The 94,802-nt window shown below is 63.2% G+C and carries 69 protein-coding genes; 47 read left to right on the plus strand and 22 right to left on the minus strand.

Features of this window, described 5'->3' with window-relative positions; genetic code table 11:
- Positions 1–72: 72 nt before the first annotated feature.
- Positions 73–1,077 (minus strand): zinc-binding dehydrogenase, encoded by a 1,005-nt coding sequence (locus tag DK261_RS01590; RefSeq protein WP_110175183.1) that lies wholly within the window; start codon positions 1,075–1,077, stop codon positions 73–75.
- Positions 1,067–1,999, minus strand: coding sequence for a TIGR03571 family LLM class oxidoreductase (locus DK261_RS01595; protein WP_110175184.1), 933 nt, complete (start codon positions 1,997–1,999; stop codon positions 1,067–1,069). The genes DK261_RS01590 and DK261_RS01595 overlap by 11 nt, the downstream gene beginning before the upstream one ends.
- 243 nt (positions 2,000–2,242) lie before the next feature.
- On the opposite strand from DK261_RS01595, the gene mrdA reads away from it, so the two are divergent.
- Positions 2,243–4,135 (plus strand): penicillin-binding protein 2, encoded by a 1,893-nt coding sequence (mrdA, locus tag DK261_RS01600; protein WP_103331665.1) that lies wholly within the window; start codon positions 2,243–2,245, stop codon positions 4,133–4,135.
- 1 nt (position 4,136) lies between these two features.
- On the opposite strand, the gene DK261_RS01605 is transcribed toward mrdA, so the two are convergent.
- Complete coding sequence (locus DK261_RS01605; protein WP_009050036.1) at positions 4,137–5,123, minus strand: LysR family transcriptional regulator; 987 nt, start codon at positions 5,121–5,123, stop codon at positions 4,137–4,139.
- 155 nt (positions 5,124–5,278) lie between these two features.
- Here DK261_RS01605 and DK261_RS01610 point away from each other — a divergent pair, with 155 nt between their 5' ends.
- From DK261_RS01610 to DK261_RS01620, 3 genes are read left to right on the plus strand one after another with little or no spacing between them, the layout of a single operon-like run.
- Positions 5,279–6,580 (plus strand): MFS transporter, encoded by a 1,302-nt coding sequence (locus DK261_RS01610; protein WP_009050035.1) that lies wholly within the window; start codon positions 5,279–5,281, stop codon positions 6,578–6,580.
- Complete coding sequence (locus tag DK261_RS01615) at positions 6,577–7,332, plus strand: class II aldolase/adducin family protein (protein WP_009050034.1); 756 nt, start codon at positions 6,577–6,579, stop codon at positions 7,330–7,332. The genes DK261_RS01610 and DK261_RS01615 overlap by 4 nt, the downstream gene beginning before the upstream one ends.
- Complete coding sequence (locus DK261_RS01620; protein ID WP_110175185.1) at positions 7,329–8,258, plus strand: glyoxylate/hydroxypyruvate reductase A; 930 nt, start codon at positions 7,329–7,331, stop codon at positions 8,256–8,258. The genes DK261_RS01615 and DK261_RS01620 overlap by 4 nt, the downstream gene beginning before the upstream one ends.
- Here the strand turns inward: DK261_RS01620 and DK261_RS01625 are convergent.
- The gene (locus DK261_RS01625; protein ID WP_110175186.1) at positions 8,252–9,187 is read right to left on the minus strand and encodes a LysR family transcriptional regulator; all 936 of its coding nucleotides are present in this window, start codon (positions 9,185–9,187) and stop codon (positions 8,252–8,254) included. The two genes, DK261_RS01620 and DK261_RS01625, sit on opposite strands and share 7 nt — an antisense overlap.
- Before the next feature lie 182 nt (positions 9,188–9,369).
- Here DK261_RS01625 and DK261_RS01630 point away from each other — a divergent pair, with 182 nt between their 5' ends.
- From DK261_RS01630 to DK261_RS01690, 13 genes are all read left to right on the plus strand, one after another.
- Complete coding sequence (locus DK261_RS01630) at positions 9,370–10,674, plus strand: MFS transporter (protein WP_009050031.1); 1,305 nt, start codon at positions 9,370–9,372, stop codon at positions 10,672–10,674.
- A gap of 28 nt (positions 10,675–10,702) precedes the next feature.
- The gene (locus DK261_RS01635; protein WP_110175187.1) at positions 10,703–11,932 is read left to right on the plus strand and encodes a Zn-dependent hydrolase; all 1,230 of its coding nucleotides are present in this window, start codon (positions 10,703–10,705) and stop codon (positions 11,930–11,932) included.
- 10 nt (positions 11,933–11,942) lie between these two features.
- Positions 11,943–12,968 carry a histone deacetylase family protein gene (locus tag DK261_RS01640; protein ID WP_009050029.1) on the plus strand — a complete coding sequence of 342 codons (1,026 nt, stop codon included), beginning with the start codon at positions 11,943–11,945 and terminating at the stop codon, positions 12,966–12,968.
- A 528-nt stretch (positions 12,969–13,496) separates the two neighbouring features.
- Positions 13,497–15,884, plus strand: coding sequence for a type VI secretion system tip protein VgrG (gene tssI / locus DK261_RS01645; RefSeq protein ID WP_110175188.1), 2,388 nt, complete (start codon positions 13,497–13,499; stop codon positions 15,882–15,884).
- Between the two features lie 17 nt (positions 15,885–15,901).
- On the plus strand, positions 15,902–18,100 hold the full coding sequence (locus DK261_RS01650) for a phospholipase D-like domain-containing protein (protein WP_110175189.1): 2,199 nt from the start codon (positions 15,902–15,904) through the stop codon (positions 18,098–18,100).
- Positions 18,081–18,992 carry a tetratricopeptide repeat protein gene (locus tag DK261_RS01655; protein WP_110175190.1) on the plus strand — a complete coding sequence of 304 codons (912 nt, stop codon included), beginning with the start codon at positions 18,081–18,083 and terminating at the stop codon, positions 18,990–18,992. The genes DK261_RS01650 and DK261_RS01655 overlap by 20 nt, the downstream gene beginning before the upstream one ends.
- Positions 18,989–19,936, plus strand: coding sequence for a tetratricopeptide repeat protein (locus DK261_RS01660; RefSeq protein ID WP_371923052.1), 948 nt, complete (start codon positions 18,989–18,991; stop codon positions 19,934–19,936). The genes DK261_RS01655 and DK261_RS01660 overlap by 4 nt, the downstream gene beginning before the upstream one ends.
- Positions 19,937–20,059: 123 nt before the next feature.
- Positions 20,060–20,236: a carbon storage regulator gene (locus DK261_RS01665; protein WP_110175192.1), complete on the plus strand. Its 177-nt coding sequence runs from the start codon at positions 20,060–20,062 to the stop codon at positions 20,234–20,236.
- A gap of 364 nt (positions 20,237–20,600) precedes the next feature.
- On the plus strand, positions 20,601–21,287 hold the full coding sequence (locus DK261_RS01670) for a cysteine hydrolase family protein (RefSeq protein ID WP_110175193.1): 687 nt from the start codon (positions 20,601–20,603) through the stop codon (positions 21,285–21,287).
- Between the two features lie 6 nt (positions 21,288–21,293).
- The gene (locus tag DK261_RS01675; protein ID WP_110175194.1) at positions 21,294–22,181 is read left to right on the plus strand and encodes a LysR family transcriptional regulator; all 888 of its coding nucleotides are present in this window, start codon (positions 21,294–21,296) and stop codon (positions 22,179–22,181) included.
- Between the two features lie 169 nt (positions 22,182–22,350).
- Positions 22,351–23,553, plus strand: a complete 1,203-nt coding sequence (locus tag DK261_RS01680) for an EAL domain-containing protein (RefSeq protein ID WP_110175195.1) — start codon at positions 22,351–22,353, stop codon at positions 23,551–23,553.
- 150 nt (positions 23,554–23,703) lie between these two features.
- A complete protein-coding gene (locus DK261_RS01685; RefSeq protein ID WP_110175196.1) occupies positions 23,704–24,330 on the plus strand; it encodes a response regulator transcription factor in 627 nt (208 codons plus the stop codon).
- Complete coding sequence (locus DK261_RS01690) at positions 24,330–27,977, plus strand: transporter substrate-binding domain-containing protein (protein ID WP_110175197.1); 3,648 nt, start codon at positions 24,330–24,332, stop codon at positions 27,975–27,977. The genes DK261_RS01685 and DK261_RS01690 overlap by 1 nt, the downstream gene beginning before the upstream one ends.
- 676 nt (positions 27,978–28,653) lie before the next feature.
- Here DK261_RS01690 and DK261_RS01695 read toward each other — a convergent pair.
- The 4 genes from DK261_RS01695 to DK261_RS01710 all read right to left on the minus strand — a co-directional run bounded on the left by DK261_RS01695 (position 28,654) and on the right by DK261_RS01710 (position 33,696).
- Positions 28,654–29,655, minus strand: a complete 1,002-nt coding sequence (locus tag DK261_RS01695) for a fimbrial protein (protein ID WP_110175198.1) — start codon at positions 29,653–29,655, stop codon at positions 28,654–28,656.
- A 30-nt stretch (positions 29,656–29,685) separates the two neighbouring features.
- Entirely contained in the window at positions 29,686–32,256 is a 2,571-nt protein-coding gene (locus DK261_RS01700) for a fimbria/pilus outer membrane usher protein (RefSeq protein ID WP_110175199.1), read from the minus strand.
- Positions 32,257–32,375: 119 nt separating this feature from the next.
- A complete protein-coding gene (locus DK261_RS01705; protein WP_110175200.1) occupies positions 32,376–33,056 on the minus strand; it encodes a molecular chaperone in 681 nt (226 codons plus the stop codon).
- Between the two features lie 115 nt (positions 33,057–33,171).
- Complete coding sequence (locus DK261_RS01710; protein ID WP_110175201.1) at positions 33,172–33,696, minus strand: fimbrial protein; 525 nt, start codon at positions 33,694–33,696, stop codon at positions 33,172–33,174.
- A gap of 502 nt (positions 33,697–34,198) precedes the next feature.
- Here DK261_RS01710 and DK261_RS01715 point away from each other — a divergent pair.
- The 6 genes from DK261_RS01715 (at position 34,199) to DK261_RS01740 (ending at position 38,943) form a co-directional block, all read left to right on the plus strand.
- Positions 34,199–35,404: an EAL domain-containing protein gene (locus DK261_RS01715; RefSeq protein WP_110175202.1), complete on the plus strand. Its 1,206-nt coding sequence runs from the start codon at positions 34,199–34,201 to the stop codon at positions 35,402–35,404.
- The gene (locus tag DK261_RS01720) at positions 35,401–35,838 is read left to right on the plus strand and encodes a chemotaxis protein CheY (protein ID WP_110175203.1); all 438 of its coding nucleotides are present in this window, start codon (positions 35,401–35,403) and stop codon (positions 35,836–35,838) included. The genes DK261_RS01715 and DK261_RS01720 overlap by 4 nt, the downstream gene beginning before the upstream one ends.
- 115 nt (positions 35,839–35,953) lie before the next feature.
- Complete coding sequence (locus DK261_RS01725) at positions 35,954–36,709, plus strand: carbonic anhydrase (RefSeq protein WP_110175204.1); 756 nt, start codon at positions 35,954–35,956, stop codon at positions 36,707–36,709.
- Between the two features lie 276 nt (positions 36,710–36,985).
- Positions 36,986–37,399 (plus strand): DUF4398 domain-containing protein, encoded by a 414-nt coding sequence (locus tag DK261_RS01730; protein WP_096374996.1) that lies wholly within the window; start codon positions 36,986–36,988, stop codon positions 37,397–37,399.
- Positions 37,400–37,413: 14 nt separating this feature from the next.
- The gene (locus DK261_RS01735) at positions 37,414–38,187 is read left to right on the plus strand and encodes an OmpA family protein (RefSeq protein WP_096374995.1); all 774 of its coding nucleotides are present in this window, start codon (positions 37,414–37,416) and stop codon (positions 38,185–38,187) included.
- 60 nt (positions 38,188–38,247) lie between these two features.
- Positions 38,248–38,943, plus strand: a complete 696-nt coding sequence (locus DK261_RS01740) for an outer membrane protein (protein ID WP_110175205.1) — start codon at positions 38,248–38,250, stop codon at positions 38,941–38,943.
- A gap of 183 nt (positions 38,944–39,126) precedes the next feature.
- Here DK261_RS01740 and DK261_RS01745 read toward each other — a convergent pair whose 3' ends face one another.
- A complete protein-coding gene (locus DK261_RS01745; RefSeq protein ID WP_038633999.1) occupies positions 39,127–39,405 on the minus strand; it encodes a hypothetical protein in 279 nt (92 codons plus the stop codon).
- A gap of 422 nt (positions 39,406–39,827) precedes the next feature.
- Between DK261_RS01745 and DK261_RS01750 the strand changes: the two genes are divergently transcribed.
- The 7 genes from DK261_RS01750 to DK261_RS01780 all read left to right on the plus strand — a co-directional run bounded on the left by DK261_RS01750 (position 39,828) and on the right by DK261_RS01780 (position 48,148).
- On the plus strand, positions 39,828–41,303 hold the full coding sequence (locus tag DK261_RS01750) for a hypothetical protein (RefSeq protein ID WP_110175206.1): 1,476 nt from the start codon (positions 39,828–39,830) through the stop codon (positions 41,301–41,303).
- Positions 41,300–41,686, plus strand: a complete 387-nt coding sequence (locus DK261_RS01755; RefSeq protein ID WP_016702427.1) for a hypothetical protein — start codon at positions 41,300–41,302, stop codon at positions 41,684–41,686. Before DK261_RS01750 ends, DK261_RS01755 begins: the two co-directional genes overlap by 4 nt.
- A gap of 21 nt (positions 41,687–41,707) precedes the next feature.
- The gene (locus tag DK261_RS01760) at positions 41,708–42,094 is read left to right on the plus strand and encodes a hypothetical protein (RefSeq protein ID WP_110175207.1); all 387 of its coding nucleotides are present in this window, start codon (positions 41,708–41,710) and stop codon (positions 42,092–42,094) included.
- Between the two features lie 448 nt (positions 42,095–42,542).
- The gene (locus DK261_RS01765; RefSeq protein ID WP_110175208.1) at positions 42,543–44,459 is read left to right on the plus strand and encodes a sigma-54-dependent Fis family transcriptional regulator; all 1,917 of its coding nucleotides are present in this window, start codon (positions 42,543–42,545) and stop codon (positions 44,457–44,459) included.
- Positions 44,459–46,177 carry an ABC transporter ATP-binding protein gene (locus DK261_RS01770; RefSeq protein ID WP_016702424.1) on the plus strand — a complete coding sequence of 573 codons (1,719 nt, stop codon included), beginning with the start codon at positions 44,459–44,461 and terminating at the stop codon, positions 46,175–46,177. Before DK261_RS01765 ends, DK261_RS01770 begins: the two co-directional genes overlap by 1 nt.
- Positions 46,167–46,844, plus strand: coding sequence for a S8 family serine peptidase (locus DK261_RS01775; RefSeq protein ID WP_009050026.1), 678 nt, complete (start codon positions 46,167–46,169; stop codon positions 46,842–46,844). The genes DK261_RS01770 and DK261_RS01775 overlap by 11 nt, the downstream gene beginning before the upstream one ends.
- Positions 46,841–48,148 carry an NAD(P)/FAD-dependent oxidoreductase gene (locus DK261_RS01780; RefSeq protein ID WP_009050025.1) on the plus strand — a complete coding sequence of 436 codons (1,308 nt, stop codon included), beginning with the start codon at positions 46,841–46,843 and terminating at the stop codon, positions 48,146–48,148. The genes DK261_RS01775 and DK261_RS01780 overlap by 4 nt, the downstream gene beginning before the upstream one ends.
- Before the next feature lie 225 nt (positions 48,149–48,373).
- Here DK261_RS01780 and DK261_RS01785 read toward each other — a convergent pair whose 3' ends face one another.
- Both DK261_RS01785 and DK261_RS01790 read right to left on the minus strand, forming a co-directional pair.
- Positions 48,374–50,275, minus strand: coding sequence for an amidohydrolase (locus DK261_RS01785; RefSeq protein WP_110175209.1), 1,902 nt, complete (start codon positions 50,273–50,275; stop codon positions 48,374–48,376).
- A 229-nt stretch (positions 50,276–50,504) separates the two neighbouring features.
- The gene (locus tag DK261_RS01790; protein WP_110175210.1) at positions 50,505–51,995 is read right to left on the minus strand and encodes an aldehyde dehydrogenase; all 1,491 of its coding nucleotides are present in this window, start codon (positions 51,993–51,995) and stop codon (positions 50,505–50,507) included.
- Between the two features lie 233 nt (positions 51,996–52,228).
- Between DK261_RS01790 and DK261_RS01795 the strand changes: the two genes are divergently transcribed.
- Complete coding sequence (locus tag DK261_RS01795) at positions 52,229–52,618, plus strand: MliC family protein (RefSeq protein WP_009050022.1); 390 nt, start codon at positions 52,229–52,231, stop codon at positions 52,616–52,618.
- Between the two features lie 157 nt (positions 52,619–52,775).
- On the opposite strand, the gene DK261_RS01800 is transcribed toward DK261_RS01795, so the two are convergent.
- The 3 genes from DK261_RS01800 to DK261_RS01810 form a co-directional block, all read right to left on the minus strand.
- Positions 52,776–54,341, minus strand: a complete 1,566-nt coding sequence (locus DK261_RS01800) for a PAS domain-containing methyl-accepting chemotaxis protein (RefSeq protein WP_009050021.1) — start codon at positions 54,339–54,341, stop codon at positions 52,776–52,778.
- 236 nt (positions 54,342–54,577) lie between these two features.
- A complete protein-coding gene (locus DK261_RS01805) occupies positions 54,578–54,982 on the minus strand; it encodes a DUF1090 family protein (RefSeq protein WP_009050020.1) in 405 nt (134 codons plus the stop codon).
- A 128-nt stretch (positions 54,983–55,110) separates the two neighbouring features.
- Positions 55,111–55,776 (minus strand): HAD family phosphatase, encoded by a 666-nt coding sequence (locus DK261_RS01810; protein WP_023970460.1) that lies wholly within the window; start codon positions 55,774–55,776, stop codon positions 55,111–55,113.
- A gap of 188 nt (positions 55,777–55,964) precedes the next feature.
- Between DK261_RS01810 and DK261_RS01815 the strand changes: the two genes are divergently transcribed.
- The 5 genes from DK261_RS01815 (at position 55,965) to peaD (ending at position 62,432) form a co-directional block, all read left to right on the plus strand.
- Positions 55,965–57,122 (plus strand): polymorphic toxin type 44 domain-containing protein, encoded by a 1,158-nt coding sequence (locus DK261_RS01815; RefSeq protein ID WP_110175211.1) that lies wholly within the window; start codon positions 55,965–55,967, stop codon positions 57,120–57,122.
- Positions 57,123–57,862: 740 nt separating this feature from the next.
- The gene (gene peaA / locus DK261_RS01825) at positions 57,863–59,443 is read left to right on the plus strand and encodes a quinohemoprotein amine dehydrogenase subunit alpha (protein ID WP_110175248.1); all 1,581 of its coding nucleotides are present in this window, start codon (positions 57,863–57,865) and stop codon (positions 59,441–59,443) included.
- 79 nt (positions 59,444–59,522) lie between these two features.
- Positions 59,523–60,956, plus strand: coding sequence for a quinohemoprotein amine dehydrogenase maturation protein (peaB, locus tag DK261_RS01830; protein WP_028683005.1), 1,434 nt, complete (start codon positions 59,523–59,525; stop codon positions 60,954–60,956).
- Between the two features lies 1 nt (position 60,957).
- Positions 60,958–61,281: a quinohemoprotein amine dehydrogenase subunit gamma gene (qhpC, locus tag DK261_RS01835; RefSeq protein ID WP_007921889.1), complete on the plus strand. Its 324-nt coding sequence runs from the start codon at positions 60,958–60,960 to the stop codon at positions 61,279–61,281.
- A gap of 23 nt (positions 61,282–61,304) precedes the next feature.
- Entirely contained in the window at positions 61,305–62,432 is a 1,128-nt protein-coding gene (gene peaD, locus DK261_RS01840) for a quinohemoprotein amine dehydrogenase subunit beta (RefSeq protein ID WP_041989649.1), read from the plus strand.
- Between the two features lie 134 nt (positions 62,433–62,566).
- On the opposite strand, the gene DK261_RS01845 is transcribed toward peaD, so the two are convergent.
- Positions 62,567–62,968, minus strand: a complete 402-nt coding sequence (locus tag DK261_RS01845) for a lysozyme inhibitor LprI family protein (protein ID WP_110175212.1) — start codon at positions 62,966–62,968, stop codon at positions 62,567–62,569.
- Between the two features lie 78 nt (positions 62,969–63,046).
- Positions 63,047–63,703, minus strand: coding sequence for a hypothetical protein (locus DK261_RS01850; protein WP_103331681.1), 657 nt, complete (start codon positions 63,701–63,703; stop codon positions 63,047–63,049).
- A gap of 209 nt (positions 63,704–63,912) precedes the next feature.
- Here DK261_RS01850 and DK261_RS01855 point away from each other — a divergent pair, with 209 nt between their 5' ends.
- From DK261_RS01855 to DK261_RS01865, 3 genes are read left to right on the plus strand one after another with little or no spacing between them, the layout of a single operon-like run.
- Complete coding sequence (locus DK261_RS01855) at positions 63,913–64,368, plus strand: SRPBCC family protein (RefSeq protein WP_009050013.1); 456 nt, start codon at positions 63,913–63,915, stop codon at positions 64,366–64,368.
- Positions 64,358–64,717: a helix-turn-helix transcriptional regulator gene (locus DK261_RS01860; RefSeq protein ID WP_050899122.1), complete on the plus strand. Its 360-nt coding sequence runs from the start codon at positions 64,358–64,360 to the stop codon at positions 64,715–64,717. Before DK261_RS01855 ends, DK261_RS01860 begins: the two co-directional genes overlap by 11 nt.
- A 15-nt stretch (positions 64,718–64,732) precedes the next feature.
- On the plus strand, positions 64,733–65,539 hold the full coding sequence (locus tag DK261_RS01865; RefSeq protein WP_053269581.1) for an aminoglycoside phosphotransferase family protein: 807 nt from the start codon (positions 64,733–64,735) through the stop codon (positions 65,537–65,539).
- A gap of 221 nt (positions 65,540–65,760) precedes the next feature.
- On the opposite strand, the gene DK261_RS01870 is transcribed toward DK261_RS01865, so the two are convergent.
- A complete protein-coding gene (locus DK261_RS01870) occupies positions 65,761–66,165 on the minus strand; it encodes a GFA family protein (protein WP_009050010.1) in 405 nt (134 codons plus the stop codon).
- Positions 66,166–66,668: 503 nt separating this feature from the next.
- On the opposite strand from DK261_RS01870, the gene darA reads away from it, so the two are divergent.
- From darA to darC, 3 genes are all read left to right on the plus strand, one after another.
- The gene (gene darA, locus DK261_RS01875; protein WP_009050009.1) at positions 66,669–67,610 is read left to right on the plus strand and encodes a 2-hexyl, 5-propylresorcinol biosynthesis aromatase DarA; all 942 of its coding nucleotides are present in this window, start codon (positions 66,669–66,671) and stop codon (positions 67,608–67,610) included.
- A gap of 7 nt (positions 67,611–67,617) precedes the next feature.
- Positions 67,618–68,769 (plus strand): beta-ketoacyl synthase DarB, encoded by a 1,152-nt coding sequence (gene darB, locus DK261_RS01880; protein ID WP_038577434.1) that lies wholly within the window; start codon positions 67,618–67,620, stop codon positions 68,767–68,769.
- 86 nt (positions 68,770–68,855) lie between these two features.
- Positions 68,856–69,107 carry a 2-hexyl-5-propylresorcinol biosynthesis acyl carrier protein DarC gene (gene darC / locus DK261_RS01885; RefSeq protein WP_371923053.1) on the plus strand — a complete coding sequence of 84 codons (252 nt, stop codon included), beginning with the start codon at positions 68,856–68,858 and terminating at the stop codon, positions 69,105–69,107.
- An 89-nt stretch (positions 69,108–69,196) separates the two neighbouring features.
- Here the strand turns inward: darC and inhA are convergent, their stop codons facing one another.
- The gene (inhA, locus tag DK261_RS01890) at positions 69,197–69,883 is read right to left on the minus strand and encodes an isonitrile hydratase (protein ID WP_110175214.1); all 687 of its coding nucleotides are present in this window, start codon (positions 69,881–69,883) and stop codon (positions 69,197–69,199) included.
- 114 nt (positions 69,884–69,997) lie between these two features.
- On the opposite strand from inhA, the gene DK261_RS01895 reads away from it, so the two are divergent.
- Complete coding sequence (locus tag DK261_RS01895; protein WP_110175215.1) at positions 69,998–70,990, plus strand: GlxA family transcriptional regulator; 993 nt, start codon at positions 69,998–70,000, stop codon at positions 70,988–70,990.
- On the opposite strand, the gene DK261_RS01900 is transcribed toward DK261_RS01895, so the two are convergent.
- The 3 genes from DK261_RS01900 to DK261_RS01910 all read right to left on the minus strand — a co-directional run bounded on the left by DK261_RS01900 (position 70,976) and on the right by DK261_RS01910 (position 73,482).
- Entirely contained in the window at positions 70,976–71,878 is a 903-nt protein-coding gene (locus DK261_RS01900) for an alpha/beta fold hydrolase (protein ID WP_016702409.1), read from the minus strand. The genes DK261_RS01895 and DK261_RS01900 overlap by 15 nt on opposite strands.
- A gap of 136 nt (positions 71,879–72,014) precedes the next feature.
- Positions 72,015–72,485 carry an isochorismatase family protein gene (locus DK261_RS01905; RefSeq protein ID WP_101282961.1) on the minus strand — a complete coding sequence of 157 codons (471 nt, stop codon included), beginning with the start codon at positions 72,483–72,485 and terminating at the stop codon, positions 72,015–72,017.
- Positions 72,486–72,894: 409 nt separating this feature from the next.
- Positions 72,895–73,482 (minus strand): TetR/AcrR family transcriptional regulator, encoded by a 588-nt coding sequence (locus tag DK261_RS01910; protein ID WP_101282959.1) that lies wholly within the window; start codon positions 73,480–73,482, stop codon positions 72,895–72,897.
- 132 nt (positions 73,483–73,614) lie between these two features.
- On the opposite strand from DK261_RS01910, the gene DK261_RS01915 reads away from it, so the two are divergent.
- Positions 73,615–74,808 carry an MFS transporter gene (locus DK261_RS01915; RefSeq protein ID WP_009050001.1) on the plus strand — a complete coding sequence of 398 codons (1,194 nt, stop codon included), beginning with the start codon at positions 73,615–73,617 and terminating at the stop codon, positions 74,806–74,808.
- A 388-nt stretch (positions 74,809–75,196) separates the two neighbouring features.
- Positions 75,197–75,940: a thioesterase II family protein gene (locus DK261_RS01920; RefSeq protein ID WP_110175249.1), complete on the plus strand. Its 744-nt coding sequence runs from the start codon at positions 75,197–75,199 to the stop codon at positions 75,938–75,940.
- A 328-nt stretch (positions 75,941–76,268) separates the two neighbouring features.
- Here the strand turns inward: DK261_RS01920 and DK261_RS01925 are convergent, their stop codons facing one another.
- Positions 76,269–77,237: a siderophore-interacting protein gene (locus DK261_RS01925; RefSeq protein WP_009049999.1), complete on the minus strand. Its 969-nt coding sequence runs from the start codon at positions 77,235–77,237 to the stop codon at positions 76,269–76,271.
- Between the two features lie 213 nt (positions 77,238–77,450).
- Between DK261_RS01925 and DK261_RS01930 the strand changes: the two genes are divergently transcribed.
- Both DK261_RS01930 and DK261_RS01935 read left to right on the plus strand, forming a co-directional pair.
- Positions 77,451–88,613 (plus strand): non-ribosomal peptide synthetase, encoded by an 11,163-nt coding sequence (locus DK261_RS01930; protein WP_110175216.1) that lies wholly within the window; start codon positions 77,451–77,453, stop codon positions 88,611–88,613.
- On the plus strand, positions 88,613–94,802 hold a 6,190-nt coding region (locus DK261_RS01935; protein WP_110175250.1), incomplete at its 3' end, for a non-ribosomal peptide synthetase. The genes DK261_RS01930 and DK261_RS01935, both read left to right, overlap by 1 nt.

Here is a 94,802-nt window from a genome sequence, read left to right on the forward strand (position 1 = left end):
CCTTTCCAGTCACCAGAGAGCAGCGTGCTTCGACTCAAGACTGTCTCAAGCCGAAGGCACCCTTGACCGGCGTTAACGTCCCAGGCTGTTGTGTGTTAGCCGGGTTACCCACTTGCCATGCTGCTCGCCACTCTTCAATGCCCGCAGTTTCTCCGGCAGTTGGTTGAAGTCGAACTCAATCAGCGGTGCAGGTTGCAGAAGACCCGAGACGGTTTGGCTCATCAGTTGTTCGGCGTACTGACGTAGCTGTTGCCAGTCGGCCCGGCTGCCGTAAGCGTGAACGCTGTTGAGGGCCACCTCATGGAGTGAGATCGCGGTGCTGAACGCTGGCAACGGTGTCGTCTCCTGACGATCCTGAATGCACACCAGGTGCCCGTTGTAGCCCAGCAGCGCTGCCAGGCCGCGCGCGTGAGCGCCGCTGACGGTATCGAACAGCGCATGCAGGCGACGTTCCCCCAACTGTGATTGCAGCTCGGTTTGCCAAGTGGCTGCCTGATAGTCGAAGACCCCGGCCGCGCCCTGCGCCAGCAACCGCGCATGGTGCTTGGCGGACGCTGTCGCCCACACCCGCAGACCGCGTTGCGCCGCCAACTGAACCAGCAGCGAACCCACTGCCCCGCCAGCCCCCACCACCAGCACATCACGTGCACCTACAACGGGGACTTTATCCAGCGCCTGCAAGGCGGTCAGGCCGGGGCAGGGCAGGCTGGCGGCAACCGTGTCATCCAGTGACTCAGGAACCGGCAGCGCCGCATCGGCATCGAGCAGGCAATACTCGGCGAAGCTGCCATCACGGCTCAGCGACTGGTGATAAGCCACCCGCGTACCGACCTTCAGCGTCACTGCGGCTCCCGCGGCCACCACCACCCCGACGCCATCGACACCAGGCACCCGGCCGCTATGCCAATCGGCATGCCCCCACTCGATGATCTTCCAGTCCACCGGGTTGAGGGCGATCGCGGTATTGGCGATCAACACTTCCTTGGGCCCCGGTTGCGGCAATACCTTGCGGATCAGTTGAAGGCCTTCCAGGCCGGCCCCTGCGGTCCAGCCCCAGGCGTTGTATTCAGTTGGCATGGTGAAACCTCGGCAGTACGAATTCGGCAATTTCCTCGATGGCCTCGGCCACCGGACGTTCGCTGCGCCGCAGATGCAGGCCGACATGCTGCACGCCCGCTTCTCGCAGGGCCTGCAACTCGTCGATCAATGCCAGGCGCCCACAGCGGCCGCCAAAGCGCAGGCGCTGCATGGGGGCATGCGGGTCAGCGGCGAGGTCCAGGTGGACGAAGCTGATATAGGGTTTGTCGCCACCGACCTCACGCCAGAGCGCGACGCGTCGGCGGTGCTCCTCCGAGGTGCCCGGATAGGCCAGCCAGCCGTCCATGTGCTCACCGATCCAGGCCGGCGATTGCTGGCCCAGTCCGGCCACCAGCAGCGGTGCGGCTTCAGGGCGCTGTGGCAGCAGATGCGCGCCCTCGGGCAAGCGATCCTGCCCCTGGCTGTGCAGCAGCTCGACCGCATCGCGAAAGAGCTCCCCACGCTGGGCGTAATCGACGCCGAACAGCGGATACTCCATCGGCCGGTCACCACTGGCGACCCCCAGCAGCAAGCGACCATCGCTCAACTCGTCGATGCTGTTGGCCGCCTTGAGGGTCAGCCACGGCTGACGCAGCGGCAGGACCACCGCGGCGGTCCCGAGCATGATGTTCTGCGTGATGCCGGCCAGGTAGCCGAGATAGGAAAAGGTTTCGAAGACCTGAGCGGCATCGCCGAAATTCGGGTCGTACACCGGCACATCACGTACCCACAGCGCACGAAAGCCGGCCTGGTCCGCCAAACGGGCGAGGGTTGCATGTTGCTTGAGGTCCGGCACGCCGAAGGGGCGACCTGCGATCTGGCGCAGGCGTTGGCCAGCGCTGGACCAGTCGTTGTCCAGCGGCAGTTCCAGGCCGATGGAAAAGTTGTTCCTGCCAAGCAGGCGTTGAAACCGAGGGTGCATGAAGGGCTCCAGCGTCTCGCCCGTGGCAAGACGGTCATAGGGATTACAGGGCAGCAGTATCCCCAGGCCCGGCCCATGGAAAAATGCATGAATCGGAACAACAATCTTGAGCGGGCATCACGAATCGGCCGAATTCTTCATGAAAGCGCCAGGGCGGTTTTTGGTATGGTGCAGCTCGTTTTTCAAGGGACTGACATTCACCCGCACGGACCAGCGTTCACTATTCCACGAGAAGCTGTAGCAATGCCTGAACCGATACCGATCAAGGACCACGAAAAAGAGACGCGGCTGGTCAACAAAAGACTGTTGGCCTGTGCTCTGTTGGTGGTCGCCATCACCTGCACCCTGATCGGGCGCCTGTACTTCCTGCAGGTGGTCGAGTTCGACTATCACTCGACCATCTCCGAAAACAATCGTGTGCACGTGCTGCCCATCACCCCGACTCGCGGCCTGATCTACGACCGCAACGGCGTGCTGCTGGCCGACAACCGTCCCAGTTTCAACCTGACCATTACCCGTGAGCGCACCACCGACCTCAAAGGCGAGCTGGACCAGGTGGTCAGCCTGCTGCACTTGCCCGCCGAAGACCGGGTCCTGTTCGACAAGGCGCTGAAGCAGTCGCGGCATCCATTCGTACCGGTCACCCTGTTCTATGAACTGACCGAAGAGCAGATCGCCGTACTGGCGGTCAACGAGTACCGCCTGCCGGGGCTGGAGGTCGAGGCGCAGTTCGTGCGGCACTATCCGATGGGCGCGCACTTCGCCCATTCCATCGGCTATGTCGGGCGCATCAACGAGAAGGAAGCCAAGGTCCTGGACTCGGTGGAATATCGCGGTACCCAATCGATCGGCAAGACCGGGATCGAGCGGTTCTACGAGTCCGAGCTGCATGGCCATGTCGGCTATGAAGAGGTGGAAACCAACGCCCAGGGCCGGGTCATGCGGGTGCTCAAGCACACCGATCCGATCCCTGGAAAAAACATCGTGCTCAGCCTCGATGTGAAGTTGCAGGAGGCGGCCGAGGCGGCCCTGGGCGACCGTCGCGGATCGGTGGTGGCCCTCGATCCGCAGACCGGCGAAGTGCTGGCCATGGTCAGCAAGCCGAGCTTCGACCCGAACCTGTTCGTCACCGGCATCAGCTTCAAGGAGTACAGCGCGTTACGCGACTCCATCGACCGGCCGCTGTTCAACCGCGTGCTGCGCGGCCTGTATGCGCCGGGGTCGACCATCAAGCCGGAAGTGGCGATCGCCGGGCTGGATTCCGGGGTGGTCAACGCCTCGACCCGGGTGTTCGATCCGGGTTACTACCAACTGCCGGACGTCGACCACAAATACCGCAACTGGAACCACAGCGGCGACGGCTGGGTGGACCTGGACGCGGCGATCATGCGTTCCAACGACACCTACTTCTACGACCTGGCGCACAAGCTCGGTATCGACCGCCTGCACGATTACCTGGCGATGTTCGGCCTGGGCGAGAAAGTCTCCCTGGACATGTTCGAGGAAGCATCGGGGCTGATGCCGTCCCAGGCCTGGAAGCGCGCCACCCGGCGCCAGCCGTGGTTCCCCGGCGAGACGGTGATTCTCGGCATCGGCCAAGGCTACATGCAGGTCACTCCATTGCAGCTGGCCCAGGCGACGGCGCTGATCGCCAACAAGGGTGTGTGGAATCGCCCTCATCTGGCCAAGACCGTCGATGGCGTGGCGCCGGTGGACGAACACCCGATGCCGAATATCCAGCTCAAGGACCCGGTCGACTGGGACCTGGTCAGCCATGGCATGCAGATGGTGATGCACGCGCCCCGCGGCACCGCGCGCGACGCAGCGGCCGGCGCGCAATACCGCATCGCCGGCAAGAGCGGTACGGCGCAGGTGGTGGCGATCAAGCAGGGCGAGCGTTACAACCGGCTCAAGACCCACGAGCGTCATCGCGACAATGCCCTGTTCGTCGGTTTCGCCCCGGCCGAGCACCCGCAGATCGTGGTGGCGGTGATGATCGAGAACGGCGAGGCCGGTGGCCGGGTCGCGGGGCCGGTGGTGCGTCAGGTCATGGATGCCTGGCTGCTCGACCAGCAAGGCCACCTGAAGCCGCAATACGCCAGCCCCGGCAAGGGGCCGGACGTTCCCCACGCCTGAGTCATTTGAACATCAGGCTGTCCGGCACCTGCTCACGAATACTGAGCATGTGCTGGATGCTGTCCAGGAACAGGGTTTCGGCCTGGCTCATCTTCTGTTCTCGGTGCCACAGCAGCTGGATATCGAAATCCACCACGCCCTCGTCCGGCGGCAAACGCCAGAGCAGCCCTTGCTCGACATTCCGTTTGACCAGGTGGATTGGCAGGCAGCCGATACCGAACCCTGCGCAGACCAGGCGATAAATCTCTTCGAAACTGGTGGAGGAGGCGACGATCTTGCCGGTAAAGCCCTGCTGGTCGCGAAACAGTGTCAACGGTGACAGGTTGCCCCCCAACTGGTCGCTGGTGAAGCTGACGAAGTTCTCGTTGGCCAGTTGTTGCAGGCTCAGATTCTGCTGGCCGAACAGCCGGTGACGCTGGCCGCAGAAGTAGGCATAGCGCTCGCGAAACAGCACCCGCTGCTCCAGCCTGGGCTGCGGCAGACGGCACAACCCGACCCCCAGGGTCGCGGTCTTTTGCAGCAGCGAACTGATGATGTCCGAGCTGCCCATCACCTCGACTTCCAGCTCGATTTTCGGGTGGGCCTCATGGAAATCGGCGAGGAACTCATCGTAGTGCGGCGCCTGCACGCCGCTGACGGTGAGGATGCGGATCTTGCCCACCACGTCGTCGTTGCGGCTCTCCACCACGGTGCCCAGGCGCGAAATATCGCCGTAGATATCGGTGGCGATGCGCAGCACTTCCTCCCCGGTTTCCGTCAGCTCGAAGCGTCGCCCGCTGCGGGCGATCAACACGCAATCAAGCTGTTCCTCCAGGCGCTTGAGGGCCTGGCTGACCGCCGACTGGGTGATGTGCAGGCGCGCGGCGGCGCGGCTCATGCTGCCTTCCTGGCCGATCACCAGGTAGGTGCGCAGCAGGTTCCAGTCCAGGCGATCGTTGAGGAAACGCCGGCCGACCCAGGGGTTGGACGTGGAGAGTGGTGTAGGCATGGCGGCTCCATCTAGTAGCTGTGCTAATAGCAAGGATAAGGATTTGAAAATTGACTAATCCTGGCACGCCGGCGATAAAGCCCACAAGCGCCGCAGAGCGCCGTGATCCAAGCCTTCCGCACCTGCCCAAAACTACAATTACACAGGGTCCTTGCATGCACACCACCCCTCAACCGCGCAGAGCCGCGGCGGCGGCCTTTATCGGCACGACCATCGAGTTCTACGACTTCTACATCTACGCCACGGCTGCGGCCCTGGTCCTCGGTCAGGTGTTCTTTCCCAGCAGCGACCCGGTGATGAGTACCCTGGCGGCGTTCGGCAGCTTCGCCGTGGGCTTCATTGCCCGGCCCATGGCGGGCATGGTGTTCGGCCACCTGGGCGATCGCCTCGGGCGCAAGAAAATGCTGCTGGTGACCATGGCACTGATGGGCCTGGCCACCACCGGCATCGGCCTGTTGCCCAGCTATGCCAGCGTCGGTATCTGGGCGCCCATCGGCCTGATCGTGCTGCGCATCATCCAGGGCATTTCCGTGGGCGGCGAGTGGGGCGGGGCGGTGCTGATGGCCAGCGAACATGCTCCGGCCAGGCGCAAGACTTTCTACGCTTCCTTTGCCCAGCTCGGCAGCCCGGCCGGCCTGCTGCTGGCGTTGATCGCCTTCCGCCTGGTGACCAGCCTCGACCAGCAGGACTTCCTCGACTGGGGGTGGCGCCTGCCGTTCCTCGCCAGCGGCGTGCTGATGATGTTCGGCCTGATGATCCGCTCCGGCGTGCACGAGTCGCCGGAGTTCGCCAAGGCCCGGGCCAACAATGAGACCGCCCAGTACCCGGTGATGGAAGTGCTGCGCAGCTGCTGGAAGCAGATCCTGTTCGCCGCCGCCGCGGTGACCATCGGCTCGGCCGGCTTCTTCTTCACCAACACCTTCATGATCACCTACGTCACCCAGTACCAGGGCATTTCCCGGGCGACCATTCTCGATTGCCTGTTCCTGGTGACGATCATCCAGCTGCTGTCGCAGCCGCTCTCCGCGTTGCTGGCCGAGCGTATCGGCGAGGGGCGCTTCCTCAAGTGGGTGGCGCTGCTGTGCATGGCCACGCCGTACCCGATGTTCCTGTTGGTCGGCACCCAGAACATTGTGCTGATGACCCTCGGCATCGCCCTGGCGGTGGTGATTCTCTCGGCGCTGTACGCGGTGATCGCCGGCTACATGACCCAGGCCTTCCCGGTGCACCTGCGCTACTCGGGGATCTCCATCGCCTACCAACTGGCCTGCGCGGTCGCCGGTGGCAGCACGCCGCTGATCGGCACCTTGCTGGCCAGCAAATTCTCGGGGCAGTGGCTGCCGTTGGCGGTGTTCTTCAGCCTGCTGTCGGCCCTGTCATTGATCGGCGTCTGCGGCCTGGCCCGGCTGCGCGCCAACCCTACCGTCCACCACGCTGCCAAAGAGGTGTATTCGTGAGCAAACCTGAACACATGAGCCCGATTGAATGGCAGGCCCGCTGCGAGCTGGCGGCCCTGTATCGACTGGTCGCGCACTTTCGCATGACCGACCTGATCGACACCCACATCACCCTGCGTATTCCAGGGCCCGAGCATCACTTTTTGATCAACCGCTACGGGGTGATTTTCGACCGCATGCGTGCCAGCGACCTGGTGCGCATCGACCAGCAAGGGCGCATCGTCGATCCACATTACGCCGGGCACCGGGTCAACGCCGCCGGCTTCGTCATTCACTCGGCGATCCACATGGCGCGCCCGGACCTCAACTGCGTGATCCACACCCACACCGCCGCCGGCATGGCGGTGGCCGCGCAGAAGCAGGGGCTGTTGCCCATCAGCCAGCATGCGCTGAAGTTCTACGGCAAGCTGGCGTACCACACCTATGAAGGCATCGCCCTGTCCCTCGACGAGCGCGAGCGCCTGATCGCCGACCTCGGCCCGCACAAGGCGATGATCCTGCGCAACCACGGCCTGTTGGTGGGTGGCGCCAGCGTCGCCCATGCCTTCCAGGAGATCCATTTCCTCGAGCGCGCCTGCCAGGCCCAGGTCCAGGCGCTGGCCGGCGGTTGCGAGCTGAACTACCCGTCGCCGGAAGTCTGTGCCCACACCGCCGAACAGTTCGAACGCGACGACGCCGACAACATCATCGAACTGGCCTGGGAAGCCGCCCTGACCCTGATCGAGTCCCAGCGCGAGTCCTATCTGTCATGAGCATCGTGGTGCTGCTGTCCCGCGACAGCCTGTTGCTCAAGCAACTGCAGGCCGCCTTCGCCCGCTGTGCGCCACAACTGCAGACGGTGCTGGCCGACGATCCGCGTGCCGCCCAGGCACCCATGGCCGCTTGCTGGTTTCCACCCGCCGGCAGCCTGGGGCGTTTGCCCAACCTGCAAGTGATTCATTCGGTGGCCGCGGGTATCGACCATCTGGAACACGACCCTTCGTGCCCGGACCTGCCGATCTGCCGGGTGGTGGACCCGGGGCACCGCCAGGGCATGACCGAGTACCTGCGCTGGGCGGTGATCCACTATCACCGCGGCTTCGACCGGGTGCTCGAGCAGCAGCGCGAACGGCACTGGGAGCGGCCGCTGCAACGGCCGGCGCGGCAGTTCAAGGTCGGGGTCATGGGCCTGGGCTCCCTGGGCAGCGCCATTGCCCTCGACCTGGCCGCCGCCGGCTACGACGTGCGTGGCTGGGCGCGCAGTGCCAAGAGCCTGGCGGGGGTGCGGACCTTCGTCGGGCCGGGGCAACTGGAGCCCTTTCTCGATGAAGTGGAACTGCTGATCAACCTGTTGCCGCTGACTGCCGAAACCCGCGGCATTCTCGGGCGAGACAGCTTTGCCCGGCTGGCCCGCGGCGCAGCGCTGGTCAATGTCGGGCGGGGTGGCCACCTCAACCTCGACGACTTGCGCCAGGCCCTGGCCAGCGGCCAACTGCGCGGCGCCTTGCTCGACGTGTTCGAGCAGGAACCGCTGCCGGCCGATGATCCGCTGTGGACCATGCCCGGGGTCACCATTACCCCGCACATGGCGTCGGCGGCCTCCCACGATTGCATCGCCGAGCAGGTGGCGGACAACCTGCGGCGCCTGCAAGCTGGCGAGCCGCTGTTGAACGAGGTAGACAGGGCCCAGGGTTACTGAGCGCCCAGGCAGGCCTGCAAGGCTTCGATAAAGACCGTCTCGGCGCGGCTCATGCGCTGTTCGCGGTTCCACAGCAGATGGATGTCGACGTCGGCGATGCCGTCGTGGGGCGGCAGGCGCCACAGCAGCCCGGCTTCGACGTCGGCCGCCACCACATGCTCGGGCAGGCAGCCGATGCCGTAGCCGGCGATTACCAGACGCCGCACTTCCTCCAGGCTTGGCGACGAGGCGACGATGCGCCCGCTGAAACCCTGCTGGTCGCGAAAGATGGTCAGCGGCGAGAGCATGCCGCCGATCTGGTCACTGGTGAAACTGACGAAATTCTCCCGCTGCAAATCACCCTCGGCCACCTTCTGCTGGCCGAACAGGGCATGGTGCTTGCCGCAGAAAAACGCATAGCGCTGGCGCAGGAACAGCCGCTGTTCCAGGCGCGGCTGGGGCCGGCGGTTGAGGCTCAGGCCGAGGGTCGCGGTTTTTTCCTGCAGGGCGCTGACGATGTCCGAGCTGCGCATCACCTCGATCTCCAGGTCGACCCGCGGATGCTGGCGATGGAAGTCGGCGAGGAAGTCATCGAAACGCTCGGAAAAGATCCGGCTGATCATCAGCAAGCGCACCTTGCCGATTACCTCGTCGGCCGGCTGCTCCAGCACGCCGCTGACCTGGGACATCTGCCCGTAGATCTCGCCGGCCAGGTGGAAGATCTGCTCGCCGATTTCGGTCAGGGCAAAACGTGGCCCGCGCCGGGCAATCAACTGGCGGCCCAATTGTTCCTCCAGGCGCTTGAGGGCCTGGCTCACCGCTGGCTGGGTCAGGTGCAGGCGGGCGGCCGCGCGGCTGATGCTCAGCTCCTGGCCGATCACCCGAAAGGTGCGCAGCAGGTTCCAGTCCAGGCGGTCGTTGAGCAGGCGGTCGGGCAGGCGATTGGACATGGTGCAGGGCTCTGGGTCGAAGGATAGGGCTGATAATAAGCAGAGGTAATAATCAGCATAATAAATAGAAAATTGACTAATTATAGGCCCGCGACGATAAATCCCTCCCAGACAGGCGCCGCCAGAGTGCCTCTGCGTTCCCGTTCTCTCCTGCCAGAAAAATAATCAAAGGAGCACGATCCATGAAGCCTTCCGCTTCGCCCCAGCCGCGCCGTGCGGCGGCGGCCGCCTTTATCGGCACCATGATCGAGTGGTACGACTTCTACATCTACGCCACCGCCGCGGCGCTGGTGTTCGGCGCCTTGTTCTTCCCCTCCGACGACAAACTGTTCAGCACCATGGCGGCCTTCGGCACCTTCGCCGTGGGCTTCTTCGCCCGGCCCTTGGGCGGCATCGTGTTCGGCCATATCGGCGATCGCATCGGGCGCAAGAAATCCCTGGTGATCACCCTGCTGATGATGGGCGTGGTCACGGTGTGCATCGGCTTGCTGCCGACTTATGCACAGATCGGCGCGACGGCGCCGGTGCTGCTGATCCTGCTGCGCATCGTCCAGGGCATCGCTGTCGGTGGCGAGTGGGGCGGGGCGGTGTTGATGGCCGGCGAGCATGCGCCCAAGGGCCGGCGTAACTTCTTCGCCTCCTTCGCCCAGCTGGGCAGTCCTGCCGGGTTGATCCTGTCGCTGCTGGCTTTCAGCGCGGTCACCCGCCTGCCCGAAGAAGACCTGATGAGCTGGGGCTGGCGCCTGCCGTTCCTTGCCAGTGCGCTGTTGCTGGTGGTGGGCCTGGCGATTCGCCTGGGGGTCAATGAGTCGCCGGAATTCCTCGCCAGCCGCGAGCAGGCACACAAGGCCCAGCGCAAGGAGCAGGCGCCGGTGATGGAAGTGCTGCAAAGCGCCTGGCGCCCGCTGCTGCTGTGCATCGGCGCCAATACCCTGGGCATCGCCGGGGTGTATTTCACCAACACCTTCATGATTGCCTACAGCACCCAGCAACTGGGGTTGCCGCGTTCGCTGATCCTGGAATGCCTGTTCGTGGTGGCAATCATCCAGTTCTGCATCCAGCCGCTGGCGGCCTGGACCGCCGAGAAGCTCGGCGCCACGCGTTTCCTGTGCCTGGCGTCGTTGCTGGCCATGGCGTCGCCGTACCCGATGTTCGTGCTGGTGAGCAGCGGCCAGGCGCCGCTGATCATCCTCGGCATCGCCCTGGCGGTGGTGTGCATGGCGTCCTTCTATGCGGTGATCGCCGGCTACGTCAGCGGCATGTTCGAGACCCGCGTGCGCTACACCGCGATCTCCCTGGCCTATCAGGTCTGCGGCGCCGTGGCCGGTGGCCTGACGCCGCTGATCGGCACCTGGCTGGCCCACCAGTTCGCCGGCCAGTGGTGGCCGATGGCGCTGTTCTACAGCCTGATCGCGACCATCTCGCTGCTCTGCGTGCTGGCCTTGTCTCGCCGGCATGCTGCCGCCCACCGCCTGGAAATGGCTTGAGTTTTTATCGCATCCGGAGAACCGAAGCATGTTGAAGATCAACGGCGAACGCCTGTGGGCGAGCCTGATGGCCATGGCCGAAATCGGCGCGACCGCCCGTGGCGGCAGCTGCCGCCTGGCCCTGAGCGAAGACGACAAGGCCGGGCGCGAACTGTTCGCCCGCTGGTGCCTGGAGGCCGGCATGAGCCTGAGCGTCGACCCCATTGGCAACCTGTTTGCCCGCCGTCCGGGCAGCGATCCCGATGCCGCCCCGGTGATGATGGGCAGCCACCTCGACACCCAGCCCGAAGGCGGGCGCTTCGATGGCGTGTACGGCGTGCTCGCCGGCCTGGAGGTGGTGCGCCGCCTCAACGATCTGCAAATCCAGACCCGCAAGCCGCTGGACGTGGCGGTGTGGACCAACGAGGAGGGCGCGCGTTTCACCCCGGCCATGTTCGGCTCGGCGGTGTTCACCGGGATCATGGACCTGGAGACCGCCCTGGCGGTGCGCGACGCCGGCGGCATCAGCGTCGCCGAGGCGCTACACGCCACCGGCTACGCCGGCACACGGCCGCTGGGCGGGGCGGTGGATGCCTATTTCGAGGCGCATATCGAGCAGGGGCCGATCCTCGAAGACAACGCCAAGAGCATCGGCGTGGTCAGCGGCGGCCAGGCGATCCGCTGGCTCGACGTGCAGGTCGAAGGCATGGCCGCCCACGCCGGCACCACGCCCATGCCGCTGCGCAAGGACGCGCTCTACGGCGCCGCGCAGATGATCCTGGCGATCGAAACCCTGGCCACGGATTTCGCCCCCGAGGGCCTGACCACCGTCGGCGAGCTGAGCATCGCCAAGTCCTCGCGCAACACCATTCCCGGCCTGTTGCAATTCACCGTCGATTTGCGGCACCACCGCGACAGCGCCATCGCCGCCATGGAGCAGGAGGTCCGCGCGCGGCTTGGCGCCATCGCCGAGCAACGCCAACTGAAGGTGAGCATCAGCCCGCACTGGATCAGCCCGGCCACGCCCTTCGATGCCGACTGCGTGGCGGCGGTGCAGCAGGCGGTGGACGGCCTGGGCTACGCTCAACAATCGATCGTCAGCGGCGCCGGCCATGACGCGATTCACCTGGCGCGGTTCTATCCGACGGCCATGGTCTTCATCCCTTGCGTCGGCGGCCTGAGCCACAACGAAGCCGAAGACGTCTTGCCCGAGGACGTGCGCCAGGGCACCGACGTATTGCTCAACGCCGTGCTGGCCCGCGCCGGCCAGGTTGCATAAGGAGAAGGTCATGCGCAGTTTTTTCCACCCCGAACAGCTGCTGCACCATCCGCGCAGCTATTACTCCCGCGGCCAGATGCGCACGCCCCAGGAAGTGCCCGAGCGCGCCCAGCGCCTGGTGCAGGCCGCGCACTCCCTGGGCTTTGACGTGCAGCAACCGGAGGATGCCGGCCTGGAGCCGCTGCTGGCGGTGCACGGCGCGGCGTACCTGCAGTTCCTCAAGGGAGCCCACCAGCGCTGGAAGGAAATTCCCGAAGACTGGGGCGAGGAGGTGATGTCGAACATCTTCGTCCGCGAACCCAACGCCCTGCGCGGCATCCTCGCCCAGGCCGCACGTTACCTGGCCGATGGCAGCTGCCCGGTGGGCGAACTGACCTGGCGTTCGGCCTACTGGTCGGCGCAAAGCGCGATTGCCGGCGCCCGGGCCCTGCTCGACGGCGAACCGGCGGCCTACGCCCTGTGCCGCCCGCCGGGCCACCACGCCCGGGCCGAAGCCGCCGGCGGCTTCTGCTACCTGAACAACGCGGCGATCGCCGCCCAGGTGCTGCGCGAGAAGTTCGCCCGGGTCGCGGTGCTGGACACCGACATGCACCACGGCCAGGGCATCCAGGAAATCTTCTACGAGCGCGACGACGTGCTGTACGTCTCGGTGCACGGCGACCCGACCAACTTCTACCCGGGCGTCGCCGGCTTCGCCGACGAGCGCGGCAGCGGCGCGGGGCTGGGCTACAACCTCAACCTGCCCATGGCCCACGGCGCCAGCGAAGCCGATTTCCTCGCCCAACTGGAAACCGCCCTGGCGGCGGTAAAGACCTTCGACGCGCAAGTGCTGGTGCTGTCCCTGGGCTTTGACATCTACGAACTCGACCCACAAAGCAAAGTCGCGGTAACCCGCGCCGGCTTCGCCCGCCTCGGCGAACGCATCCGCAGCCTCGGCCTGCCGTGTTTGATCGTGCAGGAAGGCGGCTACCACCTGGAAAGCCTGGAAGACAACGCACGGGCATTCTTTGCCGAGGCTGGGGCCTGGAAACTCTGATTGCGGTGGTTGTCAGATCGCTTCGCGGGCAAGCCTCGCTCCTACAGACAGTGGTGCTTCTGTAGGAGCGAGGCTTGCCCGCGATGAACGTTAACGATAACGCGCCACCCCTGAACGCCCCTCATAGCAAAGCCCCGAATCAAAAGATCCAGGGGCTTTTTTAGCGCCTGCAACAGGCTGCCGCAGAGGACGGCGGGAGGGGAGGCTCAAGCGCTTAGGGACGGCCCTTGCATCGCCTTGCCCCGGGCAACATCCAGCAACGCCACACCATCGCTCAGCAGCAGCGAGGCGAGCATTCAGACACTGGATGGTGGGCCAGTCATTCGCTGAAAAAACTGACGTCTTCTTCCAATTCTTTCCAGAAGGTTTAGGACGTTTCCTAGATCAATGCCGTGGGTGACTTGCTAGCCTGGCTCGGCTGTTCAGCTTGGCCGAATCTGGATGTAACCAGGCCAAAAACGAGTTGCGCTGACATCAAGTCCGCGCACCAGAGCTCGCTCGCTATGTCGCAGTCCAAAGGAACAAAGGATGTTCAACAGAGCCAATGAAACTCACTTCAGCCTGAGCATTGAAGGCGTCCAAAGCGACTTGCAAGTAGTCTCTTTCAAGGGGACCGAAGGCATCAGCCAGCCGTTCCGTTTCGATCTGGAACTGGTCAGCGAGAACCCCGACCTGGACCTGGAAACGCTGCTGCACAAGCAGGCGTTCCTGGCCTTCGACCCGGCTGCTTTGAACGGCGAGGGCAGCGGCATCCACGGCCAGATCTACCGCGTGGCCCAGGGCGATGCCGGCAAGCGGCTGACCCGCTACAAGGTGTCGCTGGTGCCGCAGCTGGCCTACCTCGAACACCGCACCAACCAGCGCATCTACCAGCAGCTGTCGGCGCCGAAGATCATCGCCCTGATCCTCGAAGAGCACGGCATCCAGGGCAACGCCTACCAGTTCCAGCTCGGCACGCCGTGCCCGGACCGCGACTACTGCGTGCAGTACGACGAAACCGACCTGCACTTCATCCAGCGCCTGTGCGAAGAGGAAGGCCTGCATTACCACTTCCAGCACAGCCCGCAAGGCCACCTGCTGGTGTTTGGTGATGACCAGACCGTGTTCCCCAAACTTGGCCAGCCCACCGCCTATATCCAGGGCAGCGGCATGGTCGCCGACGAGCCGGTGATCAAGGGCTTCAACCTGCGCCTGGAAACCCGCACCCGCCGCACCACCCGCCGCGACTACGACTTCGAGAAGCCGCGCCTGCAGCTGGAAGCGGCCTATAAACCCGAGGCTGAAAGCGCAGAGCCGGACCTGGAAGACTACGACTACCCGGGCCGCTTCACCGACCGTGCGCGCGGCAAATTCCTCAGCCAGCGTGCCCTCGAACGCCACCGCGCCGACTACCAGCAGGCCGAAGGCTGGGGCGACCAGACACGACTGGTCAGCGGGCATTTCCTGGAACTGTCCGAGCACCCGCGCAGCGAGTGGAACGACCTCTGGCTGTTGACCCATATCGTCCACCAAGGCAAGCAGCCACAGGTGCTGGAAGAGTCGGTGACCAGCGACACCACCGACGCCTCCAGTGACAACAAGGACGGCTTCCACCAGGGCTACCGCAATCGCTTCCTCGCCACACCGTGGGATGTTTTCTACCGTCCACCCCTGAAGCATCCGAAGCCTCGCGTGCTGGGTAGCCAAACGGCCAAAGTCACCGGTCCCCAAGGCGAAGAAATCCACTGCGACCAGTACGGTCGGGTCAAGGTGCAATTCCATTGGGACCGCGAGGGGCAGAGCGATGATAAGACCAGCTGTTGGTTACGCGTCTCTTCCGGCTGGGCCGGTGCTCACTACGGCGGCATTGCCATTCCTCGCGTTGGCATGGAAGTGCTGGTGACCTTCCTCGAGGGCGACCCCGATCAACCGCTGATCACCGGCTGCCTGTATCACAAGGAAAACCAGGTCCCCTATGACTTGCCCGCCAACAAGACTCGCAGCACCTTCAAGACCCTCAGTTCTCCAGGCGGCGGTGGCTGCAACGAACTGCGCATCGAAGACAAAAAAGGCGCCGAGCAGATCTTTATCCACGCCCAGCGCGACTGGGACGAGAACATCGAACACGACCAGAAAATCCGCATCGGCCACGAACGCCACGACACGGTGGAGAAGAACACCTACACCGAACTCAAGGCCGAAGAACACCGCACCACCCACGCCGACCGCAAAGTCGAAGTCAAAGCCGACGATCATTTAATTGTTGGCCAGGACCAGCACATCAAACTCGGCACGGCTCAACTGATTCAGGCCGGTCAGGAAATCCATCTCAAGGCTGGACAAAAAATGGTGCTCGAAGCCGGAGCAGAGCTCACGCTGAAAGCGGGAGGCAGCTTTATCAAGCTGGATGCTGGTGGCGTTACCGTGGTGGGGCCGCAGGTGAGGATCAATTCGGGAGGGGCGCCGGGCCAAGGTACCGAGAATGCAGCGTTATTACCCATCATTCCGCTACCCGCTGACAGGGACAACGCGGGCGAGCTTCTGGAACCTGCGGTCTCGCAACCCGCCCCGGATGTCATACACAAACTGAGCGCGATCGTGAGCCCGTTACCGGGACTTCCAGGATACGAGGATGAGCCGTATACCCTGTTTGCCGATGGCGCGGCTATTCAGGAGGGCCTGACCGGGGCCGATGGCGTGATCACATTCGAGCACGTCCCTGGCACTCAAGCCTATGCGGTAGAACTGGTGAATGGTCATCGCTTCGAGATTGAGCCAAAAGAAGACAGCAGCCAATCCGGTTCACCCAATCAGCAACTGGCACGCCAAGGTTATCGCGACTATCACGCCCAGGCCGATCAGCTCGAACCCTTGGGTTCAACAGATGATTACCGCGCCGCTACCTTGAGTCCGGCAAGCAAGCCGAAGATCCATTGAGTGCAGGAAGCCATCGAATGACAACGGATTACAGCAAGGAAGTTATCCAGCTAACGCCTAAAGCCCACAAGTCCACGGCCTTGACCATGGACTGGTTCGCCAGAAAAGCGCTTTACCCGCCGCGAGCCGGTATACAAGTCACCCCGCTGATCAACGGTGAGCACGCATTCGGCGCTGTATACGATGCCATTCGGGGCGCGCAAAAGAGCATCGAAATCATCAGTTGGGGATTTGACCCAGCGATGCGTTTCAAGCCCGACAGTGATCGAATCGGTGAACTGCTGGATGTTCAAGGTCGACACGGCGTCAAGACGCGTGTGTTGATCTGGAAAAACCCGCTGGCCAACTTTGTTGAAAACACCATCATCGGTGATGGCCTCGCGGGTTCGGGAGGCACCGCAATGGGATCGGGCGTGGCCCGAGCAAGCGCAGCCTCCGATAAGGACCTCAAGTACCGTCAGACGTTGGAGTTTCAGCGCACTTATTATCAGGATGAACTGGCCAAGTTGTATGCGGCTCAACGGCAGGTTGACGGTGCAGGCAAGCGCCCTCAGCCGCCCAATCCCGCGCGTGAACGTGAGTTGCAGGCCATGCTGGCTGACATCGAAGCTCAGCTGAATGGGGAGGGCGGCTACAACACGCTCAAAGGCTCGGGTGGGCCCAAATATTCCCCCCAGGATGAGCAGTACACCCGGGAGTGGTTTAACCGCCTGCACGATGGGCGGATGCAGAACGTCGAGTTTCGCACCCGCGATTTCTCCACCGAAGTTCCGCTCAACGCGATCATGCGCGGACCTCAAATGGCCAGGGAAAAGGGGCGTCTGGCGACGCTCTATCGACTGATAAAAGGCGAAGCGCCCGACGTCAACTTTGCGCACATGCTGGCGCTGACGTTCTTTGCCAGCCACCACCAGAAGATGGTGCTGGTGGACTATGAAGACACCGCGAATGCGGTCGGCTTCGTCATGGGGCACAACATGCATCGCAATTACTGGGATACCAGCGCGCACCTGTATGACGACAAAGCCGCCCGGCGCAGCCCGGGCTTCGGCCCATGGCAGGACTTGTCGATGAAAGTGCAAGGGCCTGTGCTGCATGACCTGAACCACAACTTCAGCACTGCCTGGGATCGGGAAACCTTTTGGATCAAGAAATGGTTTACCGATGGCCTGCGCGATCAGCGCGAGGCTATCAAGCCAGACAATTTCAAAGCCGCTGGCTCGACCATGGCACAGATTTGCCGCACCCAGCCGCAAGAAGGGGCGGAAACCTCGATTCTGGAGCTCTACCACAAAGCGTTAGGCAACGTGCGCAACTACGCCTATTTTGAAAACCAGTACTTCCGCTACCCGGCGTTTGCCAAACAGTTACGCGAGCTGGCGGCCGCTTATATCGCCAAAGGCAGAGACAAGGACTTGTACGTGTTCGTAGTCACCAACAACCCAAACAAAAGGGGTTTTTCCAGCACCACCTACGCCACCTTGCAGGAACTCGGGCAGGAGCAACTGATGCCCCAGGCCCAGCGTACGCTGACGGAAGATATGCTGCGAAAGCGCAGCCAGTTGGCGTATCTGGAGGCCAACCCACACACCGACCCCTACGTGCAGCGCGCTCAACTCAACCGAGCCGAGATACTCAAACGCGAGATCACCGAGCTGGAAAAAAAGGGCGTTACCCCTGAGGTCGAACAGCGCCTGGGCGGTCTCAAGGCAAAAGATATTCCTGAACTCGGCAAGCCAAAATCGAATGACAGCGAAGATCCCAAACCCTACACCCTCAAGGACATACCCGGTCTCAAAGTCGTCATCGCCACCCTGACTGCCTGCACGCCGGAACCCGGAAGCACTTTATCCGAGGGGCAACAGGCCTACTTCCGGGATATCTACGTGCACTCCAAATTGTTGGTGGTGGACGACGTCTTCAGCTTGCTCAGCTCCGCGAACATCAACGCCCGCAGCCTGCATACCGACTCTGAACTGGGCCTCGCTGCGCCGGATGCCGAGCTGGCCAAGCATTGGCGGGAGGAGTTGTGGAAGTTGCATGCAGGTAAGTCATTTGATGATGACCAAAAACGTTGTAATGCGGCTAAAAACTTCAAAACATGGAATGAAGTAATGGATAAAAACTGGAAAAATAAAAACAAAAATGAACCGTTAATTGCCCACTTGACTCGTTTCTGGGATGTGGAGACGCCTTATGCCAAAGCCATTGATTAAAGCCCTCTCTTTTTGTGCCATTACTTCTTTATTGTTATTGAGTGGAGTTTCGGCCATGGCCTATCCAACCTTTACCTGTGCCTACGAAAAAGACCACAACCCACCACTGGATGCCGAGGCAGATGGTTGGTTTCAACAGGCTCGCGCTCTAGAGAAAGTGCGTGGTGTCAAAGACTGGCGAACTATCGTCGGGCTCTACGAAAAAGCCATCGCCAAAAATCACTGGAAGGCGATGCATAACCTGGCGGGACTCTATCGCACGGGTTGGCCAGGACAACCAGGTGTTGAACAAGACACCAGCAAGATGCTCGATCTTTATGAACGCATGGTCAAACTCAAGGTGCCGTTGGGTTATTACAACTGGGCCGTGGTTGTCGAGAACGGGCAAGGCGTTTTGAAGTCAGACCGGATGGCCAGTTCATATATGTTTCAAGCGGCACAATTGGGTAGTCCTTTGGCACAAGTTCAAATCGGAAATTACTTGTCATTCGCGTTGCCACGAGACAAACAGGACGATCAAATGGCCGAGCCCTATTTTCGATGTGCTGGTGCTCAAGACTCGCCGGATGCAATTGTCGAAACGGCTGCATTCTATGAGATATCAAAAAAAAATAAGCCTCGAGCACTGTTCTATTATCAACGTGCCGCATCGTTGGGTAGCTCCACAGGGCTAAGTAATTTAGAAGGGGCTTTCGACGCTGCGCCAAGACCGATATATAACTTTGGATATCAGCCAGACCCAAAGCTTCATGAGTTATATGCCAACTTGTCGAAGCAACTAGATGCTAATCCTAATTTGCGCTTCCCTAATTTGATGAAGGATCACCCACTACCCCCCCATCCCAAGCAAGGCTTTGATGCAGAGCACCCAGATCGCAGGCCAGAGATATGAGTTATCTTATTTGCCAAGAAAAACGTCGGTGCATACCAGGGCAATTGATTAAAACAATGGCTTTTTGTGCTGTCGGCATGTGCGGTGTATTCAATGGCACTCCGGTTATGGCCTATCCAACCTTTACCTGTGCCTACGAAAAAGACCACAACCCACCGCTGGATGCCGAGGCAGATGGTTGGTTTCAACAGGCTCGCGCTCTAGAGAAAGTGCGTGGAGTGAAAGACTGGCGAACCATCGTTGGACTCTATGAAAAAGCCATCGCTAAAGATCATTGGAAGGCGATGCATAACCTGGCGGGACTCTATCGTACAGGATGGCCAGGACAGCCAGGGGTAGAGCAAGATACCAGCAAGATGCTCGATCTTTATGAACGTATGGTCAAACTCAAAGTACCGTTGGGTTATTACAACTGGGCCGTGACTGTCGAAAATGGACGAGGCGTATTGAAGTCAGACCGGATGGCCAGTTCCTATCTGTTCCAGGCGGCGCAATTGGGTAGTCCTTTGGCACAAGTTCAAATTGGTCAATACTTCGCCTTTGCTCTCCCTAGGGATAAGCAGGACGATGATATGGCTGAGCGCTATTACCTATGTGCGGGGGCTCAGGACAATCCCGATGCCATAGAGAAAACCGCAAGCTTTTATGACACCGCTAAAGAAAACAAACCAAGATCTCTATTCTATTATCAACGTGCCGCATCACTAGGCAGCTTCACTGGCTTAAGTGCTCTACAAGGGGCGTTCGATCTGCAAGTGGACCCATTATATGATTTTGGCTACCGTCCCGATGCAAAGCTTCATGAGTTGTATGCAAAACTGTTGAAAGAGCTAGATGCCAATCCTAATTTGCGATTTCCTAATCTGATGAAAGACCATCCTCTACCCGCCCACCCCAAACAAGGCTATGACGCAGAGCACCCGGATCGCAGACCGGAAATTTGAATGACTGCATTCACTCCAGTAGCGGCGATCTAATGAAATACGCCACATGAAGAACGACCTCATTTAAGTACACAGTTGCCGTATCACATTTTTTTTCATGTATTTTTTCGATCTAGATAAGGAATGAAAATGCTGTTGCTTAGTTGCAAGCCAGGCGAGACCTTCAAACTCGGTGAGGAGATAGTGGTCAGCGTGATGGATATTCAGGGCAAACATGTTCGTTTGGGACTCGTGGCGCCTAAAAAAATTGCGATACATCGCCATGAGCATTACCAAAAATATCAGGGTCGGAAAAGATAGTGCAGTAATCATGACGGGGCTTGCGCGGTGGTCACGCTGGGTGTTGTTTAGCTTCAAGGATCGCGGTGGCTGTTAGATTGCTTCGAGGGCAATCGAGCGTCGACCGGCCGCTCCTACAGTATGGGGAGGGATGATTATCCTGGTGCCTATGCCCCCCCTGTAGGAGCGAGCTTGCTCGCGAAAAAAACTATGAGTTGTCACAGTCGGCAGCCATTCACTGAGCGGCGAGCACCGCAGATTGCAGATTGCCGAACGCCCCAACTTGTGCGAAAACCGCACAGATTCTGTGCTGCCTACACTGTGTTCGAGCTTGAGGTATTTCCCTAGCATTTCCTCATTCACTCAACCGAAGAAGGAAATACCCATGCAACGTTTTACCCGTCGTTTCCTCGCCGCTTGTGCATTTTCCGGCATTGTTGCCAGTACCGGTGCCCTGGCTGAAGGCCATCCGACCATTCGCGCCATGTCGGGCGCTACACCGGTCAGCGAGTTGCCTGCCGGCAAGTCCGCGCTGTTGGTGATCGACTTCCAGAACGAGTACTTCACTGGCCGGATGCCGATCCCCGATGGCGCCAAGGCCCTGGCCAATACCCGTGAGCTGATCAAGTTTGCCGATAGCCACAAGATGCCGGTCTATCACGTCCAGCACATTGCACCGGCCGGTTCCGCGGTGTTCGCCATCGATGGCGAAACCGTGAAGTTCCACCCGGACATGCAGCCGCGGGCCAAGGACACGGTTGTGCAGAAAAGCACCGTCAGCGTTTTCGCCAGTACCGATCTGGATAAGCGCCTGAAGAGCGCCGGCATCGAGAACCTGATCATCTCCGGCCTCATGACCCACGCCTGTGTCGCCGGTGCCGCTCGTGACGCCGCGCCCCTGGGCTACAAGGTCATAGTCGCCTCCGATGCATCGGCCACTCGCGACATCACCCGGGTCAACGGTGACAAGGTCGACAAGGACGCCTTGCACAAGGCCGCGCTGGCCGAGGTCGAGGACACCTTCGGTGACGTGATGACCACTGCCCAGATCCTCAAATTGCCGGTGCGTTAAGTCGATATGAATCAGATGCTCGCCATGCGTGTGTTCCGCTGCATCGTCGAAGCCCAGGGGTTTTCAGCCGCTGCCGAGCGGCTGGATACCACTCACTCCTCGGTGTCGCGACATTTGCAGCAACTGGAGTCCACGCTCGGCGTGCGTCTGATCAATCGCAATACCCGGCGCATGAGCCTCACCGCGGCGGGCGAGCGTTATTACACGGCCTGCGTGGACATCCTGGATCGCGTCGATGCCGCGTCCCAGGCTGTCGCTCTGGAGCAGGAACGCCCCTCCGGGCTGCTGCGCATCAGCGCACCGCTGGTGGTCGGTACCCTGGAACTGGCCCATTGGTTGCCGGCATTCCAGCAGCGGTATCCGGATATCCAGGTCGATCTGTCCTGCTCGGACCCCTTTGTCGATCTGGTGGCCGATGGCTTCGATGTGGCCATCCGCATCTGCGGTCCCTTGGCCGACAGCAGCCTGGTCGCGCGTTTGCTCACGGTCTCGCCCATGGTGATGGTCGCGTCATCGGCTTACGTCTTCAGGTGCGGCCTGCCACGCAGCGTCGCCGAACTCAGCGAGCATCGGCTGCTGACCTTTGCCTCGGCCACGCAGTGGTCGCTGGAGAGTGAAAAGGGTGAGCCGGTTGCCGTGACTGCCGACAGTAGTTTTCACACCGATACCATCACCGCGCTGCACGCCTGTGCCTTGGCCGGCGGGGGCATTGCGGCCTTTACCTTGGCCACCGTGCAGGACGATCTGCTGGCCGGACGGCTGGTGCGGATTCTTCCCGAGTTCACCCTCGGCGTGCGCCATTACTACGCGCTGTACCCCCATGCCCGGAACCTGCCCGCCAAGGTCCGGGCCTTCGTCGATTTCATGGCTGAGTATTACCGGCCCACGTCGTGATCCTGGGGTTGTCAGGCTCCTCTCTGCTTACTCATTGAACTCAGTCCCTGACGTATACGCCTGATGCTTGGGAAATTTCCTACAAACCTCTGGGAACGTCCCTGCTCATCACTCCGCCGTCAGCCCGCAAAATGCCTCTCCCTGGCTCCCTGGTCGTGGCAAACGAACGATGATCTCACTGCGTATTCTGGTTTTGGAAAAGCACTCGGTTCAGCGCAGCGCGGTGGTCGCTGCGCTACAGCAACTGGGGGTTTTCGATATTGTGCAGGCCAGCAGTGGCGAGCAGGCGTTGGCCTTGATGCAGAGGCAGGGCAGGGTGGATGTCGCCCTGTGCGACCTGGCCCACAAGGGCATGGACTGCCTGGACTTTCTCAACTGCGCGGGCCAGCTGTCGATGGTCCGGGCGGTGATTCTCTACTGTGATTTCCAACCGCAGTTGCGCCGGGCCATCGAGCAGATGGCGTCGTTTTCCGGCCTTGAACTGCTGGGCACCCTGAGCACGCCGATCCAAGCCAAGGCCCTGCAAAAGATCCTCCAGCGTTACCAGCGCCAATGCCTGGTCACGGCCTCGACGCCTTCGCCAGCCACAACCTTGCCCAACGAAGAAGACATTCGCCGCGGCCTGGCCCTGGGCGAGTTCCGGGCGTTCTTCCAGCCCAAGTTCTTTTTGGCCAATGGCCAGGTGGCCGGGGCCGAGGTCCTGGCGCGCTGGCAACACCCGTCGAAGGGCTTGCTGCTGCCCAGGGACTTCCTCGCCGCCGTGCTGGCCTACGACCTGATCGACGAGATGTTCAAGCAGTTGCTGGAGCAGGGCCTGAGCCTGCTGGGCATGTTGCAGCGCGATCGGCGACCGCTGGAAATGTCGTTCAACCTGCATGCTTCGCAATTGCAGGATCCGGGGCTGACCGACCATATCCGCCAGGCATTGAAGCGCCATGGCGTAGCCGCCGCGAACCTGACCTTCGAACTGGCGGAGAACGGCCTACTGGAGATCCAGCCGCGGACCCAGGAAAGCCTGTTGCGCTTGCGCGTCATGGGCTGCGGGCTGTCGATCGACGATTTTGCCGTCGGCTTTTCCTCGCTGAAGCTGCTCTGCCAGTTGCCCTTCACCGAGATCAAGCTGGACGGCGAGTTTGTCCGCAGCATCCACGAACCGCGCAGCAAAGCAGTGATCGCCAGCACCGTGGCGTTGGCCCGCGCGCTGAACATGGCGCTGGTGATCGAAGGGGTCAGCAAGCAGCAGGAATGCCATGCGCTGATCAACATGGGGTGTGAACTGGGACAAGGTTTTTACTATGCCCAGCCAATGTCGTCCCATGAGCTGCTAACGTGGCTGCAGGCTCCATTCATCGCTGGGCAGGAAGAGACTTAGCCTGCGTTTCGCGCCAGGAAAAACACATGGCGCATCGCGTGGCAAAAGCTCGGATATGCTAAAAACCGTAGACCGGTACCCGGCATTTTCTGTATACCGCCGTGATCTCTTCCCGACTCAGTTCCGTTACTCCTTTTTCCAGAGGCTCCTATGCTGAAAGCCGTGATTGTGGACGATCACCCGTTCATTCGTTCGACCGTAAGAATGATCCTCAAGCAAGAGCAGTACGAGATCGTGGCGGAGACCGACAACGGTGCCTCGGCCGTCCAGCTGACCCGTGAACATCAGCCGAACCTGGTGCTGCTGGATATCTCCATGCCCGGTGTCGACGGCCTGGATGCCCTCAGCCGCATCTCGGCGTTGAAGCTGCCGGTCAAGGTGCTGGTGCTGACCTCCCTGTCCCCGGTGTTCTTTTCCATGCGCTGCATGCGCGCCGGGGCCGCCGGCTACGTGTCCAAGGCCGATGACCTGGACGAACTGGTGAAGGCCATCAACGCCATCAAGTCCGGCTACACCTTCTTCCCGGACCTGACCCTGAACTCGGTCCGCCGAACGGATGTGGATGCCTCGGAGCAGGCCTTGATCGAGAGCCTGTCCGACAGGGAACTGTCGATCCTCCAGCAGCTTGCCAAAGGCCTGAGCAACAAGCAGATCGGCGACGACATGCTGCTCAGCAACAAGACCATCAGCACCTACAAGGCCCGGCTGATCGAGAAGCTCAATGTCAGCTCGCTGGTGCATCTGTCGGAACTGGCCAAACGTAACAACCTGATCTGATGAAAAATCCACTGCGCCTGTACCTGTGCCTGACCCTGTTTCTGTTGCCGCCGGTATTCGCAGGCGCGCAGGCCTTTGCCGCTACCGAGCCCGAGGCGGAGGCCTTGCAATTACTCGGGCGTTCCACGCTGGGCGAGCACCAGGTCGAGCTGGCCGCGGCGGACTGGAGCTGGCTGCGCAAAAAGGCAACCCTGTACCTCGGGGTGTCGGCGCCGGATTACCCGCCCTTCGACGTCACCGGCAACGGTCGCGATTACGAAGGCCTGACCGCTGACTACATGGGGCTGCTGGCCCAGCTGCTGCATGTCCAGGTAGAGGTGCGCCGCTTCAATTCCCGGGCGGAGCTGATCCGTGCGTTGAAGGCGGGCGAGGTCGACCTGCTGGGCACCGCCAACGGCTTTGAAGAGACCGACCCCGAGCTGGTGATGTCGGCCGCCTATGCCGACGACCAGCCGATGATCGTCACCCGCAACGATGGCGGCGCTGCGTTGGTCGCGGATATGGCGGGGAAGAAGATCGCCATGCTGTATCACTACCTGCCGCCGCAGAGCGTCAGTCGCGCCTATCCCGACGCCGAGTTGCAGCTTTACCCTTCGACGCTGAGCGCCATCGGTGCCGTGGCTTTCGGCAAGGCCGACGCCTACCTCGGCGATGCCATCAGCGCGAATTACCTGATCGGCATGAACTACCTGAACAACGTCCAGCTCACCGACTTCTCGCGGCTGGAGGGCAGCCGCTTTGCCTTTGCCTTGTCCGCCAGCAACACCCGGCTGCTGAACATCACCAACGCCGCCATCGCGGCGATTCCCATCGGCGAGCGCATGGCCATCCTGCGCCGCTGGGGTTCCTCCGAGATGAATATCCCGGGGCAGAACCGCCTGCACCTCACACCCAAGGAGCAACGCTGGCTGGAACAGCATCCCAGGGTCACCGTAGCGGCAATGGAGAACTTCCTGCCGCTGTCGTTCTTCGACAAGAAGGGCGCCCTGCGCGGCGTCAGCGCCGACGTGCTGGCCAAGGTCAGCCTGCGTACCGGCCTGAAGTTCGACGTGGTACGCGGCACCTCCATGGCCCGGCAGATCGACAACCTGCATGCCGGCAAGGTCCACCTGCTGGCGGCCCTGACCCCGAGCGCCGAGCGCGAAGGGCAGATGCGCTTCACCCGGCCTTACCTGTCGACGCCCTATGTATTGATCAACCGCGGCGAACCCGGCAGCCCGGCGACCCTGGACGAGATGGCCGGCAAACGCCTGGCGATCATTCGCGGCATGTTCCTCACCGACTACATCGCCAGCCACTTTCCGCAAATCCAGATCGTCTATGCGGACAACGCCGCCCAGGTCATGGCGATGGTCGCCAAGGGCGAGGTCGATGCCGGCGCCAACTCCCTGCTCAGCGCCCGCTACATGATTTCCCGGCAGTATCGGGACCGCCTGCACATCACCAGCACCGTGGGCATCGAACCCGCGCGGTTTGCCTTCGTCACCAACCGTGGCGACCTGGAGCTGTACGCCATCCTGGAAAAAGCCCTGCTGAGCATCTCGCCGGAAGAAATGGCCGAGATCACCGGGCGCTGGCGCAGTGAAGTGGTGATCGACGACACCTTCTGGCTGCGCAATCGGGGCGCGATCGTCCAGGGCTTCTTTATCGCCGGTGTCTTGCTGCTGTTGGCGTTTCTCTGGATCGCCTACCTGCGCCGCTTGATCCACCGCCGCGAAGTGGCCGAGCGGGCCCTCAACAACCAATTGGAATTCAAGCGGGTGCTGATCGACGGCACGCCGCATCCGATCTACGTGCGCGACCTCGAGGGGCGCCTGGTGATCTGCAACGCCAGCTATCTCGAAGTCTTTGGCCTGGGCAGCGAAGAGGTGCTGGGTAAGCGCGTCACCGAAGGCATCTTTGCCGACAGTAAAGAAGCCGCGGCCTACCACGATGAATACCTGCAGGTGCTGCGCGACGGTGTGCCGAAAATACAGGACCGCGAACTGCTGCTGCCGGATGGACGCCGGCTGACGATCTATCACTGGATGCTGCCGTACAGGGACAGCGAAGGGGCCGTCATCGGCATGATCGCCGGCTGGATCGATGTCAGCGAGCGCGAGCGACTGCTGGGCATGGTCCAGGAAGCCAACCGGGCCAAGACCACCTTCCTGGCGACCATGAGCCATGAAATCCGCACGCCGCTGAACGCGGTGATCGGCATGCTCGAACTGGCCCTGAAAAAGTCCGACCAGGGTGTGCTCGACCGCTTTGCCATCGAGGTCGCGTCGGGGGCCGCCCACGGCCTGCTGGACCTGATCGGCGACATCCTCGACATCGCGCGGATCGAGTCCGGCAAGCTGTCGCTGACCCCGGGCCGGGCCAACCTCCGGGAACTGGTCCGGTCGGTGGCGCGGATCTTCGAGGGCCTGGCGGAGCAGAAACACCTGAGGCTGGAGCTGGCGCTGGATGCCCGCGCCGATTGCGATGTGTCGATCGATCCGCTGCGCTTCAAGCAGGTCATTTCCAACCTGGTCAGCAACGCCATCAAGTTCACCGCCGAAGGCGAGGTGCGCCTGCTCCTGGAGGTGCTGGCCGATAGCCCGGGCGAGCCGCTGTCGATCCGCCTGCGGGTGGAAGACACGGGCCAGGGCATCTCCAGCGAAGACCAGCAGCGCCTGTTCAGCCCCTTCACCCAGGCCAGCAACAACAACCAGTCCGGCCGCAGCGGTTCGGGCCTGGGCCTGGCCATCAGCCGCACCCTGTGCGAAATGATGGGCGGCCAGCTGCAACTGAGCAGCGTGCTGGGGCAGGGCACCCAGGTCGAAGTGTTGCTGCAGGTGCCGGTCCTCGAACCTTTGCCCCCTGAACAACGCGCCGAGGTTGCAGAAACGCAGCAGCGGCCCCTGAAGATCCTGGTGGTCGACGACTACCCGGCCAACCGCATGTTGCTGTCCAAGCAACTGGGCTACCTCGGCCACGAAATGGTCGAGGCCCAGGACGGCGCCCATGGCTTGCGCGCCTGGCGCAAGCAGCGTTTCGACGTGGTCATCACCGACTGCAACATGCCGATCATGAACGGCTATGCCTTGTCCCGCGCCATCCGCGCCGAGGAAGCGGACCGTGGGCTGGCGCGCAGCCTGATCATCGGCTTTACCGCCAACGCACAGCCGGATGAAAAGACCCGCTGCCTGGAGGCAGGCATGGACGATTGCCTGTTCAAGCCCATCAGCCTGGAATCGCTCAAGCAGCGCCTGGACCGCTTCGAAGCGGCTGTGGTGGAGGCGCCGGCGGAGCAGGTGGCTGCGGCGCAGGCCGACGATATCGACTTCGCCTCCCTGGAAAAACTGGTGCGTGGCGATCAGGCGGCCATGCGCGAGCTGTTGAACGACCTGGCCGTCAGCAACCAGCAGGACATGGCCCGGCTGGCCGAAGACTGCTCCACCCAGGACTGGCAGGAACTCGCGGACCTGGCGCACAAGGTCAAGGGCGGCGCGCGCATCGTCAAGGCGCGGCGTTTGATCCTGGCCTGCGAGCAACTGGAGTCGGCTTGTGAAGCGAAGAGTGATGAGCATGCCCTGCGACGGGCTGGCAACGCTCTGAGAGAGGAAATGTCGGCGCTGGCGGCGGCGTTGGACAATTACACCGAGTCCTTGGCGATCCGCTAAGCCAATGTGGCCTGAGCCCCTGTTGAACGCAGGGTTCAGGCCGCCAGCTGGCTTGAAGCGGTTTTTTGAACTTGCAACCGCTACATCGGCGCCTGTCAGTGATCGAGCGATGGCGCCGAACGCTTCCTGGCTGTACTGACACACCTTTAGGCAGACGCTACTGCCGCATCGCCCCACATCAAGTTCCCCCGTTACCCTCCATCAAAGTGCCGACACTGGCTCCGCAGTCATCTTCCTGAGCCCTGATACCACCAGTATTTAATCGAACGAACGAGCATGAATGCCCAGGGTTTCGGGGGCGATTGGGGTGCGCCCGACTCCTGTTGCCAGAGCCGGGCTTCGAGTCGTCTTGATAGGGAACAGGCAGATGATGGCTGCTGGCCTCTCGACCTGCAGGTAAGGAACGCAAGAGGATTCGTTTCGCGGCAGGTGCAGGCGGTTTTGACGGACTGTTCATGCCGGGCAGTCATTGACGAACTGCTCGATAAACAAAAGCAGAACTAGCGTAGGGGGATTAGTTGTGATCAGGCACTCGGCCGATCAAGAGGGAAATACTTTTTAAACTGCATTTTATTATTGAATGCAATATGGAGAGTGCGGGCAGGAAGTTTGCTAATGAAAACAAAAAATGTGCACGCCACTTTGTGGAGTGCACATTATAAGTACAGGCAAGGAGTCAGTTGTAGGTCATGGTGAAAGTCGCCGTACCGTTCGCCTGACCGGCCGTGACATTGGGAAGGGTCTGATAATACTGGGCAATAAGCGGAATGTTGAACATACCGGCATTCGCAACTGTTCCTACCGGGATCACAGTACCAAACGCCACTGGTGCACCACTGCGTGTGATCTTTATTCCCACTCCGCTGGCGGCATTACCCGTGGCAGATGAGTTGATTGCCATCACCCCAGGTACGCCAGAACTGTCAGCGGTTGCATCAATTTTAAAATTGACCCGAGTGGCGGCGTCGCAGTCAAGAGGGATAAAGAACTGAACCGGATTCCCTTCGTGCCCTACGCCGGTAAATGTGCTGCGTTGTACATTGCCCATGGGGACATTAATAGAGGTATTGGTTACCGAGCACGCGACTGTCGAGACATTGGAACTGCTAACGTTATAGGAATATACAAAGGTCTCATTAACAATGCTGGCACGAAATCGACCGGGTATTGCTAATGCACCACTTCCCGTTGGGTGGGAAACTTTGACTAAATCAAATTGAACCCCAGCTCCCCAAGATACTCCACAATACCGCCGCCATGTCGTCGGCACATTCGCGGTACATCCACCATAGGTGTAATCTCTCGGGAAGTTTCCGCTATAACCATTCGCCCCATATGGCCTATTGGTAACTCGCAGTGCCAGGCCGGAAATTCCAGTATTAAATAATTGTTCACCATTGAGAATAAATGAGGACGTTCCTTCCGTCGACCAACGTAAAGTGAGAGGGGGGGCTGTAACGCAATGAATAAAGTTGCCTCGACTATTAAATACATTCGAGATTGTAGTGGCCACAACCGAACCAATAGGCGCATCTCGCTGAATAATAACATTCCCGAAGTTGACAGCCGAAGCGTCGGTTGCACTGCCTGACAGGAAAGTACATGTTGCTTGCGCAGCCATGGAGTACAGGCCTGGGATGAAAAATAAACCACTTAATAATATTTTATTAATGTTCATGTTGTTACCTTTGTTCTTTATGTTGCTGAATTATTGGCAAACGCTATCCAACGTCTGCACCGATGACGAAGTGTCTGCCGCTGGCAAATTGAACTTGACCAGGCACTGTTGATTCGCTCTATCGCCCCACTTGACATTCAACTGGCCTTTTTCCGGCACGCCACTCAGGTACACCTGGCCGTCCGTGCCGACGATGGCGCTGTTGTCCATGGCGTCTTCTTCCTGCACCAGCGAGGCGGTGGCGCCAAACGGCACCGGTTTGCCCAGGTGTGTCAGGGTCATCAGCACGCGGCTGCCGACGCGAGTCTTGAAGTTGGCCAGCACCACGGCGCCATTGGTGGGAATAACCGTCTGGGTGTTGGTGTCGATGTCCACATCGTCCGGCAGCGTTTCGCTGTCCAGCGCGACACGGTTCTTGCGATAGGTACTGACGTAGGGCACCACTGCGTAACCGCGCGAGTCCGTGCGCACCCCGGTGTTGTTCTGCACCTTCGCATCCGCCGCGCCCGGTGCGCGGACCAGGGCGATGGTTTCGCCTTGTTCCTGGGAGAAGGTCACGCCGTAAGGGTGGGCCACGATGCCGCCCTGGACCCCGTAGTTCACCTGCTGCGAGCTGCTGTCGTAGTTGTAGCCGGCGCGGGCCTCGCCATAGGTGCCCTTGTAGTTGGCGTTGGCACTGCCGCTGGCGCCGACGCCCTGGTTGGCATAACCCTGCTGCACGTTGTAGTTCAGGTTGTTGTCCGCCAGGGCGGTGCCGCCCACGCTCACATCCTGGGTGGTATTGCCCTTCTTGCTGGTGTTGAAGTTGTAGCGAACCCAGCTGTTAGGCAGCACTTTCTCCAGCGGCACCTGCACGTTGAAGGACAGTTGTTGATCCTTGCTGTTGCGCCCTTCGTAGACCGGGGCCTGGCTGTAGGTGTAGTCCACGCCGTAGCTGACACCGTTATAACTGACGTTGTAACCGGCGCTCAGGGTGCGTTCGTAGCCCTTCTGCCGCCAGAAGTCCTGCTGATAACCGTTGACATAGAAGTTGCCGTACTCGCCCAGCGACTGGCTGATGTTGATCTGCGCCTTGCTGCGCTTGTTATAGGTGCGGCGCCAGTCGTTGAAGTTGCCAGGGTCGATTTCATTGGCTTCCTGGAAGTCGTAGTAACCGCTGGTGGAGTAGCGGTAACCGGCCAGGGTAAAGGTGGTGCCGGTGGCCGCGATGTCCTTGGCGTATTGAATGCGATACGACTGGCCGTTATGCCGGGAGCCATCGCGCAATTCGGTCTTGGCCTGGGTCACGTCGGTGGACAGTGAACCCCAGTCGCCAAACCCGTGGCCGACCCCCAGGCTGGTGGCGGAATATTTTCCGGACGCCAGCAAGCCACCGTACAGCGTGGAGTCGTAAGGCATACCGTAGATCAGCGTGCCCTGGGCGAAGGTCGGTGTGCTGCTCTCGCTGGCGGTCGAGCGGTATTCACCCGCGGTCAGCGAGTACTTCAGGCGCCCTTCACGCAACATCACCGGCACCGCGGAGAACGGCTGGAGGGAGCGTCGTTCGGTACCGTCGGCCTCGGTAATGGTCACTTCCATGTCACCGCTGGACGAGGTGGGGTAGAGGTCGGTAATCGCGAAGGCACCGGCCGGCACATAGGTCTGGTAGATGATGTAGCCGTTCTGCCGCACGGTGACCTGGGCGTTGCTCTGGGCAATACCGCGCACCACGGGGGCAAAGCCTTTCAGGCTGTCGGGGAACATGTTGTCGTCCGACGCCAGCTGCGCGCCTCGGTACTGGACACTGGTGAACACATCGCTGGGGGTCGAACTGTCGCCCAGGGTCAATTGGCCCTTCAGCGAGTGAATGTCCCGCTGGGCATAGCTGTTGACGTTGTCCCAGTTGCTCTTGCCGTTGCTCTGGTTGTAGGTGGAGTAGTTGCGCAGCCGCCACGCCCCCAGGTTCAAGCCGCTGCGCAGGTTCAGGTAATAACTGTCATCGGTCCCCGAACGGTTGTCGCGCGAAGTGTTGGCGCCGCTGAAGTTGTAGTTCAGCAGGCCAGCCGTCAGCCCCTGGTCCCAGGTGCTGGGGTCCACATAACCACGGGCTTCGTTGGTCAGCGCCGCTTGTGGAATACTGATGTCCAGGCGTTGCTCGCCGAAGTTGAGCCGACTGCTGGCGTCCGGAATATAGTCCTGCAGCTTCGTGATGGTTTGCGTGGCCGGCAGTTGCTGCAGCGTCGGGAAGGCTTCGAGCTTGACGCCCATGTCTTTCAATTGCTGCGGCGTCAACTCGGGCTGCAACTTGCCCTCGACATCGACAAAATTGACGTCACGGTTGCTGATGCGAGTGTCGTTCAGAAAAATATCGACCCGGTAAGTACCGGGAAGCTGCCCGCCCTGGCTGGAAAACCGCTCAAGGTCGACAGACTGCTGGCCGGGGGTGTCTATTTCCAGTGCGTGAGGGTTGAAATAGTCCTCCGCCCATACCGAGGCGGGTTGCAAACTTATCCCCAGCACGAACTGGGCCGCGATCAGTGTTGCCAGGCGAGTGGGAGTGAAAGCATATGAACGGCCATTGGCCTTTGGCCGTGGCGCAGGGTTCAGATAATGTTTTTTCATGTCAATAAACTCCACTCAACTTTATGACGCGCACGCCACTCCCACTGGCTGCGGGCAGTTGATCCAGCGGTTTGATAGTTAATTAAACGAGGAGGGGTAAAGCAGACCTCTGAACTTGATCAGAGGGGGGCACTGGCATCCGCAGAAATACCACCGAAGTCATTGATCGCCTGCCAACTTACGGCACCGCTCGCACCGGCCGGAATGGTCCAGGTCAGTGAACTTTGTGGAGCCACCATGCCGGCATTGGTAATTTCGTCTTTACCCACGCTCACACGATAAAAAGAAACGTGATAAGGCGTTGGGTTATTGACCTGCAGTTGATTGCCGGATCGGCTGAACTTCAGGGATTTATAGGCATCGCTGGCCGAGCCAGACAAACCGGTCGGGCGGAAGAACAACTTGATGCGGGTTTTTACCGAAATCTGCAGTTGATTGGCGTCGGACTTTTCCGAAGCGGGAATCGACTTGATATTGACCCAGAACACCGATTCCTTGTCGTCGGGGAAGGTGCCACCGGTACGGATGATCCGCAGCACGTTTTCCTGCCCCGGATCGAGGCGAAACAGCGGCGGCGTCATGATGAAAGGGGCCTTGCGGGTACCGCCGGCCGAGGCCTCCTCGACCCAGGACTGCATCAGGTAGGGCGTGGTTTTTTCCGGGTTCATGACGGAGATGGAGGCTTCTTTTTTCGAGCCGTCATACACCACACGAGTCCCGCCCACCACCACGCCGGCCCACGAAGCCTGGGCAATACCCAAGAGACAGCCGGCGAGACAAACGGACTTGAGCCAATGCATTGATAAATGCTCCTTGAGTGGCTCCCTCATTCCCTGTTTCTTCCAGGGAAGAGGGGGCACTTTGATCAGGCAGTCAGGCCGGGCATTCAATGAATCAATGCCCGGGCTTTACGACTTAGTTGTAAATAACGGTGAAGTCGCTGACGGCGTTCGCGGAGCCGGCTACGACAGTAGCGTTGGTGGCCACGTACTTGGCAAAGAACTCGAAGGTGGTGTCAGCAGTGGTCGACAGCGCCTGGCTGGCCGATGCACCACCGACCGGGATCTGGGTGACGGCGTCTTTTTCATACAGGCCGATGCCGACACCGGTCGCTACGCCAGCGGTGTTGGTCAGGGCCAGCAGGCTGCTGTTGGCAGCGTCGGCCGGGCCGTCGAACTTGACGGTGGCGCTGGTGGCGGTTACCGGGCAGGCGGTCAGCACGATGTTGAAGCGCGACGGAGCCGCGGTAGCGCCGACAGCATTCAGTGCCGAAGAAGCGACGGTGCCCATGGTGACGGTCTGGTTGGCGGTGTTGGCAGTGACGGTGCAAGCAGCGTCGGTAATGTTGCCGGTGAAGTTGATGGTGCCGTCAGCGGCATTGGCCATGGTTGCAATTGCCGAACCAGCCAGCAGTGCAGCAGCGATCAAACTCTTCTTCATAACGGTGTTCCTTTCAGATTAAGTAGGTTCTTGCACATCGTTTGGTCAACAACACAGACACCTGACGGTTGCTTTGCAAGCTTTATATTCAGGTCGACTATCTGTGTGCATATATAGTCGGAGTCTGAACTCTCCTGGTTCTGTAGAAGAGTTGCAGCAATGTTCACAGCTTTCAAAACAGCGCCACAGAAGTAGATTCAGCAGAACGTGTAGGAAATTTCCCAAGCGCCAGGCAACGCCAGAAAAGTATTAAATGGCCAAGGGGTGTGGCGTTCGATTATCAGGGTGGTGGTAACTATTGAGTTCTATTAGTTGCCCTGCCTTTACTGGTTTTTTAAAGGCTTTCTTTATAAGCAGTTTTTACCCGGCACTTTTTACCCGGCCTTTTTATCTCCACGGCGACCCTTGGGAAATTTCATACAACAACTCAGGCCGTTGCCTCGGTTATTTCCCCGGGCAGTGACGCAAGATTGGCGTCCAGCACTTGTCGTGGGTGGGTCCAATGCCTGTTTCTACTTTGCGTGTCATCGTCCTTGAAGATCATTCGTTCCAGCGCGCCATTGCCGTGAGCATGTTGCAGCAACTGGGCTGTACGGAGGTGTTCCAGGCCGCGGACGGCGCAGAGGCGCTGGCGGTGCTGGACGAGGTCGGCCCGGTGGATATCGCCCTGTGCGACCTGCGCATGGACGGCATGGATGGCCTGGAGTTTTTGCAGGCGGTCGGCCATTCGGGGCAGGTGGGGTCGGTGATCATCAGCAGCTCGCTGTCCGCCGACTTGCGCCGCACGGTGCGGCAGATCATTTCCCTGTTGAACCTGGAACTGCTCGGCGATATCGGCAAGCCGCTGCCCTACGAAGCCCTGGAGCGTTTGCTAAAAAAGCATTGCGCTGTGCCGCGTACCGGAACATCACCCGAGCCGCCGGAGATCTTTCCGGATGAGGCTCAGGTACGCGAGGCCCTGGCGGCGCACGAGCTGTGCGCGTTCTTCCAGCCGAAATTCATCCTGGAGACGGGGGAGATCACCGGGGTCGAAGTGCTGGCGCGCTGGCGGCATGCCTCCGGCAAGGTGCTGTCGCCCGCGTGTTTCCTGCCGGTGCTGGAACGCGACGGCTTGCTCGATGAGCTGTTGAGCCAGCAACTGCACCAGGGGCTGGCGCTGCAACAGCAATTGCGGGCGCTGGGGCATGACCTCAACTTCGCGTTCAATCTGCACGCCGGGCAATTGTCCAACGGCACCCTCGCTTCGCAGATCCGCAGCTTGCTCAGCGAGTACGGCGCGCGCGGTTCCAGCCTGACTTTCGAGTTGACCGAGAGCGGCCTGCTGCAAGCGCCGGAAACCAGCCTGGAGTGTCTGTATCGCTTGCGGATGATGGGCTGCCGATTGTCGATCGACGATTTCGGCAGCGGCTTTTCTTCGCTCCAGCGTTTGCTCCAGCTGCCTTTCAACGAAATCAAACTGGATGCCGGGTTCGTCCAGGCGCTGACCCAGGAGCCGCGTTGCCATGCGGTGGTCAGCAGCACTCTGGCGCTGGGTGAAGCCCTGGGCATGGCGGTGGTGGTGGAGGGCATCGAGACCGACGAGCAACGCCAGCACCTGCTGAACATGGGCTGCACCCAAGGCCAGGGGTACTGGTATGCCAGACCCATGAGCAGCGGCGACCTGCTGCGCTGGCTCGAAGGCGGACAACAGCGGAGCCAGCGCGCATGACCAACAAAGCCCTGCGCATCCTGATCGCCGATGAGCGCCACGAGCAATTGCTGCACATCGAAAAGCTGCTCAATCGCCTCGACTACTACCGCATCGCGCCGATCCGCACCTTCGACGAGCTGGCGTTGCTGACCAGCGGCCCGCAGCCGTCGTTCGATCTGCTGATCGTCAACAAGGCCCTGGCCTTGCCCCATGGCGTCGACATGCAGCAGTTCTGTCGCGCCCGTCCGCAGATCCGCCATGCGCTGTTCTACGACAGCCCCGCGCCATCGCTCGAGCTGATGCTGCACAGCCCGGACCAGCCGGTGCGTGCCTGCCTGGCCGATGCGCCAGACGCCGACTCGCTGAGCGTGCTGATGAGCATCATCGACCCGCCATCCCAATGGGCCAGCCTGAAAGCGTTGCCCTGGTTGCACGCGCCCGTTCGAGCCTAGCCCGTCCACCCGGCCCAATGAACCTTCAGCAAGCCGTTGTGCATTGCCAGTGGATGAGTCACTTATGGATGCGTGTCAGTCGAACTTGGCTGTTCATCAAAATTGAGGAGGCTCCATGAAGTCATTTATTCGTCCGGTTTATCTGTTCGGTCCATTGTGTTTTTCCCTGTTCAGCCTGCACGCCACTGCGGCCGACTGGACTTACCATGGCGACCATGGCCCCGCACACTGGGGCGAGTTTGGCAGCGAACTCTGTGCCCAAGGCGCGCAACAGTCTCCAATCGATGTCGAGATAAAAAAAGTTCGCCCCGTCAAAGGCAGCGCCTCGGACTTGAACATCGGCTATGGCGTGTCGTCGCTCAAAGTCGTCAACAATGGCCATACCATTCAGGCCAACGTGATCGACGGCGAATCAGTCACCTTCAAGGGCCGTGAATACCGCCTGGCGCAGTTCCACTTTCATACGCCCAGCGAGCACCGGATCGACCATCGCGCCTATCCAATGGAGGTGCACCTGGTCAACCAGGACCCGGACGGCCACTTGCTGGTCATCGGGCTGATGGTCAAGCAAGGGCACAACAACCAGGCGCTTGCCGGGTTGTGGAAGCAACTGCCTGATCGCGAGGGCAAGGAAGCGACCCTGAGTGCCAAGGACGCACCTGATCTCGGTTCACTGCTGCCTGCCAACAGCCACCATGTCTTCTACACCGGCTCACTGACCACGCCGCCCTGCACAGAGGGCGTGCAATGGGTGTTGTTCGAACAACCCATTGAACTCTCCAGGGCGCAAATCCAGAAAATCCACCAATTGTTTCCCGACAACCATCGCCCCGCGCAGCCGGTTAATCAGCGCGAAGTGGACGAAGACTGACGTCTTGGGAAATTTCATACAGCAACTGAGGCCGTTGCCTCGGTTGTTTGCCTGGGTGCTCACGCAAGATGAGGTACAGCTCTTCAGCGCTGGTCGACACGCCAGACGCTGATCCGCTGAGCGTGCCGATGAGCATCATCGATCCACCGGCCCAATGAACCATCAGTCAGCAACTGTGCATTGCCCGTGAGTGATGCGCATGTGGATTCCTATTGCCTCTCACTTGAGTGAAGAGGGCTTCGAGCACTGGCTGGTAGAGAACATCTGGAGAACTTTATGAGTACTAAACATGCACGTCGGCGAGCCATTTTCTGGGCTTCCCTGCTCACCGGCACGGTATTGATCAGCGCCTGCGCCAGCGCACCGGCGCCGGATGAACAGGTGTCCCTGGCCAGGAATGCCCTGAGCCGCGCGGTGTCCGCCGGGGCGACCCAGTACGCGCCGGTACAGATGAAGACCGCGCAGGACAAGACCGTGCTGATGGACCGCGCCCTCGGCGAGAAAAACTTCGGCAAGGCCAAGGGCCTGGCCGAGCAGATCGAGGCGGACTCGGCCCTGGCCGAGCGCATGGCGCGCACCGCGAAACTGCAGAAAGAACTGAAGGATGCCCAGACCGGTATCCAGGTCCTCAAGCAGGAAATGCTGCAGGCGCCTGATGCTGGGCTGAATCCAGCCTCACCGATCTTTTAACCGAGGAATTTTCCATGCGAACTTCATTGATTTTCCCTTCGCTGTGCGCGTTCGCGCTGGTCCTGGCAGGCTGCGCGGCCACCCCTGAAAACCCGCAATTGGTCGAGGCGCGCAAGCTCTACTCAGAGCTGCAGAGCAAGCCTGAGTCGAGCACCCTGGCCGCCCTGGAAACCCAGGACGCCTTTATCGCCCTGGGCAAGGCGGACCTGACCTCGGTACAGGATCGCCGCTCTCCCGAGATCGACCAGCTGGCTTACCTGGCCAAGCAGAAGATCGCCCTGGCCGAGCAGACCATTCTCGGGCGCAAGGCCGAGGCCGGCCTGAGCAACATCGACGTGCAGCGCACCCAGGTCCAGCTGGATGTGCGCACCCAGCAGCTCAAGGCCCTGCAGGCGATGAACGCCAAGCAGACCTCACGGGGCGAGGTGGTCACCTTCGGCGACGTGCTGTTCGACACCGGCAAGGCCAGCCTCAAGCCCGGCAACCAGCGCAACGTCCAGCAACTGGCCGACTTCCTGATCAACAACCCCGAGCGCAAGGTGCGCATCGAAGGCTTCACCGACAGCGTGGGCAGCGATGCCTTCAACCAGAAGCTCTCCGAGCGTCGCGCCGAAAGCGTGGCCTTTGCCCTGGAGCGCCTGGGCGTCGACATGAACCGCATCTTCACCCAGGGCTATGGCAAGGAATACCCGGTGGCCGACGACACCACGGCGCAATCGCGCCAGTTGAACCGTCGGGTCGAGGTGATCATTTCCAACGGTGCGGCGGCAGTCGATAGCCGCGGCTGACGGCACGGCTGGACCAAGGCACTGAAGCTCTCATTTAAACGACAAGAGACACAACCAGGCATGAAAACGCTTACAAAAATCTCCGTCGCACTGCTGCTCGCCCCTGTGGCCTACAGCTCATTGGCCCTGGCCGCTCCGGCCGAAGAGGAGGGCTACTACGGGGTCGCCCGGGTGATCAGCGCCGAGCGCAAAGCCCGCAATATGGATTCCAGCGCACGTCCCGGTATTGGCGCGTTCGTGTCCGGCGACGACAGCCAGAAGGACATGACGGGCTCGATCGGCGTCGGTTACCGGTTCGGCAATGGCTGGCGCGTGGAGGGCGAGTTGTCCCTGCCGCAGAAGGACACGTTCACCAGCGGCTCGACCACTTTCCCCACCAGCCTCAACGAGCACCACATCGAGTCCAGGCGCGTGATGCTCAACGCCTATCGGGACTTCCGGGTGACCGAGAAGCTGTCGGTCTACGGTTCCGCCGGGCTGGGCCTGGCCCAGCTCGAATCGAAGGGCTGGCAGGGTAACGAGTCGCGCCAGTACGGCTCCGCGACCCAGACCAACCTGGCCTGGTCCCTCGGTGCCGGCGTTGCCTACGACGTGACCGATCGCCTGGCCCTGGACCTCGGCTATCGCTACATCGACATGGGCGACACCGAAAGTGGCTGGAACAACTTCCCCAATGCCCGCGGCCTGCAGGACGAGAAGATGAAGGCCAACCTGGTCTCCAGCGAGGTCGTGCTGGGTATGCGCTGGGCGTTCTAGGTCGACAGGGGGGGGACGTTTTATCCATCCCGGGCGGGGCGGGATCGGCCTCGCCCACAATAAACGCCAACGATAACGCGTCGCCGATGCACACCACTCACACCAAAGCCCCTGAATCAAAAGATCCAGGGGCTTTTTTAGTGCCTGCAACAGGCTGTCGCAGAGGACGTCGGGAGGGGAAGCTTAAGCGCTTAGAGACGGCCCTTGCATCGCCTTACCCTGGGCAACATCCAGCAACGCCACTCCATCGCTCAGCAGCAGCGAGGCGATATCGGCGATCTGGAACAAATCACTTTCATCCGCGGTACGCGCGGTCATGCAAGACAGGCTGTTCATCAGTTTGTGAATGGCGCGAACGCGCCGGTCGGCGCAGGCCAGCAAGTCCACCAGCGAGGCGTTGGAATCGATCAGCAGGACAGGATGCTCGGTGGCAGTGCTGTGAAGCGGGATATATCCGTTCATTGATGTAGCTCCGTGTGTTAAGTGGGCGACCACCCAACCCTCCTACAAGCTGGGTGGCAGCTGTACGCGGGGTAGGAGACCGGACACACGGCCGGCCACGCCGAAGCGTGCCCGCGCACAGCCGCCATAAACACAGGGCAGCAAAAAACACCCAGAAAAAGCTGGGCGCTTGTGCACGGTGTGATACTCGGGCTCCTACACCCGGTCGCTGATTTGGCAGCGACCGGCGCAGAGTAATGACGCTCTTTCATGAGTGCAAGCCCCGACTCAATGACTGAACGTAACAACAGAGTAGGCGACCAATACGCCATCTCAGACCTTGATCCGGCTCCAGTGTCAGACAAGTACAGGCACGCTTGTAGGACTCTCCTGAAATACACGGTTTTACCCTGTTCAAGTGCTCTGTTCCCTTGAGCCGACAGATGACGGCCAGCACCATCCCCCGCCTTATCAATAGATCCGCCGCGTTCAACGGCTTGTTTGGACGCATCGTTTATCAGGGAGGAGGGTGTATGGGGTTGCGCCTTATTCGTCGGCAAGATCGCGAGCGTGAAGGAATTGGTTTCAACAAAATCGAGTTGCCATTTTTTGCCCGGTTCGAGGTTCAGCAGGCCCTCGGACATTACGGCAACAGAATCGATGGGCTGGATGATTTGCTTTATGCCTACGGCAGTTCGCGCGGCCATCTATCGAACGATGATCTGCGCGAAATCCTGGCGAGCGTAGAAAAGGGCGATTGGCTGCTGGTCTCGAATGACCCTTTCAGCCCTTTGAGCGGTGACACGTTCGGCAAGTATTCACACATCACTGGAAAGGGCTGGGCGGCGGGCTCCCTGGATCATCGCGTGCAAGAAAGAACCAAGCCTGCGTTGCCTGATGCCGAACCTGTCGTAAGACCTCAACCGCAGGAGCCGGGCTTTTACGTCGTGCCTGAAAGCATGAGCCGTGAACAGCTTGAGTCCGTGCTGTTCACTGCTCGCAACCCAGCCGTGATGAGCAAGTTTGAGGCGCTGAATCCCGACTTGAGTGACGTCAAAGCGGGCTCGATGATCCTGCTCAGCGATCCCGATAACCTGCAATGTACCCGCGAAGAAGGGTTGCTGATGGAGGCCGCGGCCAAGACCAATGACGCACTCAAACCGCTCAGCGCGGAAGAAGCGAACTTCATGGCCAGGCACCGAGACGAAATCGAAAACTTTCTGGCCCAGGGTTCAACGGCTATCGGCATCGGTGAAGCGATGTTTGCCAAGAACCTGGAAGACGTCAAAACCACACTGCGTGATATCGAAGCGTTGCATCAACGCACGTTCCAGAAAGAGGGCCACCTGCGGTCGCCGGAGTTCTTTGCCGAACGCAAAAAGCTGCTGGCGCAACTCAATACCCGACTCACCTCCATGACCCGAAAAGGCATTGGCTTCCCCGATCATCCGAACTTGAAAAGTGCCCTGGGGATCTCCAGCCGCAGTCTGGTTCACCGCTGGACCAAGGCCGGGGCCGCGGAGCAGATTCCCGGTTATGCCACGCACATCGAGGGAGTGGCCAAGGCGGCTAAAGTCGTCAAGTATGGCGGCTGGATCGGCACGGCTCTTGGCGGTGGAGCTTCTTATATGAAGGTTCAAGATGTGTGTGCAGCGGGTAATACCGATGCGTGCGAGAAAGTCAGATTTACCGAGACCGGTAGCTTTGTCGGTGGGGTTGCAGGAGGTGTCATCTCCGGAGCCTTTTTAACGACTCCCATTGTCGGAACACTGTGCGTCGCGCTGGGTGTTCCAACTGCGGGCTTAGCCTCGTTGGCTTGTGGTGTCGTGGTTGTAGGAGGCGCTTCTTTTACGGCTGGTATTGTTGGTAACTCTGCCGGGGAAGCAATGGCCGAGAAAGTTTATGAGGCGGTTAAATGAGCCTGAATACGGCAGACAAAATTTTTTTGGTGGTTGGAATCGTCGATTTTGCGGGGATATTTATTGTGCTTGGTATCTGCTTGCACATGGCCTACACCAAGATGGATTTGATGTTGGAGCATCTGAAAAACAGTGCTGTGCTTAGCACGTTGACCACGCTCAGGCACGGCGGTCCGTGGGGGAAATTGATTCTGGTCGGGAGCATTTCCGGTTTTGTGACTTTCCCCAATTTTTACCTTAAGCGTGGCTGGGTCAGCGCTGAGGATTTGCTTGGGTTTCCTGCGGCGCTTAAGCGCAAGTTGGTCGTGCTGCAGTGGAGTGCGCTAGGGCTGATAGTGGTCATGACGGGCCTTGCGGCGGTGGTCAAGCTGGGTGTTGTTTGAGGTCATTTACGAGAGCTGCCAATGAATACCCCTGAGATCGTTTTCGGCTACCTGGGTGGAGTCGTGATTCTCGGTGCATTTGTCTGGATCGGTGTCGCGTTGCACATGGCTTATACCAAGCTGGATGAACTCTTGGACCATCTGAAAAACTGTTCAGCCATCATGGCCCGCGCTCCGTTAAGACACGGCGGCCCCTGGGGGAAGCTTTTGCTGATTGGGGGTATCTCCGGGATCGTGACGTTTCCCGGTTTTTATCTCAAAAGAGGGGCGTTGAGCGCTGAGGACTTAAACCATTTTCCCCTGCCATTTAAACGGAAGTTGGCATGGCTGCAGTGGAGCGTAATCGGGCTTCTGGGCTTTGCTTTTCTGCTATGGGGCATTGGCAAAGTTGTGGGTTGGCACGAATAAAACATGCGTACTTCGGGCTGTCTGCAAAGCAAAGTGGCAGTGACCTGTACAGGTGTACCTGTCTCGGCGAATGCATCCGTAGCCTCAGCCTGGAAGTTCTGATTGCTGTGGTTGTGAAATCGCTTCGTGGGCAAGCCTCGCTCCTACAGAGACACCGGCATCTGTAGGAGCGGCCGGGCGACGCTCGATGGCCCGCGATGGGCGATGACGCAGGCGTCTCCTTTGCGCCATACGGCACTTGCTATCCGCTTTACGTTAACGTCAAGATGCCCTGGCGCGGTTTGTTCCGTGGCGCAGGTTTTGCTTCTTAAAGGCAAGGCTGGCCACGGGCCAAACTTCCCTTTACTGCCATCTGAACCGGGTGTAGACATTGGCCTTGGCTTGCGTGCTCCTCGCAATCCAAGGGAATGGACCGGGGAGGGCCGGGCGGACCGATTCGGAGCGCTTGATGACTCTTATAAGAACAACAACGGGCGAGCTGCAGCACAAGGCCGGACTGGCCCGGAAAAAACTCCATCTGGAAGGCGAAGTCCCCGATGGCGTATTGCGTGCGGAAATCGATGCCTCATGGCGGCGCAGCCTCAGCCATGGCGTGCACTTCAATGGCCAGCCGGAACTGACCCTGGAATCCGGCGCCAGCCTCGAGGTGCTGCTGGCGAGCAATCGCCTGCTGCTCGACGCGGCGATCCCCGCCATCGACTACCTGGCCGAGCGCCAGGGCCAGGACGGCCTGATCATCCTGGCCAATGCCGACGCCACCATTCTGTCGATCGAAGGCCGCGCCGACCGGCTCAAGGGCAGCGGTGTGCAGGACATCACCCTCGGCGCCTGTTGGAGCGAAGCCACCCGCGGCACCAATGCCCTGGGCACGGCGCTGGTGGAAGCACGCACCACCCTGATCGACTGCGGCGAACATTACCTGGATCGCCTGAGCCATTTTTCCTGCACCTCGGTGCCCATCCATTGCCCCCAGGGCGAGATCCTCGGCGTGCTCGACCTGACCCGCGAAGGTCCGCTGGGACGCTTCCAGGACAGCTCGGCGCTGCTGGCCATGGCGGTCAGCCAGATCGAGAGCCGGGTGTTCAACGCCTCCTATCCGGAGCAGATCGTCCTGGCCTTCCACAGTCGTCGGCAGTACCTGGAATCTCCCTGGCAAGGCCTGCTGGCCCTGAGCCTGGGCGGGCAGATCCTCGCGGTCAGCACCCAGGCCTGCCAGTTGCTCAATGCCTCGCGCGCGGCCCTGGTCGGCCGGCGCTGCGAGGAGTTTCTCGGCGTCGACGGCCTGCAATTGCTGGCGCGCCTGCAACAGGGCGGCATCGGCAGCCTGCAGACCGCCAAGGGCGAGTTTTTCTACAAAACCCTGCGCGCGCCGCAACGCTCGATCACTGTCAGCAGCGTGCCGCGCAGCACGCCGAAAAACGCCCCGAGCCATCCGCAACTCGACCCACAACTCGACAATCTGGCCGGCAGCAACAGCCGTTATGCCCGCGCCCTGCGCATGGCCCGCCAGGGCCTGGCCAATGCCTTGCCGGTGTTGCTGCTGGGGGAAACCGGCACTGGCAAGGAGGTCGTTGCCCGCGCCCTGCACCTGGCCGGCAGCCGCGCCGACAAGCCCTTTATCGCGGTGAACTGCGCGGCGATCCCCGAGGGCCTGATCGAGTCGGAGCTGTTCGGTTATCGCGAGGGCGCCTTCACCGGTTCGCGCCGTGGCGGCATGATCGGCCGCCTGCAACAGGCCCACGGCGGTACCCTGTTCCTCGATGAAATCGGCGATATGCCGCTGGCCTTGCAGGCGCGCCTGCTGCGGGTGTTGCAGGACCGCAAGGTGGCGCCGCTGGGCGCCGGCGAAGAGCAGGACATCGACATCGCGCTGATCTGCGCCACCCACCGCGACCTCAAGCAGCAGGTGGCCGACAAGCAGTTCCGCGAGGACCTGTTCTACCGGGTCAACGGCATCAGCGTGATGCTCCCGGCGCTGCGCGAACGCGAGGACTTCGACGCGCTGCTGGAGGTCCTGCTGGCCAAGCTTGGCAGCCCCGGGGTGGCCCTGGCCGAAGACCTGCGCCAGCTGCTGGCCGGCTATCACTGGCCGGGCAATATCCGCCAGCTGGAGATGGTCCTGCGCACCGCCCTGGCGATGCGCGAGGAGGGCGAAGCGGCCCTGGGCCTCGACCATCTGCCCGACAGCATGCTCGACGATCTCAACGCCAGCGAGCGGCCGGCCACCGGCAGCATCCGCGAGAACCAGCTGGAGCTGATCCGCCAGGCGCTGGACAGTCACCAGGGCAATGTTTCCGCCGCCGCCGATGCCCTGGGCATCAGCCGCGCCACCCTGTACCGCAAGCTCAAGCAGTTGCGCAGTTGATGTCGCGCCTGCTCAGCCGGCTGGTGGACAGCCCCGACCCCGCGGCCCTGCAAGCCGCCTTGCGCTGGCTGTATGGGTTTGTCCGCCCGCAGCGCCTGGCCATCGCCGGGCTGCTGGCGCTGTCGGTGTGCGCCTCGCTGCTGGTGCTGGTGCAGCCGTGGCTGACCAAGCTGCTGATCGACGACGGCCTGCTGGCGCGCAATTTCCCGATGCTGGTGTGGATCGCCGGGCTGATGATCCTCGCCGGGCTGCTGGGCACCGCGCTGTCGGGCATCAACCGCTACCTGCACACGCGCCTGTCGGGGCGGATTCTGTTCGCCCTGCGCGACGACCTGTACCGCCATTTGCAGCGCCTGTCGCCGGGCTTCTACGGGCAGCGGCGGATCGGCGACCTGATGTCGCGGCTCGATGGCGACGTGGCGGAGATCCAACGGTTTGCCGTCGACTCGCTGTTCTCCGCGGTGTCCAGCGTGATCGGCCTGCTGGTGGCCTTGGCAATGCTGGTGACCCTGTCCTGGCAGCTGTCGTTGCTGGCGTTGTTGCTGATTCCCCTGGACCTGCTCTGGCTGCGCTGGATGCGGCGCAAGGTCGAGCGCGACGTGCGGCAACTGCGCGAGCGTTCGGCGGACATGTCGTCGTTCATGGTCGAGACCCTGCCGGTGATGAAGTTCATCCAGAGCGCCGGCCAGCAGCAGCGCGAAGCCCGGCGCCTGGAGCGCCTGGGCCAGGGCTACATGAGCCAGTTGCTGCGCCTGCAGGTCAGCGAGTTTTTCACCCAGGCGGTGCCCGGCACCCTGACTTCGCTGTCGCGGGCCTGTGCGTTTTTGATCGGTGGTTATTGGGTGGTGCAGGGCACCTGGCAACTGGGCGCGCTGATCGCCTTTTCCACTTACCTGGGCATGGCCGTGGGGCCGGTGCAGAGCCTGCTGGGGCTGTACGTGGCAATCCAGCGCATGACCGTCAGCCTGGGCCGGGTCATGGAATTGCGCGGCGAACAACCGAGCGTGACCACGCCGGCCCAACCGCTGCCGATGCCCAGCGGCGGCGAGCTGTATTTCCGCGACGTGCATTTCAGCCACCCGGGGCGGCCGAGCACCCTGCGCGGTATCGAGGCGCGCATTCCCTATGGCCTGAAGGTGGCCCTGGGCGGCGGCTCCGGGGTCGGCAAGTCGACCCTGATCGACCTGCTGCAACGCCACCACGACCCGCAGTCCGGGCAGGTGCTGCTGGACGGCGTCGACCTGCGCCAGCTCGACCTGTTCGAGCTGCGCCGGCGCATCGCCGTGGTCAGCCAGGACATCGTGCTGTTCCGCGGGAGCCTGGCCGACAACCTGGCCTACAGCGTGCCCGACGCACCGCGCGCGGCGGTGGCCGAGGTGGCGCGGCTGGCGCAACTGGACAGCCTGATCGAGTCGCTGCCCGAAGGCCTCGACAGCCCGTTGGGCGAGCGCGGTCAGCAGCTGTCCGGCGGGCAGAAACAACGGATCGCGATTGCCCGCGCGCTGCTTCAGGACCCGCTGATCCTGGTGCTGGACGAAGCCACCTCGGCGGTGGACGAAAGCACCGAGCGCGAAGTGATCGAGGCCATCGACCGGCTGTTCGCCGGGCGCACGCGGATCCTGATCAGCCACCGGCCCTCGACCCTGGCCGACGCCGACCTGCGCTTCGAGCTGGTGGACGGCGTGTTGCAGTCGGTGAAGGTGCCCCATGAAGCCTGAGCTGCGGATCGGCGTGGTCGACAGCGGGCATACGGCCGGGCAACGCCCGCAGGTGGTGGCTGGGCGGCGCTTCTATCTGGTGGAGGACGGGGTGGGCGAGGGCGACTTGCGCGAGGACCCCCTCGGCCACGGCAGCGCGATCATCGAGGCGATCCGCGAGCGGGCGCCCAAGGCGCGTTTCTGCGTGGCCCAGGTGTTCGACCAGCGCGGGGTGACCAGCGCCCTGCAGATCGCCAGCGCCCTGGACTGGCTGGTGAGCCAGCGGGTGCGGCTGATCAACCTCAGCCTGGGGCTGCGCCAGGACCGCAGCCTGTTGCGCGAAGCCTGCGCCGCTGCCCTGGCCCGCGGCGTGCTGTTGTGCGCATCGAGCCCGGCCCAGGGCGAAGGCGTATTCCCGGCCCGCTACCCGGGCGTGCTGCGGGTGACCGGCGATGCCCGTTGCACCCCCGGCGAATGGTCGTGGCTCGACAGCCAGCAGGCGGATTTCGCCGCCTGCGTGCAAGGCAGCCATCCCGGCCAGTCCGGCGCCAGCCTGGGCTGCGCGGCCTTGAGCGGGCATATCGCCCGTTACCTCGGCGAACACCACGACGCCGACAACCCGCAGGTGGTCCAGTGGCTGCAGACCCATGCCCGCTATCACGGCCCCGAACGGCGCGGCTGGTCATGAGGCCGCTGCTGATTCTCGGCGCCGGTCCGGCTGGCGCCGCGGTGGCCCTGGGCTTGCGACGGCTGGGCTACGCGGTGGCGCTGGTCAGCGAGTGGCGGCGTTTCCCGGCGCTCGAAGGGGTGTCGCTGCGGGTGCTCGAAGCCCTGCGTGGCGCCGGCCTGGGGCGGGCGCTGGAGGCAGGGTTGCAGGCGTCCCAGCGTCAGGTGGCATGGAACGGCCAGAGCCATGCGCAGAACGTCGAATACCTGCTGGATCGCCCGCGCTTCGATCGCGGTTTGCGCGAGGATCTGCGCGAGGCCGGGGTCGAGTTGATCGAAGGCCGGGTGCTGGAGGTGCAGTCGACGGCGAGCGGGCATCGGGTACGGATCGAGGGGCAGGCCGAGCGGCTAACGGATTTTCTGGTGGAGGCCCGCGGGCGCCAGGCGCCTGCCTTGAGTAAAGAACTGGGCAAAGGCCTGCGGGGCCCGGAAACGCTCAGCCTGCTCAACCGTTGGCAGGGCGCGCCGGGCGCCACCGCCAGCGCCGTGCACAGCCTTGAGGACGGCTGGGCCTGGATGGCGCGCCAGGCCGATGGCCAGTGTTACTGGCAACTGACAGTGGACGTGGCCAGCGCCGAGTTACCGGGCAAGGCGCAACTGCTGGATTACTGCCGTCAGCGGCGCCGGGGTTCGGCCTTGGTGCGGGAGTTTTTCGCTGATGGGCCGGAGCTTGATTTGCAACTGCACGCGCGCAGCAGCACGGCGATTCTCTGCTCGCAGGTGTGTGGCGCCAACTGGATTCGCGTGGGCGACGCGGCCATGGCCGTGGACCCGCTGTCGGGCAACGGTATCTTCCAGTCGCTATCCTCGGCATTGCAGGCGCCGGCGGTGATCAACACGCTGCTGCAACGGCCCGAACGCGCGGCCCTGGCGCAGCGCTTCCATGCCCGGCGGGTGGAGCAACTGTTCCTGCGCTTCGCCCGCATCGGCCGCGATTTCTACGCCGACGAGCAGCGCTGGGCCGAGCAGCCGTTCTGGCAGGCCCGCCGGCAATGGCCGGACCGCGAACCGGCGCACGCCGTGGCGGACTTTTCCGCCCTGCGCATCGAGCGCGCCCCGGTATTGCGCGAGGGCCTGGTGGATGAAGCCGAGGTGGTGATCACCCCGGACCAGCCGCTGGGCATCTGGCATGTGCAGGGGGTGGAGCTGGCGCCGCTGTTGCGCCGCTTGCCCAACGAACCGGCGCAACAGCTGCTGGCGGGGTTGAGCGCGGAGCAGGACAGGGCCGTGCGTGGCTGGTTGCTGGGGCAGGGCTACAAGCCTTGAAGTGACGGGGGCGGCTTTTGTAGCCGCTGCCGCAGGCTGCGATCGGCGGCGCACCTGTCGTAAAAGGCCCGGGCGATCGATCAGCGGATATGTGGTGCCTGGGCGATTGATCGCGGGCAAGCCTCGCTCCTACAGAAGATGAGGCAACCCTGTAGGAGCGAGGCTTGCCCGCGAACCGCGCAGCGGCCATCCAGATCCCGCTGCCCGGCTTGCGACAGCTAACGATCAGCTATCGGGATTGACGTACACCCGGTGGCCGCCTTTCCAGGTTTCGCAGACCTTGATGTCCCTGATGTGGGTGGCCGGCACTTTTTCGTCGAGCGGGTCTTGCTCGAGAATCACCAGGTCCGCGAAATGGCCGTCCTGCAAGGACCCGGTCCAACCCTCGGCGTGGCACTGCCAGGCCGCGTCATAGGTGATGGCTTTCAGGGCCTGCTTGCGCGTCAGGCATTCGGCTTCATTGAGGATCGGTTGCAGCCTTGGGTCGTGGACGAACCGCCCCTGGGCATCGCGAATGCCTTCCATCTTGCGGGTCACCGCCTGTTCCATGGAACGCAGCGGCCCCAGCGGCGTTACCGAGCAGTCGCTGTGCAGGGTCACTTTCAGGTTGTGGTCCAGGGCCGACTGGCACAGGTCGAGCATCTGTTCGGCCTTGCCTTCGAAGATCGCCTGTTTGAAGGCGTAACCCCAGTAGCCGACATGACCGATCAGGAAGCTCGGCGACAGGCCCAGGCGCTGCATGGCCTGCAGGGTGTCGGCGGTCAGCAGCGAGCAGTGCTCGATGCGGTGGCGTTTTTCCAGGGCGCTGCCGCCCTGCAAGGCCGCCTCATAGGCTTGCAGGGTGAAGTCGATGGCCCGGTCGCCGTTGGCGTGGATCATCAGCGGCCAGCCGGTTTCGACGGCATTGCGCACCACAGTCTTGTAGGCATCGGGTGTGGTGACCGGGGTGTGGTCCTGGTCGCAGAAATTGAAATTGCCCAGCGGCCGCGTCGCTTCGCAGCAGTAAGGCTGCGCCTGATACCCCGTCAGCCCCTGGTTGGAACCATCGGACACCAGCTTGACCGCGCCCTGATAGAAGCGCTTGGCCTGTTCCCGGCTGACCGGCTGGTAGCGCGGCAGCTTGCCGATGGCCTCGGGCGTGCCATCGCAGGCGGCGGCGTAGCCGATCCGCAGCTTGCGGGGGCGGGTCAGGAAGTAGGCGCCCAGTACCAGCTTCGACTGGGAGTCCATCATCGCGTCGTAGAGCAGGGTGATGCCGCGGCGCGCAGCCTTGTCGAAGTAGTCCTCGAGGTGCTTGAAGATATTCAGTATTTCCAGCTGCTGCCGGAGGGGAATGCTCTTGATGGCGGCCAGCACCTCGGCTTCCTGCAGGACTCCGTTGTCGGCCCTAACACCGGTCTTCTCGAACACCGCGTCGCTCGCCGCGGTGTTCAGGTAGGCGGTGTGCATGGACGCGCTGATCAGCAGCATCGGGTGCTGCTTGTCGATGGTGTCCAGGTTGCCGATGTCGTCGCCGGAGCCACAGTGAAAGGTGATGAGTCTGTTCAGGCCGTGGGGGACGACCTGGAACGGCATCAGCGCCGGATCGACCTGATGGCCGAGGATCCAGGTCGAGTTGTCCTTGGGCAGGTTGGCCTGGATGGTGCTTTTCAACCAGTTCCAGTCATAGGTGGGCCGTAGCCGCTGGTTCTTGTGCTCATCCGGGTTGTCGCTATCGATGGCCCCCAGGTTCAGCCAGCCTTCCGTGGCGCAGCTCTGCACGATATGGGCGTGGGGTTCGATCAGGCCGGGCAACAGGGTCCTGCCGTTCAGGGACTGCTTCTTGTAGGTGATACCCAGGGCGTTCATGCGGGCTTCGACGGCGGCCAGGGTGCCGGAGGCGACCACGTCGCCGGCGTGGATGCCCAGGGCCTCGACCCGTTCGTCCATGTTGCCGTCGCGCAAGGGGTAGATGGTGCCGTTGGTAAAGATGATGGACTCGCCGGCCGGTTCCCTGGCCAGTTCATTGGCGTCCTGTGGTTGGTTGGCGCTATGGCTGGCCGGGTCGAGGGTGTCCTTCAGAGCGTTCCAGATGGGGTTGTGGCATCCGCATTGGACCCAGTCGTGATCATTTCCATTTGATCCCATGATGCTTTCCTCGGGTTTTCGGTGGTGATGAGGTGTGGGGCGAAGGTGGCTGAGCCAGGCTCGCAGGGCAGCTATCGAGCCAGCTCGGGCTGAGCGTAGCAGCCGTTCGGGGCGCGGACCGGGCAGCGGGTCGGCGACCCTGGACCAGTCGTCGGGAGGCGCCGGGCAGACCCCGGCGCCGCGGTTGAGGAGCGCCTGCGCGAGTGCGGGGCGCTAGGGCTAGCGCGGGTCAGAGTTTGATCAACACCGATTTCAGCTCGGTGTAATGCTCGATCGCCGCGTAACCCATTTCCCGGCCCACGCCGGACATCTTGTAGCCACCGAACGGCAGCGCCGGGTCGAGGGCGCTGTGGCAGTTGACCCAGACCGAGCCGGACTTGATCCGCGGGATCATCCGGTGCACCGCCGCCAGGTCGTTGGACCAGATGCTCGCGCCCAGGCCGTAGGGGCTGTCGTTGGCCATGCGCAGGGCATCGGCTTCGTCGTCGAAAGGAATGGCCACCAGCACCGGGCCGAAGATCTCTTCCTGCACCAGCGAATGCTGCTGGTCGACGTCGACGATCACCGTCGGCTTGACGAAATAACCGGGGCCGAACTGCTCGCCGCCACAGGCGATGGTGGCGCCGCTTTCCCGGCCCATTTCGATGTAGCGCCAGACCCGTTCCTGCTGCCGGGCGGAGATCAGCGGGCCCATGTCGACGCTGGCGTCCAGGCCGCTGCCGAGCTTCATGGCATTGGCGATGCCAGCGATATCGGCCACCACCTTGTCGAAGTGCTTGCGCTGCACATACAGCCGGGAGCCGGCGCAGCAGACCTGGCCCTGGTTGAAGAAGATCGCGCTGGCGGCGCCGGCCGCGGCGCTGCCCAGGTCGGCGTCGGCCATGACGATGGTCGGCGACTTGCCGCCCAGTTCCAGGGTGACTCGGGTCATGGAGTCCATGGCGATCTTGCCGATTTCCTTGCCCACCGCGGTGGAGCCGGTGAAGGTCAGCTTGTCCACCCGTGGGTTATGGGTCAGGGCGGCGCCTGCGGTGATGCCGGTGCCGGTGACCACGTTGAGCACGCCGTCGGGGTAGCCGGCTTCCTGCACCAGCTCGGCGAGTTTCAGCGCGGTCAGCGGGGTTTCGTCGGCCGGCTTGAGCACCACCGTGCAGCCGGTGGCCAGGGCCGGGCCGAGCTTCCAGCAGGCCAGCAGCAGCGGGAAGTTCCAGGCGACGATGGCGCCGACCACGCCCACCGCCTCGCGGCGGATGAAACTGTGGAACTGCTGGTCGGGCATCAACGGCACTGAGACCTCGACGCTGCTGCCTTCGATCTTGGTCGCCCAGCCGGCCATGTAGCGCAGGAAGTCGATGGCCAGTTGCACGTCCATGACCTGGGCCACCGCGGCGCTCTTGCCGTTGTTCAGGCATTCCAGTTGCGCCAGCAGCTCGGCGTCGCGCTGCATCAGGTCGGCGAGTTTCCACAGCAGGTTCTGCCGTTCCCGCGGGCGGGTGCGGCTCCAGGGCGAGTCGTCGAAGGCCTGGCGCGCAGCCAGCACCGCGCGGTCGACATCGTCCACCGTGGCCCGCGGCACCACGCACAGTTGCTCGCCCGTGGCCGGGTTGCGCAGGGGCATGGTCTGGCCGTCGCCGGCCTCGACCCATTCGGCGCCGATCAGCATGCGCGGCGCGCGCTGGATAAACGCGGTGGTGGCGGGAAGCAGGGTTGCAATAGCCATGACAGAACCTCTTGTTATGCGTGAGGCGAGGGCTTTCGCAACCCCTGTGCCAGTTTTGGCTGGCGCTTAAGTCGATGATTTTAATCGGGTTTATTTGCGGAGGCGGAAGGGCGCCGGATACAGGCTGTCGCAATTTGCGAATGCCTTGAGACAAGTCCGGCCTGAACTTACCCGCCGCGAATTCGTCGTAAAGGGGCTCGTTATAAAAGGAGCATTGAACAAGGAGATGTGCAGTGAAGATTTCAACGATCCTGGGAACCGCCGTGTTGCTGGCTCCATTCTTTGCCCAGGCCGCGACGACCCCGGCCGAGCCGGAACTGCCGGCGTACCAGAGCAGCCTGGCCAGCTACCGCTGCGAAGGTGGGGTAGAGGTGCAGGCGGCGTACCTGAACATCGATAACGGCGCCTCGTTCGCCACCCTGTATTACAAGGGCCAGCTGATACCGATGCATATCGCCCGCTCAGGCTCCGGCGCGCTGTATGTCGCCGACGACGAGCAGAACAGCTACCGCTGGCACACCAAGGGTGACAGCGGCCTGTTGAGCTTCCTGGAAGCCGACCACACCGCCAAGGAACAGCAGCTGCTCAAGGACTGCAAGGAGCAGAAGGCCGAGGAGCAATAACGCCCTCAGTCGCAGTCTCGCTTGTCCGGCCGGCGAAGGCCCAGGCTGTTGCGTTGTTCCTCCATCCGTCATCGCGAGCAAGCTCGCTCCTACAGGGGTTGCGCATTATCCGTAGGAGCGAGCTTGCTCGCGATAGATCGGCACAAGCGCCGCTGACCTAGCGGTTGAACCGCTCCACCAGCGAGTACTGGGTGGTGGCGGTCTGGGTCAGTTCCTTGCTCAGTTCGGCCGAGTGATGGGCCTGTTCCGAGGTCTGGTCGGCCAGTTGCGCAATGGTGCTGATATTGCGGCTGATTTCCTCGGCGACGGCGCTCTGCTCCTCGGTGGCGGCGGCGATCTGGGTGGTCATGTCGGTGATGTTGGCCACTGCCTCGCTGATGCCCAGCAGCGCCTGGTCGGCTTCCAGCACCCGGGCCACGCCTTCCTCGGCCTGGCGCTGGCCGCTTTCCATGCTCTGCACGGCGTTTTGCGAAGAGTTCTGCAACTGGGTGATCAGCTCATGGATCTGCTGGGTCGATTGCGCGGTGCGCTGGGCCAGCTGGCGCACCTCGTCGGCCACCACGGCGAAACCGCGGCCCATGTCACCGGCGCGGGCCGCTTCGATGGCGGCGTTGAGTGCCAGCAGGTTGGTCTGGTCGGCGATGCCCTTGATCACATCGACCACGGTGCCGATCTCGTCGCTGTCCCTGGCCAGTTGCGCGACGTTCTGCCCGGTCTCGCCGACCACCTGGGACAGGCGTTCGATGGCTTCGCGGGTATCGCGGGCCACTTCGCGCCCACGCCCGGTCAACTGGTTGGCGGCCTGGGTGGCGTCAGCGGTGCGCTGCACATGGCTGGCCACTTCCTGGGTGGTGGCGGCCATCTGGTTGACGGCGGCGGACACCTGCTCGGTTTCCAGTCGCTGGCGGTCCAGGCCGCGGGAGCTGTCGCTGGCCAGGGTGTCGGAGCGGCTGGCCAGGGCATTGAGCTGCTCGGCGCTGTCCTGCAGGCGGGTGAGGCAGGTTTTCAGCCGCGCGTCCTGACTGACGAAGGCGGTTTCCAGGCACGCCTGGGGGCCGTGGGCGTCGCTGTACATCTGCGCGATCAACGGGTCGCAGGTGGACGAGTCGGCCAGTTGCAGCAGGCGCCGGGCAGCATGGTTCTGGCGCTGCATCGCCAGCAGCGCCAGGGGCACGGAGACCCCGGCGGCCACCGCCAGCGCCAAAGGCGGCGCCAGCCAGAGGCCGCTCAGGCCACCGGCCAGGCCCGTGGCCAGGAAGGGCGCCCAGCCGAGCAGGGCCGGTTGCCAGCGATGTCGGCGGGGGATGGCCGGCTGCTGGCGGTTGAGGCGCTGGTAGAGGTCTTGCGCGCGACGGATCTGTTCGGCGCTGGGTTTGACCCGGACCGACTCGTAGCCGACGATCCGGCTGCCCTCGAAAATTGGCGTGACGTAGGCGTTGACCCAGTAATGGTCGCCGTTCTTCGAGCGGTTCTTGACGATGCCCATCCACGGCTGGCCCTGTTTCAGCGCTGCCCACATATGGGCAAAAACCGCGGGGGGGACATCGGGGTGACGGACGATGTTTTGTGGAGCGCCGATCAGGTCATCGCGGTCGAAACCGCTGATGTCCACGAAGGCATCGTTGCAGTAGCTGATGACGCCATGGGCATCGGTGGTGGAGATGAGTTTCTGGTTCGACCCCAGAGCCACTTCGCGTTGTGTAACGGGCTGATTGTTTCTCATTTCCAGATTGCTCCTTTTGTCCTACAAAATCCATCGGCACAATTCAGAACAATCTTAGAGAAATTTTAGAAAATTCCTTGCATAACAATTAGTTGCATTCCCATCTGCGAGGAATTCTGAATACTCCCGAGCGGGTTTTGCAGGTCGTTGAATCCGTTGGGAAAAATCTGGCGCCAAAGCAGCCCGGGCTCGCCGGAGCGAGCCGCTGACGAAGCGCAACGGGCAGGAAGCCCGCTTCAGCTGTCGTGGGCGCCGAGGGCGTATTGCAGGACTTGCAGGGCGTGGGTGAGCCGCGCCTTGCGCTTGTCGATGATGCTCGGGTCGCCATAACGCTGCGCGGCGTCGAGTTCCATCTGGCGCAATATCACCTGGTACTCGGCCTGGCGCAGGGGCGGGTTGTGCTCGAAGTGCAGGCCGTCGCAATAGCGGCTGAGGGGATCCAGCGCCCGTTGCAGGCCGGCCAGTTGGCGGTACGCGGGGTCGGGCAGGAGTTTTTCCAGGCTGCTCTTGATGGCCTCGCCGCGGGTCAGGCAACTGCTGGTGGCTTCCGGCGGGGCCGGTTCGGGGTCTTCCTGGGCGTGGCCCGTGCTGGCTGCAAGGCCAAGCAGGGCCAGCAGGGTGAGGGAGGTGAGGGCGTTCATGAAGGTCCTTGATACGACAGGCGTGCGGGGCGCTATCTTCAAGAGCCAATGCACGTCGGACCATCAGACACAACTGAAAAAGCCTTGGGTTATTTCTGAGTTTTCCCATCAGACCGTTGGGCGCCGTCTCAGCGCGAGCCGAGCATCCGCTCGATCACCGCCCACAATTGCGGGTCGTTGAAGTCCTCGACCACCAGATGCGCACCGGCGGCCAGCAGGGCCTCGGGGCTCTGGCTGGTGGCCAGGCCGACGGTGAAGATCCCGGCCCCGACCGCGGCGGTCAGGCCGGGGATCGAGTCCTCGAAGGCAATCCCGGCCTCGGCGCTGGCACCCAGGCACTCCAGGCCGGTGAGGTAGGGCAGCGGGTCGGGCTTGGCCCGCGGCAGCTCCTCGGCCACCAGCACGGTGTCGAAGCGATCGCCCAGCCCCAGCACGGCCAGCATGTGCTCGGCGTTGGCCCGTGGCGCATTGGTCACCACGCACATGCCGATGCCGCGTTCCCGGGCGAAATCCAGCAGGCGCAACAGGCCCGGCATCGGCGTCAGCTGCGGCGACAACTGGCGAAAGCGCGCCTCCTTGCGGTCGGCAAAGGCCTCGTGCTCGGCCACCGAGCGCTGCGGGAACAGGTAGCGGCACATATTGGCGTTGGCCTGGCCACTGACATGGGCCTCGAACTCTTGATGGGTGAACACCCGGCCATCTTCCTCCAGCAACAACTGCTGCAACGCCAGCAGGTGCAATTGGTCGGTGTCGGTCAGGGTGCCGTCGAGATCGAAAAGCAGGGCATTGAGCATGGCGCGATTCCTGTCAGGGCCGGGGGCTGAAGCGGTTAAGCCAGGCATCGTAGCAGCTGCCGAGGAGGGTCAGCCATTTCTTGGGGCGATTCAGAATGCTCCTAACGCCGTGAGCGGCGGTCGTTGATAGCGTCACAGCGCTGACTATCAGGTCGGCTGTTTTCATGGATCGCTACCTGAGGTGATAAATGCTTTCCGCTGCTCGCCTGGGCGACAAACATGTCTGCCCACTCCCCGGTCATGGCACCACCCCGATCGCTTCGGCTTGCGCCGATATCAACATCAATTCCATGGGTGCGGCCCGCGTGGGTGATGTTTGTGGTTGCGGTGCGGTTATCACCACGGGATTTCCTTCCATCCTTTTGAATGGTCGTCCCATGGCTCACTTAGGCAGCCCTACCAGCCACGGTGGAACGATCATTACCGGATCAACAGACACCTTCGGCGGCTTTGTCTTAGGACCGGCCCCTGATGCTGCCATCATCAACTTTGCCATGCTTGGGGCATTTCGCGCGGATGGCTCAGTGGATGATGAAAAGATGGCGACCTTGTTGGCTGACCCGAACCTGATCGCGAAGGCAACCGCTGCCAGGGCCTTGGTTGATCCAAGCGCGGCCCCCAAACAATCAGGTCAAACTGCAGGGCCTGCCGTTTGTAATGACCCCGATATGATGGAAGAACTGGCGAACTACATTGCTGGCGAGATGAATGCCAATATCAAGCATCCGTCAGTTCTGCTTATGAAAGCCTTGAACAGTTTTGACCCGGTAGAGGAAACAAGAAAGTACGCAGCCCTGCCTTTTTACATGCGATTCGGTCAAGGCCCAGATTTCTACAACTTGGCGCTTGGAAAAAAGGCCAAGGCTTTTGCTATCTGGACTGAGCGAGTGGGGCAGGACCGGCCTTGGGATCACAAGCCGAAGCTGTTGAGGCTATTTGGCGGAAAGCCTCGGCACAAACAGGGGGGCTATGATTATTTCTATGATATTTGGTCGAACATCCATTACGGATATGTAGGCAGTGCCGGAGGGCTTTCTGAGAATGCACTCCTGGATGGTGCCGGTGCCGAGCAGATCATCTCGGACTCGGTGCGAAAGGTTAAAGAGTTGATGACAGAGCCTCCCAGCCAAAGACGATTTCCCGGGCCGCATCGTTCACCTGATGTTGACGGGCTGAGGGCATGGGATGATGCTCCGGACCGCATTTCGATTAGCATTGGCATGAAGCTTTACAAGCAACATCCCAACGGGAGCGTTACAGCGAAAATGATCATGGACGAAGTACTTGCAGTTACACCGGAGGAATGGGGGGATGCTGCAAGTGAGCACAAATGTGAAACCCATTAGATACGGGCGAATCTTCGCTGTTCTTCTTCTCTTGCTACTTTCCCCCTTGGTGTTCTGCTATGTCGCTACCCCTACAGTAATTGTCTACTACCCCAAGGAAGCGAAGGAAAAGCTTGGGAGTGTCTGGAATACACAGCACAGAATATATAGGGGCGGGCGCGGCGGTTTGTACCCTGGGGAGGTTACGTTGGATTTTGGCCACATATTCCCCAATGAGAACTTCTTTATGGAGTTTTACTGGTGGGGGGACAAGATCCGTAACCATTGCGTCAATATCACCCCTAAGTGGCCCACCACTCGTATCTACCTTGATGTGGACGGCAATATTGATACCCGTCCAGGAAGTGGCACGGATACGGATCGTTTGAAGCAATGCATCACGGACACCGCGAAACCCTGACTCCATCTGCATTCATCCCCGCCATCCATCTCTCCCTTCTTATGCTTAGCTCTCAAGATCCCTCTGCTCTTGCAGGCACAGGCGGGTCTCGTCTCAGAGTGGAACAGTTGTCGCGAAATTAAACGCGGACGGCCGGCGATTGCCTGGGAGGTGTGTCCTGGAACTCCAGCAAGCCCTTGATAAAACACATCATTTGTAAGCTGGCACGCTCCGTGTATTGCTCACCTCAGCCGTTTCTCTTGCCTCCATGCCCGGCGCGACGGGCATGGCAGAAACCATAAAAACGACGCACAACAATAATAAAGCTCCTAATAAAAAGCTCCGTGGAGGTCCGACCTTGATCAAGAGAACACTCCGAGCAGGCATGTCCAGCGGCCTGCTGGCGCTGGCGGTCTGCGCCGCCTTGCATTCCCCTCCCAGCCTCGCGGCGCGCGATGCCCAGGCCATCCTCAAGGAGACCTGCCAGGGCTGCCATACCCCGGAAACGGGGGGCGGCCTGAGCCGCATCAGCCACCAGCGCAAGACCCCGGAAGGCTGGCTGATGAGCATCGCCCGCATGCAGATCATGCATGGCTTGCAGATCAGCGACGACGACCGCCGCACCCTGGTCAAATACCTGGCCGACACCCAGGGCCTGGCGCCGAGCGAAACCGACGGCGTGCGTTACGCCCTGGAGCGGCGCCTGAATACGGTGGAGAAGTTCGACGAGCAGACCAGCCAGATGTGCGGCCGCTGCCACTCCGGTGCGCGGGTCGCCTTGCAACGGCGTCCGGCCCAGGAGTGGGAACGCCTGGTGAACTTCCACCTCGGCCAATGGCCGTCCCTGGAGTACCAGGCGCTGTCCCGCGACCGCGACTGGTTCGACCTGGCGCGCAAGGAGATGGTGCCGCTGCTGGCCAAGCGGTATCCGCTGGACAACCCGGCCTGGACAAAATGGCTGGGCAGCGCACCCAAGGCCGAGACCCTGGCAGGCGACTGGAGCTTCAGCGGCCACCTGCCGGGCAAGGGCGAACTGGCCGGGGGGATGAGCGTCAGCGCCGATGGCAATGACACCTTCAAGGTCAGCGTCAAGGGCCAGTACGCCGACGGCAGTCCGTTCAACGGCGAGGGCAGCGCGATCCTCTACAGCGGCTACGAATGGCGCGGCAATGTCAGCATCGACGGCGTGAGCATGCGCCAGGTGTTCGCTGCCAAAGGCAATGAATTGCAGGGCCGGATGTTCGAGGCCGAGCACGACGAACGCGGCCTGGACTTCGTCGCCGCCAAGCAGGGCAGCAGTCGTTTGCTGGCGGTGCAACCGGGTTACCTGAAGGCTGGCGGTGAAACCGAAGTCAGCCTGATCGGCAGCGGTCTCACCGGCAAGCCGAACTTTGGCAGAGGCGTGGAAGTGCTCGAAGTCCTCGAGCAGAGCCCGCAGCGGATCAAGCTCAAACTCAAGGCGGCTGCCAATGCCCAGCCGGGCCTGCGCAACGTCACCGTCGGCACGCTGAAAGGCCCGACGCTGTCGGTCTACAGCACGATCGCCGAAGTCAAAGTCGTGCCTGAGTTCTCGGTGGCGCGTATCGGCGAGGGCGGTGGCTCGACGCCCAAGGTCCAGGGCCGCTTCGATGCCGAAGCCTGGGGCAAGGGCGCCGATGGCAAGCCGTACCGCATCGGCGTGTTCCCGGCGCAGTGGAAGGTCGAAGCCTTCGACGAGCGGGCCAAGGAAGACGAGGACGTCAAGTTCGCAGGCCAGATGCAGTCCGACAGCGGCGTGTTCATTCCAGGCGATGCCGGGCCCAACCCGCAGCGCAAGATGTCCACCAACAACGCCGGCAACCTCAAGGTGATCGCCGCCGTCGACGACGCAGGGAAATCCCTGACCGGCGCAGGCCACCTGATCGTCACCGTGCAACGCTGGAACAATCCACCCATCCCTTGAGGCGCGGTCCGTGACTTGAGACACCCTTTCGGAATGACCGCAGGCCCCCGCGAAAGGGGGCCGGCACAGGAGGTTTGCAATGGGCGCTATCTTGAATCTGGTCGAACGCAACCTGCACGAAGTGCAGGTCGATGCCGACCGCATGCTGTTCCATATCCCCAGCAGTTCGCTGTTCGCCAGCGATGAGTTGACCGGCACCATCATCGACACCTTGCGCGGCCCCGGCTGCACCCCGGAGGACCTGGTCCAGCGCCTCGGCGCACGGTTCAACGGCGAGGAAATCAACGAAACCCTGCGCGAGCTGATCGCCCTGGAACTGGTCAGCGACGGCTCGCCGCTGACCCCGGAGATCGCCGTCAAACGGGTCGAGCGCACGGCGATCAACACCGTGGTGCTCAACGTCAACACCGGCTGCAACCTGAGTTGCACCTACTGCTACAAGGAGGACCTGGACAAGCCCTCGGCGGGCAAGAAGATGGACGTCGAGACGGCCATCGCCTCGGTGGAAATGCTGCTCAGGGAATCCCCCGATGAAGAGCGTTTCACCGTGGTGTTCTTTGGTGGCGAGCCGCTGAGCAACCGCAAGCTGATCGAATACATGGTCGACTACTGCGAGAAGCGTTTTCGCGAGGCGGGCAAGTTCGTCGAGTTCGTCATGACCACCAATGCCACGCTGCTCACCGAGGAGACAGTGGACTACCTGAATGCCCATCGTTTCGGCTTGTCGGTGAGCATCGACGGGCCGAAGACCGTGCACGACCGCAACCGCATCACCGTGGGCGGGCAGGGCACCTATGACGTGGTGCGGCGCAAGGCGCAGATGCTGCTGGCGCGCTACGACAGCCGCCCGGTCGGTGCGCGGGTGACCTTGACCACTGGCGTCACCGATGTGGAAACCATCTGGGACCACCTGTTCAACGAACTGGGTTTCGCCGAGGTCGGGTTTGCCCCGGTGACCTCGGGCGATATCAGCAGCTTCAACCTCACCGGCGAAGAACTGATCGAAGTCTTCGCCAGCATGAAGCGCCTGGGCCGGCGTTACCTGGAGGCGGCCCTGGAGCATCGCAATATCGGTTTCTCCAACCTGCACCAGCTGATCACCGATATTCACGAGGGCCACAAGAAGGCGCTGCCCTGTGGCGCCGGGCTGAAGATGCTGGCGGTGGACCACAAGGGCGAGCTGAACCTGTGCCACCGCTTTACCGGCTCATCGCTGCCGACCTTCGGCAATGTGCGCGACGGCGGGGTGAAGCAGATGGAGCTCAACGACTTCCTGTCCCAGCGCCTGGACCGCAGCAACACCGGCTGCGACAGCTGCCGCATCCGCAACCTGTGTTCCGGCGGCTGCTACCACGAGAGCTACGCCCGCTACGGCGACCCGGCGCACCCGACCTATCACTATTGCGAACTGATGCGTGACTGGGTGGACTTCGGCATCGAGGTCTACAGCCGGATCATGGCCCACAACCCTGCGTTCATCAGCAGCTACATCACTCCGCGCAAGGCTCACTGACATGAAACATCTCAAGCCGATCAATAACAAAGCCCAGAAACTGGAACAGGCCGCCGACGAGAACCGTATCGAAGAGGTGGTTGCCATGAGTTCGGTGGCCGGTTGTGCCTCGACCACCGACCCGGGCTGGGAAATCGATGCCTTCGGTGGCGTGTCGTCCTTGTGCCAGCCGATGGAGGCCGACCTCTACGGTTGCTCCGACCCGTGCTGGTGGCCGGCCCAGGTGCCGGACATGATGAGTACCTACCCCGACTGGAACAAGGACGCCCAGGCTTCCAACGAGAACTGGCGCAATCTCGGCACCGTGTTCCCCAAAGACAAGTAATCGGTCAGTAGAAGGATTCCAGCATGCTTCGCAAAAATGCCTGCGGCCTGGCCGCTTCCGTGATCCTGGGCGCCTGTTCCCTCGGCGTCCTGGCCGACGACAACACTGACAACAAGGCCCTCAACGCCGGCCATGAATACATGGTCACCACCAACTACCCGAACAACCTGCACGTGATCGACCTGGCCAGCGACACGCTGTACAAGACCTGCAAGATGCCCGACGCCTTCGGCCCCGGCACCGTGCAACTGGCGCCGGACCGCAAGGTCGCCTACGTGCTGAACAACCACTACGCCGATGTCTACGGGGTCGAGCTGGACAGCTGCAAGCAGGTGTTCCACGCCAGCATCACCCAGCAGCCGGGGGAAAAGGCCCGCTCGATGTTCGCCTTCACCGTCAGCCACGACGGCAAGGAGCTGTACACCGTGGCCAACCCGACCCAGATGCTCAACGACCGCTATGAGGTCAAGCAGCCGCGGCTGGACGTCTACGCCACCGACGCCGGGCTCAAGGCCAAGCCGGTGCGCAGCTTCCCGGCGCCACGGCAGCTGACCATCATGCAGAGCGGCGACGACGGCTCGCTGTATGTGGCCGGGGCGGACGTGTACAAGGTCGACGTCAAGACCGGCAAGTTCGACGTGCTGATCCCCAGCCGTCACTGGAAACGCCCGAACTACAGCGCGCCGGACGTGCTCTACGTGTGGAACCAGCAGACCTGGCGCCATGACTTCTCGCTGCTCTACACCGCCGCCAAGTTCAAGGACAAGAAACAGGACCCGGCCACCGCCGAGTACCTGTACGGCCTGTTCAGCATCGACTTGAAGACCGGCAAGAGCGAAACCACCGACTTCGGTCCGCTGACGGAAATCTACTTCAGCGGCATGCGTTCGCCGAAGGACCCGAACCTGATGTTCGGTGTGCTCAACCGCCTGGCCAAGTACGACATCAAGCAGAAAAAACTGCTCCAGGCCGCCACCCTGGAGCATTCCTACTACTGCATTTCCTTCAACAAGGCAGGCAGCAAGATCTACCTGGCCGGGACCTTCAACGACGTGGCGATCTTCGATGCCGACAGCCTCAAGCAGATCGGCAGCATCAAGCTGCCGGGCGGGGACATGGCGATCACCACGGCCCAGGTGTTTGTGCGCTAGGCGTTGCTACCGCTATCGCGAGCAAGCTCGCTCCTACAGGGGAATGTGTCATCTCCCGACACCGCACTCCAAATGCATGCGGTCCCTTGTAGGAGCGAAGCTTGCTCGCGAAAAATCTCAAGATCGCCGCCGATTCAATTGCCCGGCACCGGGCAGCTCAGGTCGCCTTCCTGGCACTTGAGGTAGGTCTTGAACGCCTCGACCCGGGCCTTGGTCAGGTCGGTGGTGCAGTTGCTGTAGATCAACGGATAGACGCTGCCACCGGCAACGCCCGAGGCGGCGAACCCGCACTCCGCATCCCGAAAAGCCACCCAGGCGCGCTGGGCGCTGACCAGCAGCTTCTTGCCGTCCGGGTTGTCCTTCAGGCGCTGGGTGATGCGCTGGTAGAGCGTGTTCAGTTCCTTGTCCGCGGCCTGGCGCTGCTCGGCGGCGCACTGGTTCATGGCGGCCTGGGTGGTGGCGTTGGCACAGTCGGCGGCCTGTGCCAGCGGGGTGAGCAGCAGCGGCGCCAGGGCCAGGAAAATGCGTGGGTTCATGGGGATTCTCACAGTGAAGGGGGACACACCGACAAGGGGCATCGCCCGATGTTGGCGTCGCGCGGCAAGGGCCGCCGGTCAATCGTCGTCATAATCGCCGCCGGACAGCTCGAAGGCCGCGGCCTCGACCGCGCGGACCGGTGACAGGCTATAGGGCGCGATCTTCAGCCTGTCGAGGCGTCTGCTGTACGCCTGGTCGAAGTCGTTATAAAACGCGGAGAAATCGGGAGACGCGATCAGTGCCTCAATGTCTTTAATGTAGCGGTGGTAGTTTCCAACGTTGCTCATGTGAGCCTGCAAGGATTTTTTGAAGGGCATTGCCCAGAACAGAGCGACCTTCGAATCCCAGATCGGGTAGAGCTGCGGGCGCAGAAAGTGCAGGAGCTTGGAGGTGCCCACTACCGAGTGCAGGCTGTTGGCCAGATCCTGCATCTGCGCCGTGTCGATCAGGACGTCCGACTCCAGTGCGCAGGCGAGGGCGGCCGAGGCTCTATCGACATGTCTGGCATTCACCCGGGCCACCCTGGGCATCCAGCCGTAGCACATCGCCGATAACTGCAACAGCAGGTCGCCACTGTCGTGGGTGCTGGCCAGGGTCCTGGAGGCGGCCAGCAGGGCGGGGTAGGAGCGCAGGTAGGTCAGCGACTGAGGCGTCAGTTCGATCAGCGGCTCGTCGATCAGCCTGATCGCCCGGCGCAGTTTTTCCAGGGTGATTGCGGGGGATGTCTGGGTCATCGGAGGCATTCCATTTCTGTTGTCCGCTGCGCTCACTACCGCGTTGGGCAGCGGCGAGGCAGCCATTGGCGAGTGGCGAGCTTAGCCCTGTTTTTCGGCGGCAGGGCGAGGGATTTCAACCTGTGCCTGGTCGGGCGGTAAAAAAATACGCAACTATCAGGTTGCGTTTTTCGCGAGAGCGTCTAGGGTTTCATCACTGGAGGTGACCCATGAACTCATCAGATCGCATCGAAAGAAAGATCCTGCTCAAGGCAACCCGTTCCCGTGTCTGGGCCGCGCTGGCCGATGCCGAGGCGTTCGGCAGCTGGTTTGGCGTGGCGCTCGCGGGCCAGCGTTTTGTCGTCGGGCAACGCACCCGGGGGCAGATTACCTACCCCGGGTATGAACACCTGGTCTGGGATGTGCTGGTGGAGCGGCTGGAGCCCGAACACCTGTTCGCCTTCAGCTGGCACCCTTACGCGGTGGAGCCAGGAGTCGACTATTCCGTCGAGCCCAGCACCCTGGTGCAATTCGAACTCGAAGACCTGGACGGCGGCACCTTGCTGCGGGTGGTCGAGTCGGGGTTCGACGGCATTCCACCCGAACGGCGGCTCAAGGCGTTTCGCATGAACAGCCGTGGCTGGGACGAGCAGATGAACAATATCGAGACCTACCTTGGCCCCTGATACTTCTTCCCCATCCCTGTTGCCGGTGGCGGCATCCCTGGACGGCTCGGCCATGATCTTCGCGGCACTGGGTGACGAGACCCGCTTGCGGCTCGTCGCCATCCTGTGTGGTGGCGGCGCCATGTCGATCACCCAACTGACCCTCGGCACCGATATCAGCCGCCAGGCGGTGACCAAGCACCTGCAGGTGCTGGCGCAGGCCGGGCTGGTGCGCGACGCCAAGCTGGGGCGCGAGCGCCTGTGGGCGTTCGAGCCGGGCCGGCTGGCCGAAGCCCGGCGCTCGCTGGAGGTGATCAGCCAGCAGTGGGATCAGGCCCTGGGTCAATTGCAGGCCTTTGTCGAGTCATAACGGAAATCATCACGGATGTTCGAGTTTTACCTGAAACGCTGGAACCTGCAGGTCGATGGCGCGCCCATCGTCACCCCTGGCAGCCACCTGTTGCCAGTGCGCCTGGACGACGCGCCAGCGATGCTGAAGATCGCCCTCGACGACGAGGAAAAATACGGCAACCGGCTGATGGCCTGGTGGGCCGGGGAGGGCGCCGCCCGGGTCTACGCGCACCACGGCGATGCCTTGTTGATGGAGCGGGCCATGGGCCGGCGCTCGCTGATGCAGATGGCCCTGGCCGGCGAAGACGACGAGGTCAGCCGGATCGTCTGCGCCAGCCTGGCACGCCTGCACGCGCCACGCTCGACACCCTTGCCGCCGCTGTTGACCCTGCCGGAATGGTTCAAGGCCCTGCGTCTGGCCGCCCGGCGTGAGGGCGGGATGTTCCTGCGCTGCCTGGCCACGGCCGACGAGTTGCTGGCATCCCCTCGGGAACAGGTGGTGCTGCACGGCGATATCCATCACGACAACGTGCTGGATTTCGAGGAGCGCGGCTGGCTGGTGATCGATCCCAAGCGGGTCATGGGCGAGCGCGGCTTCGATTTCGCCAACCTGATCTGCAACCCGGACCTGCCGACCAGTGGCGATCCGCAGCGCTTCACCCGCCAGGTCGAGGTCATTGCCCAGGCCGCGGGGCTGGAGCGCAAGCGCCTGCTGCAATGGGTGCTGGCCTATACCGGGCTGTCCGCCGCGTGGTTCCTGGAGGACGGCGACATAACCAGCATGGAACACGAACTGCAGGTGGCGGAGTTGGCCATCCAGGCCCTGGAAGGCGCGGCCTAGGGGTTTTGGTCAGTGGTTTTATGGCGAAAGGCTTACATGCGCTGGCTGCTATTTCGCCTGTTGCCGATTGGGCGACAGGCTTAATCTTCATTCACCAACTGCAGCGCAGGACGCGCTCAGGGTCATGGATGACCGACCATGTGCAAGGATGCAGCGACAGGATGTCGTAATGGTCTTGAAAAAAACCCGCTTCGGCGGGTTTTTTTTCGCCTGTGGAAAAGCTAGAGGTGACGGATCTCCTCCGGCACATGCCCCCAGTTGTCATGGCGACCGTCGGCGTAATGCACCGGGGCCGCAAGCAGCTCCTGCAGGTCGATGTCATCCAGGGTCATCACCTGCACCGCGACATAGTCGCCGCCGATCTCCTGCACATGCCCGCGCCCGAAGGTGCGCACGCCACAATGCTTGCAGAACAGATGATGGGTATTGCCACGGTTGAACCGATAGTCGCTCAGCGCCTGTTCGCCGCTGAGCAGACGAAAGGCCTTGGGGGCGATGATCGCGTTCCAGTTGCGGGTCTTGCTGCAGATCGAGCAATTGCACTTGTGGGTGCCCAGGCTCAAGTCGATCTCGACTTCATAGCGCACGGCACCGCAATGACAACTGCCGGTGTAAGTCTTGTGCATGGCAAGGCTCCTGAGGGAAGGCTGGGCCAGAGTGTAGAGGCTGCCTGAACACGCGCGGGAAAACTTTTCAATTAAGGCCAGTAGCCAGTATTGAACATACCCTGCTTAGATGAAAAAAGTTCAGATAAGAGCATGTAAGTTCGTCCGCTGGGTAGCGCGAAGGACCTACCAGAGTTGGTAGGTTTACAAGTATCCGATTGCAGATAGAGTTTCAGCCAAGAAGACGGGTTCTGTCTCACTACAAATACATTCTGTCAAAACGGGCAGACAGTGTTTGGAATGCGCGGTGGGCGATTTCCGCTTTCAGTTCATCACCAGGCCGCTGTTCCGGGTGCTGCTGTTTTGTCGTTCATTATGTTTTGTTTTTAAGTTCGACCTGCCACGAATACAGCGCGCGCCTTGTTTGTCGTGCCCAACTTATAAAACTGCCTTTCATGCCGAGGTTCATTTCAAGTGATCTCTGGCGTGCCTGTGTGGTTGAAAAGCAAAAGGTCCCCGCACTTATGAAACATGTACTTGTGGTTCGTTATTCGCAAAGCGGTCAGTTGAGCGAAGTGGTCGAAAGCCTGATCTCGCCCCTGCGTTCGACGCAGGAGGTCAAGGTGCATGAAGTCGTGCTCAAGCCCCGGGTCGCCTATCCGTTTCCCTGGCCGGTGGGCAGGTTTTTCGACGTGTTTCCCGAGACCGTGCAGCTCAGCCCGCCGGCCATCGAACCGGTGCATACCGATCATCCATGGCCTTTCGACCTGGTGATCCTGGCGTATCAGGTCTGGTACCTGTCGCCGTCGCCGCTGATCACCGCGTTTCTCCAGAGCGCGGAAGGCAAGCGCCTGCTGGCCGGGCGCCCGGTGGTCACGGTGATCGCCTGCCGCAACATGTGGCTGATGGCCCAGGAGGTGGTCAAGCGCCTGCTGGACGAGGCCGGCGCGCGGCTGCGCGACAACGTCGTGCTGACCGACCGGGCCAATACCTTCGCCACCCTGATTACCACGCCGCGCTGGATGTTCACCGGCAGCCGCGAGTCATTCCTCGGCCTGCCCAAGGCCGGGATCAGCGCCGAGGATGTCCAGGGCGCCGCACGTTTCGGGCGGGCATTGAAGGCCGCCCTGTATGCCAATAAAGAGAAAGCCAAAGGGCCGATGCTGGCCGGGCTGGGGGCGGCGCCCGTCAACCCCGGGCTGATACTCAGCGAGCGTGCGGCCTATAAAGGCTTCAAGTTCTGGTCGGGAATAATTTGCCGTTTCGGCAAGTATGGGCAATGGCTACGGCGACTCTTGCTGGGCGTGTTCATCGTTTATCTATTGCTGGTCATCTTGACTGTCCTGCCTATTTCACTGGTGTTACGCCGTTTGCTTCATCCCTTTATCCGGACGCGACTGGACGAGTTGCAGCGTTATTACGAACAACCGTCCGGCTCGCAACTAAATCTTGAAACTGAAGAGTGAAATCATCATGAGTGAATCGTTTGTCTATATTACGAAAACATCCACTTATATGCCGGGAGAGGCAGTGGATAACGATACGATGGAAAGCATTCTCGGGTATGTGGGCGGGCGACCTTCACGGTCTCGACAAGTAGTGCTGCGCAATAACGGTATCAAGCAGCGCTATTATGTGCTGGACCCGCAGACCGGTATTCCCCGTTTCACTAACGCGCAAATAACCGCCGAGGCGATCAAGGGCCTGGTGGGCGACGGTTTTGCCCTGGACTCCATGGAATGCCTGTCCACCGGCACCACCATGCCGGACCAGCTGATGCCCAACCATGGCGTGATGGTGCATGGCGAGTTGGGCAACAAGCCTTGCGAAGTGGTGTCCACCGCCGGCATCTGCCTGGCGGGCCTGACCGCATTGAAATACGCCTACCTGTCGGTGCTGTCGGGGGCCAGCCGCAATGCCGTGGCCACCGCCTCGGAGGTGCCTTCGCCGGTGCTGCATGCGCGCAATTTCGATGCGGAAAACGAGGCACTGGTGGCGCAGATGGCGGCCCGCCCGGAAATCGCCTTCGATAAAGACTTCCTGCGCTGGATGCTGTCCGACGGCGCCGGGGCCTTTCTGCTCGAGAACCAGCCACGGGCCGGCGGCCTGTCGCTGCGCATCGACTGGATCGACATCTTCTCCTACGCCAACGAATTGCCGACCTGCATGTACGCCGGCGCGGAAAAGGCCGAGGACGACAGCCTGGTCGGCTGGAAGCTGCTGACCCCGGAGGAGTGGGCCTCACGCTCGATTTTCGCGATCAAGCAGGACGTGCGGCTGCTGAACGAGAACGTGGTGAAGTACACCCTCGGCAAGCCACTCAAGGAGGTGATGATCAAGCGCAACCTGTCGCCCGAGGCCATCGACTGGTTCCTGCCGCACATGTCGTCGGAATACTTCCGCCAGCCGATTGCCGAGTGCCTGGAAAACACCGAACTGGCGATTCCCCAGGAGCGCTGGTTCACCAACCTGTCCGAGCGTGGCAACACCGGCTCGGCGTCGATCTACATCATGATCCACGAGCTGCTGGAGTCCGGGCGCCTGCACAAGGGGCAGCGCCTGCTGTGTTTCGTCCCGGAAAGCGGGCGCTTCTCCGGTGGCTTCATGCACCTGACGGTGGTCTGACGCGCCTCGCCATGGCGCAACAACCCGGTGGCCGGCGCGGGCCGGCCACTGTTTCGTGGTACGCATCCAACTGCAAGGGAATGACTATGGAAACCCTCGAGCAACGTGTGAAAAGAGTGGTGGCGAGCGAACTGGCCGTCGACCTGGCGCAGATCGGCAACCAGGACTCGTTTGTCGGGAACCTGGGAGCGGACTCGCTGGCCCGGGTGGAACTGGTGACGGCCCTGGAGACCGAGTTCGAACTCACCATCCCGGACGACCAAGCCGATAACCTGCAGACCGTGCAGCAGGTGATCGACTACCTCCGACAGGCCAGTGAGCAAGCAGCCCCGGCCTGACGTCGGTCAAGCGAAGATGCGGCCAGGGCTCAGCTGGCCGATAAGGTTGCCCTGGCCCGCATCTTTCTTCCCCCCGGCGTGCGCAGGTCTCAGGCCTGCTGCCATTGCGCCACGACCCTGTCGACTATCTCGCCGCGTTGTTTGATGGAGTTCGCCGCGAGCCGCCGGGCTTCTTCCACCACCGCTTTGGGCGCTGTCCGTGGGCTACCGGCGGCGAAAGGCGGAGCCGGGGCGTACTCCAATTGCAACTGCACCCGCTGCGCCGTTGCCTCGCCGAACAGCTCGCCGGCCAGGGTCAGGGCAAAATCGATCCCGGCGGTAATCCCGCCACCGCTCAACAGGTTGCCGTCGCGCACCACGCGTTCCTGCACCGCGATCGCCCCCAGCGCCTCCAGCAAATGGTGGTAGGCCCAATGGGTGGTGGCGCGCTTGCCACGCAACAGCCCGGCCGCGCCGAGCACCAGGGAACCGGTGCATACCGAGGTGACGTAACGTGCCTGCGCCGCCTGCTGGCGGATGAAATCGAGGGTCTGCGGGTCTTCCATCAACGGCCCGACACCGGCGCCACCGGGGATGCAGATCACGTCCAGCGGCGGGCAGTCGGCGAAGCCGGTGGTCGCCTGCAACACCAAACCAGTGCTGGCGGTGACCGGCCCGCGCGCCTTCCAGACCAGATGCACCTGCACGTCCGGCAGCGACGCGAGCACATCGTAGGGGCCGGCCAGGTCGAGTTGCTGGACGTTGGGGAACAACAGGAAACCGATCTGCAGCGTCATGGGGTATCTCCCTGGAAAAGTTCGAAGGTGCCCACCCTTATGTGGCTGGACGGTTCGACTCTAGCGCCCTAGGCTTTGGCGAATACGCCAACCTGCCCACGATTTACGCCAACCATGTCCCAGACCGCCAGAACCGTTCATGTACTGACTTTCGCCAACGCCCAGGTGCTCGACGTCACGGGCCCGCTGCAGGTGTTTGCTTCGGCCAACGACCTGGCGCGGCATAAAGGCTTGCCGCTGCCCTACGCGGTGAACGTGATCGCCGCGGGCGACGGGCCGGTGACCACCTCGGCCGGGCTGGCGCTGCTGGCCGAGCCCTTGCCGGCGCTGGGCACGCCTTGCGACACCCTGATCATCGCCGGCGGCTGGGGCGTGTACGCCGCGGCCGAAGACCCGGCGCTGGTGGCCTGGGTCCGTCAGCAGGCGGCGCTGGCGCGGCGGGTGGCGTCGGTGTGCACCGGGGCTTTTTTGCTGGCCGCCAGCGGCTGGCTCGACGGGCGCCGGGTGGTCACCCACTGGACCCGCTGCGAGCAACTGGCGCGGCAATACCCGCGCTTGCGGGTGGAAGCCAATCCGATCTTCATCAACGAGGGGCCGGTCTGGACCTCGGCCGGCGTCACCGCCGGCATCGACCTGGCCCTGGCGCTGGTCGAGGCGGACCTGGGGCACGCCATGGCGCTGGACGTGGCCCGGCAACTGGTGGTGTTCCTCAAGCGCCCGGGCGGCCAGTCGCAGTTCAGCGCGACCCTGGCCCTGCAAAAACAGGGCAGCCGCTTCGACGACCTGCACGCCTGGATCGCCGAAAACCTCGGTCGCGACCTGAACCTTCCGACCCTGGCTGAGCAGGCCGGCATGAGCGAGCGCAGCTTTGTCCGCCACTACCGCGCCGACACCGGCCAGACCCCGGCCCGGGCCATCGAACAGATCCGCGTGGAAAGCGCCCGGCGCCTGCTCGGCGACAGCGGCGTACCGATCAAGCGCATCGCCGTGCAGTGCGGTTTCGGCAGCGAAGAAACCCTGCGCCGCAGCTTCCTGCGGCTGGTGGGCGTGACGCCGCAGGCGTATCGGGAGCGCTTTTCGCCGGAGGGGGAGTCAGGCTTCCAGTAGTTCCAGCAGCGCCTGCAAGGTCGCCTGCGGCGCTTCCTGCGGCACGTTGTGGCCGATTCCGGGCAAGATCCGGCGTTGGTAAGGGCCGGTGAACAGGCCGATGTCTTCATCCTCTTCGCTGGCCGGGCCGACCCCGTCGGCGCCGCCACACAACGAGATGGTCGGTACGCGGATCGGCGGTTGCTGCGCCAGGGCCTGCTCGATGTGTTCCAGGCTCGGGTCGCCCGGGGCGTACATGAAGCGATGCCGGTAGGAGTGGATCACCACCTCGACGAAGTCCGGGTTGTCGAACGACGGCGCGCTCAGGTCGTAGAGTTCGCGGCCGCGATCCCAGGTCGGCGACCACAGTTGCCACAGCAGTGCGCACAGTTCGCGGCGGTTGGCGGTCAGGCCGTCGACCCCGCGTTGGGTGTGGAAATAATACTGATACCAGAGCCGGTGCTCGGTCTCGGGCGGCCGCGGTTGGGTCGAGCGGGCAATGTCCTGGATGTTGTAGCCGTCGGCGCTCACCAGGCAGCGCACCCGCTCCGGCCACAGGGCCGCGACGATGCAGGCGGCGCGACCGCCCCAGTCGAAACCGGCGAGGGCGGCCTGGGGGATCTCCAGGGCATCCATCAGATCCAGCAGGTCCTGGGCCAGCGCCGCCTGCTGCCCGGAACGCAGGATGTCCGGGCCGGCGAAGCGGGTCGGCCCGTAACCGCGCAGGTACGGCACTATCACCCGGTAGCCACGCGCCGCCAGCTCGGGGGCGATCTCGTCGTAGCCGCGCGGGTCGTAGGGAAAGCCATGCAGCAGAATCACCGGCGCGCCGTCGGCGGGGCCGTGGTGTTCGTAGGCGATGTGCAGGCGAGGTGTCTGGAGGTACTGGACAGAGGGCGAGCTGTTCATGACGGATCCGGCGACAGGGAAAGCAGCAACCTTAGCTCAATCCGTGTGTCTGGCCAGTGTCGTGTGGAGACTCCGTGCGTGGGTTTTGCCCTGACGGCATAAAGCGCTGACGAAGGCGTCACACCTCAGTCAGGGGCTACAGGAAAGTGAGCTCGGCGCTGGTCGTGAGGTGCTTGAAATGGTGCTGCCACAACCGCACTCCCAACTGCCCGCTGCGGTCCAGTGACGAGCCCAGGGTCAGGTCGGTGATCAGGGTCGGTTGCAGGCCGGCGTCGAACAGGGCGAAGCCGGCGGCGAGCACGCAGGTGTCGGTCTGGATGCCGCAGACCAGCACGCGTTCGGGGCCCAGGCTGCGCAGGTAGGCAATGGTCTCTGGCGTGGGGGCGTAGCCGTGCTTGATGAAGACGCGGTCGGCGGCGACCAGGCTGTGGTCATCGGCGGCGGGTTGCCAGCCGAGCTGGCGGACGAAGGGCGTGCGGCTTTCATCATGGCGTTCGACGGTGGCCACCGAGGGCAACTGGCCGAGCAGGGCGTTGATGCCGTCCACCAGCCAGTCCGGCGGGTTGAACGTGGGTTGCACATCGATGATCAGCAGCACCTGGCGCATGGGAATCCTTGAGAGGGCCGGGGCGGCCTATTCTGCCCGCAAACCGCCGTTGCCGCGAACCGCTCGCGCGGGTAAAACACGCCACCTCTGTAGCCGCTGCCGAGCCCGCGAGGCTGCGATCGGCCCGGAGGGCCGCTAAGCCTGACACCTCGTAGGATCTGGGGAAACGCGGTGCCTACCTGGCGAGTCCTTCGGCCTCGATCGCAGCCTCGCTGCGCTCGGCAGCGGCTACAGCGGCCGCGCATTGCGGCAGGCACCCTGGTCGTCTTTCGTAGGAGCGCAGCTTGCGCGCGATGAAGGATGACGCGGTACATCCGGCATTCCGCGTTGCCTCTGTCGCGGGCAAGCCTCGCTCCTACGAGAGCGAGGAGGCCGGTCACGGCTGCCAGAAGATCTTCCGAGCCAGGGCTCAGCGCACCCGCAAGCCCTGCAACAGTGCCTGCAGGCCGACCAGCGCTTGCTGCAAGCGTTGCCCCGGATGCTCGTCGCGGGCGATCCACAGCGAGGCGTCGAGCAGGCTGCCGTTGATCAGGCGCGCCAGGGCTTCGCTGGGGGCGTTGACCACCAGGCCGGCCTGCATCAGCTCATCCAGCAGCGTGCTCAAGGACGCCACGCACTGTTCTTCGCTGGCCTCGGTCAGGTCCCCGAGTACCGCGCGCGCGTCCTGCAGGACGATGCGCTGGATCTCCGCTTCCTGGGCCATTTCCAGGTAGGTGCGGCAGCGCTGGACGAAGGCGTCCCAGAGGTCGTCGGTGTCGCGCGAGATCGCCTCCAGGCGCTGGTCCATCTCGGCATCGAGCTGTTCCACCACCGCTGCCAGCAGGCCTTTCTTGTCGCCGAAATGGTGGTACAAGGCACCTCGGGTCAGGCCCGCCTCGGCCGTCAGGTCGTCCATCGAGGTGTTGGCATAACCCAGGCTGCCAAAGGCCTGGCGGGCACTGGCGATGAGTTTGCTGCGGGTTTCTTCGATCATCTCGGCGCGTTGACGCGGGCTCATGGCGGACACTCACACAGCTGACAGGTGGATTGACATACGCCGCGTATGTTCTCATGCTTTCTCACGTACGCGCCGTATGTATTTTTGTCTTGCGGTGCATTTCTGGCAAGCCTCAGACAAGGTGTGATGACGATGGCAAACCCTTACCGCGAACTGTTCAAGGCCCCCGGCAGTCGCGCTTTCGTGGTGGCGGGGATGATTGCGCGGATGCCGATGTCGATGACCGGCATCGGCCTGATCACCATGCTGGCCCAGCTCAAGGGCGGTTACGCGCTGGCCGGTGCGGTGGCGGCGACCTTCGCCCTGGCCACGGCCTTCTGCGCGCCCCAGGTGTCGCGCCTGGTCGACCGTTTTGGCCAGGGCCGGGTGCTGCCGATCGCCGCCGGCCTGGGCGGCGGGGCGCTGTTGGCGTTGCTGCTGTGCACCCGGTTGCAGGCGCCGCACTGGACGCTGTTCCTGTTCGCCGCCCTGGCCGGCTGCATGCCGAGCATACCGGCGATGATCCGCGCCCGCTGGACCGAGCTGTACCGCGGCCAGCCACAGTTGCAGACCGCCTATGCCCTGGAATCGGTGCTCGATGAGGTGTGCTTTATCGTCGGCCCGCCGTTGTCGGTGGGGCTGTGCGTGGCGGCCTTCCCCGAGGCCGGGCCGCTGGCGGCGCTGTTGCTGCTGGCGATCGGCGTCACCGCGCTGGTGGCGCAACGGGCGACCGAGCCACCGGTGCATCCCCATGAGGCCGGGCACGACGCGTCGATCATCCGGTCGCTGGAGTTGCAGTTGCTGGTGTTGCTGATGATCGCCATGGGCATGATCGTCGGCGTGGTGGACGTGGTCAGCGTGGCGTTCGCCCAGCAGCAGGGGCAACCCGCGGCGGCGAGCATCGTGCTGTCGGTGTACGCCATCGGCTCCTGCCTGGCGGGTATCGCCTTCGGCGCGCTGAAACTGAATATCCCGCTGCCGCGACTGTTCATGTACGGCGGCATCGCCACCGCCGTGACCACCCTGCCATTGCTGCTGGCGAGCAATATCCTCGGCCTGTCCCTGGCGGTGTTCGTCTCTGGCCTGTTCTTCGCCCCGACCCTGATCGTCGCCATGGCCCTGGTCGAGAACATCGTGCCACCGGCCAAGCTCACCGAGGGCCTGACCTGGCTGGTCACCGGGGTGAGCATCGGCGTGGCCATCGGCGCCGCCAGTTCCGGCTGGCTGGTGGATGCCTTTGGCGCGCGCAGCGGCTTCTGGGTGGCGCAGGCGGCGGCAGTGGTGGTGCTGGGGGCGGCGGTGCAGAGCTGCCGCCGACTGACCCGCGGCCAGCCGGCGGTTGCCTGAGCCTTACCCGCCGCGCCCGGAGTTGACCCAGAAATTCACCGACAGCGAGGTGGACACAGAATGCTCTGCACGTCCACGGCGGTCTCTCTTGTCGGTTGGTTTGATCTGCGACTGGAACGAAGGCTGTGCCGGGAAATTTATGGGGGCGGATGATCCAATGCCGATCGGTCAGCGAAGGGGATCTACTGTAGGAGCGAAGCTTGCTCGCGATGGTCGTTAACGATACCGATGTATTGGCTGGATAAACGTGGCGCTCTCAGGTTCATCGCGAGCAATCGAGCGTCGACCGGCTGCTCCTGCAGATCAGCGTCAGGCCGGTGGCGGCTACTAATTTGCCGCTCAGGTGGCACGTCCAGTCTTTACCATCATTTTTTTCAAGGGGAACACCGTGACCCAGCTGACGCTGCTATGCCTGCCGTATTCCGGAGCCAGCGCCATGGTCTACAGCCGCTGGCGGCGCAAGCTGCCGCAATGGTTGCACCTTGCGCCGGTGGAGCTGCCCGGGCGTGGCGCCCGTTATGCCGAGCCGCTGCACACCGACATGCGCGAGCTGGCGCGGCAACTGGCGGTGGAAATCCGCGCCAATCTGCGCATGCCCTATGCCTTGTTCGGCCATAGCCTGGGGGCGCTGCTGGCCTGCGAGCTGGCCCACGCCCTGCGGGCCCTGGGTTGTCCGGAGCCGGTGGCGCTGTTCGCTTCGGGGACTGCGGCGCCGACCCTGCGCACCGACTACGACCGGGGTTTTGCCGACCCCAAGACCGACGAACAACTGATCGAGCAGCTGCGTACCCTCAACGGCACCAGTGAAGAGGTGCTGGCCAACCAGGAATTGATGAGCCTGACCCTGCCGATCCTGCGCGCCGACTTTCTCCTGTGTGGCCGTTTTCGCCCGCTGCAGCGCCCGTTGCTGAACTGCCCGGTGCATGTCCTGGGGGGCAAGGCCGACCGGGCCACCACCGAACAGCTGATTGGCTGGAGCAAGGAGACCCAGGGCAGCTTCTCGGTGGACATGCTGGCGGGCGGGCACTTCTTCATTCACGAGCACGAAACCAAGGTCCTGAGCCTGATCAAGGGCCACCTTGAGGTGCATCGTCGGCGTCACCTGCAATCCGAAGCAGCGACCGCCCTGTAGCCGCTGCCGCAGGCTGCGAATAGCCGGCACGGCCGCGGCGCTCGGTGGCCCATCGCAAGATCGTCAAGCAAGGCCCTGCGGGCCTTATCGCAGCCTCGCGGGCTCGGCAGCGGCTACAGGAATGGGTGTAGCCGCTGCCGCAGGCTGCGATCGGTTGGCACGGCCGCGGCGTTCTCGGTGGCTCCATCGCAAGATCGTCAAGCAAGGCCCTGCGGACCTTATCGCAGCCTCGCGGGCTCGGCAGCGGCTACAGGAATGGGTGTAGCCGCTGCCGCAGGCTGCGATCGGCCGGCACGGCCGCGGCGTTCTCAAGGCCCAGGCAGATCTATCAGCCCAACGACGTGCCCAGGCGCCAGTAACCCATCAGGGTCAGGTTGCGGCGTTCCTGGCCACGCTCGTTGATCAGGTGGCGGCGAATGCTCATCACCGTGGCGGACTCGCCGGCCACCCAGGCATAGAAGCTGTTGTCGGCCGGCGTGGCGGTCTCCCAGGGCCGTTGTTCCTCGTCGCCCTCGTGCAGCTTGATCGGCCGCTGTGCCGTGTTGGGCGGCGGCAGCTCGGCCAGCTCCCGGGCGGCATGGATCAGGGTTTCGCCATGCTGGGCGCCCAACAGGTCCCGCGGCAGCCAGTTGAGCCGGGTCTGGGGGTTGCAGCGCAGGTCGATGCAGTCGCTTTCGTGGGGCACTTCGATAAACGCCTGCACGTCCGGGTAATCCGGATAGGCCTGCAGCTCCTCGAGAATCCCGGCAATGGCCGGCAGGGCGGTTTCATCGCCCATCAGCAGCACTTTGCGGATCCCCGCCGGCGGCATCCATTCATAACCGCCGGGGTCGCCGCTGTAGGCCTTGTTCGGCACCACCATCTGCAGGCGGTCGCCGGGCCGGGCGTGGGTGGCCCAGCTGGACGCGGGGCCGTTGATTCCGTGCAGCACGAAGTCCACATCCAGTTCCGCCGGTTGCAGGCGCAGGGCGCGGATGGTGTAGGTGCGCATCGGTGGCTGCTGCTCGGCCGGCAGCTTGCGCCGGGCGGCGTGCCAGTCGCCTTCCACCGGCAGTTGCGGAACGCTGCCGTCGGCCCCGGGGAACAACAGCTTGATGCGCTGGTCCGGGGCCAGGGCGCGGGCCTGGGCGATCTCCTCGCCGGCGAACACCAGGCGCACCAGGGACGGGCTGAGGACGATGCGTTGCTTGAGCTCGACGTTGATCACCCGGTAGCCCTTGGGTCTGGGCCGGTCGATGCCCGTCAGTTTGCGCAAGCCTTGGGTGAGGATGTCGGTCAGCGATTGGGCGGAGGACATGGGCGGATACCTGTGCAAGGGGGGATAAGCAAGGAACGAAAGGCGGCGGGTCCGATTTAGCGTCGGCGCCGCTGGTCGGCGGCTCCTGGGCGGCGCCGGGGGAGGGTGGCTGGCATGGCGCGCGGGGTTAATTTTCCCGGGCCTTCATCCGTTCCGTAGGGATGACCGAGCCAATGCTCGATACCCCACAAGCAAGTACGGATGCCCCCCCCGATGAATGCCGAAGACTCCTTGAAGCTCGCCCGTAGATTCATTGAACTGCCGCTGGAAAAGCGCCGGCTGTTCTTGAAGGCTCTGGACAAGGAAGGCGTCGACTTCTCTCTGCTGCCGATTCCCGCGGGGGTCGCTGTGCCTGATCGCCAGGCGCTGTCCTACGCGCAGCAGCGCATGTGGTTTCTCTGGCAACTGGACCCGCAGAGCGCGGCCTACAACCTGCCCAACGCGGTACGCCTGAGCGGGCCGCTGGATCGGGCGGTGCTGGCCCGGGCCTTCGACTGGCTGCTGGAGCGCCATGAAAGCCTGCGCACGGTGTTCCGCCTGGAGCAGGACGAACCGCGGCAGGTCGTCCTGGCGACCCAGGTGAGCATCGATTACCAGGACCTGAGCGACCTCGACCCCGCGCAGCGCGAAGCCAGCGTACGGCAGCGGGCCGACGCCGAGGCGCGCCGGCCCTTCGATCTGCAGCAGGGGCCGCTGTTGCGGGTCTGCGTGTTGGGGCTGGGGGAGCAGGAGCACGTCATGCTGCTGACCTTGCACCACATCGTCGCCGACGGCTGGTCCATGGGCGTGCTGATCGAGGAGTTCCTGCAAGCCTATGACGCGCTGCTCGAGGGCGAGGCGCCGAGCGCGCCGGCCCTGCCGATCCAGTACCGCGACTACGCGCTGTGGCAGCGCAGCTGGCTGGAAGCCGGGGAGCAGGAGCGGCAGCTGGCGTACTGGCGGGCCAAGCTCGGGGACGAACACCCGGTGCTCAAGCTGCCCACCGATCATCCGCGCCAGGCCCGTTCCAGCCGCCAGGGGCGGCGCCTGGACTTCGAGCTGGCGCCACCGTTGGCCCAGCAACTGGGTGCCCTGGCGCGACAGCAGGGGGTGACCCTGTTCGCCGTGCTGCTGGCAGGTTTCAAGCTGCTGCTGGCACGCTACAGCGGCCAGCAGGATATCCGTGTCGGCGTGCCGATCGCCAACCGCACGCGCCAGGAAGCCGAAGGGCTGATCGGCTTCTTCGTCAACACCCAGGTGCTGCGCAGCGAGTTGAGCCCGCATTTGACGGTGGAGCAACTGCTGGCCGATATCCGCGAGACCACCCTGGGGGCGCAGGCCCATCAGGAGCTGCCTTTCGAACGCTTGGTGGAGGCCCTGCAACTCGAGCGCAGCCTGAGCCACAGCCCGCTGTTCCAGGTGCTCTACAACCACCAGCCGCAGGTCACCGAGCTGGCCACCCTGCGCAGCCGTTCCGGGCTTGAAGTGCAGGCCCTGGCGCGCAACGAGCGTACGGTGCAGTTCGACCTGACCCTGGACACCTTCGAACGCGGCGGCCGGTTGCAGGCTGCCTTCACCTATGACTGCCAGCTGTTCGAGGAACAGACCGTCGAACGCATGGCCGGCCACTGGCAGAACCTGCTGTGGGCGATGGTGCGTGAGCCGCAGTCGGCGATTGCCGAACTGCCACTGCTCGACGCCGAGCAACGCCAGGCCACCCTGGCCCAGGGGATTGGTGCGCCTGAGGCATTCGTCGCCGCTTCGGTGCTCGAGCTGTTTGCCGAGCAGGTGCGCGTGCGGCCCGAGGCGCCGGCCCTGGTGTTCGGCGAGCAGTGCCTGAGTTATCGCCAGCTGGATCAGCGCGCCGCGCGCCTGGCTGCGGCCCTGGTACAGCGTGGCGTGGGCCCCGAGGTGCTGGTGGGCATCGCCGTGGAGCGCTCCCTGGAGATGGTGGTGGGCCTGCTGGCGGTGCTCAAGGCCGGCGGCGCCTACGTGCCCCTGGATGCCCAATACCCCGAGCAGCGCTTGAGCTACATGCTGCAAGACAGCGGCGTTGCCCTGCTGCTGAGCGAGACCGCGGTGCAGGCGCGGCTGCCGCTGGCGGCCGGGGTCAGCGTGCTGTTGCTCGACCAGCCGGACAGCTGGGCGCCGGCCAGCGATTCGCAGGCGCCACTGCCGCAGGTCGAGGCCGGGCACCTGGCCTATTCGATCTACACCTCCGGTTCCACGGGGGCGGCCAAGGGCGTCACCATCACCCACGGGGCCCTGGCCAACTACGTGCAGGCGATCCTGGCGCGCCTGCCGCTGGGGGCCGCGCGCAACATGGCGGTGGTCTCGACCATCGCCGCCGACCTGGGGCATACCACGCTGTTTGGCGCCCTGTGCTCCGGCAGTTGCCTGCATGTGATCGACCTGGATACCGGCCTGGATGCCGAGGCCTTTTCGGCCTACCTGGACGCCCGGCAGATCGATGTACTGAAGATCGTCCCTTCGCATTTGCAGGCGCTGATGAGCGGCGCGGAGCCGGCCCGCGCCCTGCCAAGGCAGTGCCTGGTGCTGGGCGGCGAAGCCTGCCCGGCGACGCTGGTCAGCAAGGTTCGGGCCCTGGCGCCGCAGTGCGCGGTGTTCAACCACTACGGCCCGACGGAAACCACGGTCGGCGCCCTGACCATGGCTGCCGCTGACGTGGACCAGGCCCTGGCGGTGGTGCCCCTGGGCCAGCCGCTGGCCAACGTCCGCGCCCGGGTGCTGGATGCCTCGCTGCAACCCGTGGCGCCCGGCACCCCGGCCGAGCTGTACCTGGGCGGTGCCGGCCTGGCGCGGGGTTACCACCGCCGGCCGGCATTGACCGCCGAGCGTTTTGTTCCCGACCCTTTCAGTGCCGACGGGCAGCGGCTGTACCGCACCGGTGACTTGGCGCGCTACCTCGATGGCGGGGTCATCGATTACCTGGGGCGCATCGACCATCAGGTGAAGATTCGCGGCTACCGCATCGAACTGGGGGAAATCACCGCGGCGCTCAAGCAGTTGCCGCAGGTCGAGGACGCCGTGGCGCAGGTGGTCAGCGTGGCCGACGAGCCGCAAGTGGCGGCTTATGGGGTGCTGGCCAAGGCCAGCGCTCAGGAGCCGGAAGCGGCCTGGCAGGAGATTCGCCGGCAGTTGGCGGTGGCGCTGCCCGACTACATGCTGCCGATGCATTTCGTGGCCCTGGAAGGCATGCCGTTGACCGCCAACGGCAAGCTCGACCTGCGGGCCTTGCCGCCGGTGCAACCGCAGGCACCGGTGGCCGCATACGTCGCGCCGGTCAGCGAGTTGCAACAGCAGATCGCGGCGATCTGGCAGGACGTGCTCAAGGTCGAGCGGGTGGGCCTGAGCGATAACTTCTTCGCCCTGGGCGGGCATTCGCTGCTGGCCACTCAGATCATTTCCCGGGTCCGCCGGTTGCTGGCGGCGGAGGTGCCGCTGCGGGTGCTGTTCGAGACCGCGCGCCTGGATGAGTTCGTCGAGCAGGTACAGGCCTGTGTTGGCGCCGGTTCGCTGTCGCTGATCGAGGCGCTAGGGCGCGACGAGCCATTGCCGGCTTCCCATGCCCAGCAGCGGCAATGGCTGTTCTGGCAGATGCACCCGCAGAGCACCGCCTACCACACGCCGATCGTGGTCCGGCTCCAGGGTGTGCCGGACCGGCAGGCGTTGCAGCACAGCTTCGACGCCCTGGCGCTGCGCCATGAAGCTTTCCGCACCACCTTTACCCAGCACCAGGACAGCCTGTGCCAGGTGGTGCACCCCCAGGGTGAAATTCCCCTGGCCTGGGAGCGCCTGGCCCCGGGCCTGTCCCGCGAGGCGGTCGAGGCCAGGGCCCTGGAAGAAACCCAGGTGCTGTTCGACCTGGAGCACGGCCCCCTGTGCCGGGCCCGGGTGCTGCAGATCGCCGAGCAGGAGTGCCTGCTGGTGGTGACTCTGCACCACATCATTTCCGATGGCGCCTCCATGAGTGTGCTGGCCCGGGAATTCGTCGCCCTCTACCGGGGGTTCATCCAGGGGCAGGCCCCGCAGTTCGATGAATTGAGCGTGCAGTACGCCGACTACGCCAGCTGGCACCGGGCCTGGCTCGAGCAGGGCGAGCAGCAGCGGCAACTGGATTACTGGCGCGAGCAGCTGGGGCTGGAACACCCGGTGCTGGAACTGCCGGTGGACCATCCGCGCCAGGCCCTGGTGAGCCATCGCCAGGAGCGCCTGGGTTTGCGTCTGCCGGTGGACCTGGAGCAGGGCTTGCGGCGCCTGGCGCGCGAGCACGACATGACCCTGTTCCAGCTGTTCCTCGGCTCGTTCGCCCTGTTGCTGCACCGCTATTGCGACCAGCCCGATATCCGTATCGGCGTGCCGGTCAGCAACCGTCGCCACCAGGAAATGGAAGGCGTGATGGGCTTCTTCGTCAACACCCTGGTGATGCGCGTCGAGCTGGCGCCGAGCCTGGCGGTGGGGCAGTTGCTGCGTCAGGTCAAGGCCACGGCCCTGGCCGCCCAGGCCCATCAGGACCTGCCGTTCGACCGCCTGGTGGATGCGCTCAAGCCCCAGCGCGCGCTGGATCAGAACCCGCTGTTCCAGGTGATGTACAACCACCTGAGCATTGCCGGGGAAAGCGCCGACGGCGCCAGCCTGCCGGGCCTGCACGCCGAGGAAATGGTCCTGCAGGGCGGTACCGCGCAATTCGACCTGACCCTGGAAACCCTGGAAACCGACGCTGGGATCAACGCATCGTTCATCTATGCCGGTGAGTTGTTCGAGGTGTCGACCGTCGAAGGTTTCGCCGATCACTGGCGCAACCTGCTGCAAGGCATGCTCGAACCGCAACAGGCGATTGGCGAGCTGGCGATGCTGGGCCGGGAGGAGCAGGGGCGGATTCGCCAGGACTGGGATCACACCCAGGTGGTTTACCCCACCAACCGCTTTGTCCACCAACTGTTCGCCGACCAGGCGGCCAGGGCGCCAGAGGCGCCGGCGGTGTTCTTCGCCGAGCAGCGCCTGAGCTATCGCGAGCTGGACATCCAGGCCAACCAGCTGGCGCACAAGCTGATCGAGCTGGGAGTCGGTCCGGAAGTCCGGGTGGCCATTGCCATGCCGCGTTGCGCGGAGATCATGGTGGCCTTCCTGGCCGTGCTCAAGGCCGGCGGGGTTTATGTGCCGCTGGACATTGAATACCCCCAGGATCGCCTGCGCTACATGATGCAGGACAGTGGTGCCTGGTTGCTGCTGACCCAGAGCCATCTGCTGGATCGCCTGCCGATTCCCGATGGTTTGCCGACCCTCAGCGTCGAAGGCGCGGCTGACTTTGCGGCTTACCCTATGACCAGCCCGGAGGTGACCCTGGCCGAGGAAAACCTCGCCTACGTGATCTACACCTCCGGCTCCACCGGCCTGCCCAAAGGCGTGGCGGTGTCCCACGGTCCGCTGGCGATGCACAGCCTGGCCACCGGCGAGCGCTATGAAATGAGCCCGGCGGATTGCGAACTGCACTTTATGTCCTTCGCTTTCGATGGCTCCCACGAAGGCTGGATGCACCCGCTGATCTATGGCGCCAGCGTGCTGATCCGCGATGACAGCCTGTGGTCGCCGGAATTTACCTACGAGCAGATGCACCGTTATGGCGTCACCGTCGGCGTGTTCCCACCGGTGTACCTGCAACAGCTGGCGGTGCACGCCGAACGCGACGGCAATCCGCCGGCGGTGCGGGTGTATTGCTTCGGCGGTGATGCGGTTCCCCAGGCCAGTTATGACCTGGCCTGGCGGGCGCTGCGGCCGAAGTACATCTTCAACGGCTACGGCCCGACCGAAACCGTGGTCACCCCGCTGATCTGGAAGGCCAAGGCTGGCGATCCGTGCGATGCGGCCTATGCGCCGATCGGCAATATCGTCGGCAATCGCAGCGCCTACGTCGCCGATGCCAACCTCAACCTGCTGCCGGTGGGCGTGGCGGGCGAGCTGTATCTGGGCGGCCTGGGCGTGGCTCGGGGTTATCTGGATCGGCCGGGGCTGACGGCCGAGCGTTTTATTCCCGACCCTTACAGCACCAGCGGTGCACGGCTGTATCGCAGCGGCGACCTGACTCGTTATCGCACTGACGGCCTGGTGGAGTACGTCGGTCGTGTCGACCATCAAGTGAAGGTGCGGGGTTTCCGTATCGAGCTGGGTGAAATCGAAGCGCGGTTGCTGGAGCAAGACCCAGTGCTGGAAGTGGCGGTGATCGCCCAGCCAGGGCCGAGCGGCCAGCAACTGGTGGGTTATATCGTGCCGGTGGACGCGCAGGTTACTTCGAGCAACGAACGCCAGGCGCAACTGCGGGAAAGCATCAAGGCCCGACTGCGGGAAAACCTGCCGGACTACATGGTGCCGACCTACCTGCTGTTCCTCGAAGCGCTGCCGCTGACGCCGAACGGCAAGCTGGACCGCAAGTCGTTGCCGAAGGTCGATGCACAGCTGATGCAGCAGACCTATGTCGCGCCGCAAAACGAGCTGGAACAGCAGATCGCCGCCATCTGGGCCGATGTGCTGAAGCTGGAACAGGTCGGCGTGACCGACAACTTCTTCGAACTGGGTGGCGACTCGATCATCTCGATCCAGGTGGTCAGCCGTGCCCGTCAGGCCGGTATTCGTTTTACCCCGAAAGACCTGTTCCAGCACCAGACGGTGCAGGGACTGGCCACGGTGGCGGAGCAGGGCGAGGGCGGGTTGCAGATCGACCAGGGCCCGGTGCGCGGCGAGATGGCGCTGCTGCCGATCCAGCAATGGTTCTTCGACACCCCGGTGCCGGAACGTCATCACTGGAACCAGTCGGTGCTGCTCAAGCCGCTGAAGACCCTGAGTGCCCAGGCGCTGGAGCAAGCCTTGCACGCCTTGCTCGAACACCACGACGGCCTGCGCCTGAACTTCGTCGAAGAGGGGGCCGGCTGGGTCGCGACTTATGCGCCGTCGGCGCCGGTGACTTCGGCACCGTTGGCCGCGATGCAAGCCGATGCGGTGCTGTGGCTGGCGGACAACGCGACTCAAGATTCGCTGCAAACCCTGTGCGACGCGGCGCAACGCAGCCTCAATCTGCAACAGGGGCCTGTGCTGCGCGCCGTACTCTTGACCTTGCAGGACGGCAGCCAGCGTCTGCTGCTGGCGATCCATCACCTGGTGGTGGACGGCGTGTCCTGGCGGGTGCTGCTGGAAGACCTGCAGCAGGCCCTGGTACAGCAAGCGGCCGGGCAAACCATCAAGCTGCCGGCCAAGACCAGCTCGACCCAGGCCTGGGCCGGGCAGTTGCAGGCTTATGCCCAAAGCGCGGCGCTGCAACAGGAACTGGCTTACTGGCAGGCCCAGCTGCAAGGCGTCGAATCGGGCCTGCCCTGCGACCGGGTAACGGACCGGGTCGCGATCAAGGATGCCCTGAGCGTCAGCACCGAGCTGGACCAGGCCTATACCCAGCGCCTGTTGCAGGACGCCCCGGCGGCCTACCGCACGCAGATCAACGATCTGCTGTTGACGGCCCTGGCCCGGGTCATCACCCGCTGGACCGGTGACGCCAACGCCCTGGTGCAACTGGAAGGCCACGGCCGTGAAGAACTGTTCGACAGCATCGACCTGAGCCGTACCGTGGGTTGGTTCACCAGCGTATTCCCGGTCAAGCTGACGCCGCAGGCGGCCCTGGCCGACTCGATCAAGCAGATCAAGGAGCAACTGCGCGCGGTGCCGAACAAGGGCATCGGTTTTGGCGCCCTGCGTTACCTGGGGGATGCCCATGCCCAGGCAACCCTCGCGGCCCTGGCCGTACCGCGCATCACCTTCAACTACCTGGGCCAGTTCGACGCCAGCTTCGACGAGGCCGATGCCTGGTTCGCCCCGTGTGCCGAAGCCAAGGGCGCAGACCAGAGTGCCGAGGCCCCGTTGGGTAACTGGCTGAGCATCAATGGCCAGGTCTATGGCGGTCAGTTGAAGCTGGGCTGGACCTTCAGCACACAGATGTTCGACGCCGCGACCATCCAGCGCCTGGCGGATGACTATGCCGAGGAACTCAAGGCGCTGATCGAGCATTGCAGCCAGCCGCAGCACCGTGGCGTCACCCCATCGGACTTCCCGTTGGCACGCCTGAGCCAGCAGCAACTGGATCGCTTGCCCGTGCCGCTGCCCCAGGTCGAGGACCTCTATCCGCTGTCGCCGATGCAGCAGGGCATGCTGTTCCATACCCTGTATGAGCAACAGGGCGGCGACTACATCAACCAACTGCGGGTGGACGTGGAGGGGCTCGATCCCGAGCGTTTCCGTCAGGCCTGGCAAGCGGCCATCGACCGTCACGATATCCTGCGCACCGGTTTTCTCTGGCAGGGCGAGTTGCCGGCGCCGATCCAGGTGGTGCACAAGCGCATGGCCCTGGATTTTGTCGAGCATGACTGGCGCGCCGTGGCATCGGCGGCCCAGGACCTGGACGCCCTGGCCGGGCAGGAGCGCCAGCGCGGTTTTGATCTGGCGGCGGCGCCCTTGCTGCGCCTGACCCTGGTGCGTCTCGATGACCAGCGCTATCACCTGATCTACACCAACCATCACATCCTGATGGACGGCTGGAGCAACTCGCGGCTGCTGGGGGAAGTCCTGCAAGGTTACTCGGGGCAATCGGCAGGGGCGGCGCCTGGCCGCTATCGCGACTACATCGCCTGGCTGCAACGCCAGGACGCCCAGCTCGGCGAGGCCTTCTGGAAACAGCAACTGGCGACCCTGGACGAGCCGACCCGCCTGGCCCAGGCCATCAACCGCAGTGCTGGGCAGAGCGTCGCGGACCAAGGCTACGGGGCTTATCAGCAGCAACTGGACGGCCAACAGACCCAACGCTTGAGCGAGTTCGCCCGCCAGCAGAAGGTCACGGTCAACACCCTGGTGCAGGCTGCCTGGCTGCTGTTGCTGCAACGCTATACCGGGCAGGACACAGTGGTGTTCGGCGCTACGGTGTCCGGGCGTCCCGCGGAGCTTAAAGGCGTGGAGCAGCAGATCGGCCTGTTTATCAACACCCTGCCGGTGGTGGCTTCGCCGCGTCCGGACATGGCCGCCAGCGACTGGCTGCAGGTGGTGCAGGCACGCAACCTGGCCCTGCGCGACTTCGAACACACACCGTTGTATGAAGTGCAGCGCTGGGCCGGTTTGGGTGGCGAGGCGCTGTTCGACAACATCCTGGTGTTCGAGAACTACCCGGTGTCCGAAGCCCTGGCACAAGGCGCCCCGGCGCAATTGAGCTTCGGCACGGCGGCCAACCATGAGCAGACCAACTACCCGTTGACCCTGTCGGTCTACCTGGGGCAGACCCTGTCCTTCGACTACAGCTATGCCCGGGAGCATTTTGCCCAGGCGAATATCCAGCAACTGGCCGGCTACCTGGAGCAACTGCTCATGGGCATGCTGGCGAATCCGCAGGGCAGCCTCGGCGAACTGTCGTTGCTCGGCGCCACCGAGCGCCGGCTGATCGACGAGCAGCGCAGCCGGACCCCGGCGCGAGACCTGGCGCCGCAGTGCGTCCAGCAGTTGATCGAAGCCCAGGCCCAACGCACCCCGGATGCGGTGGCGCTGCTGTGTGGCGACCAGCAACTGAGCTACGGCCAGCTCAACCAGCGCGCTAACCAGTTGGCCCACAAGCTGATCGAGCGGGGCATTGGCCCGGATGTCCGGGTCGGCATCGCCGTGGAGCGTGGGCTGGACATGATCGTCGGCCTGCTGGCGGTGCTCAAGGCCGGGGGCGCCTACGTGCCGCTGGACCCTGAATACCCGCAGGACCGCCTGCATTACATGATGCAGGACAGCGGCATCCGCTTGCTGTTGACCCAGGCGCCACTGCTGCAACGCTTGCAGGATGGCGTAGCGGTGCCGCACCTGTGCCTGGATCAGGGCCAGGAATGGCTGGCTGGCGATGACCGGGGCAATCCGGCCCAACGCAGCAATCCGGAGAATCTGGCGTACGTGATGTACACCTCCGGCTCCACCGGCCGGCCCAAAGGCGTGGATATCAGCCACGGCGCCTTGAGCCAGCACGCCCAGGTTTCCCGGGATTATTTCAAGATGACCGCCGAGGACCGTGGGCTGCAGTTCTCCACCTTCAACTTCGACGCCTTCGTCGAGCAGCTATACCCGGCGCTGATCTGCGGCGCCTCGGTGGTGATTCGCGGCAAAGAGCTGTGGGACAGCGAAACCTTCTACCGCGAGTTGATCGGGCAGGGCATCAGCATCGTCGACCTGAGCACCGCCTACTGGTTCATGCTCGGCAAGGATTACGCCAGCCGCGAACCCCGTGACTTCGGGCGCCTGCGCCAGCTCAACCTGGGCGGCGAAGCCATGGCGGCCGAAGGCGTGGCCGCCTGGAAAAAGGCCGGGCTGAAGCACGCGTGCCTGCTCAATACCTACGGGCCCACCGAGGCCACGGTGAGTGTCACCGCCCATGACTGCAGCGGCTACCTGCAGGACGGTGCAACCCTGCCGAGCCAGATCCCCCTGGGCAAGGGCCTGCCGGGCCGCTCCATCTACCTGCTGGACAACAGCGGCAACCTGACCCTCAAGGGCGCCACGGGCGAGCTGATGATCGGCGGCGACCTGCTGGCCCGGGGTTACCACGATCGCCCAGGCCTGACGGCGGAGCGTTTCATTCCCGATCCGTTCAGCCAGGACGGCGGGCGCCTGTACCGCTCCGGTGACCTGGCGCGCTACGACGCCGAGGGCGTGATCGACTATGCCGGGCGTATCGACCATCAGGTGAAGATCCGCGGTTTCCGGATCGAAATGGGCGAGATCGAAGCCCGTCTGCTGGAGCTACCGCAAGTGCGCGAAGCCGTGGTGCTGGCCCAGGACGCGGCCGGTGGTCCGCAGTTGGTGGCTTATCTGGTGGCCGCCCAGGGTGTGAGCGCAGACAGCCAGGACGATCAGGCCCGGCTGCGGGAACAACTGAAAGCGGCGCTCAAGGCAGTGCTGCCGGACTACATGCTGCCGGCCCATTTGCTGTTCCTGGAAGCGTTGCCGCTGAGCCCCAACGGCAAGCTGGACCGCAAGGCGCTGCCCAAGGCCGACGCCAGCCTGCTGCAGCAGGCCTATGTCGCGCCGCAGAGCGAGCTGGAACAACAGGTCGCGGCGATCTGGGCCGAGGTGCTCGAAGTCGAGCAAGTGGGCATGAACGATAACTTCTTTGAATCAGGTGGGCATTCCTTGTTGGTAACCGCGATGGTCTCTCGAGTCCAGCTCAAGCTTGGGCGTCAAGTCAGTGTGCAGATGGCGTTCGAATTTCCAACCCTGGGGCTGTTCGTCAGCCAGTTGCAGCAGGCCCCGGGCCAGGCACAGGGCGCCGACCTGAGTGCGCTGGAGCTGTTGCTCGACGAAATGGAGGCCGTGTAATGGATAACGCCACCGCGTTGAAGATTGTCAAAGGCTTCATCCTGCTGCCGCTGGAGAAGCGCAAGGTCTACCTGCAGAAGATGCTGGAGCAGGGCATTTCCCCGGCCAACCTGCCGATTCCGCAGGTGCGCCTGAGCCAGGAGCGCCTGCCGCTTTCCTATGCCCAGCAACGCCAGTGGTTTCTCTGGCAGCTGGCGCCGGACAGCACGGCCTATCACATTCCCAAGGCCCTGCGCCTGCGTGGTCGGCTGGACGTGGAGGCCTTGCAGCGCAGCTTCGACACCCTGATTGCCCGCCATGAAAGCCTGCGCACGCATTTCGTCGAGGATGCCGACGCGGCGCTGCAAGTGGTGCTGCCCGAGGTGCGCCTGGAAATCGCCCGCCAGAGGCTGGCGGCCGATGAACGCGAGATCGACACGGCGGTGCAGGGCTTCGTGCAGGCCCAGACCCGGCAGCTGTTCGATCTGCTGCAAGGGCCCTTGCTCCGGGTCGGCCTGTTGCAGCTGGCCGAGGACGACCATGTGCTGGTCCTGACCCAGCACCACATCGTTTCCGATGGCTGGTCGATGCAGGTCATGGTGGATGAACTGATGGCCCTCTACATCGGCTACAGCCAGGGGCAACAACCCCAGCTGCCGCCGCTGCCGATCCACTACGCCGACTACGCCATCTGGCAGCGCAACTGGATGGAAGCCGGTGAGAAGGAACGCCAGCTGGCCTACTGGACTGCGCAGCTGGGGGGCGAGCAGCCCCTGCTGGAACTACCGCTGGACCGTCCGCGTCCGGCCGTCCAGAGCCATCGCGGCGCGCGCCTGGAGCTGACCCTGGAGCAGCCCTTGAGTGAAGCCCTGGGCAGCCTGGCGCAGCGCGAAGGGGTGACCCTGTTCATGCTGTTGCTGGCCTCGTTCCAGACCCTGTTGCACCGCTACAGCGGCCAGGCCGATATCCGCGTCGGCGTGCCCATCGCCAACCGCAACCGGGTCGAGACCGAACGGCTGATCGGCTTCTTCGTCAACACCCAGGTGCTCAAGGCCGAGGTCGACGGGCAGATGTCCGTAAGCCAGCTGTTGCAGCAGGTGCGGCAGACCGCCCTGGCGGCCCAGGCCCATCAGGACCTGCCTTTCGAGCAACTGGTGGAGGCGCTGCAACCGGAGCGCAGCCTGAGCCACAACCCGCTGTTCCAGGTGATGTTCAACCATCAGGTCGAGGCCGCGGCTCCAGCGGGCGCCCTCAGCCTGCCGGGCCTGAGCATCGAAGCCCTGGACTCGGCCGGGCAGTCGGCGCAGTTCGACCTGACCCTGGACACCGTGGAGACCCAGGGCCGGATCGCCGCCTCGCTGATCTATGCGACCGATGTATTCGATGCCGCGACCATCGAGCAGATGGCCGGCCACTGGCGCCAGTTGCTGCAGGGCATGGTCCGCCAGCCAGAGCAGCGCATTGGCCAGCTGCCCATGCTCGACGCCGGGGAACAGGCGCAGATCATCTCCCAGTGGAATCCGCAGCCGCAGGCATTCCCCTCGACGGCCTGCGTGCACCAGTTGATCGAGGCGCAGGCGGCGAAGGCGCCCGAGGCCATCGCCCTGACGTTCCAGGGCCAGCACCTGGACTACCGGCAGCTCAATGAGCGGGCCAACCGCCTGGCGCACAAGCTCATCGAACAGGGCGTGGGGCCCAATGTGCTGGTGGGCCTGGCGGCGGAGCGTGGCCTGGAGATGCTGATCGGCTTGCTGGCGATCCTCAAGGCCGGCGGTGCCTATGTGCCGCTGGACCCGGCCTATCCCCAGGACCGCCTGCAACACATGATGCAGGACAGCGGCATCAGGCTGTTGCTGACCCAGGAACATCTGCGCCAGGGGCTGCCGGCATTTGCCGGCACCACCCTGTTGCTCGAGCAGCCACTGGACACCTACGCGGTGCACAACCCCGAGGTCGGGATGACCCCACAGGACCTGGCCTATGTGATCTACACCTCGGGTTCCACCGGCAAGCCCAAGGGCACCTTGCAGCCCCATCACAATGTGTTGCGGCTGTTCGCGGCGACCGCCGACTGGTTCCGCTTCGGCCCGGAGGATGTCTGGAGCCTGTTCCATTCCTATGCCTTCGACTTCTCCGTGTGGGAGATCTTTGGCGCCCTGATGCATGGCGGGCGCCTGTTGATCGTGCCCCAGGAGGTGGCGCGCTCGGCCCAGGATTTCTACCCGCTGCTCTGCGCCGAAGGGGTCACGGTGCTCAACCAGACGCCGTCGGCCTTCCGCCAGCTGATGCACGTGGCCTGCGCCGCCGGGCAGGGGCATGCGCTGCGCTACATCGTGTTCGGCGGCGAGGCCCTGGAGGTCAATACCCTGCAACCCTGGTTCCAGCGTTTCGGCGACCGCCAGCCGCAGTTGGTGAACATGTACGGCATCACCGAGACCACGGTGCACGTCACCTACCGCCCGCTGTCCCAGGCGGACTTGACGCTGGCGGGGGCCAGCCCGATCGGCGAGTTGATCCCCGACATGTCCTGGTACCTGCTGGACGGCAACCTGCAACCGGTGCCCAAGGGCTGCATCGGTGAGCTGTATGTCGGGCGCGCCGGGCTGGCCTGGGGCTACCTGAACCGCGGCGACCTGAGCGCCGCGCGGTTTGTCCCGGACCCCTTCGGCGAGGCGGGCGAGCGCCTGTACCGTACCGGCGATCTGGCGCGTTACCAGGCCGATGGTTCGATCGGCTACATCGGTCGCATCGACCATCAGGTGAAGATTCGCGGCTTCCGTATCGAGCTGGGTGAGATCGAGGCACGCCTGCTGGAACTGCCGGCGGTGCGCGAGGCGGTGGTCCTGGCCCAGGCAGGGCCGGACGGTCCGCAGCTGGTGGCCTATGTGGTGCCGGCCGGTCCGGCCTGGAACGACCTGGCCTGGAACGACGCGGCCCAGGCCGACGCGCAACTGGCGCTGCGGGAACACCTCAAGGCCGGCTTGCGCGAGCATCTGCCGGCGTACATGGTGCCGGCCCACGTGCTGTTCCTTCCGGCCTTGCCGCTGACCGCCAACGGCAAGCTCAATCGCGGCGCCTTGCCCGCCGTCGACAGCGGCTTGCTGCAGCGCGCCCATGTGGCCCCGCGCACCGAGCTTGAAGCGCAGGTGGCCGGGATCTGGGCCCAGGTGCTGAAGCTGGAACAGGTCGGCCTGAGCGACAACTTCTTCGAACTGGGCGGCCACTCGCTGCTCGCCACCCAGGTGATGTCGCGGTTGCGCCAGGACCTGGGCATCGAGGCGCCGCTCAAGCGGCTCTTCGAAGGCGAGTCGCTGGAAGACTTCGTGCGCCTGCTGGGAGCGGATACCTCGGCAGCGCTGGAAGCGATTCCCCTGGTGGATCGCCAGCAGCCCCTGGCGGTCTCCTATGCCCAGGAGCGCCAGTGGTTCCTCTGGCAACTGGATGCCGACAGCAGCGCCTACCACATCCCCATGGCCCTGCGCCTGCGCGGCGCCCTGGATGAGGCGGCGTTGCAGAGCAGCTTCGATGCGCTGATCGCTCGCCATGAAACCCTGCGCACACGCTTTGTCGAGGGCGCCCAGGGCCTGACCCAGGTGATCGAGGCCCAGGCCCGCTTGCGGATCGAGCGACAGGACCTGTCCTTGCTGGTGCAAGCCGGCAACGCCGAGCAATTGATCCAGCAGGTGCTCGAGACCCAGGTACGCCAGGCCTTCGACTTGCGCCAGGGGCCTTTGCTGCGCGCGACCCTGGTGCGTCTGGCGGCGGACGAGCATGTGCTGGTGCTGGTGCAGCACCATATCGTCTCCGATGGCTGGTCGATGCAACTGATGGTCGAGGAGCTGATCCAGCTGTATGGCGCCCATGCCCAGGGGCAGCCGGCCGAGCTGCCGGCGCTGGCGGTGCAGTACGCGGACTACGCGGCCTGGCAGCGGCAGTGGATGGACGCCGGCGAGCGCGAGCGGCAATTGGGCTACTGGCTGCGGCAACTGGAAGGCGGCACCCAGGTGCTGGACCTGCCACTGGACCATCCGCGTCCGTTGCAGCAAAGCCACCGTGGCGCGCGCCTGGGCATCAGCCTGGACGGCGCGTTGCCGGGCGCCTTGAAACAACTGGCGCAGCGCGAAGGGGTGACCCTGTTCATGCTGTTGCTGGCCTCGTTCCAGGTGCTGCTGCACCGCTACAGCGGCCAGGCCGATATCCGCGTTGGCGTGCCCACCGCCAACCGCAACCGGGTCGAGACCGAGCGCCTGATCGGCTTCTTCGTCAACACCCAGGTGCTCAAGGCCGAGGTCGACGGGCAATCGAGCTTCAGCGACTTCCTCGTCCAGATCAAAGGCCGTGCCCTGGAAGCCCAGGAGCATCAGGACCTGCCTTTCGAGCAATTGGTGGAAGCCCTGAACCCGGAGCGCAGCCTGAGCTACAGCCCGCTGTTCCAGGTGCTGTTCAACCATCAGGCCGCTGCCCGTCAGGGCGCCCGGGGCCTGGAGGTTCCCGGCTTGCAGGTGGAGATGCTCAGTGGCGAGGAGAGCAGTACCCAGTTCGACCTGAGCCTGGACACCTTCGAGTCCGAGGACGGTCTCTGGGCATCGCTGACCTACGCCACCGACCTGTTCGAACCCTCGACCATCGAGCGCCTGGCCCAGTCCTGGGTGCAGTTGCTGCAGGGCATTGTCCAGCAACCCCGGCAACGCCTGGGGGACTTGCCGCTGCTGGCGGCCTCCGAGCAGAACAAGCTGCTGCACGAATGGGCCCCGGCGTCGGTCGAGTTCCCGAGCGAGCACGGTGTGCATCAGCTGGTCGAGGCCCAGGCGCGGAAAAACCCTGAAGCCGAAGCCCTGTTGTTTGCTGGGCAAAGCCTGGACTACCAGGCACTCAATGCCCGGGCCAACCGCCTGGCGCACAAGCTGATCGAGCTCGGTGTCGGGCCGGAAGTGCGGGTCGGCGTGGCCATGCAGCGCACCCCGGAGATGGTCGTGGCGCTGTTGGCGGTGCTCAAGGCCGGTGGCGCCTATGTGCCGCTGGACCCGGATTACCCACAGGATCGCCTGGCCCATATGCTGCGCGACAGCCAGGCACAGATCCTGCTGACCGAAAGTGCGTTGCTGTCGCTGCTGCCGGCTATTGAGTCCCTGCAAACCCTGCAACTGGATGCGCAACCGGGCTGGCTGGACGGCTATTCGCCGGAGAACCCGGCGCCGCGAGCGACCGCGGACAACCTGGCCTATGTGATCTACACCTCGGGTTCCACCGGCTTGCCTAAAGGCGTGGCGATTGCCCATCGCAACGTGCTGGCGCTGATCGACTGGTCGAGCCGGGTGTACAGCGCCGATGACCTGCAAGGGGTGCTGGCCTCGACCTCGATCTGCTTCGACCTGTCGGTGTGGGAGCTGTTCGTCACCCTGTCCAGCGGCGGTTTTATCGTCCTGGCGCGCAACGCCCTGGAGTTGCCGGAGCTGGTGGACCGCGACCGGGTGCGGCTGATCAATACCGTGCCGTCGGCGATTGCCGCCTTGCAGCGCAGCGGGCAGATTCCGCCCGGTGTGCGGATCATCAACCTGGCGGGGGAACCACTGAAGCAGGCGCTGGTGGATAGCCTGTACCAGCAACCGGGCCTGCAACACGTCTACGACCTCTACGGTCCTTCGGAAGACACTACTTACTCCACTTACACCCGCCGCGAAGCGGGTGGCCAGGCCAATATCGGCCGGGCCATCAGCAATACCCAGAGCTATATCTTGAGTCCGGATCTGCAGCCGGTGCCGGTGAGCAGCGCCGGCGAGTTGTACCTGGCCGGCGCGGGGGTGACCCGCGGCTACCTGGCGCGTCCGGGGCTGACCGCCGAGAAGTTCGTGCCCAACCCGTTCTCCTGCGACGGTGGCCGGGTCTACCGCACCGGCGACCTGACCCGCTATCGCGCCGATGGGGTGATCGAGTACATCGGCCGCATCGACCATCAGGTGAAGGTCCGCGGTTTCCGTATCGAACTGGGTGAAATCGAAGCGCGGCTGGTGCAGCAGGCCGCGGTGCGTGAGGCCTTTGTCCTGGCCCAGGATGGCGACAACGGCCAGCAACTGGTGGCCTATATCGTGCCGGGCGATGCCGAGGCGGCGGTTGCCGGTGACGCGCAAGTGGCCTTGCGCGAAAACATCAAGACGGCCCTGAAAGAACATCTGCCGGACTATATGGTGCCGGCCTACCTGCTGTTCCTCG

The organism is Pseudomonas sp. RW409 (genome assembly GCF_003184125.1).
Taxonomy (GTDB): Bacteria; Pseudomonadota; Gammaproteobacteria; order Pseudomonadales; family Pseudomonadaceae; genus Aquipseudomonas; species Aquipseudomonas chlororaphis_I.

What these genes read in the sequence shown, in the direction of transcription:
- DK261_RS01675 (WP_110175194.1), top strand. Translation starts at nt 21,294, where the DNA reads ATGAATCAGATGCTCGCCATGCGTGTGTTCCGCTGCATCGTCGAAGCC.
- DK261_RS01865 (WP_053269581.1), top strand. Translation starts at nt 64,733, where the DNA reads ATGTTCGAGTTTTACCTGAAACGCTGGAACCTGCAGGTCGATGGCGCG.
- darC (WP_371923053.1), top strand. Translation starts at nt 68,856, where the DNA reads ATGGAAACCCTCGAGCAACGTGTGAAAAGAGTGGTGGCGAGCGAACTG.
- tssI (WP_110175188.1), top strand. Translation starts at nt 13,497, where the DNA reads ATGTTCAACAGAGCCAATGAAACTCACTTCAGCCTGAGCATTGAAGGC.
- DK261_RS01665 (WP_110175192.1), top strand. Translation starts at nt 20,060, where the DNA reads ATGAAAATGCTGTTGCTTAGTTGCAAGCCAGGCGAGACCTTCAAACTC.
- qhpC (WP_007921889.1), top strand. Translation starts at nt 60,958, where the DNA reads ATGAAACATCTCAAGCCGATCAATAACAAAGCCCAGAAACTGGAACAG.
- DK261_RS01930 (WP_110175216.1), top strand. Translation starts at nt 77,451, where the DNA reads ATGAATGCCGAAGACTCCTTGAAGCTCGCCCGTAGATTCATTGAACTG.
- DK261_RS01755 (WP_016702427.1), top strand. Translation starts at nt 41,300, where the DNA reads ATGAGCCTGAATACGGCAGACAAAATTTTTTTGGTGGTTGGAATCGTC.
- DK261_RS01765 (WP_110175208.1), top strand. Translation starts at nt 42,543, where the DNA reads ATGACTCTTATAAGAACAACAACGGGCGAGCTGCAGCACAAGGCCGGA.
- DK261_RS01680 (WP_110175195.1), top strand. Translation starts at nt 22,351, where the DNA reads ATGATCTCACTGCGTATTCTGGTTTTGGAAAAGCACTCGGTTCAGCGC.
- DK261_RS01605 (WP_009050036.1), bottom strand. Translation starts at nt 5,123, where the DNA reads ATGCCTACACCACTCTCCACGTCCAACCCCTGGGTCGGCCGGCGTTTC.
- DK261_RS01785 (WP_110175209.1), bottom strand. Translation starts at nt 50,275, where the DNA reads ATGGGATCAAATGGAAATGATCACGACTGGGTCCAATGCGGATGCCAC.
- DK261_RS01660 (WP_371923052.1), top strand. Translation starts at nt 18,989, where the DNA reads ATGAGTTATCTTATTTGCCAAGAAAAACGTCGGTGCATACCAGGGCAA.
- DK261_RS01705 (WP_110175200.1), bottom strand. Translation starts at nt 33,056, where the DNA reads ATGCATTGGCTCAAGTCCGTTTGTCTCGCCGGCTGTCTCTTGGGTATT.
- darB (WP_038577434.1), top strand. Translation starts at nt 67,618, where the DNA reads ATGAGTGAATCGTTTGTCTATATTACGAAAACATCCACTTATATGCCG.
- DK261_RS01805 (WP_009050020.1), bottom strand. Translation starts at nt 54,982, where the DNA reads ATGAACGCCCTCACCTCCCTCACCCTGCTGGCCCTGCTTGGCCTTGCA.
- DK261_RS01700 (WP_110175199.1), bottom strand. Translation starts at nt 32,256, where the DNA reads ATGAAAAAACATTATCTGAACCCTGCGCCACGGCCAAAGGCCAATGGC.
- DK261_RS01915 (WP_009050001.1), top strand. Translation starts at nt 73,615, where the DNA reads ATGGCAAACCCTTACCGCGAACTGTTCAAGGCCCCCGGCAGTCGCGCT.
- DK261_RS01635 (WP_110175187.1), top strand. Translation starts at nt 10,703, where the DNA reads ATGTTGAAGATCAACGGCGAACGCCTGTGGGCGAGCCTGATGGCCATG.
- peaB (WP_028683005.1), top strand. Translation starts at nt 59,523, where the DNA reads ATGGGCGCTATCTTGAATCTGGTCGAACGCAACCTGCACGAAGTGCAG.
- DK261_RS01685 (WP_110175196.1), top strand. Translation starts at nt 23,704, where the DNA reads ATGCTGAAAGCCGTGATTGTGGACGATCACCCGTTCATTCGTTCGACC.
- DK261_RS01695 (WP_110175198.1), bottom strand. Translation starts at nt 29,655, where the DNA reads ATGAACATTAATAAAATATTATTAAGTGGTTTATTTTTCATCCCAGGC.
- darA (WP_009050009.1), top strand. Translation starts at nt 66,669, where the DNA reads ATGAAACATGTACTTGTGGTTCGTTATTCGCAAAGCGGTCAGTTGAGC.
- DK261_RS01620 (WP_110175185.1), top strand. Translation starts at nt 7,329, where the DNA reads ATGAGCATCGTGGTGCTGCTGTCCCGCGACAGCCTGTTGCTCAAGCAA.
- DK261_RS01610 (WP_009050035.1), top strand. Translation starts at nt 5,279, where the DNA reads ATGCACACCACCCCTCAACCGCGCAGAGCCGCGGCGGCGGCCTTTATC.
- DK261_RS01630 (WP_009050031.1), top strand. Translation starts at nt 9,370, where the DNA reads ATGAAGCCTTCCGCTTCGCCCCAGCCGCGCCGTGCGGCGGCGGCCGCC.
- DK261_RS01730 (WP_096374996.1), top strand. Translation starts at nt 36,986, where the DNA reads ATGAGTACTAAACATGCACGTCGGCGAGCCATTTTCTGGGCTTCCCTG.
- DK261_RS01855 (WP_009050013.1), top strand. Translation starts at nt 63,913, where the DNA reads ATGAACTCATCAGATCGCATCGAAAGAAAGATCCTGCTCAAGGCAACC.
- DK261_RS01735 (WP_096374995.1), top strand. Translation starts at nt 37,414, where the DNA reads ATGCGAACTTCATTGATTTTCCCTTCGCTGTGCGCGTTCGCGCTGGTC.
- DK261_RS01720 (WP_110175203.1), top strand. Translation starts at nt 35,401, where the DNA reads ATGACCAACAAAGCCCTGCGCATCCTGATCGCCGATGAGCGCCACGAG.
- DK261_RS01715 (WP_110175202.1), top strand. Translation starts at nt 34,199, where the DNA reads ATGCCTGTTTCTACTTTGCGTGTCATCGTCCTTGAAGATCATTCGTTC.
- DK261_RS01625 (WP_110175186.1), bottom strand. Translation starts at nt 9,187, where the DNA reads ATGTCCAATCGCCTGCCCGACCGCCTGCTCAACGACCGCCTGGACTGG.
- DK261_RS01775 (WP_009050026.1), top strand. Translation starts at nt 46,167, where the DNA reads ATGAAGCCTGAGCTGCGGATCGGCGTGGTCGACAGCGGGCATACGGCC.
- DK261_RS01870 (WP_009050010.1), bottom strand. Translation starts at nt 66,165, where the DNA reads ATGCACAAGACTTACACCGGCAGTTGTCATTGCGGTGCCGTGCGCTAT.
- DK261_RS01770 (WP_016702424.1), top strand. Translation starts at nt 44,459, where the DNA reads ATGTCGCGCCTGCTCAGCCGGCTGGTGGACAGCCCCGACCCCGCGGCC.
- DK261_RS01655 (WP_110175190.1), top strand. Translation starts at nt 18,081, where the DNA reads ATGCCAAAGCCATTGATTAAAGCCCTCTCTTTTTGTGCCATTACTTCT.
- mrdA (WP_103331665.1), top strand. Translation starts at nt 2,243, where the DNA reads ATGCCTGAACCGATACCGATCAAGGACCACGAAAAAGAGACGCGGCTG.
- DK261_RS01790 (WP_110175210.1), bottom strand. Translation starts at nt 51,995, where the DNA reads ATGGCTATTGCAACCCTGCTTCCCGCCACCACCGCGTTTATCCAGCGC.
- DK261_RS01925 (WP_009049999.1), bottom strand. Translation starts at nt 77,237, where the DNA reads ATGTCCTCCGCCCAATCGCTGACCGACATCCTCACCCAAGGCTTGCGC.
- DK261_RS01850 (WP_103331681.1), bottom strand. Translation starts at nt 63,703, where the DNA reads ATGACCCAGACATCCCCCGCAATCACCCTGGAAAAACTGCGCCGGGCG.
- DK261_RS01740 (WP_110175205.1), top strand. Translation starts at nt 38,248, where the DNA reads ATGAAAACGCTTACAAAAATCTCCGTCGCACTGCTGCTCGCCCCTGTG.
- inhA (WP_110175214.1), bottom strand. Translation starts at nt 69,883, where the DNA reads ATGACGCTGCAGATCGGTTTCCTGTTGTTCCCCAACGTCCAGCAACTC.
- DK261_RS01815 (WP_110175211.1), top strand. Translation starts at nt 55,965, where the DNA reads ATGCTTTCCGCTGCTCGCCTGGGCGACAAACATGTCTGCCCACTCCCC.
- DK261_RS01760 (WP_110175207.1), top strand. Translation starts at nt 41,708, where the DNA reads ATGAATACCCCTGAGATCGTTTTCGGCTACCTGGGTGGAGTCGTGATT.
- DK261_RS01900 (WP_016702409.1), bottom strand. Translation starts at nt 71,878, where the DNA reads ATGAACAGCTCGCCCTCTGTCCAGTACCTCCAGACACCTCGCCTGCAC.
- DK261_RS01910 (WP_101282959.1), bottom strand. Translation starts at nt 73,482, where the DNA reads ATGAGCCCGCGTCAACGCGCCGAGATGATCGAAGAAACCCGCAGCAAA.
- DK261_RS01690 (WP_110175197.1), top strand. Translation starts at nt 24,330, where the DNA reads ATGAAAAATCCACTGCGCCTGTACCTGTGCCTGACCCTGTTTCTGTTG.
- DK261_RS01780 (WP_009050025.1), top strand. Translation starts at nt 46,841, where the DNA reads ATGAGGCCGCTGCTGATTCTCGGCGCCGGTCCGGCTGGCGCCGCGGTG.
- DK261_RS01710 (WP_110175201.1), bottom strand. Translation starts at nt 33,696, where the DNA reads ATGAAGAAGAGTTTGATCGCTGCTGCACTGCTGGCTGGTTCGGCAATT.
- DK261_RS01810 (WP_023970460.1), bottom strand. Translation starts at nt 55,776, where the DNA reads ATGCTCAATGCCCTGCTTTTCGATCTCGACGGCACCCTGACCGACACC.
- DK261_RS01650 (WP_110175189.1), top strand. Translation starts at nt 15,902, where the DNA reads ATGACAACGGATTACAGCAAGGAAGTTATCCAGCTAACGCCTAAAGCC.
- DK261_RS01895 (WP_110175215.1), top strand. Translation starts at nt 69,998, where the DNA reads ATGTCCCAGACCGCCAGAACCGTTCATGTACTGACTTTCGCCAACGCC.
- DK261_RS01745 (WP_038633999.1), bottom strand. Translation starts at nt 39,405, where the DNA reads ATGAACGGATATATCCCGCTTCACAGCACTGCCACCGAGCATCCTGTC.
- peaD (WP_041989649.1), top strand. Translation starts at nt 61,305, where the DNA reads ATGCTTCGCAAAAATGCCTGCGGCCTGGCCGCTTCCGTGATCCTGGGC.
- DK261_RS01595 (WP_110175184.1), bottom strand. Translation starts at nt 1,999, where the DNA reads ATGCACCCTCGGTTTCAACGCCTGCTTGGCAGGAACAACTTTTCCATC.
- DK261_RS01750 (WP_110175206.1), top strand. Translation starts at nt 39,828, where the DNA reads ATGACGGCCAGCACCATCCCCCGCCTTATCAATAGATCCGCCGCGTTC.
- DK261_RS01725 (WP_110175204.1), top strand. Translation starts at nt 35,954, where the DNA reads ATGAAGTCATTTATTCGTCCGGTTTATCTGTTCGGTCCATTGTGTTTT.
- DK261_RS01905 (WP_101282961.1), bottom strand. Translation starts at nt 72,485, where the DNA reads ATGCGCCAGGTGCTGCTGATCATCGATGTGCAACCCACGTTCAACCCG.
- DK261_RS01845 (WP_110175212.1), bottom strand. Translation starts at nt 62,968, where the DNA reads ATGAACCCACGCATTTTCCTGGCCCTGGCGCCGCTGCTGCTCACCCCG.
- DK261_RS01640 (WP_009050029.1), top strand. Translation starts at nt 11,943, where the DNA reads ATGCGCAGTTTTTTCCACCCCGAACAGCTGCTGCACCATCCGCGCAGC.
- DK261_RS01590 (WP_110175183.1), bottom strand. Translation starts at nt 1,077, where the DNA reads ATGCCAACTGAATACAACGCCTGGGGCTGGACCGCAGGGGCCGGCCTG.
- DK261_RS01670 (WP_110175193.1), top strand. Translation starts at nt 20,601, where the DNA reads ATGCAACGTTTTACCCGTCGTTTCCTCGCCGCTTGTGCATTTTCCGGC.
- DK261_RS01800 (WP_009050021.1), bottom strand. Translation starts at nt 54,341, where the DNA reads ATGAGAAACAATCAGCCCGTTACACAACGCGAAGTGGCTCTGGGGTCG.